The organism is Streptomyces corchorusii, assembly GCF_001514055.1.
Taxonomy (GTDB): Bacteria; Actinomycetota; Actinomycetes; order Streptomycetales; family Streptomycetaceae; genus Streptomyces; species Streptomyces olivaceoviridis.
In genome coordinates, this window is sequence record NZ_KQ948372.1 from 1 (window position 1) to 84,215 (window position 84,215).

At 68.6% G+C, this 84,215-nt stretch carries 38 protein-coding genes and 6 pseudogenes; 23 read left to right on the forward strand and 21 right to left on the reverse strand.

All coding sequences use genetic code 11. The features are described from left to right. Positions 1-27: 27 nt before the first annotated feature. The 6 genes and pseudogenes from AQJ11_RS47350 to AQJ11_RS38875 all read left to right on the forward strand — a co-directional run bounded on the left by AQJ11_RS47350 (position 28) and on the right by AQJ11_RS38875 (position 3,986). Positions 28-933: pseudogene (locus tag AQJ11_RS47350) on the forward strand (IS5 family transposase). A gap of 16 nt (positions 934-949) precedes the next feature. Beyond that, positions 950-1,707, forward strand: a pseudogene (locus tag AQJ11_RS51775) (leucine zipper domain-containing protein); the annotation flags it as partial. Positions 1,708-1,928: 221 nt separating this feature from the next. Next, positions 1,929-2,318 (forward strand): IS110 family transposase, encoded by a 390-nt coding sequence (locus tag AQJ11_RS51780; RefSeq protein ID WP_159061769.1) that lies wholly within the window; start codon positions 1,929-1,931, stop codon positions 2,316-2,318. A 203-nt stretch (positions 2,319-2,521) separates the two neighbouring features. Next, a pseudogene (locus AQJ11_RS51785) lies at positions 2,522-2,896 on the forward strand (transposase); the annotation flags it as partial. 16 nt (positions 2,897-2,912) lie between these two features. Next, positions 2,913-3,104 (forward strand): annotated as a pseudogene (locus AQJ11_RS47365) (integrase core domain-containing protein); the annotation flags it as partial. A 228-nt stretch (positions 3,105-3,332) separates the two neighbouring features. Next, the gene (locus AQJ11_RS38875) at positions 3,333-3,986 is read left to right on the forward strand and encodes a hypothetical protein (RefSeq protein WP_059266499.1); all 654 of its coding nucleotides are present in this window, start codon (positions 3,333-3,335) and stop codon (positions 3,984-3,986) included. A gap of 92 nt (positions 3,987-4,078) precedes the next feature. On the opposite strand, the gene AQJ11_RS38880 is transcribed toward AQJ11_RS38875, so the two are convergent. Genes AQJ11_RS38880 through AQJ11_RS38900 form a run of 5 tightly spaced genes read right to left on the reverse strand, consistent with a single transcriptional unit; the run spans position 4,079 to position 19,935 of the window. Beyond that, positions 4,079-4,951, reverse strand: coding sequence for a TauD/TfdA dioxygenase family protein (locus tag AQJ11_RS38880; protein WP_059266500.1), 873 nt, complete (start codon positions 4,949-4,951; stop codon positions 4,079-4,081). A 24-nt stretch (positions 4,952-4,975) separates the two neighbouring features. Then, complete coding sequence (locus tag AQJ11_RS38885) at positions 4,976-5,683, reverse strand: hypothetical protein (protein ID WP_208616728.1); 708 nt, start codon at positions 5,681-5,683, stop codon at positions 4,976-4,978. After that, positions 5,646-6,686 carry a GSCFA domain-containing protein gene (locus tag AQJ11_RS38890; protein ID WP_059266501.1) on the reverse strand — a complete coding sequence of 347 codons (1,041 nt, stop codon included), beginning with the start codon at positions 6,684-6,686 and terminating at the stop codon, positions 5,646-5,648. Before AQJ11_RS38890 ends, AQJ11_RS38885 begins: the two co-directional genes overlap by 38 nt. Then, the gene (locus tag AQJ11_RS38895) at positions 6,683-16,015 is read right to left on the reverse strand and encodes a non-ribosomal peptide synthetase (RefSeq protein ID WP_063807740.1); all 9,333 of its coding nucleotides are present in this window, start codon (positions 16,013-16,015) and stop codon (positions 6,683-6,685) included. The genes AQJ11_RS38890 and AQJ11_RS38895 overlap by 4 nt, the downstream gene beginning before the upstream one ends. Next, positions 16,015-19,935 carry a non-ribosomal peptide synthetase gene (locus tag AQJ11_RS38900; RefSeq protein ID WP_244218577.1) on the reverse strand — a complete coding sequence of 1,307 codons (3,921 nt, stop codon included), beginning with the start codon at positions 19,933-19,935 and terminating at the stop codon, positions 16,015-16,017. Before AQJ11_RS38900 ends, AQJ11_RS38895 begins: the two co-directional genes overlap by 1 nt. Before the next feature lie 1,377 nt (positions 19,936-21,312). On the opposite strand from AQJ11_RS38900, the gene AQJ11_RS38905 reads away from it, so the two are divergent. Beyond that, the gene (locus AQJ11_RS38905; RefSeq protein ID WP_059266502.1) at positions 21,313-21,666 is read left to right on the forward strand and encodes an antibiotic biosynthesis monooxygenase family protein; all 354 of its coding nucleotides are present in this window, start codon (positions 21,313-21,315) and stop codon (positions 21,664-21,666) included. A gap of 529 nt (positions 21,667-22,195) precedes the next feature. Further along, on the forward strand, positions 22,196-22,489 hold the full coding sequence (locus AQJ11_RS38910) for a WhiB family transcriptional regulator (RefSeq protein WP_059266503.1): 294 nt from the start codon (positions 22,196-22,198) through the stop codon (positions 22,487-22,489). Positions 22,490-23,232: 743 nt separating this feature from the next. On the opposite strand, the pseudogene AQJ11_RS52535 reads toward AQJ11_RS38910, so the two are convergent. Further along, positions 23,233-24,083: pseudogene (locus AQJ11_RS52535) on the reverse strand (transposase). A 373-nt stretch (positions 24,084-24,456) separates the two neighbouring features. Here AQJ11_RS52535 and AQJ11_RS38920 point away from each other — a divergent pair. The 3 genes and pseudogenes from AQJ11_RS38920 (at position 24,457) to AQJ11_RS38925 (ending at position 25,939) form a co-directional block, all read left to right on the forward strand. Beyond that, positions 24,457-24,801 carry a hypothetical protein gene (locus AQJ11_RS38920; RefSeq protein ID WP_059266504.1) on the forward strand — a complete coding sequence of 115 codons (345 nt, stop codon included), beginning with the start codon at positions 24,457-24,459 and terminating at the stop codon, positions 24,799-24,801. Between the two features lie 14 nt (positions 24,802-24,815). Beyond that, positions 24,816-24,932 (forward strand): annotated as a pseudogene (locus AQJ11_RS48745) (IS481 family transposase); the annotation flags it as partial. A gap of 479 nt (positions 24,933-25,411) precedes the next feature. After that, on the forward strand, positions 25,412-25,939 hold the full coding sequence (locus tag AQJ11_RS38925) for a transposase (RefSeq protein WP_059266505.1): 528 nt from the start codon (positions 25,412-25,414) through the stop codon (positions 25,937-25,939). Positions 25,940-26,225: 286 nt separating this feature from the next. Here the strand turns inward: AQJ11_RS38925 and AQJ11_RS49480 are convergent, their stop codons facing one another. The 4 genes from AQJ11_RS49480 to dacB form a co-directional block, all read right to left on the reverse strand. Further along, positions 26,226-26,915, reverse strand: coding sequence for a phosphatase PAP2 family protein (locus AQJ11_RS49480; RefSeq protein WP_159061770.1), 690 nt, complete (start codon positions 26,913-26,915; stop codon positions 26,226-26,228). Then, complete coding sequence (locus AQJ11_RS52270) at positions 26,912-27,040, reverse strand: hypothetical protein (RefSeq protein ID WP_279616975.1); 129 nt, start codon at positions 27,038-27,040, stop codon at positions 26,912-26,914. Before AQJ11_RS52270 ends, AQJ11_RS49480 begins: the two co-directional genes overlap by 4 nt. Before the next feature lie 91 nt (positions 27,041-27,131). Then, a complete protein-coding gene (locus tag AQJ11_RS38935) occupies positions 27,132-28,736 on the reverse strand; it encodes an ABC transporter substrate-binding protein (protein ID WP_059266563.1) in 1,605 nt (534 codons plus the stop codon). 413 nt (positions 28,737-29,149) lie between these two features. Continuing rightward, entirely contained in the window at positions 29,150-30,451 is a 1,302-nt protein-coding gene (gene dacB / locus AQJ11_RS38940) for a D-alanyl-D-alanine carboxypeptidase/D-alanyl-D-alanine endopeptidase (RefSeq protein WP_059266507.1), read from the reverse strand. A gap of 403 nt (positions 30,452-30,854) precedes the next feature. Between dacB and AQJ11_RS38945 the strand changes: the two genes are divergently transcribed. Both AQJ11_RS38945 and AQJ11_RS38950 read left to right on the forward strand, forming a co-directional pair. Beyond that, positions 30,855-31,073 carry a hypothetical protein gene (locus AQJ11_RS38945; protein ID WP_159061771.1) on the forward strand — a complete coding sequence of 73 codons (219 nt, stop codon included), beginning with the start codon at positions 30,855-30,857 and terminating at the stop codon, positions 31,071-31,073. 553 nt (positions 31,074-31,626) lie between these two features. Then, the gene (locus AQJ11_RS38950; RefSeq protein WP_063807741.1) at positions 31,627-32,421 is read left to right on the forward strand and encodes an SDR family oxidoreductase; all 795 of its coding nucleotides are present in this window, start codon (positions 31,627-31,629) and stop codon (positions 32,419-32,421) included. Positions 32,422-32,610: 189 nt separating this feature from the next. On the opposite strand, the gene AQJ11_RS38955 is transcribed toward AQJ11_RS38950, so the two are convergent. The 3 genes from AQJ11_RS38955 to AQJ11_RS49485 all read right to left on the reverse strand — a co-directional run bounded on the left by AQJ11_RS38955 (position 32,611) and on the right by AQJ11_RS49485 (position 37,366). Beyond that, complete coding sequence (locus AQJ11_RS38955; RefSeq protein WP_059266509.1) at positions 32,611-33,225, reverse strand: helix-turn-helix transcriptional regulator; 615 nt, start codon at positions 33,223-33,225, stop codon at positions 32,611-32,613. A 195-nt stretch (positions 33,226-33,420) separates the two neighbouring features. Next, positions 33,421-36,882: a right-handed parallel beta-helix repeat-containing protein gene (locus AQJ11_RS38960; protein ID WP_059266510.1), complete on the reverse strand. Its 3,462-nt coding sequence runs from the start codon at positions 36,880-36,882 to the stop codon at positions 33,421-33,423. Positions 36,883-36,988: 106 nt separating this feature from the next. After that, a complete protein-coding gene (locus AQJ11_RS49485; protein WP_159061772.1) occupies positions 36,989-37,366 on the reverse strand; it encodes an RICIN domain-containing protein in 378 nt (125 codons plus the stop codon). 37 nt (positions 37,367-37,403) lie between these two features. Here AQJ11_RS49485 and AQJ11_RS49490 point away from each other — a divergent pair, with 37 nt between their 5' ends. Beyond that, entirely contained in the window at positions 37,404-38,333 is a 930-nt protein-coding gene (locus tag AQJ11_RS49490) for a hypothetical protein (RefSeq protein WP_159061773.1), read from the forward strand. Positions 38,334-38,483: 150 nt separating this feature from the next. Here AQJ11_RS49490 and AQJ11_RS38975 read toward each other — a convergent pair whose 3' ends face one another. Continuing rightward, positions 38,484-39,584, reverse strand: a complete 1,101-nt coding sequence (locus tag AQJ11_RS38975; RefSeq protein WP_159061774.1) for a S8 family serine peptidase — start codon at positions 39,582-39,584, stop codon at positions 38,484-38,486. Between the two features lie 327 nt (positions 39,585-39,911). Between AQJ11_RS38975 and AQJ11_RS38980 the strand changes: the two genes are divergently transcribed. Beyond that, a complete protein-coding gene (locus AQJ11_RS38980; protein ID WP_059266514.1) occupies positions 39,912-41,483 on the forward strand; it encodes a protein kinase domain-containing protein in 1,572 nt (523 codons plus the stop codon). Between the two features lie 319 nt (positions 41,484-41,802). Further along, positions 41,803-42,351 carry an RNA polymerase sigma factor gene (locus tag AQJ11_RS38985; RefSeq protein ID WP_059266515.1) on the forward strand — a complete coding sequence of 183 codons (549 nt, stop codon included), beginning with the start codon at positions 41,803-41,805 and terminating at the stop codon, positions 42,349-42,351. A gap of 68 nt (positions 42,352-42,419) precedes the next feature. Here the strand turns inward: AQJ11_RS38985 and AQJ11_RS47380 are convergent, their stop codons facing one another. From AQJ11_RS47380 to eccD, 7 genes are all read right to left on the reverse strand, one after another. Next, a complete protein-coding gene (locus AQJ11_RS47380) occupies positions 42,420-42,746 on the reverse strand; it encodes a YbaB/EbfC family nucleoid-associated protein (RefSeq protein ID WP_279616976.1) in 327 nt (108 codons plus the stop codon). Then, positions 42,691-45,297, reverse strand: coding sequence for a hypothetical protein (locus tag AQJ11_RS52275; protein ID WP_059266517.1), 2,607 nt, complete (start codon positions 45,295-45,297; stop codon positions 42,691-42,693). Before AQJ11_RS52275 ends, AQJ11_RS47380 begins: the two co-directional genes overlap by 56 nt. Positions 45,298-45,321: 24 nt before the next feature. Beyond that, the gene (locus AQJ11_RS39000; protein ID WP_059266518.1) at positions 45,322-45,798 is read right to left on the reverse strand and encodes a hypothetical protein; all 477 of its coding nucleotides are present in this window, start codon (positions 45,796-45,798) and stop codon (positions 45,322-45,324) included. A 126-nt stretch (positions 45,799-45,924) separates the two neighbouring features. Next, on the reverse strand, positions 45,925-46,233 hold the full coding sequence (locus AQJ11_RS39005) for a WXG100 family type VII secretion target (RefSeq protein WP_059266519.1): 309 nt from the start codon (positions 46,231-46,233) through the stop codon (positions 45,925-45,927). 70 nt (positions 46,234-46,303) lie between these two features. Beyond that, complete coding sequence (locus AQJ11_RS39010) at positions 46,304-46,621, reverse strand: WXG100 family type VII secretion target (protein ID WP_059266520.1); 318 nt, start codon at positions 46,619-46,621, stop codon at positions 46,304-46,306. A gap of 76 nt (positions 46,622-46,697) precedes the next feature. Continuing rightward, positions 46,698-48,203: a type VII secretion protein EccB gene (eccB, locus tag AQJ11_RS39015; protein ID WP_059266521.1), complete on the reverse strand. Its 1,506-nt coding sequence runs from the start codon at positions 48,201-48,203 to the stop codon at positions 46,698-46,700. A gap of 5 nt (positions 48,204-48,208) precedes the next feature. Next, complete coding sequence (eccD, locus tag AQJ11_RS39020) at positions 48,209-49,615, reverse strand: type VII secretion integral membrane protein EccD (protein ID WP_059266522.1); 1,407 nt, start codon at positions 49,613-49,615, stop codon at positions 48,209-48,211. 534 nt (positions 49,616-50,149) lie between these two features. Here eccD and eccCa point away from each other — a divergent pair. The 7 genes from eccCa to AQJ11_RS50565 all read left to right on the forward strand — a co-directional run. Next, complete coding sequence (eccCa, locus tag AQJ11_RS39025; RefSeq protein WP_341846317.1) at positions 50,150-54,088, forward strand: type VII secretion protein EccCa; 3,939 nt, start codon at positions 50,150-50,152, stop codon at positions 54,086-54,088. Positions 54,089-54,123: 35 nt separating this feature from the next. Then, complete coding sequence (locus AQJ11_RS39030; RefSeq protein WP_059266524.1) at positions 54,124-54,468, forward strand: hypothetical protein; 345 nt, start codon at positions 54,124-54,126, stop codon at positions 54,466-54,468. Positions 54,469-55,158: 690 nt separating this feature from the next. Continuing rightward, a complete protein-coding gene (locus AQJ11_RS39035) occupies positions 55,159-79,917 on the forward strand; it encodes a hypothetical protein (protein ID WP_059266525.1) in 24,759 nt (8,252 codons plus the stop codon). A 21-nt stretch (positions 79,918-79,938) separates the two neighbouring features. Then, positions 79,939-81,084, forward strand: coding sequence for a hypothetical protein (locus tag AQJ11_RS39040; RefSeq protein ID WP_059266526.1), 1,146 nt, complete (start codon positions 79,939-79,941; stop codon positions 81,082-81,084). Continuing rightward, complete coding sequence (locus AQJ11_RS39045) at positions 81,023-82,903, forward strand: hypothetical protein (protein ID WP_059266527.1); 1,881 nt, start codon at positions 81,023-81,025, stop codon at positions 82,901-82,903. The genes AQJ11_RS39040 and AQJ11_RS39045 overlap by 62 nt, the downstream gene beginning before the upstream one ends. A 190-nt stretch (positions 82,904-83,093) precedes the next feature. Beyond that, positions 83,094-83,717 (forward strand): hypothetical protein, encoded by a 624-nt coding sequence (locus AQJ11_RS39050; protein ID WP_059266528.1) that lies wholly within the window; start codon positions 83,094-83,096, stop codon positions 83,715-83,717. A 315-nt stretch (positions 83,718-84,032) separates the two neighbouring features. After that, the coding region (locus tag AQJ11_RS50565; RefSeq protein ID WP_425265019.1) for a hypothetical protein at positions 84,033-84,215 on the forward strand (183 nt) is incomplete at its 3' end.

The window sequence follows — 84,215 nt, forward strand, 5'->3', positions numbered from 1 at the left end:
CCTAGGCCGTGTCTGATAATTGATCTTGTGGTGGGTCGGGGTGAGTTGACGGATGCGGCGTGGGAGCGGATAGCTCCGCTGCTGCCGGGTGTTGATGGGCGTGGGCGGCCCTGGCGGGATCACCGCCAGGTCGTGAACGGCGTGTTGTGGCGGTTGCGGACCGGAGCGCGCTGGAGGGACCTGCCCGAGCGCTATGGCCCGTGGCAGACCGTCTACGAACGCTTCGCCCGCTGGGAGAGAGATGGAACCTGGGCCAGGCTGCTGGAACACGTCCAGGTCCGCGACGACGCGGTGGGCGCGGTGGAGTGGACGGTGTCGGTCGACTCCACCATCAACCGCGCTCACCAGCACGCCGCCGGAGCCCGCAAAAAGGGGCACCGGCGACGGACGAACTGGAAGATCCGCCACATCAGGCGCCTGGCCAGGCACTCGGCCGCTCCCGCGGCGGACTGACTACCAAGGTCCACCTCGCAGCGGACGGCCGCGGCCTCCCCCTGGCCCTCGTGGTCACACCAGGCAACGTCAACGACTCCACTATGTTCGACACGGTGCTTCAGGCGATACGGGTGCCCCGCATGAACGTCGGCCGGCCGCGACGCAGGCCCGAGACAGTCATCGCGGACAAGGCGTACTCCTCGCGGGCCATCCGGTCTGGCTTACGCCGGCGCGGCATCAGAGCAGTCATCCCTCAACGGGCCGACCAGGCAGCAGGCCGACGACGCCGCGGATCAGCCGGTGGACGACCACCGGCCTTCGATGCCGAGAAGTACAAGGCCCGCAATGTCGTCGAGCGCTGCTTCAACAGGCTCAAACAGTTCCGAGCCATCGCCACCCGCTTCGACAAGCTGGCCACCCGCTACCTCGCGGGCCTCCGCATCGCCTCACTCATCCTCTGGCTCCGCGAACAGTGATCATTTGTCAGACAGAACCTAGCTGATTGATCACGTTGTTGACGGCTGTCGGGGTTGATCACCGTAATGCCCGGCTGACCGTTCATGGAGGCGGCTGCTCGTCGAGCGTGTCGGCGCCGGCCGCCCTGTCGCGCATGTCGCTGCCGAGGTGGGCATCTCCCGCGCAACCGCCTACAAGTGGCCGCGTCGCTGGTCGGACGGAGGGCGAGGCCGGCCTGCACGACCGTTCCAGCCGCCCCGTGACGACACCGCACCGCACTGCGCCGACGGTGCCAGGCCCTGGTGTGTCAGCAGCGGCAGATACGCAAGCTCGGACTGGCCCGCCTCGGCCCGATCCTGGGCCTGCCCGCCTCGACCACCCACCGGATCCTGGTCCGTCACGGCCTGAACCGGCTGGCCCACCTGGACCGGCCCACCGGCCAGGTCATCCGCCGCCACGAACGCGACCGGCCCGGCGAGCTGACCTACATGGACGTCAAGAAGCTCGGCCGCATCCCCGACGGCGGCGGCCACAAGGTGCTGGGCCCACAGGCCGGCCGGGCCGCCCACAGCGGCATGAGCTTCGACTACATCCAGTCCGCCGTCGACGACCACTCCCGCCTGGCCTGAAGGCCACCACCTGCGCCGCGTTCCTGCGCCGGACAGCGGCCTTCTTCGCCGCGTCGGGCATCGACCGCATCGAGCGGGTCTTGACCGAAAACGCCTGTCCCTACCACAAAAGCTTCGCCTGGCGGCGGCGCTCGCCGACCTCGGCGCGACCGGCAGACTCACCCGCGCCTACCGGCCGCAGATCAACTGCGAGGATCTGGAGATGTTCTTCCGGCCGGTCTGACCCACAGACCAACCGGCCGTTCGTGCTTGTTGCCGATGTGTCGACCGGCCGGGAGGACGCGTGCGGCTGCACCGGCGGATCGGCCGGTGTGACCTGGTAAGAGCCTGGCTCACGCGCCTCGTCGCAGTAGCGTCCCCGGTGCTCCGTCGGTGCGGCTCCAGCCACGCGGACCGCCAGGAGGACAGGTGCCCAGCAGTTCCAACACGAGCGACACCCTCGGAGTCGACACCCACGCGGACGTTCACGTTGCTGCCGCCCTGGACCAGTTCGGCCGCCGGCTGGGGACGCTGACCGTTCCTTCGACACCACAGGGATGCGTCTGCCTGGAGTCCTGGGCTACAAACATGGGCGCCATCGAGCAGATCGGCCTGGAAGGCACCGGCTGCGTCGGCGCCGGCCTGTCGCGGTGGATGCGGCAGCGGGGCCACCGCATCGTCGAGGTCAACCGACCCGACCGCCAGACACGACGGCGTCGCGGGAAGTCCGACGCCGTCGACGCCGAGGCCGCCGCACGAGCAGTGCAGGCCGGTACCGCTACCGCGATACCCAAGACCGGTGACGGTGCCGTTGGATGATCCGCACCCTCAGAGTCGCCGTCGAAGTGCGATGAAGGCCCGCACCCAAGCCGTCAACCAACTCAAAGCCCTGACGGCTCCTGACACTCTTCGTGGACGCATCCGCGGGCTGCACCGCTCCGAACTGATCCGCACCGTCACAACAACCCCGGCCCCCGGCGTCGGCGGGAGTACGCCCGCGCGTGGGTCAATGGACTCGCCCCGAGACCGTCGCGGCATTGCTCATCGCGGTCGGTGACAACCCCGAACGGCTCCGTTCAGAGTCGGCCTTCGCCCACCTCTGCGGAGTCGCCCCCATCCCTGCATCCTCAGGGAAGACCAACCGCCACGGCCTCAACCGCGGAGGCGACCGGCAAGCCAACCACGCCCTCTACATGATCACGGTCACCCGCATGGCCTGGGAACCACGCACACGCGCCTACGTCGCCCGCAGGACAACAGAAGGCAAGACGAAGACCGAAATCATCCGCTGCCTGAAACGGCACATCGCACGCGAGATCTATCGCATCCTCGTCCCCCGCGTCCCCGCTCAGCCCCCTCCCAACAGGAACTGGCGAGCGCAGCCTGACCGTCCTTGACAGCTAAAGGAGCATCGGCAAGGTCGAACGCTTCCACCGCACCCTGCTCGACGAATGGGCTTACATCCGGCCCTACACCAGCAACGCCGAACGCACCGCCGCCCTGGCAGACTTCCTGCACACCTACAACCACCACCGCTACCACACCGCACTCGCAGGCCACCCACCAATCAGCCGCGCGAACAACGCTGCGGGTCAATACACCTAGAGCTCGGCGCCGGGGGCCGGGCTTGTCCTGGCACGCCTTGACACGTACGCTCATCCAACATCTCACTCGGTGTGTCGGCAACGTCGGAGGTACCGCGAAGTCCGCCGTACTACGACTTCCGAGCGGCCCGGACTTCCCTCTCTCAAAGCGTCGCCCGGAACCCGGGGCATGAGCTTGGAGGCTGCCATCACAACAGAACCGCGAACCTCGCCGGAAATCCCTCAGTCTGTGACGGTACCGAGCTGGGTCGACCAGGTCCGAGAAGTACTGGACGATCCGACAGACACGCACGACGGACGCGGGCGCTTGCCGGCCGAGGTGCCCTTCGCCGTCGTCCACCACTGGCATGCCGGTGCGGTGGCGGATTTGGTCGGCGAGGCCGTGGCTCGCAACGGCGGGGACCTGGCCCGGCACAACGCCCTGCGGGCGGCGCACCGACGCGCGGCGGCAGGCGAGCCGGTCGCCGGGGACGTGTGGTCGGCGCTGCTGGAACCGGTATTGCGCGAGGTATACGGGCTGGCCTATCCCCGTGAGCGGGTGCACAGGCGGGCGTCGTCGGCCGCGGTCGCGTTCGCGCGCACGCGCGGTTGGTCGACGGAGGAGGCCGAACACTACGGCGAAACCTATGCGCGGATGAACACCGAAGTGAGCGAGCGCGTGCACGCGGAGGCCAACGCGATCGCGAACGCCGCCGCTTATGCCGTCGCCTTCGCGGCCGGGGACGCGCGGGAGTACGCCCGCGCGTGGCCCTTCGCCCTGGTGCAGGCCTGGATCGCCGCCTACACGGGTCCGGACGGTGCCGCTGAAGGCGTGGCCGCTCGGGAGGCCCGCGCACGCCTACGGGACGGCCTGTCCGAGGCGGTGACGCGCGCCGTGACATGAGCAGACGGGCGCTGCTGCGGGCAGGGAGCCCCTGGTACCACCCCGACACATGGTGTGAAGGGCCCCACGGCGCCTTCACACCATCGCGTCCGTCAGCCCTTGACAGGCCCGCCGTTGATGGCGACACGCCGGCCGTAGCGGGCGTAGGGGTAGTAGTCGTATGTCGCGTGGTGCTGGACGCATCGGTTGTCCCAGAAGACCAGGGTGTGCGGGGTCCAGTGGACGCGGCAGTGGAGGGCCGGCCTGGCGGCGATGGTCTCGAAGAGCATACCGAGCAGGGCTTGGCTCTCTTGCGCGGAGAGCTGCGGGATGCGGCTGGTGTAGGCCTTGTTGACGTAGAGCAGCTTCCGGCCGGTCTCGGGGTGCCGGGCGACGAGCGGGTGCTCGCTCAATGGGATGACGTAGTCCGCCGGCGGAGTGTAGCCCTGGAGGGCCTGAGCGCCGTCGTGGACCGCGGTGAGCTGGTCCAGCAGGGACCGCATGGCGGGCGAGAGCATCTCATAGGCCAGGTGCATGTTGGCGAAGAGGGTGTCGCCACCGCACCCCGGCTCCGGGACTTCGGTGATGTAGAGCATGGACCCCAGTGACGGCTCGGCGTCGGCGGTTCCGTCGGCATGCCAGCCGTTGCCCGCCACGTTCACCGCGGCGGATGTGGTACTGATCTCTAGGATGTAGGGATCGGCCTCGGGCGGCGGCGGGTTGACGGGGCGCAGCTCACCGAAAGCGGCGGCGAAGCGTTTGTGGTCCTCGATGCTGATCGCCTGGTCCCGGAAGACGAGGACGTGGTGATGGAGGAACGCGGTGCGGATCTCCTCCAATTGCTCGGCCGGGATCTCCTGCGCAAGGTCGACGCCTGAGACCTCAGCGCCTAGAACGGGGGTGATGCGTTCGACTGTGAGCGTGCGGTAGGGGGGCAGGGGACGGGTGGTCACCGCAGCCAGTGCTTCGCGTGCGTAGGGCTCCATGACGTTCTCCAAGAGGGAATGGGGTTACAGGCCTCGGTCGAGCAGTTCGGCGAGGACGATGCGACCGAAGGAGAGGTTGCCGTGGATCTCGTCATCGGCCTCGCACAGTTCGGGGCGTTGCAATCCGTCCGGGCCGGTGGTCCGGTGGCGCAGGTCCACGACTTCGGCGCCGAGCTGTTCCACGGCCAGCCGGATGCTTTCCTGCGCCGCCATGAACACCGCCGGATCGGACTGGCCCGGGACCCGCTGCGGCGGCATCACCGCCAGGATGCGCAGGCCGAGGTCCAGGGTCGTCTCGTAGAAGGCGAGGGCGTCACGGACGCAGGCTCGTACGATGGCGTCGAACAGGGAGCTGGAGAGGACGCCGGAGGGGACGGTCCCCGACCGGTCGCGGTAAAGGTCCCAGTTCTCCCGCAGCGCGACGAAGTGGGCGCAGAAACCGAACGTCGCGACCAGAGGGATGCGAAGGCGGGCGAGGGCGTCGATGCCGAGTTCCTCGAGGAAGCGACGGTAGTGCTTCTCGGCCTCGTCGGACCGGAAGACCACGTCGGTCCCGCCGGGGGAGTCGCGGGTGGTGAAGAAGCTGTCGGTGAACTCCCGGCCTGCCCCTATGGGGCCGCCCTGGAACGGGATGCCGGCGCCCTGGGCTGCTCGTCCGATCGGTCCCGCGTGGGAATCTCCGAGCAGCAGGAACCTAGCGGGGGCTGTAGTAGTCAAGGACGGCGTCCTCACAGGCGGCATCTCCTGAACGGGCAGCGGTGTCACGGGCGGGCAGCGGTTGCGTGGGGCGGTTGGCCAGTCCCGCCAAGAAGTGCCGCATCACGAAGTCGACTCCTTCGGGCGTGACGGTGCGCTGGTTGGAGCCGAAGAACCTGCCTCCGAAGACCGGCCCGGTGATGAGCTCGTAGGAAGGGAAGTAGTCGATGTCCGGATCTTCCAGGGCAAGCTGGCCAGCGACCGCGCGCAGCACGGACTTGGAGTAGCCATTGGCAGGGAGCGCGTGACCGCCGGTCGCGGTCGCGGTCAAGGGCTGCGGTGACACCGTCAGCAGAACGCGCAGACCGGGGTTGGCCTGGCGCGCCATCGCGATCGCCTCGGTCATGTCCCTGTGTACTTCGGCGAAGGTGAAGTTGTGCAGGCTGTACCGTTCGGCGTCGAAGGTGCCGCGGACGGTGCCGGGGCAGGTGGGGTGCACGGTCCCGTCGGTGGCGTCGAGCCACGCCTCTGTGAGCCCCATGGTGAAGACCAGGCAGCTCGCCGTGGTGACGGCGGTGCGGATGGCGGACAGAGTGGTTTCGCGTGCCTGGAGCATTGCGGCGGGCGAGGCGAAGCCGTCGGGGTCGATCGCCGGACGGTACGGGTCGGCATAACGGTCGCCCTCGGGCCAGGCTTCCTGGGGTGGTCGTGCGTGGCTGAGGGCCCACGACAGCCACTGGCGCAGGACGGCCGGCGTGTAGATGTTGCCGGTTCGGAAGGAGAAGGCGCCGTAACCGCGGTCCTGGCGCTGCTGCCGGGTCAGGCCGGGCGGGGCGGGTTCGGCATCGAGCCAGTTCAAGCCCGAGTTCAGCAGCGCCCGTCCGAGCTGCGCGGCGAAGCAGGAGCCCGCGGTGATGACGGGGCTGTCCTGGTCGAGGGTGAACTTGGGTGTCCAGACGTCGCCGATGTCCAGCGGGTCCGGCTCGGCGACTGCCGGCCGCCAGAACGACCGTACGGGCAGCGACTGGTAGGGGTTCACTGGGCGCGCTCCGATTCTTGCTCGCGGTGAGACCGGGGACGGGGGGCGGGATCCGCCAGCGCTTCCGCGATGCTCTGCGCCACCGTGTGCACGTGCGGGGGCGCGACGATGCCGTAGTGGTCGGTGGGCAGGGATCGCCGCAGGGCGGAGGGGGGCAGCCAGTCGCTCCACTGTCGGGCTGTTTCCTGAGGGTCGCCGGGTGCGGGCATGCCCGCTGTGGGCCGGTCGGCCAGCCACAGGAAGGCGGGGGTGAAGGCGAGCGGCCGCACCTGGTGCTCGCCCAGGCTGCGCAGGTTGGCCCGGCAGCAGTGGGCCAGTCGTTCGGCGTATGTCTGCGCGTGTTCAGCCGATGTCGCCACGGATCCGGTTCCGAGTTCGGCGGCGAACACCGCCTCTAGGTGGCTGTCGTCGTACGCGGCGACCAGGGCGTCCGCGCGCGGTGGTGGCGGGTCCAGCAGGTGGACCGCGTCAAATGGTCGCCCGGCCGCCTCGGCGATGGCGGCCATCTCCATGGCCACCCGGGCGCCGAAGGACCACCCGGCGAGGTGCAGCCGGCGGCCGGTACGGCCGAAGCGGTGGCGCAGTCCGGCCTCGTAGCGGCGGGCTCGTTCGGCCAGCGACCACACGGGGATGCCGTCGTCGCGCAGCGCGGGATCGGCTATGAGGCACACGGTCGGTGCGGGCCCGAGCGAGGCCACCAGCGAGCGGTAGGCCTGGATGTCGCCGCCCACGGGGTGCACCAGACACAGAACGGCAGAGCCGGTCCCCTCCTGCCAGACGTCCAGGACGACCTGGGACGCGACGTCCGTGGCCCTCGTGGGAACGGGAGCGGCCAGGGCCGCTTCGAGGTGTTTGAGGACCTCGGTCAGGCTGATCCGGTGACTGAAGGAGGCCAGGTCCAGTTCGACCCCGTGGTCAGCCTCGATGTGGGCCAGCAGGTCCAGGAGGGTCAGCGAGTCGGCGCCCAGATCGTACAGCGAGTCGTCCGGACCGAGCTCGCCGACACCGAGCAGGTCCTGGAGCACGCGGGCGATGGCTCCGGCTCGTTCCCCGGCGCTGTCAGGTTCTGTGGTGCCCATTGAGCCGCCCGGATCGTGCGATGCTCCCGATGGCGCGGTGAGTGTGCGCGCAAGGCCGTCGCCGGTGGGCCCGTAGAAGGCGCGGGATGCATCGAGGCCGGTGGTGGAGACGAGGAGTTGGGGCAGTTGCAGGGCCAGCGCGCGGGCGAAGACCGACTGGCCTTCCTCGACTGTCAGGCCGACCTCCAGATGTGCCTGGTGGCGGCTGTCCGTGTGCAGGACCCGGGTGGCCATTCCGGTCTCGCTCCAGATGTCCCAGTCGATGCTCATCCGGGTGGTGGTCTCCGTCTCGCCGGCGCGGTGGTGGGCGAAGCCGTCGAGAAGGCTTGCGCCGGCCGCGTAGTCGCTTTGGCCGACGCCGCCCAGCAGGGCGGACATGGAGGAGCAGTAGACGGCGATCTCCGGGTGGAAGGTGTCGATCAGACGCTCCACGACGAGGGCGCCGTTCTCCCGGGCTGCGGCGGCGTCGCGCATCGCCGTGGCGTCGCGGCGTAGGAGCAGTCCGCCGGAACCCAGCCCGGCTGCGTGGATCACGCTGTCCAGCCGTGGCGTGTGGCGGGCGATGGCTGCCGCCGCCCTCTCCACGGTCATGGTCGCCAGATCGGCTGCGATGAGGCCGACGCGGTCGGCCCGGTGGGCCAGTTCCGGGGGCAGCTGCGGCTTCCTCGACAGCAGCAGGACCCGGCCTCCGGTGTGTTCCAGCAGCCAGGCGGCGATGGCGCGGCCGATGCCGCCCGTACCGCCCAGTACCAGGTGGACCGTGTCGTCCCCGGACGGTATGACGACGTCCGCGCTGGACGGTGCCGGTACGGGCGTGGTGCCCGGTCGCCACCAGTAGCCCTGCCGCAGGGCGAGCTGCCGGGGCAGGGCCGGGACGCACGGGTCGGGGGGAGTCCGTCGGGCTCCGGCGACGGCCGAGGCCACGTGCCGGGCCCAGCGGGAGAGGTCGCCATCGGGGAGGTCCAGCCAGTGGCCCTCCAGGGCACCCTCTTGGGGGGCGACCTCGACAGGTCCGGCGAGGAGGGCGAGTTCGGGGCGGTGCACGGTACCGGTCACGGGCCTGGCTCCGTACGACAGCCACCACACGCGAGGGGAGCCGGTCCGCCCGGACAGGGCTTGGGCCAGGGCGGCAGTGGTGTCCAGGCAGGCGTGGCGTGCTTGTTCCAGCGCCGCGGGACCTACCGGCCCGCTCACGTCGAGGGGCAGCGTGTGCACCCATTCCGCGTTGTTCAGGCCGTCTTCAACGCCTTCCCTGGCCAGCGTGTCGAGTAGCAGGCGCAGGGACGCGGGGTCGGCCGGGTTGACCGCGAAGGCGTCGGCTGCTGTGCGGGCGAAGACGGGGGACGGGTGCACGCGCACTACTCGTGACGCGATGTCTTCGAAGGGCGTGAACGCGGACGGCGGTGTGTCCGGCGCGGCCACTACGACGACGACGGACGCGCGGTCGGCCGGCGTGGGATCGTCCGCGGTGACGGCACGGCGCAGCCGCACCCAGTGCGGCTGGTGCAGCCAGTCGGCCTGCGCCAGTCGCCTGGGTGCCGTGGTGGTGGGCTCGGCCGGCCTTTCGACCCGGTACTCCGCGAGTGCGAAGGACGGGGGCGGGAAGTCCCAGGGCGCCGGTGCGGGTCCCGGCTGCCAGCGGACCGGTCTTCCGGCGGTCCATGCCTCGGCGATCTCGTGCGCCGTGCGGTCCGCGGCGGCTACCGGCGCCGCGTCCGGGTCCGCGTTGCCATACAGGACCTCTCCTATGGCCACCGCACGCAGCCAGCGCACGGCCGAGGCCGCGTCCGTCATCGGTACCGCGGTCCGCAGGCGGCGGGCTGCACGTCCCGCTTGCAGGTGGCGCAGCACGGACTCGTAGCGCTCCGGCCGCTGGTCGAGGTAGTCGGCTATCCGGGTGGCGTCTGCGGCGAGGGCCTCGGCGCTGGAGGCGGACAGCACCAGGCACCCGGGCACCTCGGCGGCCACGGTGTCCCCGGCCCCGGTGCCTGCCTCCACGATGACGTGCGCGTTGGTGCCGCCGATCCCGAAGCTGCTGACCGCCGCCACCCGCTGGCCTTCCTCGGGCCAGGGCACGGCCCGGGTCGGGACATAGAAGGGGGTGGGGTCGGGGCCGATCTCCGGGTTGAAGGCGCGGAAGTTGATGTTGGGTGGGATGATGCCGTGGTGCATCGCGAGGGCGGCGCGTACGAGGCCCACGACTCCTGCGGCGGCGCCCATGTGGCCGAGCTGGCTCTTGACGGAGCTGAGCGCGCAGCGACGGGACTCGCTCACGTCGAACGCCTGGCGCAGTGCCCTCACTTCGATGGGATCGCCCAGCCTCGTACCGGTTCCGTGTGCCTCGACATAGCCGAGATCGGAGCCGGTGCGGCCCGCGCGGGCCAGGGCGGTTCGGATCACCTCGCGCTGCCCTGCCAGGGACGGCGAGGTGTAACTCATCTTCGCGGCACCGTCGTTGTTGATCGCGGAACCTGTGATCACGGCGTAGACGGTGTCGCCGTCACGGCGTGCGTGCCGCAGCGGTTTGAGGACGACGACGCCGACGCCGCTCGCGCCGACCGTCCCGGTCGCGTCGTCGCTGAAGGGGCGGCAGTCGCCGTCCGCGGAGAAGATGTGCTGCGGGCGGTAGCGGTAACCGCCGGCCAGTCGGGGGTCGACGAGGACGCCTCCGGCCAGCATCACCTCGGCCTCGCCCTGCCGGAGCATGCCTGCCGCCAGGTGCACGGCCACCAGGGAGCTGGAACAGGCCGTCTGGGCACTGAGGGCGGGACCGATCAGGCCGAGGTGGTAGGCCACCTTGGTGGCTAGGAAGTCCTTCTCGTGGTGCAGGGCGAGCTGGAATCCGTCGGGCAGTCGGCCGGGATCCGCTGCACGCAGCATGTCCTGGAAGTAGGTGCTTTCCCCTGCGCCGGCCACCAGACCCACGCGCGTGGCCGAGGTGTCCGCGATGCCGGCGTGTGCCAGGGCCTGCACGCAGGCCATCAGCAGGTGCCGCTGCTGGGGGTCCATCAGGCACGCTTCCTGAGGGCTGATGCCGAAGTGGCCCGGGTCGAAGTCGAGCATCCCGTCGAGCGTGCTGTGCGCCCCGACGAGGCCCTCCGGAGCGTCGACACGACGGATGCCGGTGCCGTTCGAGACCACCAGATCCCAGAAGGCCGCCAGGTCCGGGGCGCCGGGCACCCGTACCGCCATGCCGACGACGGCGATCGGTTCGATGCCTGGGAGATCACCGTCCGATGTTGCCGGCGTCCGGGGGCTCGGATCGTTCCCGACAGTGAGGTGACGCGCCAGGGAGCGGACGGTGACGTGCTCGAACAGCTCCGCGACGCTGAAGCGCAGATCGAGTTCCGCGCAGCGCAGATGGAACCGCATCAGGGTGAGGCTGGTGGCGCCTGCCTCGAAGAAGGTCTGGTCCGGTGCGATCGCCGACCCGGTGACCGCCTCGAAGGCAGCGGCCAACCGTTCTTCCTCGGCCGACAGCCAGGTACGGACGACGGCAGAACGGCGCAGATCCTCGCCTGGTGCCCGAAGTGCCGCCGCCCGGTCCAGCTTGCCGCTGGGAGTGCGTGGCAACCTTCCCAGCCTGCGGAAGCGGTCCACGCGGACGTACGAGGGCAGCAGTGCGGACAGGTGGGCTGTCAGGTCGTCGGCGGACGGGGTTTCACCGCGTAGCTCGAGGCAGGCTGTCAACCGGTCGCCGTCACGGGTGACGACGGCGTTCACCACCGCCGGATGGCGCAGCAGCGCCGCCTCCACGGAGCCGAGTTCCAGCCGGTGCCCGCTCAGCTTGATCTGCTGGTCGTCACGGCCCGCGTAGTGCAACAGGCCCTCGCGGTCGAACCAGGCCCGGTCCCCACTGCGGTAGAACAGTCCCTCGCCCGGGATCTCCACGAAGCGGGTGGCGCCGAGAGCCGGTTCGTCGAGGTAACAGCGCGTGGTCATGGTGCCGCCGATGAGCAGCTCGCCGGTGCGCCCGGGTGGGACCGGGTCGCCCATGGCGTCCACCACGCGCAGATCCGCACCGGCCACAGGACGGCCGATGGCCGGCCGCTCCGGCCACTGGCTCGGGTCGCCCTCCAGGCAGAGGGCGCTGACCACATGCGTCTCGGTCGGCCCGTAGTGGTTGAACAGGCGGGCGCCGGGCAGTCCGGCGAACCACCGGCGGATGGCGTCGGTGCACACCAGTTGCTCGCCCGCGGTGACCACCTCGCGCAGCCGGGAGGGGAACCTTCCCTGGCGGACTGCGTACTCGGCGAGCAGTTGCAGGGCCACGTACGGCATGAAGATCCGCTCGGTCCCCGCGGACTCCAGCCGTTCGAGGAGCGCGGGGACGTCCTGGCGCCACTCGGGGCGTATGAGGTGGAGGCAGCCGCCGGTGCACAGCGTTCCGAAGATCTCCTGGAAGGACACGTCGAACGCCAGCATCGAGAACTGCTGCGTGTGCGCCGGGGCGGTCAGACCGCCGGGGCCGGACTGCCACCGGATCAGGTCGCACAGCGTGCGGTCGTAGATCTGCACACCCTTGGGGACGCCGGTGGAGCCGGACGTGAACAAGGTGTACAACGGCCGGCTGCCGTCGTGGGTGTGTCTGTCGCCGGGTGTGGCCGTGCGGCCACCCGGTGGGGGAACCACGTCCGTCAGGGCGACATGGAGCGTCACCGTGCCGTCCGGCAACAGCGGGTCCAGCGCCGCCGCGCCGGCGGGTGTGACCAGGACACACAGCGGGCCGACCCGCGCGAGAACGTCGCGCAGCACCTCGGCCGGGTACGAGGGGTCGAGGGGAACGGCGGTGACATTCAGGCGTGCCAGCGCCAGCAGGGCCACTACATGCTCGACGGACGGCTCCAGGTACAGGGCCACCCGGCAGGGGCTGCCGTCTCCGGGGATCGGATAGCGTGCGCTCAGGGTCGCGGCGAGGGCCGCGGCATGCGCGTCGAGCGCCGCATAGCTCAGCATGCGCCCTGTGGCCGTGACGACGGCGGGCGCGTCCGGGGTGCGGACGACTTGCCGTGCGAAGCCTTCGGCGACCGTGGTGAACCCGGGCAACGGGGCGGGCCCGCGTCCGTGGCGCGGCAGAGACCGCCGGTACGGGGCGACCAGATCGCGTGGCGTCGGGCGTCCACCGGAGGCGAGCGCATCCACGCCCCGCCGGAACAGCTCGGCCATCGCCTCGACGGCCTCGCTGGTGAAACGGCCCTCGGCGTACTCCCACAGCACATCCAGCCCGTCGGAGTGGTCGATCACGGACACTGTCAGCGGGCACTTGGCCTCCGGCGCTGCGTACCACAGAGGACTCTGGACACAGCCGGGCAGTCGCAGTGCCTGGAAGTCGGTGTTCTCCAGGACGAACAGGGCATCGAACGGACCGCCCTCGCCGGCGCCGTCCCAGCCGGTCAGCACGTCCGCGAGTGCCACGTCCTGTCGTTGTAGCACCTGCCGGGTACTCGCCGACGTCCGGACGAGCTGAGAGCGCAGGTCCTCGCCGGGCGCGACGCTCACCGGCAGCAGCACGGTGTTCGCCATCATGCCCACACTGTCCTCGAACTCACGTACCGGGCGGTTGGCGACCGGGGCGGCGATGCGCGGGCGGACCAGGCCCGACACCCCGTACAGACTCCAGGAGAACACGCCCAGCAGCACCTCGAAGCGGGTCAGGCCCAGGTCGGCGCCGACCCGGTCCACCGTGGTCCGGTGTGTGCCGTCGAGAGGGATGTGCAGCAGCCGCGCCCGCGGTGCCGGACCAGTTTGCGCCGCGTCCAGCGGTTCCGGCGGTTCCTCCAGACGCCGGTAGTACGAGAGGAGCTCGTCGCGCTGCTCCTGGTAGGTCGCCGTGCGGAACCACTCTGCCTGCCATGCGGCGAAGTGGAGCATGTTCGGCGCGGGCGCCAGGCTGCGGCCGGACAGGACGCCGACGCCGGCCACCGCGTCGGCATAGCCGGCGGACAGGTCCCGCAGCAGGACGCTCAGCGACCAGCCGTCGACGGCGATGTGGTGCAGGTGCAGCAGAAGCGTTCCGCCGCCGTCGCGGGGCAGCCAGCAGGCACGCAGCATGCGGGGCACGGCGAGGTCGAACGGCTCGGCGAAGAAGGCGTCGGCGAAGGCGTGCGCCTCCTCCTCGCCCCAGGCCTGCCGAGGTCCCGGATCATGCCAGGGATCGTACGGCTCGCCCACGGTTTGCAAGAGCCCCTCCGGCCCCGTGGCGAAGCCTGTCCGAAGCGCCGCGTGATGTACCACCAGAGCCCGCAGTGCCCGCCGCAGGGCAGCGGCGTCTGCCGCTCCGTCCACGCGGAAAGCCTGGCCCACCGAGTACGCCACGGAGGCCGGGGCGCTGCGTTGCAGCAGCCACAGCCGCTGCTGCTCGCTCGTTGCCGGCGCCGAGCGGGCACCGGCAGTCACGACGGCCGGGTAGGCGTCGTTCCCGCCGCTGCCACCCGTGGCGACGGCCTCGGCGATCTCACCCATGGAGCCGTGGAGGACGGCTGCCTGCGCCACCTCAACCCCCCATCGGCGCCGGATCGCGAAGCGGAGACGCAGGGCCTTCAGCGAATCCCCGCCGCAGGCGATCCACCGGTCGCGGAGCCCGAGCCCGGTGATCCCCAGGATCTCCTCGGCCACCTCCAGGACTTCGCGCTCGACTTCCGTCGCGGCCTGTCCGCCGGAGGCGACCGACCGCCAGGGCAGTCCGGCCCGCTCCAGGAGCGCCGGCTGGTCGACCTTGCCGTTGGCGTTGAGTGGCAGTTCCGCCACCAGATGGATCCGATGCGGGCGCATGTAAGCGGGCAGATGTGCCCTCAGGTGGCTGTCGAACTCCTCGTAGGACAGCTCCTGGTCCAGGACGACGAACGCCAACAGCTCGTTCGGGCCCGCCTCACCACTGCGGCGTGTGCACACGTACGCCTGGCGGACCGCCGTGTGCGTAAGGAGGCCTCGCTCCACCTCGCCCGGTTCGATCCGGAAGCCGCGGACCTTGACCTGGCGGTCCGTCCGTCCGACGTACTCCACCCGCCCCTGGTCGTCGGCCCGTACCAGGTCGCCGGTGCGGTAGTACCTCTCCCGTCCGCCATCGAGCCAGGTGAGCCGCACGAAGCGCCGCTCGCTCTCCTCGGCCAGATTGCGGTACCCCACCGCAAGCCCGGCACCGCTCAGCAGTAGTTCGGCGACCTCACCGGGCGCGGCGACCCTCTCCTGTCCCGGTACGACCAGAACGGCACCGGTCTGCGGCAGGGGCCGGCCGATCGGCACCACATCACCGGCGAACTCGCGCGGGATCGGATGGCACAGGGCGAAGGTGGTGGACTCCGTCGGTCCATAGACGTTGAACAGGCGGGTACCGCTGCCGGCGTTGTCGCGGTACCAGCGACGCATCAACCGGGCGTTGAGCTGCTCACCACCGACCAGGACCTGGCCGGCCGTGGCGAAACACCACGGGACGGCCGTGACCACCGCGTTGAACAGCGCGGTCGTGACGAAGACGGTGTCCACCCACTCGCGCCGCAGTGTCTCGGCGAGCCGCTCGGGCGTCTGTACGTCCGCATCGCGCAGGATGACGCAGCAGCCACCGGTCAGCAGAGGCACCCAGACCTCGAAACTCAGTGCATCGAACGCCGGGTTGGCCAGACAGGAATAGCGCATACCGGGCTCGACACGAATGTAGCCGGGCCGGGCGAGCCGCATCACCCCGGCATCGCGTACCTCGACGCCCTTGGGCCGTCCGGTCGTTCCGGAGGTGTAGAACAGGAAGGACGTCCCACTGGCGGCGGCCGGCGCCTGCACCGCCGTGACGTCCGGAACCTCGGGCAGCAGCGTGTCCACGGCGAGCACGGTCATGCCTTGCGGAAGCTCAGCGACTGCTTCGGGCGTGGCGTGTACCAGCGCGACCGCTCCTGAGTCCGCCAGGATGAAGCCGCGGCGTTCGGCGGGACTCTGGGTGTCCAGGGGCACCACCTGGGCACCGATCCGCAGAATGCCCAGCATCACGCAGACCAGCCGCCACGAGCGCGGCAGCGCGACCGCCACGGCCTGTCCCGCGCTCACGCCCTGGTGGCTCAGTTCCTTGGCGACGAGGGCAGCCGCGGCGTTCAGCGTCGCATAGTCCAGCCGTACGTCGCCGTCGATGATCGCTTCCGCCTGCGGTGCCCGCAGTGCTTGACGGTGTATCCCCAGCGCGAGTCCGTCCGGCGTGACCGCGGTCCCGGCCGTGTTGGCGGAGCCTGAGGGGTCTGAGGGGGTGGTGTCGGCCCACGGTTCCATCATGCCTCCGACGTGCCAGAAGGTATCGAGCGCTTCGTTCCGGCTTCGCCGTGCCCGGCCTCCAGCCGGTTGAGTTCGGCGACGAGGACGGTGGCGACGCGGGGCAGCGCGTCGCTCTCCAACATGTCCCAGTGGCCGCAGGCCACCGGTTCCACGGCGAATTCCCCGCTCGCGCGTCGCCGCCAGAACGCGCGCAGCCGGGCGGCCGCCCTACCGTCCTCGTCGTCGTCCACGTCCGTCGCCTGCAGCAGCACGACGCGGGACGGCGATGCGGGTACGACGTAGTCGCGCGCCGTCTCGCGGTGGTGGTTGTACACGGTCAGGTACCGGGCCACCTGGTCGTCGTCGATGCCCGGGTACATGCCGTTGAAGCGGACCAGCTTCTCCCGGAACTCCTCCATGCCCACTGGGGCGATCGCTTCGCGCTGCCGCGCGTCCTCGGCGCCATGGGTGTCGAGCAGGACCACGCTCACTCGCTCGTGTCCGGCCGCGACCAGGCAGCGGCCCATCTCGTACGCGACCAACCCGCCGTAGGAGAGGCCGCACAGCACGAGCGCCTCGTCCGGGCGGGGATCGACGAGCCGCAGGTACTCGCGGGCCATCGCCTCCACGCTCGGCAGGACGGACTCCCCGGGGTCGATGCCGGGAGCCTGCAGTCCCACCACGCCGACGTCGTCGGCGAGCGCTGTGGACAGCGGCAGGTAGCAGAACGCGGTGCCACCGGCGGGATGCACGCACACCACGCGCTTGCGGCCGCTGCCGGCGCGGAACTCCACCAGGTTGCTGCGCTCGCCGGGCCCCGCCCCGTTGCCGCGCACTCGTTCGGCGAGTGCCTCAATGGTGGGGTGCAGCATGACGTCCCGGACCGGAATGGTCACGCCGAGCTCCTCGCCGGCGGCGGACGCCATCTTGATCGCCGAGATCGAGGTGCCGCCCAGCTCGAAGAAGTCGTCTGCGATACCGATGTCCGGGTGCAGCAGCACACGCCGCCAGATCCGGTACAGGGCCAACTCGACGCGGTCACGGGGTGCGGCCGTGTTGACCCGTGCGGAGCGAGCGCCTGCTACTGCGCGCAGTACCGCTGTCCGGTTCACCTTGCCGCTGCGGTTCAACGGCAGTCGCGGCAACTCCGCCACCACGGAAGGGATCATGTAGTCCGGCAGGCGGTCCTTGAGCGCCGCGCGCCACTCGTACGCCGTCCGTCTCGTTTCGGCGTCACAACCCACACCGGCGACCAGGTGGGGGCCTCCCGGCGTATCGCGGTCGGCCAGCACCACGGCCTCACGCACGCCGGGGACCGTCAGCAGCGCTGCCTCGACCTCACCGGGTTCGATGCGAAAGCCGCGCAGCTTGAGCTGGTCGTCACTGCGGCCGATGTACTCGGCGTTGCCGTCCGGCAGCCAGCGCGCCAGGTCGCCAGTGCGGTAGACGCGTTCGCCGGGCACGAAGGGATCCGGTACGAAGCGCTCGTCGGTGAGGTCCGGCCGGTTCACATACCCGCGGGCCAGGCTCGCCCCACCGATGTAGACCTCGCCGCAGACCCCCACCGGCACTGGACGCATGCGGTCGTCGAGCAGGTACAGACGCGTGCCGCGCAGCGGCCGCCCGATAGGGCACGACCGCTCGTACGGCTGAGGATCGGTGTAGGCGGCGGAGTAGAGCGTCGCCTCGGTCGGGCCGTAGCCGTAGCAGATGCGCACGCCGGGCAGCACCTCGCGGATGCGGTGCAGGGCCCCTTCCGGCAGGGGCTCCACGCCGGTGAGAAGCTGACGCAGGCTCAGTCCGGCCAGTCGTGCGACCGGATCCTCGTCGATCCACAGAACATAGGACGGTGGCAGGAACGCCTGGGTGACCTCGCGTTCCCGTAGCCAGTCCATCAGTGCCCCGGGGTCGGCCCGCACCTCGTCCGGGACGATGTGGAGTACCGCTCCGGTGGTCAACGGCATCAGAAGCTCGTGCACCGATGCGTCGAAGCCGATGCTCGACCAGGCCGATGCCGCCTCGCCGGGCCTGTCTCCCATGAGTCCACGCCAGTGGTCGAAGAGATTGACGACGCTGCCGTGCGTCACCGCCACGCCTTTGGGCTGGCCTGTTGATCCCGAGGTGAAGATGACGTACGCCAGCCGGGTCGGGTCCGCATCGATGCTCGGCGCATCGTCACGGGTTCCCTCGGCCTCCACCTTCGCGAGGTTCTCCCACAGCTCACGGTCGACGCCCGCGGGTTCCGGCTGGTCGGTCAGTACGAGAGCCGGCGCACCGTGGCTCACCATGGCGGTGAGCCGTTCCGCGGGCTGCTCAGTGTCGAGCGGCAGGTAGGCGGCTCCGGCCTTGAGGATGCCGAGCAGTCCGACGGCGAGTTCCACCGTGCGTCCGGCGTGCAGGCCGACCACCTGGTCGGGCCGTACGCCGCGGGCGATCAGGGCGTGGGCGAGGCGGTTGGCCCGGCTGTGCAGCGCGGCGTAGTCCAGCACCGTGTCCCCGGCCACCACGGCGGGCTGGTGGGGCCGCTCGCGCACCTGTTTCGCGAACCGCTCCAGCAGTCCGGCCGCAGCCGGTGCACCCGGGGCGGGTCCTGTGCTGAAGTTTGCTATGAGTTGCCGCTGTTCGTTCTCGTCCAGCAGCGTCAGGTCGGCGATCGGATCTTCCGGACGTTCGGTCATCATGCGCAGCACGCGCAGGAATTGACGCGCGTACCGCTGGACGGTCGCGCGGTCGAACAACGCCACCGCGTAGTCGATCTCGCCGGTGAGGTGTCGTCCCTCGTCGGCCAAGGCGAGGACCATGTCGAACTTGGCGGGGACGTGGACCGCGTCCTCCCGCAGCGTGACCTCCACACCGGGGAGGACGAGCTCCTCCCGCATGGAAGGGACCCAGGCGAACATGGTCTGGAAGAGCGCTGTGTAAGCGGGGCTCCGCGGCGGATTGACCAGTTCAACGATCCGTTCGAAGGGCAGGTCGACGTGCTTGAGCGCTTCGCGGATCCGCTGGTTCACCTGTCGCAGCAGGTCTTCGACGCTGGGAGAACCGGACAGGTCGGCGCGCAGGGCGAGGGTGTTGACGAAGAAGCCGATCAGTCCTTCGACCTCTCCGCGACGGCGGTTGGACGTCGGGGCACCGACCACGATGTCGTCCTGGCCCGAGAGCAGGGACAACAGCAGGGACCAGCCGGTGAGAACGGTTGCATACAGAGAGACCCGATTGCGTTCGGCGAGGTCGCGCAGGGCTTGCGTCAGGTCCTCGTCGACGGCCACGGGCACCCTGTCGCCCTCGAAGACCTGCTCGGGTGGGCGAGGTCTGTCAGTGGGCAGGGAGAGCACGGCGGGGGAGCCGGCCAACGTGGCGGTCCAGTAGTCGGCATGTGCGGCGGGTTCCGCCCCGGACATCCAGTCCCACTGCCAGCGCGTGTAGTCGCTGTACTGCCAGGTCAGTTCGGGCAGCGAAGGGTTCCGGCCCTGCTGGAGCGCGGTGTACACAAGCCCCAGCTCACGCAACAGCAAAGAGCGGGACCAACCGTCGAAAATGATGTGGTGGGCTGCCAGGAGCAGTACGTGGTACTCCGGTTCGAGCGCCACGAGGCGGCAGCGCACCATCGGCTCTTCTCCCAGGCGGAAGGGAGTGCATTCCACCTCCCGCCGTGCCCGAGCGAACCGCTCGACCGCGTCCGGCAGTCCGATCAAATCCTCGAAGGTCACCGGGAACCCGGTCTCCGGCGGGTCGACGACCTGGAGAGCCGAGCCACCGGCGGGCACCAGCCGGGTCCGCAGGGCCTCGTGCCGGGCCGAGAGTAGATGCAGCGCCTGGATGAGCAGGTGCGGGTCCAACGGCCCCCGAAGGTCGAAGGGCATTGGCTCGTTGTACGCCGCGCTCGCCGCCCCGTCCATGCGTGCCATGACCCACAGCCGCTCCTGCGCGAGTGACAAGGGCGCGGGAGACGTTCCTTCGTCGGAATGACGGGTGCCTCTGATTCGGAAGGAGGACACGGACTACCCTTCACGAGAAACGGACACAGCGAGAAAGTGGACTCCTGATGATGCGCAGTTAGACGCTCCAGCGGAGCAGATGTACGAAGGAATCCTGATAATCCAAATCAGCAGCCGGTGGCTTCCTGTCGGATGCTTCATGGAAGACCCGGTTCCGTGACATTAATTGCAGGCCGATTGAGTGGTCAATAGCGGCTGGTGCGATTCTCGCATGATGCCTTGCTGTGGGTACGGCGGGTCAAGATAAGACATGTGGACCGCCGAAATCTTTGGAATCAATGATGCCAGGGGTGTTCGGGCGTACTCAGTGCCCGAAAAGACATCGCACCTGGGCTCGCGGGTGCGGGCGAGGGCCCGCAGCTGATGGAAGGCGCAGTTCGGACGGCGAGTCGGTGCCGGCGTCTCGCGGCTCGTGGCGTTGGGTGCGGGGCGCCAGAGCAAGCGCGGGGCCGATCCGGGTTTACAGAGTGGGGAGGATCCGATCCCCAAAGGGTCGCGTTCGGTGTTCATTCGGGCAGTGCCGCACCGGAGTCGTCGGCCGGTGATGCAAGCTGTCCTTGCTCACTCCCTAGAGCAGTGGGCTGTGGTCCGGCAATGTCCTCCCGGTCGTCCCGTCGGATCGCAGCCCATGGGGGAGTGGTGCCGACCGTGCTGCAGGCGGTTGCCGGACGGTACCAGGGGCGTGTCCCCGGTGGCACGCTGCAACCACCGGCAGCGCAATCGCGCCGTCGTCTCTGTCGTGCCATGGCCTTCGGAGGAATCGGACCGCGTCGGCGCCGGGCACACGCCTTACGAGGAAACCGAGTCGAGCGCGGCATCACCCAGCTGCAGAAGGGGCGGGCCTTGGCCCGACACCAAGGTCGTGAGGCCTTCGCGGGGCATGTCGACGTTCGCCCAGGCGGGCTTGAGTTTCCGCACCGACTGTGGAGGCACGAGCAAGCCCAGCGCGATGGCTTCCCTCGGACATCGTGGGCGCACGGCCGCCGAGGATCAGCCGAGGTGGCGGCGAAGCTCGCGTGCCACACCCGGCCTTGAAGGAGGCCTTGGCATCCTCCCTGCCATCAAGGTGCGCCGACAGTCGAAGTTGCTGTCACCGACAGCTTCGCGCTTGTCTCCCGTCGTCTCAACACACGCCGGGCCGGCGTCCTCCAAGGCGTGACGCTTCTCGACCAGGGCGCGCGGGGGCATGAGACCGGGCTCGGGCGACCTTGTCGAGGGTCGGGTGGAAGCTCTTACGCGATGACGCTCGATGCGGGCGCCTGACATCAACAGCCGACAGATGGTCACAAACGAGTGGCATCGTCGGTCACTGTGGGCATGAGCCAATCCCTGGAATCGAAGACCGGCATCGACGGGCCGGTCACTGTCATCAAGCGCTACACCGTGCCGACGGGTGAAGCCGACTATTTCGTCGAGGTGTATCAGGAGAACGCCCGGATCATGTCGACACAGCCTGGCTTCGTCCGCTCCCGCCTGCACAGGCCACTCGCCGACGGCCCCGAGGCGCAGTTCGTCCACATCGCCGAGTGGGCCTCAGGCACCGCGCTCGACAAGGCCACCGGCAACCCCGAGTGGCATGCCTCACTGCAGCGCATGTTCGACGACCCGGGCCTTCACATCACCTCAGAACCTGCCAGCTACCGCGTCGTTGTGGAACTCCATCCCTCCTGACCGCGGCGATTGCCGTCCGCACCCGCAGCCGGCAATGACCTATGACCCATGCTCATGCGAGACCGGCGCCGTGCTCGCTCGCCGATGTCCAGGTCGCCCGGGGGACATCACCTGCTGCCGTCCAGGAGGTGACCCAAGCCAGCGCAAGCCCTCCGGGGCACGCACCTGGTGTACTCCTGCCTAATGCCGACCACATCGGAACTGCCTCCTGGCTCGGGAAGGGCCTGGTACGCCTCGGCCACACTGCGACCCGTTCTGTGCGTCGACGCCGATCCTGGTTGCCCGGAGCAGTGCGCGGCGTCTCAAGCAGGGGCATTTCCGGTTCTTCACACGCCTTGAACGGGACGGGGAGATAGGGCGACATGGCCCTCCGCCGCCGACGCCGAGCCATTCGCTCCACGGGCCGTCGGGCCCACGCTTCCCGCCCCGGACCGGACAGGGTCTTCGCAGCCGGGGCGGGGACTCAAAGTTCTCACATAACCGTCACGCACGTCCGGGCCCTACGGGGGCGGAAGGAGGAGGAAAAGGAATGCGAACGAAACTGGTGCCGCTGCTGAACGACTGGGAATGGCAGGAACGTGCCGCCTGCCGTGGGATGAACAGCGCCGTCTTCTTCCCCCCTCAAGGGGAGAGGGGCCACCGGCGCCGTCGGCGGGAGGAACAGGCGCGCCGGATCTGCGACCGGTGCGAGGTCATCGAGGAGTGCGCCGCGATGGCCCTTCACAACAAGGAGCCGTACGGCGTGTGGGGTGGGATGACCGCAGGTGAACGCCAGGACATTTCCGGTTCGGGCCGCCGGGACGTCGACCAGGACGCCAGCTGATTCGGTCCATGTGAGCCAGCCGGCTGAGACCGGTGAGCAAGTGGCAAGAACTGCCGGGGACTGCCTTACCCGAAACCCACGCCGTGCCTCCGGAGGAACCTGGAAAGGCCCTGAGAGCGTACCTGTCGCGTACACCCTGTGGATACTGTGCGGTGACGCAACGACATCGTCCAGGGTCGCTTGCGAAAGCAGGCTTGTCCCCTCTGCGCACCCACGCACCTCCACGTATCTCTCAAGCACCGTGCGCTCCCGGCTTTCGGATTGCCTTCAGCGAGTCGTACTGGGTGAATGCTCACAACGGATGCAGGGTCGCGCCCCAGCCTGTGCAGACGCTCCTGGGCACGGCATCAGGCACGCCCTGTGCAGGGCACCGGGCGCAGCACCGGCCCGGCCGGTCACGCCGCGCCGCGTGCCGAGATCGAGGGCCCCGTTCTGCTGCCCGACGACACCGGCCATGGCGTCGAGTGCCGCACCTTCGACACAGATGCCCGCCGAGACAGACAGGGTTCGGCTGGCACCAATCGTGAAGACTCACCGATACGGGTGCGGCTCGGCGGCGGCCAGGCCGTCGAGCCGCACCCGCACCCGGGGGCCCTCGTCGGCGGTGGTGTGCACGACCGCCTCCTGCACCACTGGCGACGTGTAGCGCTGTCGACGTGGGCGGTGTCGTAAGGGACGGTGACCGTGTAACGAGTTGGTGCGTGATAGCGGGTGAGATGTGTTTGCCTTGCTCACAGCCGTCTTCAGATGTTGGCCGTGCGGTCGGAGACGAGGCCGGCGATGGCGCGGTAGGTGTCGGGCAGGCGGTCGCGGCGATGGGTCCAGCGCGTCAGTTGCTTCCAGCGTTTGTGGTCGGCGAGGGCGTGTTCGACGGTGATGCGGTCGGAGGAGTGTTCGTGGCGGTCGCGTTCCCACTGTTCGACTCTGCTGGGCAGTGCTCCCGGGCGGGGTTTTCCGGGTGGTGTGATCGCTTGCCCGCGGTGGTCGCGGCTCAGGCCGAGGTAGCCGTCGTCCAGGAGGACCTCGACGTCGGGGAAGTGCTGGAAGCAGATGGCGATGCCCGTGTTGCGGGCGGCCGTGGCGTCGTGCATGCGCCCAGGTCGCATGGCGTCGGCCCATAACGTGCGGCCTTGATCGTCGGCGACGACGGTGGCCTTCATGGTGTTCTGCTTCTTCTTGCCCGAGACGAACGCGCGTCGTTCGCCGCGGCCGGCCGGTGGCCTGCGGACCTGGATCTCGGTGGCGTCCAGCCGCAGCTCGACACGCCTTCGGCCTGGGCGTGGGCAAAGACATCCGTCAGCGTTCGAAGCCGCAGGCCGGGACGGTAGGGGACCGCGCACCCCCGCTCCGCCAGGAGCGTGCGAACCTCTCCGATCGCCCGGGTGACGGTGGAACGGTCGACACCAAACAGCAGCCCCAGCACCGAGTGCGGCAGGTCGTGCCGCAGGTGGATCAGTGTGGCCACCAGCCGGTCGACGAACACCAGCTGGTGGCGGGCGCCGGCACCTTCAGCCCGCTTACGGGACCCGCCTCGTGCAGCATGGCGACGACCCTCGAGCCCGGCCTGCCACGGCTCGGCCAACTCTTCGACCAAGCACGCAAGAACATTGTGTTAGCCGCTGTAAGTCCGGGCACAGCGTCGATGCGGAGTGCTTCACGCCTTCGGGTGATCCATTGAGGCGCGGCGCCCTCCACAAGCGACGCAACATGTAGTAACACTGTTGTGAGGCCAGGCTGTTCCGCCGCGCATCGCCGGAACGACCCAGCTTCGTGTAGCGCAGTACGAATGACTGGTGTGACGGTCCATAAGGCGTGCCGCAGCCGGCCGCCCCTCGCGAACGAGGGATACGATGGGTACCTGACACTATCTGGCACATGCCCGCCCGCCCGCGACCGTATAGACGGCAGGCCGCATTGGCCCCCGCCGCCGTGGGCGTTACGTGGCACACCTATGGCTGGAGCACACCATGGATGCGAAGGACGAGGTCATGCGTGGTCTGACGGACCTGGAGGACTACCTGTACTGGGACGCCTACCGCCGGGCCGCCCAAGACCGCGCGGCCGACTTCGCAGCCCGTGTGCCCGGACTCAGTGAGGGGCAGAGGGCGGACATCGAGTGGTGGTACGTCGAGGAACAGATCAGGGCATCCCGTACGATCGCAGACCACGTCACGGATCAGATTGCGATGATGGAAGCACGTCATACCGAACGCTACACACGGTTGCGTAGAAAGGCCTGCGTAGCGTTGACCTTGCTCGCCGGGGTTGTGCTCATCCTGTGTGTATCCCTGGTTCTCGCGACCATGGACTGAGCGGTCCGCGCCTGCGCCGCGCAGCGTTCCCCGACTGGCTTCACTGGTACAACTACCACCGACCCCACACCGGCATCAGCGGCCAACCACCAGCCAGCCGCGTCACCAACCTGTCCGAACAGCACACCTAGTGCTGGATTCCTCTTTCGCTGGGTATATGTCCGGGTGGCGGGGTGTTTCGGGTGCTCGGGGGCGGGTGCTGGACGGTGGTGTTACGGGCACGGCCGAGCCGTGATGAGAACGAGCAGCGGGTCGTGCGTCGGCTGTCGCAAGCGCGTAAGGCGCCGCGTGACCTGGTGCTGCGGGCGCGGATGGTCGAGCTGAGCTGGACTGGACAGCGAGTTCCGACCATCGCAGACGAGGCGCACGAGTGCGGGCCGTCGGAGTGGACCCTTGACACCCTGACCGTCGAGGCCCGCCGGCTGGGTATCGATATCGGCCGCAGCCAGGTCCGCCGGATCCTGCTGGCCGAGGGGGTGCGCTGGCGTCGCACCCGGTCCTGGATCCGCTCGAAGGACCCGGACTTCGAGGGAAAAGGACGAGGATCATCGAGTTCTATACCTGCCCGCCCGAAGGCACGACGGTCGTCTGCGCCGACGAGCTCGGACCGGTGATCCCCAGAACGTTCCCGCCGGCGCCGGGCTGGTCGCCGGACGGCCACCGGATCAAGGCCGAGGTCGACTACGGTCGCGGGCCGGAGAAGACCTGGGTCTACAGCGCCTTACGCGTGCGGGACGGACAGGAAGTCACGATGGCCGCATCCTCCCGCAACAGCGTCTTCTACCAGCAGTTTCTTCAGAAGATCGAGGCAGCCGATCCGGTCGGGGACATCTACGTCGTCACCGACAACCCGTCCTCGCACAACAGCCTGTCCACCCGCACCTGGCTGGAGGATCACCCCAGAATCCGGCACGTGTTCATCCCTGTCGGCGCCTGCTGGCTCAAACTCCAGGAGGGCTGGTGGCGCATCTCCCGGAAGGCCGCCCTCGCCGGCCAGTCCTTCGCGGGACCAGCCGAGATCGAACACGCCACCCGCCAGGCGACATCCCAGCTCAACGCCCGAGCGCGCCCCTGGATATGGGGCAGACCCGCCCCACCCACCAGGCGCTTACGCCGCCGATATGTGTACATCCTTTGAGGAACCCAGCACTAGGAACTAGAGAGCGGCACCGATGGCGCTTCGGGCTGCTGTCACGCAATCATCGTAGGAGCGACACGAACGATGAAGCACCCGCATCCGCATCCGCCCCTACACCCCTGTACCGCAACGGTGGTTGCCGTAAGTCGTCATGAGCAGCCGACCGGCGATATGGCCGCACCAACCCTCCGGGTTACGTCCGAGGGACTCGTCCTGGACAAGCACCACGGTGGACTCGCCTTCGCCTGGGACGCCGAGGCTCTGACTGTGCGTGCGCGCCTCATAATCAAGCAGTGGTTCGTGTCCTGAGCCGACAATTGTCGTTGTCCTGGTATGGAGGGGATGGCTGAAGTCGCAGTTGGGGCCGCTGAGTTGGATTCGGTGTTCGATCGCGTGGCGGGGAGGTTCGGCCGGGCGGATCTGCGGTGGCGGCCACCGATTCGCGCGATGTGGCAACGACCCCTCCGAGCAGGCCTCCTGCCACTGTCCGGGTGATGGTGTGGTCATGAAGTACGACTCGGGACCAGCCCACGGCTGCGACGCCGGGTACCAGCAGAGCCATAAGTGTGCCGTACGCGACAAACAGGACGATGACGACTCCCGGGGCAATGGCGGTGTGGATCGATACCTTCCACCAGACGGTCACCGCCATGGCGATGACGAGGCCGACGAGCATGGCTACGACGAGAGCGAACACCTCGTGGGGCGCACCGAGGACGACAAGCAGAGATGTGCCGGTCATTACCGACGCCATCGTGGCCATGAGGGGCACGGCACGCTGCTCACGGACTCGCACGTGGTTGTCAATCCAGTGACCTCGCTTCACACCGAGCATGATGACGGCGATGGGGATGCCGCCGCAGAACAGGGCGACCAGCATGCCCCAGCCGAGTCCCGTGACGGTACTCGTGGTGTGCCAGCCGATGACCGGCAGTTGGCCGGCGCAAGCGTGTGGGTAATGGAGCGGGCCGTTCACTGTGTCGTCTCCAGCGTTCGGGCACGGTCGAGCTCGGCGACGTGGCGCAGGTGAGGCGGAATCGCAGGCCCGGGCGACTGCTTGGGCACGTCGATCTTGTTGGGCAGATCCCAGTCGCCGTACACACGGCAAAGGATGAGTGGCTCTCCCGTCAGCCGGGCAAAGCGTCACGGGTACAGGCCGATATGCCGGGCCTCCGACATCCGTGCCCGTCTGTCACTGGCTCACTCCGTGGCTGAGCTCCCACAGGCAGAGCACGGACGAGGAGTTGAGGGCATACTCGGAGCCCGTGATGTCGTCCCGAGCAGCGATGTATTGCTTGCCTTGCCAAAGCGGCAGAACGGGCACGTCCTCGGCGACAGTGTCCTGGATTCGGGTCAAGCTGCGCGCTGCCTCCAGCCGGTCCTGCATGCGGCGCGACTGCGGAATCAACGTCTTCTGGATGGTGGTGTTGGAGTACGGCGACCCCAGGATGTTGTTCTTGTCCAGGAATGGGGCGAGGAAGTTGTCCGGGTCGGGGAAATCAGGAAACCAACCCATTCCATAGACGTCGTATTCACCCTTCTGTTCGGCGGGCCGGAATGTCTCCCAAGGGTGACCCTGCAGGGTGACGTCGAACAGGCGACTGTCGTTGAGTTGCTTTCGCAGCACCTCGAACTCCTGCTTGGTGGCGGTCCCGTAGTGGTCGGTGGTGTAGTGCAGGGTGAACTTCACCGGCGTTTTGATGCCAGCCGCGTTCAGCAGGCCCCTGGCCCTGTCGACGCTCGGGTTGCCATATTTGTTGAAGAATGCGTTGGAGTGGCCGACGACACCGGCCGGAACCAGTGAGTACAGCGGATCAGCCTGAGTTCCGTAGACCTTTGAGACCAACGCGTAACGGTCGATGACCTGCGCCATGGCCTGGCGGACGGCCTTGGTCCTCACGGTGGGAGCGTGGGTGTCGAACCCGAGATAACGGATCTCAAGGCCGGGCATCTCGACCAGGTGGACGCTGTCGTCGGAGCTGGTGTCCAGTTTCTGGATCTGAGAGGGCGACATGGTTCGTGTCATGACATCGATGTCGCCTTCCTCGATCGCTGAGCCCATGGCGTCAGCGTCTTCGAAAACTCTCATATCCACCTGGCTGTTGTTCACCTTCAGGCTTCCCTTGTAGAGGGGGTTCCTGACATAGGTGACGCTGGTGACCGTGTTGTCCTTCACGGCAGCCTTGAAGGTGTAAGGACCGGAACCGTCGACCTGGAAGCCGTTACGCAACTTGTCCTTCGCGTACTTCTTCGGATTGACGATGCCCGCCACTGGTGTGGCGAGTTTGTACGGGAATGTGGCATCAGCGGTCTTGAGATGGAAAACGATGCTGCGAGTGCCCTGCGTCTCGATGGTGTCGATCGTGTTCAGCAAGCTGGCGACACCTGTTTCGGCACTGATGCCGAGGGAGCGCTCGATGGAGTACTTCACGTCAGCAGCAGTCACGTCGCTACCATCGGCAAACTTCAGTCCGTCTCGCAGCTCGCAGACGTACCTCTCATTTCCCTTGTCAGTGAAGGAGCAGCTCCGAGCCGCCTCCGGCACTGGCAAGCCATCGCCTCTGGGCTGTGTCATCAGGGTCTGGACGGTTTGACGCAACAGGTTCCAGGCGTTGGTGTCATATGTGTACGCCGGGTCAAGTGGCGCCGGTTCTTCCTTGGTGGCGGTGAACCGGTCAGTGGTACCCACGACGACGGTGCCGCCGTCCTTCCCCTCTCCATCCGATCCTCCGCACGCGGCAAGGACAGGAGTGAGGGCGCCGGCTATCGCCGCCAGCGCCAAGGTCTTGCGATTCATCCGGATGTCTCTCCAGAGCATGTTCGAGGATCACCATGTTGCGGCGCCTGGACACTCGTGTGCGGTTGCCGCGGCACAGGTGCAGGCAAGAACCACGGAAGGCTCGCGGTTCTCTCGGCACGCGCGCAGACACAGCGCAGTGCGGCAGGAGTAGCCGTGGCTTCCGTGATCACGTAAGTAGTGGGAACGAGTTCGATCGGCCGCTGAGCGACAGGAGAAGCGCGGATCCGCGCAGGCCGCGCCGGGAGTCGAGGTCATCCTGCGCTCCGAGCGGTGCCTGGCCTGCTCGTACGCCGCCCGCACCCGACATCCGCACTACGGTACGGGCGGTGTTCGCTGCCGTCAGGCGACCCGCCTGGAGGGCGGGCGCCATCGGGCCTTGCCGACCAGCCTTCGGCCCCGGCCCACGGGCACTACGCCCAGCAGCCGTTGACTGTCGCGGCGAGGCCGTCGAGAGCGTCCTTGACGTCGGCCGCTGCGGCGGGAGAGTCATTGTCCACGAAAGCGAACACCCGCCAGCGGCCGTCTTCGCCCTTCGTCAGGCCACTGAGTGCCGCGGCGCCCGTCAGTGTGCCCGTCTTGGCCTTGACCTCGCCCACGGCACACTTGGAGTCCGCGGTGTCGAAGCGGCCCCACTCGGGACCAAGAGTGCTTCCCGCCTCGCCCGCGACAGGCAGGCCCTCATCGATGGACCTCAGTACGTCCCGGTTGGCGGGTTCGGTGACGTTGTCGAGGATGTCGGCGATGGTCTGCGCGGGGATACGGTTGTCGCGGGAGAGCCCGCTGCCATCGCGAATGACGAAGTTGTCCATCGATACCCCGTATCGCTCGCTCAGCACGGTGCGCACCGCCTCGACACCGCCATCGAAGGTGGCCGGTCGTCCGGAGCCCAAGGCGGTCGCCCGCAGCAACGCCTCCGCGATGGAGTTGTCGCTCTTCTTGAGCATTTGCTTGACGACCGACGACAGTGCCTCGGAGGCGTGCTCGGCGACAGGAACGGTACCCGGGCCGGCCTGACCACGGGTGACACCCCCCTCGACCGTGATGCCCTGCTCACTGAGTTGCCGGGCGAACGCCTCACCCGCTTCGATCCCTGTGTCCGTGTTGAGGCTGCCGTTCAATGACAGGGCCCGGACGGGCGCGACCTGGTCGTCGTAGTAGTTCTGTGTCCACCCGGGGGCGAGCTCCGGCTCGGGGAAGAGGCTGTCGTCGATGCGGACCTTCACCGTGTTGAGGCCTGCGCTCCTCAACCCCGCGGCCGCGTCCTTGGCAAGGGCCGCGATGTCATCGGTCGTCAGAGTGCGGTCGCCGCCACCGATGATCGTGAGTGTGCCGTTGTCGTAGACGACCTTGGTGGTGAACCGGTGATCGGGTCCCAGCACGGTCAACGCGGCGGTGGCGGTGGCGAGTTTTGTGTTGGAAGCGGGCATCAGCGCCGTCTGCGCGTCATGGCTCCAGATGACGGTGTCCGACTCGGCGTCGAGCACGACACCGCTGAAGGTGGAGCCGATCCGCTCGTCGACGACTCGGGTGTCGAGGTTGTCCGAGATCCGTTGCTCTGTCGGGGTGAGCTGGTCGGCCGCGAACGCGGACGGTGCCGTGAACAGTGCTCCTGCCACCGGGGCGGCCGCAGCGACGATGAGCGTGCGGCGCACCGCCGGGCTCACGGACTTGGGTTTGCGGTGACGGCCTCCGGCCGTGCTGGCACTGGACAAGGTGTGACTCCGTTTCACTGCTAGCGGTCGAGGGTCAAGGCTAGGTCATTGGATCGCAGTTCATAGCATGATGTTGTGAACGACTGTTGTGTGACGGGCCTTCGTGCTGAGGGCGACGGGGGAGCGGGGCGCCGCCATCTCGTTCCGCCGTGGAGGCGTCCCGACCCGAGTGCGGTGAGGAACAAGCAGGTCGGAGCGGTGGTCTGCGACGAGTGACCACGGGTCAGACCGATGTCGCTGTGGACGCCGTCGGCCGGCACCGCGGCCACCACCGTCCGCCGCCTTTTCGCCCCACCGTCGAGCAACCGTGTGCTCAAACTTGTCGACCCACGTTGCTTCTTGCGACGCGTGCTGACACCATCTTCCTCGCTGAAGTCCTGACAGCACACAGAAGGAGTTATTGATGTTCGGACGATTCGGCCGACGGGTGGCTACTGCCGGTCTCATAGGGCTTGCGCTGGCCGGTGTAACCGCGACCTCGGCATCTGCGTCTTCTCAGACCCTCTTCATCAAGCCGTTCGGGCCTGGCGGCGGTATCGCCTGCGCCGTCGAGGCACACCACGAGCCGGGCACTCGCTGCCTGTGGATCGACGGCGACGGCTGGTGGCTCGTGGAGGGCTGATCCGGCCCACGCCTTCCACGGCGCCCGCCGCATAAGAGACTGCCCACCTGGGTCTTCGGCCCAGGTGGGCGGCCCTCACCTCCGAGGGCTTGTTGCGCAACAAGCGCCACAGGCAAGCCCATTGGGGCTGGACATGATTCCCTTTCGGGTCTGCTCGCGCGTGTCGTCACGCCGTTCCCAGGCGATGCGCAGGCGTTGGTACTTGTTGATGCCCGTGTGCAGCGCGAACGTGACGCCTCTCCTGCGCCTGACGATCGGGTTTGTTTCGCAGAGGCCGGCATCACGCCGCAGCGCGGCGTCGCGGTGGTGCCACGCTGGGGCCCCCGATGACGGGCTCGTACGCCGTCCAGGCGAGTTCCGTTCCATAACGTACCCTTCCCGGCGCTCTCTTGGACCCTCATGTGGTCCCCAAGGTTCCCCATCCGACGCGAGCGCTCCCGGCCGTGCCGAACCGCGAGATCATCCCTGAGCGACCTGTTCCCGGTGCGATGACCGCCGGGCCAGGACGGATCGGCCTTGCATTGGCCGGAGGCGGCGGTGGACGGAGAGCGTGATGAGAGTTGTGGTTGTCGGCGGTACCGGGCTGATCCGTTCGCCCCTGGTCGACATCCTGAGGGACCACGGTCACGATGCGCGGTCGGGGTTCCCCGGCACCGGAGTCGACGCCTTCACCGGCGAAGGGCTTGATGAGCTCCTCGGCGGGGCGGACGTGGTCGTGGACGTCTCCAACGCTCCGGTCTGGGACGCCGACACGGCCATGCGGTACGTCACCCGGTCGACGGGGCATCTGACAGAGGCCGCGGTGAGAGCGGGCGTGCGTCATCTGGTGATCCTCTCGTCGCTCGGTGTCGACAATCTGCCGGACAAGGGCTGTTGCCGCGCCAAGCTCGCCCAGGAACGGGCCGTGCGGGACAGCGGCCTGCCCTACAGCGTGGTACGGACCGGGCTCTACTTCGAGTTCGTCGAACTGATCACCGGCCTGGCCGTTCGGGACGGACAGGCACGTCTGCCGTCCACCCGGGTGCGTCCTATCGCGGCCTCCGACACGGCCCTGGCCTTGGCGGCGGTGGTGGAAAACGATCCGCTCCAGGGTGTGCGCCGTATCGCGGGGCCCGAGGTCCACCGTCTGGACCGGTTGGGAGAGATCACCCTGGCGGGACGGAGCGGCCTGGCCGTGGTCACGGACGAGACGGCCGGACCGTTCGCCGGCATCCCCGCGGACGTGCTCACTGGAGACCCCGGTGTGGAGACCTGGGCTACGCGCTACGAGGACTGGTGCAAGGAACGCCCGCTCCGCTGCGGCCGGGCCAGGACGGACACAGACTCCTCATTGTCACACGTTGTGTAACTGAACCAACTTTTGATAGTATTTGGTCAGACGTTCTGAACGCCGGTTCGACACGGTCACGTGGTGCGTTCAGAACGCCGCACCCGCAACTCCTCAACCCTGCGGGTGCGGCCCGGGCGCCACACGATCCCCCGAAGCTGTGGCGCCCGGGTCACTTTCCGGGGCCGGCCGCGACGCGGGCCGGTACGGTCAGATCAGCCCGGCCCGGATCGCGTAGGTCACCGCGTGGACGCGGTTGCGCAGTTGGAGGCGCGTGGTGACGGAGGAAATGATCTTTTTGATGGTGCGTTCGGAGTAGCTCATCTTCTGGGCGATCTCCGCCAGATCCAGGCCCTCTGAGAGCATGCGCAGGACGTCTATCTCCCGGCCGGTCAAACCAGAGGAAGTCAAGCCCCGCGGGCGCAACACTTCACGTTGCACGTGCTCAACCTGATCGAGCAGCCGTCCCTGGACCGACGGCGGCAGCCATGCCTGTCCGGCGGCCACCATGGCCACCGCGCGCACCAGGGCATTGGCGTTCGCTTCCTCCCGCCAGAGCACAGCCCTGACACCGCACTCGACGGCGAGGGTCGGATCGACGTACCAGCCCCGGGATGCGACCACGACGAATCGGGCGTCCTCGCCGGGCTTCAGTGCCTGCAAGGTCTCAAGGGCCGCGGCATCCACGGTGTCGAGCGCCACCACTACGACATCGGCCTCCTCGACTGCAGTCAGCAGGAGCTGCGGGCTGCGCTCCAGTGCGTGCTCCAGGCCGCACCGGGTGATCGGGTCCGTGGACTGTACCGCTACGTGCGGCTTGCTCATCTTCTTTCGTCCTCGGTATGTCGGCTGCTCCCGTGCACGGGGCGTGTGAGAGACAGCAGTGAAGGGCAGCCGAACGCCGGTCGGTTCGGCCACCCTTCTTCGATGCACACCGTGGGAAGAAAGTTCGGTTCCCAACGAGAGATTAGTGTCACAACATACGTCAGTGTGAAGCGGTGGTGTCGGCGAGCCGCCCGGTCAGACCACCAGGTCTTCCGGGAGCAGCCGGCGCAGTTCGTCGAGGGTCGGCGAGACGGACTTACTGAGCCGGAACGCCTGACGGGTGACCATGGACTCGAAGAGTTTGCGGGCGTCGCGGGCGTTGCCGAAGGAGCCGTCGCGCGGCAGCGTCGCGTAGTGCTCGCGGATCCGCTCGATGAGCTCTGGGGCGCAGGTATAGCCGCTGGACTCGGCCATGCGCTCGATGATGACGACGAGGTCGTCGGCCGAGTAGTCGTGAAACTCGATCTGGTGGGAGAAGCGTGAGGCGAGCCCCGGGTTGGACGCCAGGAACCCGGCCATCTCCCTGGTGTACCCGGCGGCGATCACCACGACGTCGTCGCGGTGGTCCTCCATCAACTTCACCAGGGTGTCGACGGCCTCCTGGCCGAAATCGTTGCCGGCGCGTTCGCCTCCACCGGGAGTGAGGGTGTAGGCCTCGTCGATGAACAGCACACCGCCGCGCGCCCGGTCGAAGGCGTCGCTGGTCATCTGGGCGGTGTGGCCGACATAACGCCCGACCAGGTCGGCGCGGGCCGCTTCGACGACCTGGCCGCTGGAGAGCACGCCGAGGGCGGCCAGCAGCCGCCCGTACAACCGGGCCACGGTCGTCTTGCCGGTTCCGGGGGCGCCGGAGAAGACGGCGTGATGACTGAGTGCCGCCGTGGGCAGGCCGGCAGCCGCGCGACGGCGGGTGTTGGCGACCAGATGCACCAGGGAGGCCACGGACTCCTTGGCCTGTTCGAGCCCGACCATGGCGTCGAGTTCGGCGAGCAGCATGTCGAGCTCTCCACGGCCCGCCTCACCGTCGTCGGCGCTTCCGGGCGCGTTCTCGCCGAGGTCCTCGGGCATCAGGCGCACCATGTCGGAGGGCGTCACGTCCGTCTCCCCGGCGAGGCGGAACGCCTGGCGGTCGACCATCTCCTCGAAGACCTTGCGCGCGGTACGCCCGTTGCCGAAGGTGTCGTCCCGCTTCATGTTCTCGAAGTACGAGGTGAGGGCCTCCCGGGTACCCGGCCCCAGCTCGTACTGGTGCCGGCCGCAGATGTGCTCCAAGATGGTCACCAGCTCGTCCACCGTGTAGTTCGGGAACTCGATGGTGCGGTTGAAGCGTGATCCCAGACCCGGGTTGGTGGCCAGGAATCGCCGCATCTCGACGGAGTATCCGGCGACGATCACCACGGTGTCGTCGCGGTGGTCCTCCATCAGCTTCACCAGAGTGTCCACGGCTTCCCTGCCGAAGTCGGCACCGCCGCCACCGTCCGACTGCGAGGTCAGCGTGTAGGCCTCGTCGATGAACAGCACTCCGCCACGGGCCTTCTCGAAGGCTTCCGTGGTCTTGATCGCTGTACCGCCGATGACCTGGGCGACCAGGTCCTGCCGCGCCACCTCGACGATGTGCCCGTACCGCAGCACCTCCATCTCGGCCAGCAGGCTGCCGTAGAGCCGGGCCACGGTGGTCTTGCCGGTACCGGGTGGGCCGGCGAAAACCATGTGGCGGCTCATCGGCGGTGCCGACATGCCCATCTCGGCGCGGCGGCGCGCCATCTGGTTCAGGCTCACCAGGGTCTTCACCTCGTGCTTGACCGACTCCAGGCCGATCAGCGACTCCAGTTCCTCCAGCGGTGTCGACTTGCCCTTCTTCTTCCGTTCGCCCCGGGCGCCGCTGTCCGCTGAGGTGCCGTCCGTCCTCGGCCCCGCCGCGATCTCCATTCCGTCCGGGCGGGTGGTGCCATCGCCGTCCGCGGTGTCCGCTCGTTGGTCGGCCGGCACCATCTCGATCCGCTCCTGCAGCGGTGTCGCCACGTCGGCCGTGGGTGTTCCGAGGCTCACCTCGGGCTCCCCGTGGACGTCCGGCGTGCGGTTGGACCGGCTGAGCAACTCCTCCAGGACGGTGTTCTCGCTCATCACCGTGCGATGCAGCCCGCTGCGCCCGTTGTCGAAGACCGCGGACTTCCTGATGACGACGCGTTCCATCGTGTGCAGCAGGATGCCGTCACCGGAGTTGTCGAAGGCCTCGCAGTCGGTGAGCGTGCCGGAGCTGCCCGCCGCCATCATGACGCCGGCGCGGCCGGAGCCGTGGAACCGGGACCGGCTCACCGTCACCTTGGCGCCCGCGGCGACCGAGAGGCCGTGGTTCCGGGGACGGAAGGTGTCGCAATCCCGCAGGGTCGCGGTGGCCCCCCCGCCGACCGAAATGCCGTTGTCCCCCGGCTCCCGGACGAGGACGGCATGCAGCAGCGCATGGGCCGAACCCGTCAGCCGCACCCCGGACTTGCCGACCTCGGTGATCTCCACGTCCTCGTAGCGTCCCCGGGCGCCGTCACCGATCTCCAGGCCCTGCCCGTCGCAGTCCGCGACCGTGGTCCGCCGTACCAGCGGGTTGGAGCTCTCGTCGGCCCGGACCCCGGTGCCGGACGGTCCGCTGATGTGCAGTTGGTCCAGCTCCGGCGTCGAGTCGTCGGTCAGGTGCGCTCCGTCCCCGTCGCCGCCGCGCACCGTCAGTCCGGTGACGACCGGGGACGCCGTACCGCCGACCCAGAGCCCGGCCTCGGCGGGATCGAGCACCTCGCAGTCCTCGTACCGGCCCCGCGACTTGTCGCAGAGCCTCAGACCCTGCTGTCCTGCAGCCGTGACCCGCAGCCTGCGCACGAGCGGCTCCGCGTCGCTGGTCACCACCAGCCCGTGCCCGGCCGCATCCCGCACCGAGCAGTCCTCCACCTGGACGCGATTGCGGCTGGAGATGAGGATCCCTACAACACCGACCTGATGCACCTGGGTCCGCACGACGACGGTGGAACTGCTGTCCTCCAGCGCGATGCCCGGCTTCTCCGTCTTGGAGATGTCGCAGTCCTCGATCCGGCCGCGTGCCTCACCGCTGGCGAACACCCCGTTGCCCGCGGCGTCCCGCACCGTGCAGCGCCGGACCAGGGGGTTGCCACGCTCGCCGATCACCAGGCCGGACGCCCCCAGGTCCTCCAGTACGCAGTCCTCGACGATGCTCTCGCCCTCGCTGGTCACCACGATCCCCGCGCCGGTGTCATTGGTGATCCTGCTGTCCCGCATGGCCAGCGCACCGGAGTGCCTGGCCAGTACGGCGGTCCAGGAGACGGCGCTGATCTCGCAGTCGTCCAGTTCGAGCTGGCCCGCCGGCACGTCGACCGCGGGCACCTTCTCGTCACTGCCCCTGATCACCAGCCCAGTGAGCTTGACCGCCTCCGCGGTGACCGTCACCGCGGTACCGGACCGGGGGGCGATCTCCACCGAACCCCGGCCCTCCGTGGCCACGATGGTGACCACGTCCGACAGCACCAGCGCTTCGCTGTACCGGCCAGGGGCCACGGTGATGAGGGCACCACTGCTCGCGGCCCGCACGGCGTCCGCGATGGACGCGTGACCCCCTGTGCCGTCCGGATCGACGGCCACTACTTGCCGGGTCATGGGGCGTTCTCCTTTCCGGTCCGCGACGGCGCGGGAGTCCTGGGGTGACCGGGCGGGGCCCGGGTCGAGAGGGCGGCTCAGCTGTGGATCCGACGAGGCGCCGGCTTCAGCGCCTGTACCACTTCTGGTGCGTCTGGCCGTTGCATGACCACAGCTGCAGACGCGCCCTGTCGTTGCGGTTGACGTCCACGATCTCGAGGCATTTGTCGGAGGCCGGGTTGACGATGTTCTCGCCCTTGCCGAGCACCCACTGCTGCTGCGGGCGGTTGTCGCACCGCTCCAAGTGGATCGGCGATCCGTTCGCGTTCGAGGTCGACTCACTGGTTACGCACAGTCCGCCCGCCCGCAGGGTGCCGTCCGGGTAGAACTGCCAGTACTGGTCGCCGCGCTGGAGGCACGTCCACATCTGGACGGGGTTTCCTGGCGTGAAGTTGCTGTCGGTGGCATCCAGGCATTTGTCGTTCAACTTGCTGACGAGTTCCACCTTCGCGGGCTGTGGGGCGGGGGAGGGCGGCCTCTGGGTGGCCGACGTACGGCTGCTGTTGTCGTTCGCGCTCGCGGCGGATTTCGTGCCCGACGCCGCCGCGGACTTCGTAGTCGGCTTCGCGGCACTCCTGGTGCCCGCCGACGGGGCCGGGGTGCCCGACGGTGCCGCCCCGGCCCTGCCGGCGCCGGCCCGTCCCGGCTTCCCGCTCGAGCGGGGGACGTCAGGCGCAAGGGTCTGTGCGTGCGGAACGCCTGAACTGGCCGCCGGGACCGGTATGAACCCAGGATCCGCGTTGTCCGGCGTGATCTCCAGCTCGCGCGGCCCGCTGGCCTTGGTGCGGTGGTCCGGTGATGAGTTCCGGGACAGTTGGGCCAGCACGAACGGCGTGGCCACCAGCAGCAGTCCGGCGAGTGCCGCGCCGGCCAGCACTCCAGGAGACATCCGGCCCGTCCGGCCCTTGTCATGGGAGCCGGGATCGGGGGAGGCGGAACTGGACGGAGGCACGGGCGGATTGCCGGCCGTGGCAGTGGGCGCCGTCGACAAGTCCGGGTCGGCCGCCGGCGACGAGATGCCGATGCCGGTTTCTGCGAGGCTCGTGGTCGCCGCAGCCAGCGCCGGACCGGCGCCCGACGAGGTGGCCGACGTGGGCGGCTGCGGAGCGGCGGCAGCCGGAGTCGGGGCGGACGTGGCGATCGACGTACCGGCGCTGTGCGGACCGGCCGGCCCTCCTGGCCTTGCTGCAGCTGAACCCCTGCCGTACTCGGCGGGCGTCGCCGTGGGTTCACTCATCGCGTGCTCTGTCCTCTTCGACGTCGGACTGCAAGGTCGGTGCGGGTCCCAACAGGTCGCCGGTCGACAGGGTGCACACGAGAGGACCGGGCAGGGGTATGCCCGCCCATGGCGACAAGGGGACTGGGACCCCGGCCCTGCGGTGGACCGTACGGTGCGCGGCGGTGTGACCTGAACGCACAGTGCTGTCCTGCGGGGACATCGAGTGACGGAGCCCGTCGTGGTGACCGCCTTGCCGCACCCCAACGTAACAGTGGCTCCGCGGGCACCTGCCGGTCCTGGCGCCATCGTTCCTCATCGGTCCCGCTGCGGGGCCTGAAAGGGATCAGCCGTGTTTCGCGGCATCCGGCTCCCTCATCGGGGCTCCCGGCCGCCAGCCCCGGGCCCGCCCGCGCGGCACCACCACGACCAGTGCCGCCGCCAGCGCGATCACCACGGCCGCACCGCCTGCCACCCCCCATGCCGACAGTGCCGAGACGGTGGGTTCCGGCTCCGGGGCGCGATAGGGACGGACCGTCGTGCCCCGGGCTTGTTCGGAGGCCACGGACACGCCAGATACCGCCGCCACCGGGTCGATCATGCCGTACCCGGACAGCGGACCCGGCACGGACCCCGAGGGCCGCACGGCCGTTCCCTGGAGGCGCTCCACGACGTCGCTCGCGTGCAGCGACGGGTCGTACGCGCGCACCAGCGCAGCCGTACCGGCCACATACGCCGCGGCCACCGAGTCACCGCTCGCGGTGAAGTGGCCACCCCCCGGACCGACGCTGATCAGCCGGTCGCCGGGGGCCACCAGATCGGGCGGGGACGGCGTCGGCTTACGCCCGGACGGATACGGGGCGCCGTCCGCCCCGACCGAGCCGACGCCGACGACGCCGGGCAGGGCGCCGGGATAGGCGGGGGCACTGCTCTGCTCACCGCCAGCGGCGGGAGCCACGAGCACCACGTCGTTCTTCGCCGCGTGTTCGACGGCCGAAGCCAGCCGCTTGCTCGACCTGCCGTACGGCACCGAGACCAGTACGACGTCACAGCCGCCGTCGACCGCGGTGGTGATTGCGGCGGCGATCGAGTCCGCGTCCGTCATTCCCTTCTCCGTGGTGGCGCGCACCCCGAGGATCCGCGCGTGCGGCGCGACCCCGACGAAGCCCACGCCCTCTTCCGGAGCGGCGGCGACGAGGCCGGCGGCGAAGGTGCCATGGCCCACGCAGTCGTTCTTGCCGTCACCCGAGACCCGGCCCGCGAGCGATGGGACACCACCGTCCACACCGGTGCCCACGATCCCCACGGTCACGCCGTCTCCGAGGCTGAGTTCCTGGGCCCGGCGCAGCCCGAGAGCCTGCTGCGCCCAGGGGGTTTTGGCGACAGTCCGTTTCGACGGGTGGGTGCAGCCCTTGTTCTGGTCGAGCCATTCAGGTACCTGGGGCACTGTGTTCGAGGCCGACGAGGCAGGGGGCTGGGCCGCCTGTGCCGTTGCGACGCCGCCTGCCGCGAGGAGGGTCGCACAGCTGACGGCGACCGCTGCTCTCTGTCTCCATGTGCGCACTACGGAGTCCTCCGGTGAGGGCCGCCGAGGCAGCTCACGGGTGCTCGGCCTCGGCGGGATGCGGATGTGCGGACGATCGGCCGGTGTCCCCCGGGTGATCCGGAGCATGCGGTGGTGAACGCGTGTCCCGCTGCTGCCCGTCGACTGGCTATCGCACCAACATTATGGTGGCACATAATGCACACCATGTTATTCACGCATCATGGAGCCATGCAGCTTTCCGAGAACATCGGCCGCTACCGGCTGGAGAAGCCGCTGGGTGTCGGTGCCTTCGGCATCGTCTGGATGGCCCACGACGAGCGCCTGGAGGCACCCGTCGCCGTGAAAGTCATGGCCGACAACTGGGCCCGGCGCATGGATTTGTGCCAGCGCTTCCTCACCGAGGCCCAGTTGTTGCGCAAGGCGGCTTCCCCACGCGTGGTGCAGATCTACGACATCGGTGAACTCGACGACGAACGCCCCTACTTCGTCATGGAGTATGCCGACGGCGGCACTTTCGAGGATCGTCTGGCGAGCGGGCCGCTGCCCGTCGAGGAGGCGCTGCGATTGGCGGCGGAGGCCGCTCGCGCCGTGGCCGTGCTGCATGAGGCGGGCATCCTCCACCGGGACATCAAACCGTCGAACCTGCTGCTCGCCTCCCGTCACGGCGGAGGTACCGACCGGGTGCTGGTGGCGGACCTGGGCCTGGCCAAGAGCCTGGCCAACGCCTCCGGGCTCACCATGGTGGCGGGTTCGGCCGGTTACATGGCCCCGGAACTCGCCGACCCGCAGGACGGTGTCGACGAGCGCGCCGACGTCTACGGGCTGGGCGCGCTCACCCACCATCTGCTCACCGGGGCCGTTCCCGCGGCGCCGGACAAGGTCACCGCGCCCGGCCGGCTCCGTGAGGGCGTTCCCGACCGCGCGAACCGGGCGGTGGTGCGGGCTCTGCAACGGGACCGCGACAGGCGCTGGCCCAGTGCCACGGCGTTCGCAGACGAACTCGACGCCGCAGCTGCCGAGTATGCGCAGCAGGCGGGTGCCCTGCCGGGCGCCGGGCGGCGGCCCTGGAACAGGACGGCCGGCCCCGGTGGGCCCGGGAACAGGGCCCTCGGCCGGCGGCTCGCACTCGGCGCGGGCGTGGTGGCCGTGGCCACCGCGGCACTGACCGGCTGGATGCGGCTCGACACGACGAGCCCTCCGGACGTGGCAGCTGCCGGCGAGAACCACGCACCCCGCGGCGAGCTCTCCCGGCCGCCCTCGCCCCGCGCGACGGCGTCCCCCGGCCCCCGCAGTTCCGCCGCTGCCGGGCCCAGTGCCTCGTTCGTTCCCGCAGCCTCACCGAAGGCCGGCCGGACATCGGACGCCGTCGGCACCGTTCGCCGGACTCCAGGGGCCGGACCGGCCGTCGACGAGCCGCGTGCCGAGCCGTCCGCCGCTTCCCCCCGGCAGGAGACTTCCGCTCCCCAGTGGACGACAACGTGCGTCCAGCCGAACACCTGGCTGCTCACCGGGCAGGCCTGGAGCACCAACCGCACCCGCATGGTGATGCAGACGGACGGGAACCTGGTGATCTACGACGAGAACAACCGGCGCCGCTGGTCTTCGGGTACCTCCGGAAATGGCTACCGGGCCTTCTTCCAGGGCGACGGCAACCTTGTCGTCTTCGACCCCGACGAGGTGCCGCAGTGGCACTCCGGCAGTTACAACCACGACGGAGCGCTCCTGTGCCTCGGTGCCGACGGCAGTGTCAACATCCTCCACAACGACCAGGTCGTCTGGTCGGCCAGCACGGCGCATTGACGCCAGGCCGGGAAGAAGTGGGTAACGCGGACGCCAGACACGGACGACAGGACGCGTGTGACACCGGCTTGCGCGATGGTGCTCGCCGGTGGTGCTCATCGCGTCGATCGTCTCCGGTGTCGTAAGGCATGGGGGGTTGTGCAGGACTCTAGGCGCCGACGCGCTCCACAGGCGCTCAGCCACCCGTGCGGGGCCCGGAGAGGAAACCGGGTCTGCCCGTTCGGCCCTTCGCCGCCCGAGATGTCGTCACCTCGGCCCGCCCCTCGGTCGTCCCCGTTCTCCGCGCCGCAACATCCGCTCACCGACAGGAAGTTGTTCCATGCTCCCCTACGACACAGAAGCCCTCGCCCAGCGAGCCGCGAAGGGCGATCAGCAGGTTCTGGAGACCCTCCTCCAGAGGATCAGGCCCGAGGTGCTGCGCCGGTGCGGTCGCTTCCTGCCCAACCGGGAGGACGCGGAAGAGTCGGCCCAGGATGTGCTGTTGCACGTGGCCCGGAAGATCGACACTTTCGAGGGGCGCAGTCTGTTCAGCACCTGGCTGCACACCGTGGTCGCCAACGCCGCCCGTCAGAAGTACCGAGAGCTGAAACGGCGGACGGCCGAACAGCCGCTGCCTGCGGTGGACGTGCACCGCCCCGATCCGCGTACCACGAGTGTGATCGCGGGCTCGCGGCTCGATCTGCTGGACGCCCTCGAAAGGCTGGAACGAGAGCATCCGGCGCTCGTGGCGCCGTTGGTGTACCGCGACCTGTGCCAGATGGAGTACGCCGAGATCGCCGAGCGTACGGGTCTGCCGCTGGGCACCGTCAAATCCCGTCTGCACACGGGTCGCCAGTACGTACGGCAGTGGTTGCAGGCCGGGCCGTGACGACGGACCGGGCGGCCTCCTCGCAGGAGGCCGCCCGGTTGCCGCTGTCTTTCCTGGCTCTTACTGCCTCAGTCCGTCTTCGCCTGTCCCGGCAGCCTGCCGTCAATGAACGCTTCGAGCATCTCGTGTAGTTCGCTCTGATGGGAGGGACCGTCGAGCATGTCCTTGACGGCGTCGAGGTCGTGCCCGTCGGTCTCGCCGAAGATCTCCTTCATCTGGTCGGTGACGTCCTTCTGGGCCTTCGCGATGGTGTCGGTCAGTACAGCGGACAACTCGGACGGTGCCATGGAGCGGTAGCGCGAGGAGTTGAACTTCAGCTCCGTCAGGGTTCCCCTGGCGTCAACCGTTGCGGTTACCAGACGATCCTTGGACGTGGCCGTCGCGCTGATGCCCAACAGCGCCTCCCGTACCTGGCCTGCCCGCGCCAGTGCCTCGTCCAGTTGCGACTGGACCTCGTCCAGGTATCCCTGCAGCGGGTTGCTGACCACGTGTACCTCCTGTGGGAACGGGTTGTTGTGGCGTGCTGCCCAGGACGGTGGGCGCGAGGTCAGGATCAGTGCCCCAGACGGCGGAGTCCTCGGAGAGCCAGACGGAACGCTCGCGCTCCTTGTTGTTCTCGCCTCCGGCACCGCCCGCCCCTCCCATACCGGGCATACCGCCCATCATTGGCATGTAAGGCATTTGCGGGCTCATACCGGCTGCGCCTTGCCCGGCACCCTGCCCCGTGCCCTGCCCGACGCCGAGTCCCGCGCCGGCGCTGCCGTAGGCCTCCTGGAAACCGCCCGAGGACAGGCCCGGCTGGAGGAAGTCGTAGGACTCGGTGCCGTAGCCGTCCGGCTCGTAGTGGCCAGTGCTCGCCAGTGACTGGAAGCCCCCTTCCTCGTGAGTCGGTGTGCTGTAGCCAGGACCGAGGGACTCGCCGCCGTCCGGGAAACCCGCGTCGTACTGTCCCGAGTCGTAGCCGGGTACGTCCGGGCCCAGACCTCCGTACGTGCCTTCACCGGGACCGGGTCCGAACGTGGCCTCACCCGTGCCTGGGGCATACGTGCCCCCATGGGGGCTGGGCGGGAGACTCGTGAAACTCTCGCCCTGGCCGGGACGGGGTATCAGGTTGTCGAAGGAGGAGAAGTCGTCCTGCGGCACGTCGGGTGCCAGGACACCGCCCGCCCCGTCGTTCGTCTTGCCGCCTCCCGGCTGCTGGGTGGTGGGTCCTCCTGTGCCGCCGGTCCCGCTCGGGCCGCCGGTGAAGACGCTACCGGGCGGAGTGAGAGTCGGGAACGTGCTGCTGTTGCTTCCTGGATCTGCGCCAGGGGGAGCCAGGCTCGGGAAGGAGTTCCCGACGCCGGGGGTGAAGGCGTTGGGATTGTCGAGGCCGCCCGCGCCACCACCGGTCCCGCCAGGACCGAAGCTCGAACCGCCGAGCTCACCGTCCGGGGGGAACAGGGAGTCGAACGTGTCACCGGCTCCGGAACCACCGGTTCCCATGCCTCCGGCTCCGCCGCCACTGGTTCCGGGGGGAGCCAGGTTGGTGAGGTTGCCGCCGGAACCGGTGCCGCCGAAGACTCCCTCGGGGCCGAGGCCGGCGCCACCGCCGCCACTGGCTCCGGGGGGAGCCAGGTTGGTGAGGTTGCCGCCGGAACCGGTGCCGCCGAAGACTCCCTCGGAGCCGAGGCCGGCGCCACCACCGCCACTGCCACCGCCGGTTGCAGGGGGCTCGAGACCGTCGAACGTGCCGCCTCCGCCGGTACCGCCCAAGCCCTCAGGGCCGCCGCCTCCGCCGGCGCCGCCCAGACCCTCGGGGCCTCCGCCCCCGCCGGATCCACCGAACAGCTCATCGGTGTCGATACCCCCGCCGCCTCCGCCGGCGCCTTCAGGGCCGCCACCGCCCCCGCCGCCGCCATTGAGACCATCGAGGGTCTCGCGATCGGGCAGGTTGGCGCCGTCTCCCCCGCCCTTCTGGTTCTTGTTGAGGATGTCGTCAATGGACTTCGGATTCGCGGGGTTGCCGCCGAGCGCGGTCTGAATGACGTTGTTCAACGGAACCAGCATCATCTGCGCCCGAGTGTATCCATCGGTCAGCGCACTGACGATGCCCGACACGGCGGCGTCCAAGCGCTGCTGCACCGCGGAGTGCCACTTCTCCTTGACCAGCCGGTCGACGGCCATCCAGGTGTTGGCATCTCCGGCACGACCCACATCCACACCGTCGAGCTGTACGTAGGCATTGCCCCCCGTGGTATGGATCTGCAGGCCCTGCGCGACCTGTACGGCCGCTGCCTCGGGTGACCAAGCCGGGTCCGACAGCCAGTCGTGCAGATGGGTGGCAGCGCTGTTGCGTGCTTCCCTGAGCGCCAGCTGGGCCTGGTCGACGGCTGCCGCGTAACCTCCGCGCCCCCCGCCGCCCGAGACCGTGTCCTGGATGTGCTCGTAGGCGAGAGCCACGCGGCCGATGATGTCGCCGAAGCCCGAAGCCGCCAGGCCCTCCCAGCCGTCGTGCGGGAGCTCGTTGCTCCACGTCCTGACGTTCGGACCCCACTTGTCGAAGTACTCGGCGACCGCGGAGACCTGCCGGTGCCCCTCGTCGAAGCTGCGGGGGCTCGCGACTTCCGTCCCGTTGCCGTTCATCGCGTCGATAGCCATGACACTGCCCTGGTAGTAGCGCCACCAGCCGCCACCGGAGTCGCCCTCGCCGCCGCCCTTGACGCCTGCGTAGATCGCGAAACCTGCCCAGCCGTTGTAGACGTGCCCCATCTCTCCCATCACTGAGTAGCGGATGGTTTTGACCGTGTTCGCGACCTTAGGCTGCTTGGCCAAGTTGAACCCGTAGACCCAGGTCGGGGCCATCACCTCTTCCGCCGTCGGGATCTTTCCCGGGGTGCCGGGCGCAGCGTCCTTGTCGGGGACGAAGATGTTGATCAGCTGGTTCCACTGGTTGTAGTCAGGCATGTTCGTGCTCCGGGCTCGACACCGCTAGGGCTTGGTGTTACCGGAACCGGCGTTGGTTCCGCCGGTGTTGGGGCCGGGACTGCCGCCCGTGCCGCCGATGCCCGTGGTTCCTCCGGAGTTCGCCATCCGCGCCTGCAGGTCCTGGCTGACGACTTGTCCGAGCTTCTTGTTGTCCTCGAGGTTCTTCTCCTCGACCTCCTCGAATGCGGCGTGATTGCCCCGCATCGTCTCGGTGAACGACATCAGCATGGTGTCGTTGAAGACGAACTCCGCGTTCGCTCCTTCGCACGCCTTGACGAACGCGTCCTCGAGGGCCTTGGCCGGCGCGAAGCTGGGATTGCCCGCACGGACCTTCCCCGTTTCGTCCTTGTATCCCTGGAGTGTGTGCTGGTGTTCCAGGGATTGCCTGCGCATGCCGGGCAGATATTTGTCCGAGGTCCCGAACTCGTAGAGGGTGTCGCGAGTGAACTTCGTGGTACCCGTGTTCTCTGACTTGGGCATCCGGTGCTCCGTTTCGGCTCTGGTCGGTACCTGGTGGAAGAGAGTGGGGCGTGTACCGGACGACCGGTCGTGATGTCGGATCGGCGGGGGGCGCCGAAGTCGCTTCGGCGCCCCCCGCCCGTGGGCTCAGCCTCCGGCGGACTCCCACTTCGCGCCCTCGTTCCGGTCGGTGAGCTGGTATTCCTCAGCGCTGGTGGCCAAGGTCGTGGTTCCGGTGGACAGGGTGTCGCCCATCTTGCCGACCAGCTGCATCCACTTCACGTGCTCCGCGTGATAGCTGCGGGCCATGTCACCGTCGATGTTCTGGATGACCTGGGACACGCGGCTCTGCAGATCGTTGATCTGCTGGCCGATGCTGTTGGTGGCCTGCACCAGGACCTGGTGGGCTTCCTCCGCCTGTCCGTAGGTGATGGAAAACGAACTTCCGTCTGGCACGACCGTCTCCTTCTTGGTCTTTGGCTGGGTGGATTTGGTGGCTGCGGACTTCTCGGTCCGGCTGCGGTGACTAACCGTTGATCAGGCTGTGGAAGCGCTGGGCGTTCTGCATGGCGGCGTTCTCCTGCGAGTTCATGTGGCTACGCGTACCAGCCAGCGTCGACGCGAACGTGTCCATCAGCTGCCGCAGTTGCGCGTACTGCTGCTGCCACGCCTGCAGCGCCTGGTGGAACGCGTTACCGGCGTTTCCCTGCCAGGCGGAGACCAGCGTCTCCGAGGCGGAAACGGCCTGATTGGTGATCTTGTCGCACTGGTCGAGCGTCGTCTCGATCGCCTGGGCGGCCGCCTGATAGGCGCTGTCATCGGCGACTGTGCGTGCTGGGCTCATCGCACTCCTGCCTTTCTGTGAATTGGCTAGGGCGGCCGGAGCGGTTCTCCGGTCACCGGGTCATGGGGTCATGGGGTTATGAGCCGGATCGCCTCGCCGGGCCGCACTCGGGGTCGGGCGAAGCGGGCTCGGGCCCGGACAGGGCCGGGTCGGCCGCCCGGTCCGGGTCGAGCACGGGTCCCGTCGGCAGCAGCCGCAGCAGTGCCGACGGCAGCCGTACGAGGTTCTGGTCGGGGTAGGAGAGCAGGCCGGAGACCGCCGGCGTGGCCAGCGGATACTTGATGCCGTCGTCGGTCACCAGGTATCGAGCGCCGCTCGTAGTGGTCCCGCCCGACAGGGGCGTTGCCAGGATGCCGCTGCCCGGGCGGACGGTGATCGCGTCGAGGCCGGGGCAGCTGGGGGCCACGCCCTGCCGCATCCCCACGGGCATGCCCATGGCGTCTGCGGCCGCTACTCGCACGATGGACTGGCGGGGTGCGGCCTCGCCCGGCGTGACCTGGAGGCAGGGCACGCTGCCGGCCTGCGGCGCCAGCGCGGCGGGCGGACGTACGGGCAGCGTGTCCGCGCCGGCTCGGGCGGCGGTGCCCTGCGGGGCCATGTGCTGTGCGGCCTCGTCCGGCGGCACGGTCATGACCGTCGGTTGCTGTCCCGCGTAGGCCTTCTGGCGGGTGCGCGGGTCGCCACGCAGCAGTTGCAGCTCGGTGAGGGTCAGGGGAACCAGGCCCGCCCGGTCGAGCAGGTAATACTGGTCGGGGGAGCCGGGCGTGCGTACGACGAAGAGCTGGCCGACGCGGCTCTGCCGACCGCCCAGCCGGGGGCCCGTCGAGCCGGAGCCCGGCACCGTCCACGGGGCGAGGTCCGCACCGGCGGGGATCGCGGAAAGGAACGCGTCGTCGACGGCGAGCGGTTCGACCGTGCCGTAGCCCAGGGACTGCAGGGCGCCGTGTGCGGAGTCCAGCCGGAAGCGGGTGCCGTGCCACAGCAGGAGGTCGGTGCTCTGTATGCCGTTGCGAGTGGTCACGAGCAGCGCCTCGTTCTGCCCCAGTTCGGGAGCGTCCTGCGGGGTGACGCCCGCGATGAGCGTGGTGGTGGGCACGAGAGCGCCGTCGTCGGCCGGGCGCGAGGTGGCGCACACCCGCCAGGGGGCGTCGGTGAGCCGGTCGGCCGCGGGTAGGGAGTCAGGTGCGCCGGGAATGCCGATGGGTGTCCCGCGGGGCACGTCGGCGAGGGTGCTGCGGGAGACCTGCTGGACCGTGCCCTTGTCACCGGTGACGAGCTTTGCCGAGGTGTAGTTGATCACCGGGCGTAGCGTTCCGGCGCCGTACACATAACGGGCTCCGGTCTCCTTCTCCATGATCAGCACGCCCGGCTGGCGCCAGGCGTCGGAGTCCTTGGGGAGGAGCAGTCCGACCACCATGAAGCCGGCGCAGATCAGAGCGCCGATGACGAGGCCGATCACGCCGCCGCGACGTGTGCGGTTCATCGGGGTGTCGATGGCGTCGGGGTCGGCCATGAGCATGCCGGAGGTCAGCCGGCCGACGGTGAAGGTATAGGCCTGGACCTGGTCGCGTCTGGACTGCACGGCGGCTAGCTCCACATCTCGCGGAGCACCGGGAGGAGACCGAGATCGACCAATACCAGGGGGATCAGGGCGATCGCGGCCATGGAGTGCAGCAGATCGGCGGCCCGGCCCCAGTAGGGGATCAGCCTGCGGCCGGGTACGTTCCAGGCGGCCAGGACCAGCACCGCGCAGGCGGCGGCCGCCACTACCAGCACAGCCAGCCGGTACGGCGTCCCCGTGTGCCGGACCGCCTCCACCGGCAGCAGCAGCGCGCCGTAGCATCCGGGCAGGGCGATTGCCAGCTTCTGCCGGGCACTCGCCATCCCCCGGCTGTGCAGCATCAGCAGCGCACTGAGGACACCGCCGACGGCGTACGGTGCCCACCCGGTGCCTGTGGACAGCGCGGTCAGACACGCGGCGCAGACGATGCCGCAGGCCAGGTAGAGAGCCGTCATGTAGCGGTCGGCGGCGGTGGTCCGGGTGAGGACGCCGCGCGCCGGGAGTGGGTCGATGCCCTCCTGGAGCTGTTCGGCGTTGGTGGGCAGTGGTGGCAGGCGCAGCCCGGACAGCCGGAAGGACAGGACCGGTATGAAGGTACCGAACAAGGCCGTGAACGCTGCGACGGTGCCCGCGCTCTCGGCCGGTGACAGGCCGGCGGCGAGCGCGAGGACCCCGGCAACGGCCGTGATCAGGCAGAGCAGGACGACGGTCGAGAACAGGGCCGCCGCCGCGGCCGCAGCCGAGAGGGCGAGCACCGACCCGCCGGCGGAGGCCGTGGCGGCGGCCAGCATGCGTGCGCCGTTCAGTTCGGTGCCCGGTGGACCGGCCGGGACCAGCCAGCCCGCCTGCCCGAAGAAAGGCACCGCCAGCAGTCCAAGGGTGGTGCCGGTGACGGTGTCCCCCATTGCCCGGGACGCGGAGAACGTGCCCAGCAGCAGCGTGACACCTAGTCCCAGGGACAGCGCCATCCGCAGACCCGTGCCGGGCAGGGCGAGGAGGACGGCGAAGCCGGCGACCAGAGCGCCGCCGGCCACACCGAGCAGCAGCCACCGGGTGAACTCGGGCCGCCATTGGTCGCTGCGTTCCGACATGCCTGTGGAGACGCCGTCGATCAGATCGTCGAAGTGAACCGGAGGCAACTGCTCGCTGCGCGGTCGCAGATACACCGTCTCGCCGTCACGCAGCTCCAGCTCCGTGGGCGTGCTGTCCTCGTCGAAGGCCTCCGCGCCCAGCCGTTGCAGGACCCAACCGCCGTGCTCCAGACCGCCTTCGTCGAGATCGTCGCCCTCGGCTGTGGCATGGCTCACCAGTACAGGCAGCAGCTCGGCCAGCGGTACGTCGGAGGGCACGGCGATGTCGATGACGCGGCTGGGAGCATGCACCACCAGTCGTGTCAGATCGGCGGCGATGACGTTGGCGTTGGTTGTGCTCACGCGGCGTTTCCGTTCCCGGGCGGGCCGACAGGTCGGCCTGGACGGCCGAAGAGCCGACACGGGGCCGTGGGGGTCATGGCAGGACGGCAGAAATGGGTCAGCGGTGCCTGTTGACGGCTTCGGAACAGGGGTGGGGTCCATGACGGGACTGCTCCGTGCAGTGGGACTCACGCTAACAACGTCCAGTCGACACCCTCTGCGCTCGCCGTGGATCGTTCCTTAACGGCCCCGCCTGGGGGCCTGAAAGGGCCCGTCGGTCCGGACCCGTGTACCGGCGGCCCTACGCTGAGGACGCGCTTTTGGCACAGCTCCCCGGGGTACCAGAAACCGGTCCTCCGCGTACGCACGGTATGCCATGCGCGGAGATCCGCGGACGATGCTGCGGACGTCCCGACGGCTGTGAGGTGTTCCGGGCGACGGGCCGGGCCTACCCCGGCGGCGGCCGGCAGCGATCCGGAACGGGGCGCCGAATGGGAAGGACCTGGTGTGAGTCTCCTATTGTTCCGTCGCCCGCCGCGCAGGCCGGGCCCGGAGGTGCCCTCCGGGCAGCTTGAGCTGCAGGAACCGCCCGTGCTGCCCGAGCGACAGAACGGGATGTCGGCCCTGCTCAGCTATATGCCGATGGCGATCATGTCCCTCAGCATGGTGCTGCTGTACGCGCGGCCGGGCGCCACCGGCGGCAGCGGCGTGTACACCTATGTCATCGGCGGTGTCATGGTGGCCTCCACGGCGGTGATGCTCGTCGCACAGATCATGCGCTCGGCCGGTGAACGCAAACAACGTGTGGGCGGCGACCGCCGGGACTATCTGCGTTACCTGACCCAGATGCGGCGCCGCGTGCGTGAAGTCGTCGCCCGCCAACGGGACGTGCACGCCTGGCGCAATCCCGAACCGGCCGCCCTGTGGTCCGTCGTGCGTACCACGCGCTTGTGGGAACGGCGCTCCGGGCACGGCGACTTCGCCGAGGTCCGGCTCGCCGTCGGCGAGCAACGGCTCGGCGTACGGCTGGCGCCCCTGCAGACCAAACCCGTCGAGGACCTGGAACCGCTGGCCGCCCATGCGCTGCGCCGCTTCATCCGCGCCTACACCTCGGTCGCGGACCAGCCCATCGCCGTACATCTGCGGGCGTACGAGCGGGTGCAGTTGCGCGGGGACACCGCCGCCGCACGCGCCATGGTGCGGGCCGTGCTCGGGCAACTCGCCGTTTTCCACGCACCCGACGAACTGAACATCGCCGTCTGCGCGGGCGCGGACGAGACCGCGTACTGGGAGTGGGTCAAATGGCTGCCGCACGCGCAGCACACCACCACGAGCGACGGCGCGGGCCAGCGTCGGCTGATCACCCGGTCCACCGCCGACCTCGAGGAGGTCCTCGGCGAGGGCTTCACCGGCCGACTGCGCTTCGACCCCCAGTCGGCGCCCTCGACCGAGGAACCCTTCACGGTCATCGTGCTGGACGCCGCCGAAGTGTCCGCCAACTCACGCCTCGCGAGCGGCGGTTACCGCAACGCGGTGGTCGTCGACATCAGCGGTTCGCTGCCCGTCGAGGCCGGCCCGCACATACTCGGCCTCGAGGTCGACCCCGAGCGGCTTCAGATGGTCGGCCAGGATCGCACCGGGCGGGAGAGCCTCACCCCGCTGGGCCGCCCCGACGCGCTCAGCCTGGCCCGGGCCCGGGCCCTGGCGCGGCTGATGGCGCCGTACCGCATGCACATGGGCACGGAGATCGCCGAGCCGCTCACCACGGACTTCGATCTGACCGCCCTGCTGAACGTCCCCGACCTGCACACCTACGACATCCCCCGGCTCTGGGCGAACCGCAACCCCGGCCAGAGCGACCACCTGAGGGTGCCCATCGGCATCGCCGAAGACGGCTCGCCGGTGGAACTGGACTTCAAGGAGTCGGCGCAGAGCGGCATGGGCCCGCACGGCATGCTGATCGGCGCCACCGGCTCCGGCAAGAGCGAGCTGCTGCGGACCTTGGTATCCGCCCTGACCCTGACCCATTCGTCCGAGGTGCTCAATCTCGTACTGGTCGACTTCAAAGGCGGCGCCACCTTCCTCGGCATGGAGAGGCTGCCCCACACCTCCGCCGTCATCACCAACCTCGCCGACGAGGCGGCGCTGGTCACCCGTATGCGCGACGCGGTGCACGGTGAGCTGATCCGACGCCAGGAACTGCTGCGTGCGGCCGGAAACTACAGCTCTCTCCTGGAGTACGAACGGGCCCGCCTGTCGGGCACCCCGCTGGAGCCACTGCCGTCGCTGCTGGTCGTGGTCGACGAGTTCAGTGAGCTGCTGGCCGCGCACCGCGACTTCATCGACCTGTTCGTCATGATCGGCCGCCTGGGCCGCAGCCTCGGCGTCCATCTGCTGCTGGCCTCGCAGCGCCTCGACGAGGGCCGGGTGCACCAACTGGAGTCGCATTTGTCGTACCGCATCGGTCTGCGCACCTTCTCCGCCATGGAGAGCCGCGGCGTCCTCGGCGTTCCGGACGCCCACCAGCTGCCGTCGGCGCCGGGAAACGGCTATCTCAAGAGCGACCAGGCCACCCTCACCCGCTTCAAGGCGGCCTACGTCTCAGGGCCGTACCGGCCCAAGCAGCAGACGGCGCAAACCGCCGGCGGGACCGGCGCCGTCGTGCGCTTCGACGCCGGCTACGTGCTGCCGACACAGCCAGCCACCACGCCCGCGGCGCCGCTCACCGAACCGGAGCCGGAGCCGGACGAGAACGCAGAGAGCCTGCTCCAGGTGGCCGTCGGGAGGCTCAGCGCCTGGCCTGGCGCCCGGTCGGCCCACCGCATCTGGCTACCGCCGCTGTCCACCCCGCCCACTCTGGACGGACTGCTCGCCGTCGACGGGGATCTGGTCGCCGCGCCCGCGGACAACTACCACGCCCCCCGCCCGGAGGGCGGCGGTCTGCGCCTGCCCGTCGGTATCGTCGACCGCCCCTTCGAACAGCGCCGTGAAGCGCTCGTCGCGGACCTGAGCGGCGCCGGCGGACACGTCGGCATAGCGGGTGGACCGCAGAGCGGCAAGAGCACCCTGCTGCGCACCCTGATCACCGGACTGGCCGTCACCCACACGCCGAAGGAAGTGCAGTTCTACTGCCTGGACTTCGGCGGCGGCAGCCTCGCCCAGCTCAAGGCGCTTCCGCACCTGGGTACCGTCACCGGCCGCATGGACGAGGAACGCATCAGCCGTACCATCGGCGAGATGGTCTCCCTGCTGGCTCGCCGGGAAAGAGAGTTCGCCGCCCACGGCATCGACTCGATGGCCACCTACCGCCGCCTCAAGGCCGCCGGGCAGTTCCCCGAGGACCTCCACGGAGACGTGTTCCTCGTCATCGACGGCTGGACGATCCTGCGCCAGGACTTCTTCGAGCTGGCGCAGACCGTCACCCAGCTGGCCGCCCGGGGCCTGGCCTACGGCCTCCACCTGATGGTGGCCTCGCCCCGATGGGCGGACTTCCAGTCGGCCCTGCGCGACCAGATCGCGAGCAAGTTCGAACTGCGTCTCGGCGACCCCGTCGACTCCATCCTGGGCATGCGCGCCGCCCAGGAGGTTCCGCGCATCGCGGGCCGGGGCATGACCGAGGACAAGCATCACTTCCTGACGGCCCTGCCCCGCATCGACGGCAACGCCTCGGCCGCCGACCTGGCCGAGGGCACCCAGGCGCTGATCACGACCGTGAACGAGGCCTGGGACGGTCCTACCGCCCCCGCTGTACGGATGCTCCCGGCGACCCTCACGGCCCGGGAACTCCCCCCTGCCGAGGGGATCAGGATCCCGCTGGGAGTCGAGGAGAACGAACTCGAGCCGTTCTGGCACGACTTCGACACCAACCCGCACCTGATCGTGATCGGCGACACGGAGAGCGGCAAGACCAACCTGCTGAGGCACCTCGCCCGGTCCATCGTCAGCCGGCACGGCAGCCGTGAGGCCCTGTTCGCCATGGTCGACCTGCGGCGCGAGCTCTACGACTCCGTGCCGGAGGAATACCAGCTCAGCTATTCGGTATCGCTGGACGCGGTGCGCGAGATGATCGCCGCGGCCGCCGACGCCATCAAGGCGCGGGTGCCGGGCCCCGAGATCACCCCGGACCGGCTGCGCGAGCGCGACTGGTGGAGCGGCCCGCAGGTCTTCCTCGTCATCGACGACTACGACCTGCTCGGCAGCGGTGGATACGGGCCGAGCCCCTTCGACCCGATCCTCGAGTACCTCAGCCACGGCGCGGAAATCGGGCTGCACCTGATCGTCGCCCGGGCGGCAGGCGGCGCGGGCCGCGCGATGAACGATCCGCTGCTGCGCCGTCTCATCGAGGCCAACACCCCGAGCGTGCTGCTGTCCTGCCCGCCGTCGGAGGGAGTCCTGTTCGGCGACGTGAAGCCCCGTGAGTTCCCGCCCGGACGCGGCTACTGGATCTCCCGGAGGCGAAAGACCCAGGTGCAGACGGCACTGCTGGACGAGTAGTCCAGTCCATCCCCTACGAGAGAAAGGTGATTTGCGTGGCGCGGGACAGCCAGTACGGTATGAACATCGAGGGGTTCCTTTACCATGGTCAGCCACTGAAAGACGTCCTGCCGGCGTTCCTCTTCGCGGAGCGCAAGCGGCTCGACGACCTGCTCGCCATGGAACGCCCCGAATGGTGGAACGACGAGATCGGCAGGACCTTCACGCGCGCCTTCCACGAATACGGAAACATCACCATCACCCAGCTGGACAAGCTCATCGGGGCGCTGCGTACCGTGGCCGACCTGACCGACGGAACGGTGCGGAGCAACCAGGAGACCGAGGAGCAAAACATCAAGGCGGCGCAGAACTTCGGCGGCAGGACCGGCGGAACCCATTGAACGAGGCGCGCACCTCGCGCTGGGCGGGGGCGCCTCCGGCGCCGGGGCACGGTGGGATCCCGGGCGCGTCTCTGCCCGGCCCGGGTTAGTGAGGGGGGGCCGGCGGGGCTTGTCCTCGGTGGGTCCGTACGTGGGCTGAAGGCGGACGTCTCGGCGTCCGTACGGACCCATCAGCGTCGACGGACCCAGAACTGCGCTCATCGTTCCGGTTGGCGGGCCAAGTACGGCATCGTCCGGGGCCCCGCAGCATCAGGGACACGGGTGGCCCCCGTACCCGCCTGGCGTTCGGGCCGGGAGCCGGCTCCCGATGAGCACGACGCGCGCAAACAGCGGATGCCCATCCTCGGCGCACCGGCCGGGGGACCGTTCCTCAACGGTCCCGTCTCAGGGCCCGAAGGGGACCGGCGGCGGCGCGTGATCCTCCTTCGGTCGTACGGTGACCTTGTCCTCACGTCGTCTCCGAATGCGTCGGCCTCGCTCGGGAACGGGGCGTTGATGCGGAAGGATCCTGTGTGAGTCTCGCCGTGCCTCATCCCTCACCGCATGCCGGGCGCGGCAGTCCGCCTCGGTTCGCTGCAGTCGCGGCAACCACTTCTGCTGCCCGAACGGGAGACCGATGGGTGCTGCGGGAACACGTGGACCGCAAAAACTTCCCGTGGCGTCTGTGACCGCGTTGGGGGGGTGTGACCGGTGGCCGCTGGTGAGATCGAGCTGGAGGAGTGGGCGCGGAAACTGCTCGAGGCGTTGGGAGTTCCCTTTCCGGCGTTGAGAGCGTCGTTTCTGCGTGAGCTGGCGGACGCGTATGAAGGGACCGCGCGTCGCCTCGATGAGTTGCCTGATTTCCTGACGAAGGTCAAGCGGGCGATGGCGGCGCAGTTCGACGGTGGGGAGACGGTCAGGAAGTTTACTGAGGCGGTCAAACCTCTGCTGGAGCAGAGCCGTGATGCACGGGATGCCGTTTTGAAGACGGCCAAGTTCCTGCTCGCGGTGGCTCTGATTGTCGAATACGCGAAGTTCATGGCCATCGGCATCCTCATCCAGATGGTTCTTCAGATCGCCTGGTGTCTCGAGATGGCGGTGCCCACGGGTGGTGTGTCGTTGACGTGGATCCCGGTGTTCCGGTCGGTGGCACAGACCAATTTGCAGAGGCTGCTGTTGGCTCTGCTGAAGCGGATCACCGGGCTGGCCGCCGAGGAGATCGGCTTCGGGATGACGCTGGACCGGGTCGTTCAGGACATCCAGATCCGTCAGGGGCACCGGGATCGGATCGATCATGGTCTGCAGGTGCAGACGCTGATCGGGTCGTTGGTCGCTGTGGCCATGGAACTGCCGGCCGAATTCCTGGCGGACAAGATCGGGGACTGGCTGAGCGGGAAGATCTCCAACGACGCGCTGGCCGGACTTCGGCGCGAGTTCGGCGATCCGAAGATCAATCGTCTGCTGGACGGCGGACTGGAGAACGACCTGCGGGACATCTTCGGTGACGGCCCGGCGATGCTCGGTGCTCTGGCCGCCAAGGGCGGCGCGGAGCTTCCGCCCAGGGTAGCGGACAGATTCGCGCAGTTCCAGGATGTGTTCGTCAGGCACCTCGGCAACGGACTGGACGATGAAGCGGTCGAGGGGTTGCGCAGGATCGGTCGGGCGTACGGCGACACCCTGCTCGCGAACATCGACGGCAAGGGCGGTGCCCATGTCTTCGACGGCGTGTGGAAGATGCCGGGCGGCTCTGCCGTGCCCGCCGAAGTGCGGTCCTTCTTCAGCCGGCTGCCCGAGGCGGTCGGGGATTCGACCACCACCGGTGTGAAGACGCTGTGGACGGCTGCGGGATTTATCGGCGTCGACCTCGCGTTCGAGGGGCTGGCGGAGTTCGGCTCGGATGAGGCCACCAACGTATGGTCCCAGAACCAGCTCCCGGCTGATGAGCGTCCGGAGGACGACGGCCCGAACGCTTTCACCTTCCTCGGCGCGGTACTCACCGGCGCGCTCCAGACCGGCGCTGTCCTGGCATTGACCAAGGCCATCGAGAAACTCAAGACCCTCCACTTCGACACCCCCGCTCCCAATGCCGGCACATCGCTTCCCGCGCCGGGCGCCACTCTCCCCGCCCCCGCGCCCGTCCTCTTGGACGACAGGGACACGGCCACCCTCGTGGACAGTGAGGACGGGGACGCGGCCACCCTCGTGGGCGAGGATGACACGTACTGGGACTACGGACAGAAGAGCAAGACGGACCCGGCCCACGGCTCAGAACACACGACCGCGCCCACGCGCGTCGCCCACCCGACCGTCGGGACGGGTGGGCAGCACACGCCCACCACCGCACCAGCCAGGGCGATCCCTGACCCGCCGCAGACCGGCCGGCCCACGACCACCAGCCTCGCAGCGACACCGGCGGCCGCACCACTTCGACCCACGGCCACCTCCACGCCGGACAACCTCGCACCCCCGGACGCCGCACCCGCACCCGTGCCCGGTCTGCCGACACCCGCAGCGAGCGCCGCGGTCACGTCGGCCGTCGAACCCGCGTCTCCGCCCGCCGCCACGACCGGCCTCCAGGAGGGCGCGGGCATCATCACCGGGAACAACAGTGCCCCAGGTCCGGCGAGTCCGGGTTCCGGGCCGAGGCCGGCCCCCACAGCCCCCATGAACCAGACAGCCGCCCCGGCCCGCTCCGCCTCCACCCCGTCCACCCCTGAGAGCAGGCCGCCAGCCACTCAGAGCTCCCCGACGTCCGGGACACGGGCCACGGACCCCACCCCGGCCACCGGCCAACCCGCCACATCGAGCCACGACAGCGATGACAGCAGCGGCGGTCGGGGTTCGGCCGCCGGTGACAGCCTCGACCGCGCCCTCCGGGACGCCGACGGTCAGCCGAGTGGCGGACGCAGCACATCGCACGACGGAGACGGAGAGCACCACGACCTCCGGTCGTCGCCCGGACACGCTGCGTCTCCCGCGCAGGACGCACCCACGGCGTCTGGTGTCCGGACGGGGACGGTCGAACCGGAGCAGACCACGATTCAGGCCACCGAACCGCGTCGTGAACGGGGACTTCCGCAGGCACCCGCTTCCCCGGCGGCCGGACCGGCCAGCCAGGCCCGCCCCGCTGTCGAGGACGAGGCGTCACTTGGTAGGCCTCCTGTCGGCCCCCGCGGTGAGACGAGCGTTACCAATAGCGGTCCGCTCGTCAGCCACCCCCCGGACCTGGCCGACACCTTCGGGACTCCGAACCCGTCGGCCGCCCCCACCCGGAGCGTGCCCACCCAGCAGTGGAGCGAGCCTGCGCCGGGTGCGGACTCCGGCGTACGCACCGGCGACGGCCGGGCATTCGGCGCGGCTACCGGGTTCGAAGGTGTCGGGGACTCGTCACATGCGATGGAAATTGCCCGCACGCTGATCGACGTGCCCGCCGCAGTGGAGCAGCCCGTCGCCGCTCGCACGGAGGCAGCCCGTCTGATCGGGCTCCTCCTGCGCGACGAAGCCGTCGCGGAGAACGTCGCGGCCAGTGATGTGCGAGTCGTCGTCATCCCCCGTGACCAGAGTCTCACCGATCTTCCCGTGTATATGGGCATGGAAGACGCGGACCGCCCGCCGGCCACGGCGCGTGGCTGGGCCGACCAGCAGCGCGGCCTGGTGGCGGTCAGTGAGGAAAACCTGCTCGGTCAGGAAGCCGTCGGCGCCGGCCGGACCCACCCGGAGGGCTACTCGTCGGTGCTGCACGAGGCCGCCCACCTGGTGTACGCGTTCGGCCTGGACGACACCCGCAGGGAGCGGGTGCAAAAGGCGTTCGACCTGCGGCGGGCTGCCAACCCACCACAAGAGTGGGTCGACGGTCCGCTGCGCAACGTGGACGGCGAACCAGCCGACAATCACTCCTCCGCCGACGCCGCCGAGTACTTCGCGCAGAGCACGGTGGCCTACTTCGGTGCCAACCACGGTCGCGACGCGACCACACGCCAACTGCGCCACAACGGTTCCGCGTGGCTGGCCGAGCACGATGCGGGACTGTACGAACTCCTCAGCGAGCTCTACGGAACGCCGCCTGACGCTCCTCTGAGCGCCAACGCGCTGTCCGTCACCGCCGCGGACCGCACCATGTGGGAAGCCTTCAACTGGCACACCACGAGCACCGAGGGTCCGGGGCGTGAGGAGCCGGGGGTACCGGAGAGCGCCTACCGTGCGCAGGGCCGGTACGGCACCGAGGTGACCTCGTCGCCGTCGGATCAATCGTCCGGTCCGGCTGTGCAACCCGCGGCGGCAGCGCCGGGCTCGTTGGAGTCGGGCGTCACGAACAAAGCGACGGTCGGCGAGCCCGTTGCTGCCAAGGACGACCGGCACGGTCGGATGCTTCAAGGCCCGACGTTGGTGGGGCTCGATCTCACGGGCAAGTTCCCGGGCGCCCGCGTCGAGGCATTCGCGGAGAACGCCCTCACGCAGGCCCTCGCTCGGCGGGACCGGGGCGAGACGACCCGGGTGCTGATCAAGGAGGCGCCCCGGCCGTTCGACCAGTACGCACCGGCCCGGCGCAGCGATGCTCTGGACACCGTGGAGTCGGCGTTGCGCCGTGCTCTGGACAGGGCCGCCGCGAAGCGCGGTACGACCAGCAGCGGAGTCGAGATCGTCCAGGATGGATCCCTTCCCCAGCATGTCCAGCACGTGGACTCGCCGGCGGACGTGTACCTGTACCTGCACACCGACGTCCACCGGACAGAGACAGGGCCCGCAGAAACCCCTGAACATCCCGCGGGAGCGGGAGCGGGATCGGTAGCGGACGGGGCGGGCACCGAACCGTCCTCGCCCCGTACGCGGCGGGGCACGGCCTCCGCGTTCGCGAAGCCCGCCGCCGTCGCGCGGAAGATGCTCCGGACACTGCGACGAGCGATAACCGGCACCAACGCGATCACGAACTTCACCGTGCCGGGCGCGGCCCGGCAGGCCCCCCTGTTCCGGAACCCGTTGTGGAAAGCGGCGCCGCGCGGTGAACGGATGCCGGGCGCGGTTCAGGTGAACGTCGACGTGCATACCGACGGCCGCATCGAGAGCGCCACCACCGCCAAGAACGCCCTCGGGCCGGTGGCGTTGCCCGAACACCTGCTGACCCGTCTGCGGAACGTGCACGTCGGTGCCCACGACGTCCAGGGCCTGCCGGTCGTGGCGGCCGTGACGGTGCGGTTCGCCGTGAACCCGGCCGAGCGGCTGCGGGCGGAGGAGACCGGGCTGACCGATCGCGATCTCGAGACCCTCCTGCTGAAGAACGAGAGGCTCGACCCGGATCTGGCCGCGCAGGTACGTGAGTTCCGGTCGGACGGCGCGGGCACCGTCACGCCCGATCGTGTCGTTCCGGCAGCCCCGGACAGGGGCGCGGAGTACGACAGTCTCCGGTTGGGCCCGTCGCATCCGGGACAGTCCGAGGCGGAGCCCCGTCCCCCGTGGTTCGTGGGCCGCATGATGGGCGAGTTCTCGGTGACCGCGGCCGCACCCTTGACCCCCGAGGCGGCGAGTGCGGAGGCGGCCCGAATCGCCCGGCTCTTCGCCCCCCTGCTCCAGGACGTCCCTGGGGCTGAACGCGCACTCAGCGGCCTGATCGAGAAGGCCCTTCTCCAGCGTGAACCGGAGCAGTGGGCGAACATGCTGGTCAACGGCATGACGGAGGTGGTGGCCGGCCGCGGTCTCCTCTGGGTCCTTCCTCAGCTGACGGACGTGCGGTGGGCTGGTCCGGACGCGGAGTCTCCGACGCGGAAGTACAACGTGACGTTCGCGAACGCCGCGGTCGGCACGGCGCGGGTCAAGGAGGAGCTGCGTGCGGCTGACCTGAATTTCACTCATCTGATCAAGGGCTTCACGGCTGGTCTGGCCGCGTTCACCCTGGGTGCTTCCCCGGTCGTCGAGGTCACCCAGCGGACGAAGCTGGTCCGGGATGACCACCGCGCGGTCCTGAGTGGCAGCAAGCCCTTCGTCCAGGGATCCACGCGGTTCACGGGCCGTGTCGCGTTCCAGGTCTTCCTCAACGGAGACCCGCTGGGCACGCCGGCGCCGGGCCGGTCGTACGTCGCTGACGCGGTCGTGACGGACTCGGGGCTGGACGTCGACTTCCCCACGGTGTTCTCCAGCGCCACGGAGCCGCGGTACGAGGGCGCTGCCACCGAATTCGAAGACCATCACCCTGTGGCGGGGGAACTGCAACCGGAGGGTGCACCCGCCGGCCCAGCGGCCTCCGCCCGCGAGCACCCCGGCCCGCTGCATCCCACCGTGGTGCTCAACGCGATCGATACGCGGCCGATAGTGCGGGCACTGCAGAAGGATCTGCTGCAACACGGTGTGTCCGCCAATGCCGTGGCCAAGTGGACGACCCGTGTGCAGCGGGCGGTGCTGAACGAACGGACCGCGCGCAATCACAGCCGGTCCCTGCTGACGAGTGGCTACCACTCTCCGACTTTCAAGGCGTCGGGGTTCGAAGCCGCTGTCGAGATCAAGCTCGCCTTCGACGGCGGGCAACTGCTGGACGTGCGGGAGGGCGTCAAGATCCGCGACGACCTGGGAGTCGGCGTCTCGGCCGTCACGGAGCGGCGTGGCGAGAACAGCGTCGACGTGTCCTTCGACGTCCTCGCGGCGCTCGGCGTCGCTGCCGTGGCCGGGGACGGCACGAAGGACCAGGGCCTGGTCAAGGGACGCGTCGGTGGCTTTCTGATGACCGGCTCCGGCAGCCGGCACACGTCCCAGGTCCTCAACCACACCATCTTCAACACCGAGGATGCCGCGGCTCGTTACAGCGCCGCGTACACAGCCCAGGTCGTCGTCACCAAGCCTGACGGCACCAGGCGCCGGCTGCCGCCGGTGCGGGTGGCATCCGAAGTCGCGGTGCTGTGGCGGGAGGGCCAAGGTCCGGCGACGTTCGAACGCCAGAATTTCGGGGACGTGATCAGCCCGGTGGTGTGGGCGGCGGTAACGGGAGAGACGAACGTCAGGCCGCGCGTCGAAGAGTTCGGCGCGCAGCCGTGGGTGCGCGCCTTGCTGACCCAAGCGCGCAGCACTGGCCGCCTCGAGTCCGGCGAGATGTACCGACAGAGCCGGCGTCTGAGTGATGACTACGTCGCCAACCGCGCTGACAACGAGCCGCTGCTGCTGCGGACCCGGTCCAGTGTCGGCTTCGGCGCGGTCGTGGAGCTGACGCAGTCGCGCGACGTCTTGGCCGAACTGCAAGGTGCCGTGCAGCGGCTCGTGCGGGAACGCGGTATCAGCAAGGTCGACTGGCCGGCGGTCAACAGGCAGCTGGCGGCGTACTTCGGGACACCGGCGCTGGAAGCGGATGTGACCCGCGTGATGTCCGGGATTACACACACGGTTCGCGTCGGTCCGTACGACGTCACCTTCCGGGTCGCCACGAAGCTCTTCGACTCCAGGGGCACGGCCAGCTATCCGATGACCGTCAACACCCGTGCCGTGGTCGGTGACGCGGTGGAGGGCACGCGCGAGTCGAGCGGCGGCTTGCACTTCGCACTGGGGGGCGGCGGCCGGTTCAAACAGGACGGCGTCACGGGCCGGCTCCTCGGCCTGATCACCGGGGGCATCCGCCTCGGACCAGGGCACGGCGCCGCGAACGCGTGGAAGGGCTACCGGCGTACGGAGACTGTGCGCAGTGTCGACGTGCACGCGATCGAGAACGCCTATCACCTGTCGATGCATGTGAAGGGCGACCGGAAGGTGGCCAAGTGGTGGTTGGGCACCGAGAACCACGTCGCCCTGATCGCCATGCCGCAAACCCATGCCGCGTCGTCCCCGGTCGACGCCCCGGCGGCCGACGCGGCTGGGAGGACGACCGCCCTGTCCACCTGGCCGACCGATGCCGGCGATGGACGCGGCCGGGGAGCCCGGCTGGATCTGTCGGACGGTACCTCGGCTCTCTACCCGGTGTTCCTGGACATGGAGGACGTACGGCGCCACACCGTCGGCCTGTACAGGAAGATCCACGGTCTCGACGACTCTCTGCTGGACGAGCCGCTGCACTGGCCGGACGAGATCGTGCGGATGCTGACCCCGACCGCGCTGACGTCGTACGTGGGACCGCTCACCTCCGAGCAGGGGCTGACCTTCACCATTCCCGGCCGTCGGGGTCCCTACAGCACGGGGGGCGCCAGCACCGTGATACGGCTGAAGATGCGCCTCTACTTCGACAAGATGCTGCCGGACGCGCAGGACGCGGAAATCGAGCAGTACTCCCAGGGCGTCGCTCGGCTCACCACCGACTTCGGCGTCAAGGGATCGGTCGGCGGTCAAGTGGTGCTGGGGGTGTCCGGGCGGATCGGGTCCGGTGACGACACCGGTCCGCTCTCCACGACCCTCGCGGTGCTGCCCGACTCGGACGCGGCGCTCGGTGACGACGCGGACGGCCATGACGGCGGCCCGGGTACGTACGACGACGAATCCGAGCACCATGGGGGCAACGCTCGCCTCATCGGTCTGGGGTCGGGTGACGTGCGGGCACTGGTGAGCCGCCGCACCGTGCGCGACGACAGCGCCGTCACCATCGCCCGCGCCACCTACGCGGGCCCCTCGAACAAGATGGTGGTCACTCCGGTCTTTGAGGTATCCGCCGACAAGGTGATCGACGGGAAGGAGTCCGGGAATCCCAGAAGTGTCTATCTCCAGGTGGACCACGGCGCTGAGCTGATCCTGGCGCCGCACCGTCTCAAGGACATCCTGCAAGTGGATCACCCGGCCCCGGCCGAACCGGAGAGCAGTGAAAAGGGACCCGCGGACACCGCGCCGGTGGAGCGCGGCTACCTCACCGGGGCGGTGCCCAGGACCGCGGTGTATGTGGAGGCCCTGCGGTCGAACGGTGTGGCGGAAGCGATCCTCACGCGTTTCCGGGACTCCGGGCATCTCTCCCCGAAGGACCTGGCGGACGGGCCGTCGGCGAACGAGCTGCGCCATCAGGTGCACACCCTTTTCAGCCCGGACGCCCTGATGACGAAGGTGACGAGCCTGCTGGGCGAGGGGGTGTGGGCGTGGATTCCGGTTCGTTCGGCGAGTGGTGTCTCCAGACTGTTCTGGGTCCGGGTGTCCCTGGCCGAGGTGCAGCCCGCCCATGCGATGCAGCATCTGCCGAACGTCCGGCTGACACTTCGTGGCGAGCTCTTGGAAGCGGCCAAGACCACCTGGACGGGCGGTGTCACCGGCGGGGGCACCATCAAGTTCACGGCGCGGGGAGAAGGGCAGCAGCCCGATGCGGACGGAAAGACGGCACATGAGCACGGTGGCGTCGAGTACCTGCTGAAGGGGTCAGGTACGCGCGTCACCAGTCAGAGCGACGTGCAGAAGACCCTGTCGATCATCAGAGCCAACACCAAGGACCCCGACGGCTCCTACGCCTTCGACCACGAGGTGCGGTTCCGGGTGGAGACCGCGGTGGTGACCGACCTGCCGAGCATACTGTCGGGTCCTGCCGACGGTGTGCTCTGGCTCGCCGACACTGCCGCATGGGCTGTCGGGAAGAAACACGAGTGGCAGGACATACGCAAGAAATACCTGTCGTTCGCACGGTACGACGGCAGCGTCCAGGACGCGGTCGACGGTCGGATGCGCCTCGTGGTGCCCGCACACCTCACCCGGCCCCATGGGGGCGCCCCTGCCCACGCGGCGGATCTGCTACAGCGCGGAGTGGGAGAGAATCCGAGGTGGGAGTCGGCTCGTCCGCGGCTTGGGGCGGAGGCGGCCAGACAGGCCGACGAACTGGTCAGGACGCTGGCACAGGAGCTGCACCCGTGGGACATCCCAGCGGCCGACGCACTCGGCAGGTGGGTGCGGCAGGCGGTACGGCGCCCGAGCGACCTGCGGTCGCAGACCCCGCCGCGGGCGGTTGCGATGGACTTCGTCAGCCGGGACGGTGCGACCTTCCAGCACCAGACCGACCACGACGTGCTGCGGATGCACTTGCCCGACCTGCTGGCGGGACGGTACGAGGTCCATGTGGACGGCGACCGGGTGCTGGTGGGCTTCGAGTTGTCGAATCCCGTGGTGCTCGGGGATCCCGCCGGAGTGCCGTTCAAGGCACGCCGGTACACCCAGCGCGACGAGGAGTTCGAGTCGGGTGCCGAACGCAGCCGGGAGATCACCCATACGGCCGGGCCCGAAGGCGGTGCCGGCGGCGAGGACGACAACGAGATGGGCGTCGTCGCCGGCGAGAGAGGCGATGACAAGGGCCGTAAGAGCACGGCGTCCACGGGGGAGACCCTGGAACGCAACAGCGAAGGCAGCCGTGACTTCCGCTACTACCGGTTCCACGTCATCGTCACGATGACTCCCGCTCGCGACCCGCGTCGGGCGCTCAAGATCGACGTGCCGGGCGGTCTGATCGCCATGGTGCCGATGAGCAAGGACGGAACTCTCGAAAGCGGCCTGGGGACCACCCGGCTGTTCACGAACGAACCGCCCCAGCTCGATCCGGTCCCCGAGGACGCCGACTGGGGCGCGGAACTTGTCGGCCGGCTCAAGCGACTGCGCAGCGGTGATGACCGGACCGATGACACGGAAGCCGGGACCGGGCAGCGGGTCCACCTGGGTTCCGAGTCGCCCTACGACGCCTGGGACGCCCTGGAGCGGGAAGAAGGGAACAAGGCCCGGGACATTCTCGCGGCCGTGGACCGCCTGTTCCCTGGCCCAGACGGGGAGATGCACGACGCGGCCAAGCGGGCGTACGGCGCTTTGACGGAACGGGACCGCGCGCTCAACCACCGCGCCATCGCCCAACTGCTGCAGAACCAGATCGTGTCGGGCAAGCGTTACCTGATGGGGGCAGGAGCGCGAAACGATGACCGGCCGGTCGGCGCCTCGCGTCTTCTGAACGGCTCCAGCCCCTTCAGCCGGTCGCCCTTCCTGGAGCTGGACACCTGGTCCCGGGCCGCGGAGGACTTCGAGGAGAAGTTCGCCCGCCAGGCCTACCAGGACCCCAAGGCGGATCGGGCGATCCGTCACGCACTGCGTCGTACGGTCCAGGTGCTGCGTGACTACACGAAGCGGCCGGAACACGAGGTGTTGGGGGCGTTCGTCCGCGACGCCGAGACCTACGCCGGCCAGGTGGGCACACAACTCACCCCGGAGCAGATCGACTACATGCTGCGTTCCGGCACGCTCCGGGAGCTCTACACCGCCTTCTTCAACGCCGCCTTCGAGAACGCGGAAGCACCGGTGACGCTCAAGACGGTGCTCGACGACATCCTGACGAACGCCGACTGGGGGCTGGCCGAGCGCCTAGGCCTGGACGTCGACGAACTGCGCCGGTACCACCGGGCGTTGCAGAGCCCGGCACGTCGTATCGGGCACGCGCTGCTGGAGATGACCGCACCCGGCTACGCACGGCTCCTCGGCCACGAGCCCTTCGCGTTGGGCAGCCTCATCACGCAGAACAAGAGCTGGCTGCACGACGGCAGGGAACTCATGGCCAGCCGGAGCTCGCGGAGACCCCTCAGCGAGGAGGAGCGCATCGTCAGGCGGCGGACCCCCGCTTATTACCACGAGGCCGGCGCTCCACTGAGCGTGCGTGAGGCGAACTTCCTCTTCGCAGGGAAGGAGGAGCACCGGGTCCCCATCGGGGTGTCCCACGTACCGGTCCCGTTGAACACCCTGGCGTTCGACAGTGCGGGATTCCCACTGGTGGACCATCTAAAGAACCAGGCCGACGTGATCGACATCAAGGTCGAGGGCGTGCCCATGCGGGACCGGTTCGTGGTCAGGAACGTCACGAAGGTCGTGCGACGTACGGGACGCGTCGCCGACCTGCTGGGCGACGTCCCGCTCATGTGGCGGGAAGGGCGGCTGGAAAACAGCGTGGAGGATGTGTCCTGGGCACAGGAGTTGCGCGCACAGGGCATCAGGACGCTCTCGGGTGTGTCCGGCACGACCACGCTGCTGCTCAGCGCCTTCCGCTGGCTGAAGGTCCCCGACATCGAGACGTCGCACTTCCTCAAGGGCTTGATCGGCTGGATGGGCGTGCACGGTGACCACTCGCTGTACGAGATCATCCGAGGTGCCGAGATGGCCGGCTACACCGGTTCCGGCGGTCGGCGCGTCAATCTTGCGGACGGGCCTTCGATGTACCGGACCATGGACGCCCTCGGCAGTGGGTTCGAGCGCCCCGGCCTGTTCCACGGCAGCGATGGCCAGGACGCCGGAAACCTCCCTGACGAGAGGGTCTACCTCGACCGGGTGCTGGGACGCGACCGGCTGCTGCAGACGGACGTGCAACTGAACGCCGACAACCTGCTGAGGGACCTCAGGGACGCCGTGCATGGCGAAAGCAGCCAGGCCATCTCGAAGTGGATGCGTGCCAACAACCTGAGGCCGTCGGACCTCGTCGAGCGCATTAGCTACGCCCAGATCGTCGCGATAGAGATGTATACCGGAGCGCATTACGGCCTGATCAACAGGGTCTTGCGGACCAGTCGTTGGGCAGATTCCGTGCGTGTGGCCCCTGGCTTGGTAGACCGCGCCGTGCGCGATTCGGCTCGTCAGGCCATCGACTCCAACCTGAAGTTGGGCGACAACGACATCAGTGTCTACCTGATGCACGACGAGCGTCTGATCGCCCTGTTCGACGAGTACAAGAAGGATTTCCAGAGGTTGCAGGAAGCGGGAGCCGACGACGCCGCCGTCCAAGGGGCCAGATCCGTGTGGCGGGGCAGGCTGTTCAAGCGATTGAATGAGATTTTGCCCGACTTGGTGCTCCAGTCGCTCCTGCACGCCGACATGCTGACCTCCGCGCTGCGCGCGCTCCCACCGGCCAGGGGCACGGTGTGGCGGGGAAACTGGGCCGTGGGGGGCAAGCACGCGGTTGGTTCGCTTCTCAAGGCAGTGCCTGTGGGCTACAACTCGCGGCTCTTCGAGGTCGACGACGTCACCAGCGCCTCTCGGAACGAGGAAACGGCGCGTTCCTTCCTGCGCCAGCAGAACCTGAACCATCTGCGCCGTCCAGTCCTGCTGAAAATTCGCCTGGAGGGTCTGTACGGGCGTGATGTCTCCTTGTTCTCCCGTTCCGCCGGGGAAGAGGAGGTCGTCTTCCTGCCCGGTGCCCGGTTCGAAGTCACCGGCCGACGGTGGGTGGCGGACGACAGCGAGGTGCCGGGCTGGGGATACGAGCTGATCGAGGCGGTGGAAGTGGCTCCGAACCCGAGGCCCCGGGACGAGCCGGCTGCCGGGACCTCACGGGATGCCGACGCTCCTGACGACGACCTGTACCTTGCCGAGCCCCAGCGGCTTCTCCACGACCTCAAGGTCTGGGTCACCAGCGCCCTCGCCGGGAAGCGTGACGACCTGGACCGGGTGGCAAGCCGGGAGGCGATCGAGCGTGCCAGGCGGGAGATGCGTGAGCTGCGGGCGCACGACCCTCTTCCAGTGCGGCCTCGCACCTTCCCCGAGCTGGTCGACGCCATCGCGAACCACATCCTCGCCCGGACCCAGCCACGGCTCCTCGGCGGCGCCCCTGGAAGCGGGGCCGAGGAGGCTGCCGGGCACCACGAGGACAGAAGTGGCTCGTCCGCCGCGAGCGGGTCCGGAACGGCACCGGAGCGAGGCTTGTCGGACAAGGCCCGCGGCAAGCGGCCGATGCCACCGAAGGACGTCGAGGATCCCGACGACGTCACCGAGACGCCGGCACCGGGCCGGCTCTCTGCGGTGCCGAAGGAGGAGTGGACCGAGGTCCAGCAGGAGGACGAGGCGGACAGCCGGCGGATCTTCGCACCGCCTGCCTACGCGATGGACCCCGAATTCGGCCGGTCCGTGGGCTCGGAGAGCTACGAGTTCCCGGACACCCGCCTGGTCAATACGGTGATCGAATCGATCCTGGTCAATGTGCCGGAGAAAAACAAGGAAAAGGTCGCCGAATTCCTGCGAGGGTATTTTTCGCCGACCGAATTCAACACCGCACTGCACGCGGCACTCTCCGACCGGCTGGTCATCACGACCGAGGACTTCTCGTTCACGGTCGGTCTCCGGCTGGGCGCGTGGCAGCAGATCACCGATCCACGGGGCCATGTCCTGCTGCCCGCGGATAACCTCGACGATCCTCTGAGGCATCTCGATCCGATTCCGGACAGGCGCGAAATACGGACGCACCAGTTGCTGCAGTGGGCACAGGGTGCCGGCACAAGCAACTCGTATGGCCAGAATGTCACATGGCCGCTCCCGGTCGGTGTGGAGGCGAAGACCGGGAATCCCGTCCTCGACGGCCTCACCGCCAACGCCTCGGTCAACTCGTTCAACAAGAAGATCACGCAGTCGGTCTCGGTGGCGTCGACGTCGTCGTCGGAGTGGGTGGTCAAGCATTCCGGGTACCGTGCGGTCGACTTCCTCTTCGACGTGGCCGTCGTCACGACAGTGCAGGCCAAGGACGGTGCCGGGGCTCACTACCACCGGCAAGTGGTGGACCGGGCCCTGATCGGGCGCTTTGCCCGGGAAATCATCCGTTCCGCGGAACGCAACCGCGACGACGCGGCGTACGCCGATTCGGACACCTGGGCGGACAAGCACGGCTACGGGGCCCCGGACCTGCACGCCGATCTGGCCCGGGCCTTCCCCGAGGGAGAGTCCGGAGTGGTCAGGGGAAGTGTCGAGGGCATCCGCCTGGGTGCGCCCGAAGCCGGGCCCGGCGACCCGGACCTGTCGGATCCGGTGGACCTGCCGCGTACCGGCGTGTTCGAAACGGTGGGCGGATGGTCGCTGCTGCGTGCCGCGGTGTTCGAAGCGGCCAACTCCGCCCATAGCGACCCCTTCGACGGCTCGTACCGGGAACTGGCGGCCTTCACCGATCCACAGCTGCTCAAGGGCGGGCTCCACCAACTGGCATCGGGCGGGGTGTCGTCGCCGGTGCTGTGGAGCAAGTACTCCGGGCCCGAGACGGTGTTCGTCAAGGCCACCTACCACAACCCGGAGATCATCGACGAGTACGACGGCAAGACCCGGATCGACGGTGCGGACAACCACAACGTCTCCGTGCAGTGGTCGGAGACCCAGACACAGACGCACGTGTACCCGGGCAACCTGGTCGCGTCCCTTCCCAAGGTCTGGGAGCCGCCCGCGAGCCCCTGGACGGTCACCCCAGATCTGTCCCACACGAGGAGTGTGACGGTCAAGAATCCGCCCCGGGGCGTGGGGAGCAACGAAGTACGCAAGACCAAGGGCCGCCCGCCAACGGCAGTAATCCGTGTCCTGATCAGGTTCGTCGTCAGTGGAAAGGGAAAACCCGACAGGGTCGTATGTCTGCCTGCCCGTTTCAGGATGTCGGTCAAGGACCTTGAGCGACTGCGCGACGGGTGGGGGCTCCCAGCCGGCGAAGCCGCGGCCGAGCGCGGCGCCGGGACCGCCCGTGCTGACACGGAACGTGGCGAGTTGCTGGCACCCGACTGGTTCCGCACATGGATACCGCCGCATGTCAGGGTCATCTCGGTCGACGGCGTCCGACCGCTGGAAACGGCGGTGTACGACCTGCTCAGCCGGCACCCTGGATTCATGCCGCCCGGCGTGCGGCGGCCCGACGCCGGGACCGGGCTGTACGAACAGTTCTGGAGAACCGACCCGGGCGACAGAACGTGGCCGGGCCACCTTGAGAACATCAACAAGATCATAGGTGTGATCAGCCGCGAGGGGTTGGCCCGCCATGCTCCGGCCATGGTGAACGGGTATTACTCGGTCACCCTGGTCAAGCCCACTGGCCGGTGGAACGCGCTCACCCAGCATCTGCGATCGCTGACGTTGGCGTCGGACCAGATACAACTCCGCTTCACCGCGGAGTTCGTCCCTGACGCGGACGGCGTGGTGGGCCACGTGGACGGGAACATGGAGACGTACTACGGCGTCTCCCTCGACCTGACACACAGCACGACACGCTCGTGGAACACGACCGTGTCGGGGGCGGCTGCCACAGGGGGTTCGCCGGTGCCCTACGTCAACCTCTCCGGCCGGGTTTCCGGATCCTACCGCTGGGCCGGTTCCACCACCGAGACCGCGGGGTACATCGCGATCGGCGCGACGGGCGGCGGCTTTACCGGCATGTCGGAGGTGCCGGGCACCTTCCGGATCCGGGTCGAGGTCGTCTCACCGCTCCAACCCCCCGCACCCGGTCGGCACGTGCCCGACCCGGAGGACCCGCAGGCTCTGCGTGCAGCCTCCGACCCGGCCCAGGTCTCGGTCAATGCCGTCCTCCTGGCCGCGAGAGACCTCCTCAACGAGAGGGACCGGGAGACCGGCTCCTTTCACCCCACTCTGCAGTACTCGTCCGAACCCGGCGAGGCAGACTCGACGCGACGAGTCCGCCACGAGCCGCGCGAGTACAGCACATATCGTCAGGCGGCGGGCGAGAACCTGCCGTACCGGCTGCTCCTCATGGCGAACACGGCGTTGGGCGGGCACATCGAAAACGGCCTGCGGGACTTCGGTGTCAGGTTCTCCCGCGAGTGGGACCGCACCGACCTCGACCTGGTGCTCCAGCAGTTGGGCCAGCGCGCGCAGGACGCACTGCGCAGTCCGCTCACCATCTGGGAACGGCAGGTCGACACGGCTCTGTACAACGGCAAGAAGGTCGAAGTCCGCGTCACGTTCTCCGATGTGGAACTGCACAAGATGGGCGAGGTCGCCGACGCATACATCTACGACCATGCGCTCGGCATAGCGAACGTCTCGCGTAACGAAAGCCAGGACACCGCGGCACTCAGCTTCGCCGGCTCTTTCACCGCCAACTACAGCAATGGCGCCCAGCAGGGACACACGATCGACGGGCACCCGTCCATAGGTCTCTCGCCCGGCGGCGGATATTCGCGGAACGGGGCGACGTCCCAGAGCAGGACCATCAGTGCGCAGACGGACCGGGTGAACATCGACATCGGGGGTCCGAAGGTGGTGGCCCGCGGCACCATGCGGGTCCATGTGACGATCGTCGCGGAAGGCGGCACCAAGAAGGACCTCGAGCCCGTGCCGGTGGACATCCTGGCTCTCGTACCCACCGACAGCGCCCGCACGATGGGGCTGCTTCCCCCGCGCCCCGCCGGCCCGGCACAGGACGACAACCAGGAGCAGAACCGGACACTGCGTGCCCCCCTGTCCGTTCTCCGAGGGGACGGTTTCGACCAGGCCAACATCGCCGACATCCCCGACCTGCGCGGCGCAGTCGACGAAGCCGTGCGCAAACTCGAGCAGGAACGGTTCGAGCCCGTCAGGATCGAAAGGATCAAGCAGGCGCTGCAGATCCTGACGTGGCGCGAAGCCGTCAAGGCGCTCATGGAGACGGCGTTCTCCACGGGCATCGTGATCCAGGCCGACACGACCACCGCGTTCGCCTCCTACACCGACCGGATCACCGTGCGGGCCACGGTCGCCGCCGCGGAACCCGGGGGAGTCGTCGAGGGGAAGTTCGTCACCGAGGGAAAGAACGTCGTCGTCGACGGCAGCAGCCACGAGCGCCGGCACGCCCGGTCGCACAACCTTTCGGTGACGCTCATCGGCGGTGCCGACCTCGTCGACAACCCCGCCGACAGCAAGCGGGCCATGCCCTACAGCCTCGGCGGAGCGCTTTCCGACTCGTACTCTCGCGGCAGGAAGACCGAGAGCGAGATCCAGGACAGCGTCGCCCACCTGCATGTCGATGAGAACGTGTACACGGTGGTGACGCCCCACTTCACGATCACGCTTGTGTCGCACCAGACGAGAGAGACAGGCACACCCGGCCTGGACCCGTTGTTCTCCCGCCTCGCCGGAACCACCCGGGAAACCGTGCTCTACCAAGGCTCCGCGGACGGCCCGCTGGTGCTCGCCCACCCACGCTCCTTCGGGCAGTCGGACGCGGCCGACGCCCTCGGTCCCACAGAAGTCCAAGCCGAGCAGACCAACAGGATCGCGCCGCACGGCCTTGCTCTCACCCACGCCCACCTCGCCGAGACCAGCTTCGCCACCTTCAGCGGCCTGGACCGGGTCAGCGATGCCGTCATCGCCTACGTCGGCGACTTCCTGTGGTCGGCCTCCGGCGGAGCCTCCCGGCAGACCAACCCGGAACAGCTCAACACCCTGATCAAGACAGTCTTCTCCAGCATCAGCGCCAACCGCCTCGGCAGAACCCTCGTCGAACCGCTCCACATCCCTATCACCCGGCCCGGGGCCTTCAAGGACGCCGACGACGTCCTCACCCTGTCCATGGCCATCCACGATGTCGCCACGGCACCCGTAGGGCCCGGTAGCTCACCCGAGCACAACAAGACGATCCTCAAGGAGTACCAGCGCAGGTCGGTAGCGGCCGGTGGTGGCTACAGCGCCGGGCTGACCGCGTCGGTCAGCGGCGCCCTTCGAGCCCAGGGACGGGAGATCGAGGCGGACGCCACGGCCAAGGGAGGCCTCAGCCCGTCCTACTCCCGCTCCAAGAGCAGCGGCGGCGGACTTCCCGACACCAAGACCATGCGCGAGACCGGCAATAAGACGACCCCCAACACCGGATGGTCCGACGCCGATCCCGACAGCAGAACGACCGTCCGACTGGAATCCAGACACGTCAGCTACCACATCGCGCTACGCAGCGGCGGTACGTCCCAGTCCCTCGTCATCCACGTCAGGGGGCCCCAGGCGGTCGTCTTCTACCCCCCACGCACCACGGCCGAGCAACTCCTCGCCCTCACCGATGCCGGTACGACCGACGCGGCCGCCGACACGGAAACCATCCACCTTTCCGGAGCCCACGCCGGGCCCAGCGACATGCCGGGCGCCTGGCCCGACGCCGGAACCTCCGAGGACGACCGGGACGACATCGTCACAACGAGCAGGACAGGGACGACCGGTCGGCGTGTGAACAGACCGGTGCGGGACCCACGACCGGTGCTTCCCGGTGGAGGGCACCTCGACGGCCCAGGTGCGCCGGACACTTCATCCGTGGAGTCCCTGGCGAGGGAACTCGGGCTGGAGGGGAGCGTAACGCCCGGCACGATGGCGAGGGCCCTGCAACTCTTCCAGCAGACCGTGTACGTCCCGGTGAGGATCGGTGCCGAGGACGACGGCCGGGATGGTGCGTTGCGCGACCTCGCACTGCTTCTGCATCAGCAGGAGGTGGACGACTGGGACCCCGACGACCGACGCGTCACGGACTTCCTCGACCGCCTGGCCGCCCAGTTCGCCCCGCCGGACGCCGGCAGAGCGAAGCGTGGGAGCGTGCGGTCCCCGGATACATGGAACTTCGATCTCGATGAACTGAGGGGGGAGGTCATCAGACAGCTCGGTCACTGGGGAGTGCCTACTGATGGAGTCACCCTGGACCGGGTAGAGGCTGAGGCCGGCAACCTTCTGCGTGAGCAGGGATGGGAAAGGCAGCCGGCCGTGGCGGTAGGAAGCCGGATCGCCTGGGCTTTCGTAGGTAATCGCACACCGGTGGGTGTACCGGCCAGTGCGAAGAAAAAGCAGCATCATGACACTTCTGCCGCTGAGCCCGCAGAGGTGGATTGGGGTGCAGTTCCGCAAAGGATTGAGCAGATCTACAGGCAGATGTATCCAGGCTCGCCTGACATCAAGGTAATAGATCGGATCAAGAGAACAGCCCAGACGGCTGTGGGGCCGACAAGGAAAGTTGACGCGCAGACCGTCGACGGGCTGATCCGTGTTGTTACCGCTTCCCTCGGCATGAGTTCCGATCTGTCCGGCATGGCCGCCGCTCTTCTGGATCATCCGCACCTGTTGCAAAAAGCCGCTTCGCACGACAAATCGGCCCGCCTATTGGCGTCGCGGCCTTCCTTGCTCGAACGATTGTCTGGCAGGCCACGGCTCGTGCATTTTCTGGACGTGCTCGCCGATAGGGTCTATCTGGACATAGTGCAAAGTGGCCGTCTTGCCACTCCGGCCGAGCTGGAAGCGAGCCCCCTGGTCGATATATTCGACCGCGAGGAGACGGTTCGTTACCTGGACAGCAACAAGAGAGCTAACACGGACATTCGATTCGATAGCTCCCTCCTTTATCTGCGGACTTTTCGCGGCGACATAAGCCTGTCGCAAGCGGCGCTTGCCTATGAGGTAAATCGAACCTTCAGTCAACTGCAGGCGGTGCCGCCATTCGTGGAAGCCCTCATGAAACAAGACCCGGCGAAGCGCGCGGCGGTCCTGCATCGAGTTATTGGGAAACCGGGGTTCACGTTCGCCTTTAATTCTGCGTACTTCGAGCAACGGCTTCTTTCGCGTATCCCTCTGCACGACCTATTCGCGGATTCTCGATTTCTGAGCGATGCGGAGGCCAACATACGGCTGGCTGCGCCGCTGTTCTCGGTTCCCGGATGGTACGAAGGGCTGAAGTCTGACTTTTCTGCGATCAGGGATGTCTTCGCCGGTGCTCCGACTGGAGACCGCCTGCTGACGGCCTTGCCGTATGCTCCGCGGTTCGGTGAGCGGCTGATCCGAAACCGCCCACTGCTGGAAGCGGCGGTTCACAGCGAGCGGGCTGCTCTCATGATATCGGGAAATCCCAGGATCTTCGACACTCTCTCGGACGCTCGCCTGCTTGCCTTCTTCAAGGGACAGGGCACCAAACTCACGCTGAATATGCCCGAGGATCCGCAGTTGCGAGATTTGGCCGCCCTGGGGCTCGAATGGCAGGTGTTCGTGGCTTACTCGGATCTTCGCCCGTTGGTTGAGCATCCTTCGTATCAGTTCATTCTGTCGAAGATCTCCTCTGCGCGTCTGACGCCACAGATGGTGCGAAACCTTCTCTCTCCGGATCTGCGGGCCTTCCTTGCAGTGGCCGAATCGCAGAACATTCCTGACGCGGATCTTCGAACGATCGCCGCTCTGCCCGCACTTTCCTCTGTTTACCGAGATGCAAGTTATTTGAGATTCCGGCAATTGGCGGCTCTGATCGATCTGGATAAAAGCCCGTCCGCAGCCGTTCTTCTGCAGAATGCTACGGCCATCACTATGGTCGCCCGTGACGGCGATTTCGGTCGTATGTATGTTGACCGAATGATCAATGACACGCGCCTTGTCAACGGTGTGCTGGCCAATACAAGGATGTTCTACGCTTTGGCGAGGGCTTATCCTGACAAGTTCTACGCGTTGGCCGGAGAAGAGCTTCTGCCCCTCCTGATCCGGGAGCCGGATCTCATCAGGCGCTTCATGGAGCGTGGTGACCTTTTGGCCGACGTCCTCGACAATGTGACCGAGGTCACGGGTCTGCTGCGATGGCTCGATGAAAATACTGTTCATCTCACATCCGGCCATTGGCAGTCGCTGCTGACCGACAGGCGCCTGCTGCATCATCTCCACGAGAACATGCACACCCCGGTTGCACGTGCATTGGTCCAGACACCGGAGCTACTGGCCGAGGCGATCGCTCGGCAGCCTGCCTTCCTCAATCAATGGTCCAGGCATCGGCAGCGCTGGGATACTCAAGTCGAATCCGGTAACACCCATTGGTTGAAGAACCAGATCGAGGGCCTGGGAACCGGCAAGTTGACGAAGGAAGGGTTCGCCGTAGACAGAGCGCAGACGTTGCTGCTGGGAGAGATTCGCTCCAACGCGAAAAAACTGAACAAGCCTGCCCTCAGCGTGACTTCCGCCCTGGCGGGCGCAAGGGCAAAACTGAGTAACAAGCTCGATGATGAGGAGCTCAATCGACTGGATGAGCTGACGGCGAGAGCCATCACGGTGTACACGGATATTGATACCCCCGAGAACCGCGTGGCCTACAGCGCACTCATCGAAGCTATGGAGGTGAACCCTCATCTGGCTCGGGGTGTCTTTTTCACGGATCACCTGTATGAGGCTATGAAGCGCCAGCCTGCGATGCTGGACATGATCAAGGAAGATGGTCAACTGCTCGAAGAGCTCATCCGGGATCCCGATCTGAGTCAGGTGCTGTCGTCAGACTACGTGGCGCTCGCGGCTTATGCTTCCGTGCAGCACGTGCGAGACGCGGTGACTGTCCGCCCGAGGCTGAAGCAGGTCATCCTTTCTAATCCAGATATTCTGCCCCTCGTTGAAAATCTGGCATTTCCCGAGCTCGGAGACCCTAAGTGGTGGGTGCTTATCGAAGATACGCCGTTGGTAGCGAGAGAGATTTCCCGCCAGATTGATCGGCAGTCGACATCAATTCTTGTGAAATATCTGAGGGGTGACGAGGCGCTTGTCGACCGCCTGAAGAATTTCTCGACCGCGGTTCTGGGCGCGGTCATCGTGGGGGAGCGGATCAGCGACCTCCAGGGCCTTGAGGAAGCGGACGTCCGGAGGCTGGCACAGGTCCCGGGGCTTGTGGAGGCACTTGCCGCCCGGACGGACGTAGCGGTGGCGAAGGGTGATCTCGCTACGCTCGCCGGTCACCAGACCCTGCTGGAAGCGCTGGCCCAGTCACCGGGAGCGTCCGAATGGATGCTTAGCTCCGACATCAGGTTCAGGACCGCGACGCAGGCCCCGCACCTGATCCGGCTCCTGAAGGCCATCGAACCGCACCAGCGTGGCAGGCTCGAGTCGGACGACTTCCTCGGGGCGATGCGGGCGCACCCCGACCTGGCCGCTGTGCTGGCGGACCGCTCGGACCTGCGGGCCCTGGTCATGTCCTCGGAGCCGCTGCTGGCCGCGTTGCGGGACAGGGAAGGCCTGGCACGAACGCTGATCGAGTCCGCGGAACTCGTCCATGGTCTGCGCACCAACCGCAAGTTGATGAATGAGCTGCTGGACGACACCCCGCTATGGCGCTCGCTGACGCGCAACCCGCGGCTGGCGCCGCACATGAATCTCGCACTGCAACGGGCTTTCAAGCGGCTTCTGGACATGGACGGCGAGCTCGCGGAGCTCGATCTGAAGCTCGTCGTGAACAGTCCGGAGGTGTTCCGCCGAGCGTTGTTGAACCGCCCCGTCGAAGCACTCCTGCGAGAACAGCCGTCCTTCGCCCGGATTTTCCTCTCGCGCCCGCCCTGGCAGGACGTGGCCGTGGCCAACCAGGACTTCCCCGCGCAGGTACGCCGGCTGATCGAGGCCGATTCCCAGGAGTTCCAGCGCCTGGTCGAAAGCGACGACCCACAAGATCTCCTCTATGCCCTGCCTACGCGGGAGAAGGCACCAGACCTGCCTGCCCGTGCCGCATCCGGAAAGGACGGCGCAGCAGGTGGCAGGACAACCCAGGCCGGGCATGACACGCAGGACGCGACACATGGCAAGGAACCTGTGGTTCCGGGGCGGCGAGGTCAGGACGAGACTGCGGCTCAGCAGGCCGGCGCCGCGAGCGTGACGCTGCCTGCGGAGACGGCGGACCTGCTCGCCGGCCCGGCTGGCGCACGCGTCGCGCAGGAGCTCATCGCCTCCCCAGAGCTGCTGCCGCTGCTGACTGTCCGGCCGGACGTCGCCGCGAACATCGCGGACGATCCCACCACCCTGGGCAGCTACTCCTTCCGCCGATTCCTCACGGTGGCCGCTGACGCTTCACCGGACGTCCTCAAGAAGTTCGAACGGGGCTTGGCCGCATACCTCCAGTCGGTCGATGCCGAGGCCGAATTCGCCACCGTGAGAGCTCATGCCGAGCTGACCTGGCGTGCTGTCGTCCGGGAACGGAGGGAGCACGAGAGGGCCGCGCAGACGGAGGAGAAAGCCCGTCGCGACCGCTTCCGTCCGAGGGATCCGAACACCTGGGAGCATTCCGGCCGCATTCACTACGCGCGGAATCTGAGCGAGGAATCCTTCGAGCCGCGCGAGGTGGCCCGACTGAGGCGCCTCGCGAGGGGCACCGAGCTGGTCAGGGAGAATTCCAGCGCGATCGGTGTCAATGTGGCACTGCACGCCCACACCACGTACACCGGCGGAATTTCCTTCTTCTACGCTCTGGCGGATGACGCGCGTGTGGACCTGGTGGTGTACGCGGTCAGCCGGGCCAGGCAAGGTAACGACTACCGGTGGGACAACGCCGGCAGCAGATACGCGAGCGGCCCCCTTGCACTCCAGGCGGTCGCCGACGATGCCCGCCTGGTGGCCAGCCGGTCACGCGTGGCCGCGGAGAGCACAGAGATCCCGCCGCCGCGCGAGCAGGAACCGCTTCCGGACCACGCGCATATGGAGGGCTTGCCCCAACGCGTCAACGGCCTCTCACAGAGCCTCACCGCATACAGCCGGGCCCGAGACGCCCTCATCGCCACGCCGGACAAACAAGACGCGGCGTCCCGCTGGATCCAGGCTGCGCGGGCCCTTGCCGACCAGGGCCTGGATCTGTTCACCACCGCGGCGCACACGGAGACCGAAGAGGCGATCGCCCGGGTGACCTCTCTGTTCGCGACCCCCGCCAGGGGCAGTAACCCGCAGACCACTCAACGCCCAGGCGACTTCGAGACAGGCGCGGTCCTGCGGGCCCGAGCCGCTGCCGGCGATCGAGCGGCACAGACCGTTGTCAAGGCGCTGCAGCAGCACGCCACCCCCAAGCGGACCGGCACAACGGGTTCGGCTTCCACGTCGCGCCACCGTAGAGGTGCGGGTCTGCGCGGCGGAGCAACGGTGGCGGCCAGCCCCGCCGCATCGACCGCCGGCGACCCGGGACCGAGCTCCAGGGACCGGCAGACCACCGCGTCGGACGGGACGGACGAAGCCGCCGCGTTCGGCGCCCGGGAACCGCATAATTTGCACAATTCCCAGGGCCTGGCGTCCGTGCAGGTCCCGCAGACTCTCGGGACCGGGCGTGCCGACCAGACGGGCAACCATCAGGGCGCCGCGCCCAGGGGTCCGGGGGCGCGTGCTGAGTTCGTCGGGGACGAACCGCCGGCCGGTCGGGCGACCGCTGCGGCGTCCGGTGTGCCGCCGCAGCGGGATTCGGTGCTGGAGGACTTCCGGCGTGCATGGGTCTCGGCCGGGAAGAAGGTGAGCGGAGACGAGGTCGGTGCGTTGCGTGGCGCTCTCGTCAGGGCGCAGAAGCTGGCGGCGCCGTTCCTGTCCGGGAGCTTCGATGCGGTGGCGCGGATCGAGGAACAGGAGGGTGACTTCGGCAGACTCGGTCGTGAGCTGCAGGACGTTGTCCTCGTCGCCGACCACCTTCACCGTAACCCCGACGACGAGGCTGGTGCTGCGTCACTGACCGAGGACCTGGCACGGAGCAGGGGGGCGGAGCGTCGGCTCCTTCTGCCGGGAGGTGCCCCGGCCACCGCCCGGACCGGGCACGAAGCCCGCCGGGAGAGCGGGGCCGCGTCTTCGTCGTCGAGGTCCGCCCCGGTCCTCGGCGGTGCGTCGGAGGGCCTGGCCAGCAGACGGGGCGCCGCGGACAGCGGGGCCACCGTGCGGGAACGATGGGCTGCCGCCCTCAACCCCGAGCGGCGGGCAGCCCACCACGATGCCTCGGCCGTCGGTCCGACGCCAAGGATCGCCGGCGGCTCCGTCCGATCCGTGCCGGGTGAAGACGGCGTCCCCGAACCGGTGGTGGGAGCCGTGCACATCGAGCCTGTGCCTGACCAGGTACTGGACCGCATCAGCGACTAGGCTGTCCGCGCCCTGGAAGGCGTGCCGTACGAGGTCCTGCGGGCGCGGATCGGTGAGACGCTCGCCCCCGGGAACCTGTCGGAGCGGTGGTCCGCGCTCACCGGTGAGGGACTGTTGGTCAGCGTGCGGCACGGCGACCGCTCTTACACCGTCACCCTGCGTCTCCGGCTGGCTGACCCGCGCGGAGTGGAGTCGGCGCACGCGCCGGGCTCCGTGGCACGCACATGGTCCGATTCCACCGGTACGGCCATCGCGGGCACGTCCAGCGGCAGCAACCGGCGTACCCTCAGCTTGAATTTGGCCGCGGTGTTGGGTCTGCCGGTCTCCCCTGAGGTGTCGGCAACGCTCAACGAGGTCGGGACCACCACGCTGGTCAGCGCGACCACGAGCGCTCACACCTCGGCGCACATCCCCGGACGTCCGCAGGCGGTTGACCTCGCCATGCGGTGGGAGCTCCGCATCGAGGCGCCCGGCGAGAACGCTGACTGGACGGCCCTGGCAGGTGAAAGGCCGTCCCTGCGTGCCTGGTTCCCGCAGACGCCGAAGGCGGCGACCTGGCACCGGCCGGCTGCTGTGCACGCCGTTACACACGACCTGCCGCTGGCCGCGGTGCACAGCGTGCTCGGGGCCGGCGAACTGCTGGACCACGTCACCGCCTTCTTCGCTAAGCAGCTCTCCGAGGTGTCGCAGGATTCACTCCTCACCATGAGGGACTTCTTCAGCGCAGCCGCGCTGGCCGACGGGATGCCGACGCTGCTGGGCGGCCGGCACACCTCTCCCGTCCTGCGCACCGCGAAGGGCGACGCCGTCGGGTACTTCCGGGTGACAGCACGGCTGAGCGAAGGCGAAGCCACTGCCTGGCAGCCCATGAGGAGTCTCCAGAGGCTGACGGGCTTGCAGATCACCGGACCGGCGGGGCTGGTCCAGGCCGGTGTCGTCTACGAGGTCACCCTGGTGGAGCCGACACGTACACCGGACGAGTTCACCACCAACGGGGTTCCGGGTCAGGTCGTGTTCCACGTGCCCTCCGCCTCGGCGCTGCGGACACCGGGGGCAGGCGGACCGGTTCCCGCCGCCCGAGGTCGCGGAGCTGCGCAGCCTCGGCATGTCCTCCACCGTCCAGCGCGTCGAAGGCACGGACCGTCTCTTCGACCACGTCGAACGTGAGATGAGCCAGAGGGGGCTGTTGCCGAACGCCGCCGCCTCGGACTGGATCACACCAGGTCAAAGGCGGGAACAACGGCTGCTCAACCAGCGCACCCTCGACAGCTTGCGTCCGCAGTCGGTCCAGCGTGCGCTGCTGCCCCAGCTGCTGACCGGACTGCTCGTGGGATTTAGCGAAACGGATCGCGTCGACGGCCCGCGGCCGATGCTGAGCCTGCACGTCGAGAGGGACAAGGACAGGCCGGTCCGACACGTGGCCAGCCTTTCGGCGGTCCGGACGGACAACCGTATCGAATCAGACGTACCGAGCGGCGATCGTCTGGCCGGTACCCCGATCCACGTCGCCGTAGGTGGAGGCGGCTCCGCCGGTCCCGACCTCGAAATGCTCGGCGTGGATCTGCGCACCGCGAAGGGCCAGTGGCACAGCTCGTACGCCAGGACCAATACGGACGTCCGGACCGCCTCGGTCACCGAACGCATTCATGCTCCGGTGGTGTCCGCCGCCGGCGTCGACGTCTATGCCGTCCCCGCCTGGCTGTACGCCGAGTCCGAGGGAGACCGGCCCATCCAGGGCACCGTGAAGACGCCCGTCACCGTCCATGTCGCGGTGCCGGCTCACCGGACCACCGCCGAACCCCCGAGCAGTGCGCGTCCCGAGGACGCCACCCGAACCGGCGGGTTGGCCGCACGCTCCGCCGGCCTGAGCACCGCCGACGCCAGCGAAGTGCTACAGCATGTCCATGTCGAATCGGTGGCAGGCAGTCATTCCCTCGCCAGGGAGATCGCCAAGCTCCTTGGCGTCGAACAGCGGACCACGCCCGCCAGGAACCTGGCCGAGGACGAAGCCCCCGCGCGGGACCCCGACGGCGCGGAGGGAGCGGCGGAGGCCAACGAGGAGGCAGCGGACGCCGAGCGGAATCCACTGCTCACAGGGGCTCCGGCCACCTCCCGGTCACGTGTGCCGCTGCCGATCGCCGGACAATGGCTGACGACACAGTTGAGCGGGGTTTCGCTGGACAGCCGGGCCAACCTGCTGCACAGCAGAGGGCGGCAGGCACTCGACCCCGCGCGGCTGGTCGCGGACGCGCAGACCGTCTTCGGGGGCGGTCTGGTCATGGAAGCCGGTATGGGGGAGGGGCGGATCACCGGTACCCGGGTGCGGATCACCGTTGAGGGCAGCCTGCACGGGCTGCACTACGCGGGCCCCGTCGGGGCCGTCGAGCACCGCCGTAGCCTCGCCACGACCCAGGGTGCGGCGACGACCCGGACCATCACGTCCCACAGCGGTCCCCAGGCCGTCCTCAGCGGTGACCTCGCCCCACTGGAAGCGATCTCCTCCGACCTGCAACTGAGCGGCCATCCGCCCGACTCGACCGTGCGGACGCTCAACGACGCGACGACCACACACTGGATGGTCAGCGCGGGTTCCTCCCCCATGCACCGCATACATGTCACCGTGCAGACCGCGCGCGACGGCGTACTGCCGACCTCCTTCTCGGCGGACCGCAACACCACTGTGCCGGGCCGGGTGATCGAGCCCGACGGCGTCGAGCTCCTCGTCACAGATGACGAACTGCACCGCCTCAGGAATGTGCTGGACTACGACAGCATCCCCGCGCCCGAGGTGACCGGGCGGCCTGGGCCGACGCCTCCCGCGGTAGCCCCCACCCGGGCACGCAGGCGTCGGTGGTCGTGTCGGTACGCCCCGAAGGCGGTCCAGGTCTGGTACGCGATCTCGTCGCCGACTTCGTCGAGAAGGTTTCGCCGGGTGTCACCCGCCTGGACAGCAGCGGCTACCTGCACGGGGTTCTGCCTCAGATAGCCGAACTCACATCGGCAACAGCGAGAATGCGTTCGCTGGTCTCCACGCTTGGCAGTTCCACCAGTTTCCGCTTCGTGGACCAGACCACCGTGCCCAAGGTGGTGGAGGTGAGCATGACGGCACGGCGGGCCGGGGACCCGGGGCAGCAGAACCGGGCCGGCTGGTCCCGTCGGCCGAGGTCGCGGCCGGCATGTTCACCGAGAACCGTGCCACCCCACCGTCGGCCACCCGCACGAGCGGGAGCCGGCTGGCATTCGACACGTCACTGGACCTCGTTGCCGCGGAGGTTCCACTGGGGGCGCCGGAGCAAGCGCCCCACCTCGCCTTCCCGTCGGCCGACACGGACACGGACATCGTCGGCGCGAACGCCGCACACAAGACAGCGGCGGAGTTCCGGGTTCCGTTCACCTTCACCGTCACCGTGCGGACCATGGCGTTGAGCGCGGCGACGCAGGCGATCACCAGGCCCGGACAGGCGGGCACCGGCGACGGGCGGTCGATGTCGTTCAACGCGACTGCCGTCGTCCGCTTCGCCGCCGACGAGGCACCGCCCGCCGTGCCGCCGCAGGCCGGGTCCGAGGGTGACACGGCACGCCAGCGCCGGTCGCGGCAGCGCCACACCGCGCTGACAGCGCTGCCCGTGCCGACGCCCGTGCGGAGCCTGTCCGGCAATCACGCCAGTGCCCGGTTCGCCGAACCGGCACGCCCGGGAAACCCGTCGCTGAGCGAGCAGGTCCGGCGCGCACTCAGCGGCGTCCCGGAAACCACCACGCCACTACAGATCACGAGCTCCTCGGGCGACCCGGCTGAGTGACGTCCATAGAGCAGAAGTCCCGCACCGAGGCCGGCCAGCGCCTGCCGCAAGGCGAAGCGGCCGTGACGCGGGAGATGCCCGTATCCGCCACGACATGGGCGACCGGAGCGGACACGCTCGACGACAGGAGCAGGGTGACGCACGCCTGTCGGAGGCGGACATCACCCTGCTCCAGAAGTTCCTGCCGACTCCGGCAGCCTGCGATCGCGCCATCGGCCCGAGCCGGCCCCCTGCTGTCAGTCGTCGAGCGGCGTGGACCGGCGCCCCGTCATCTAGGGGGCCGGTGAAACGGGCACCCGGGGCAGCTGAGGGTCCATGGGCCTGGCGGACAACCGCGGCGCCAAGGGCTCCCCGGACGCCAAGGGCTCCCCGGGTACCACCCCGGAGGGGTCGCCGGTGCCCGAGGGCTCCGGGGAAGCCGGCACCTCGGGCACGCGGGGCACCTGGGGATCCAAGGGCCTGCCAATGGGCGGGGTGGGATTGGAGAGGTTCGAGTCC

What these genes read in the sequence shown, in the direction of transcription:
- AQJ11_RS38880 (WP_059266500.1), bottom strand. Translation starts at nt 4,951, where the DNA reads ATGGAGCCCTACGCACGCGAAGCACTGGCTGCGGTGACCACCCGTCCC.
- AQJ11_RS38895 (WP_063807740.1), bottom strand. Translation starts at nt 16,015, where the DNA reads ATGGAACCGTGGGCCGACACCACCCCCTCAGACCCCTCAGGCTCCGCC.
- AQJ11_RS38905 (WP_059266502.1), top strand. Translation starts at nt 21,313, where the DNA reads ATGAGCCAATCCCTGGAATCGAAGACCGGCATCGACGGGCCGGTCACT.
- AQJ11_RS38910 (WP_059266503.1), top strand. Translation starts at nt 22,196, where the DNA reads ATGCGAACGAAACTGGTGCCGCTGCTGAACGACTGGGAATGGCAGGAA.
- AQJ11_RS38920 (WP_059266504.1), top strand. Translation starts at nt 24,457, where the DNA reads ATGGATGCGAAGGACGAGGTCATGCGTGGTCTGACGGACCTGGAGGAC.
- AQJ11_RS38935 (WP_059266563.1), bottom strand. Translation starts at nt 28,736, where the DNA reads ATGAATCGCAAGACCTTGGCGCTGGCGGCGATAGCCGGCGCCCTCACT.
- AQJ11_RS38945 (WP_159061771.1), top strand. Translation starts at nt 30,855, where the DNA reads ATGTTCGGACGATTCGGCCGACGGGTGGCTACTGCCGGTCTCATAGGG.
- AQJ11_RS38950 (WP_063807741.1), top strand. Translation starts at nt 31,627, where the DNA reads ATGAGAGTTGTGGTTGTCGGCGGTACCGGGCTGATCCGTTCGCCCCTG.
- AQJ11_RS38955 (WP_059266509.1), bottom strand. Translation starts at nt 33,225, where the DNA reads ATGAGCAAGCCGCACGTAGCGGTACAGTCCACGGACCCGATCACCCGG.
- AQJ11_RS38960 (WP_059266510.1), bottom strand. Translation starts at nt 36,882, where the DNA reads ATGACCCGGCAAGTAGTGGCCGTCGATCCGGACGGCACAGGGGGTCAC.
- AQJ11_RS38980 (WP_059266514.1), top strand. Translation starts at nt 39,912, where the DNA reads ATGCAGCTTTCCGAGAACATCGGCCGCTACCGGCTGGAGAAGCCGCTG.
- AQJ11_RS38985 (WP_059266515.1), top strand. Translation starts at nt 41,803, where the DNA reads ATGCTCCCCTACGACACAGAAGCCCTCGCCCAGCGAGCCGCGAAGGGC.
- AQJ11_RS52275 (WP_059266517.1), bottom strand. Translation starts at nt 45,297, where the DNA reads ATGCCTGACTACAACCAGTGGAACCAGCTGATCAACATCTTCGTCCCC.
- AQJ11_RS39000 (WP_059266518.1), bottom strand. Translation starts at nt 45,798, where the DNA reads ATGCCCAAGTCAGAGAACACGGGTACCACGAAGTTCACTCGCGACACC.
- AQJ11_RS39010 (WP_059266520.1), bottom strand. Translation starts at nt 46,621, where the DNA reads ATGAGCCCAGCACGCACAGTCGCCGATGACAGCGCCTATCAGGCGGCC.
- AQJ11_RS39045 (WP_059266527.1), top strand. Translation starts at nt 81,023, where the DNA reads ATGTCCTCCACCGTCCAGCGCGTCGAAGGCACGGACCGTCTCTTCGAC.
- AQJ11_RS39050 (WP_059266528.1), top strand. Translation starts at nt 83,094, where the DNA reads ATGTTCACCGAGAACCGTGCCACCCCACCGTCGGCCACCCGCACGAGC.